General features: G+C 68.1%; 94 protein-coding genes, 2 tRNA genes and 20 pseudogenes (1 of these 116 running past the window's edge). 61 read left to right on the forward strand and 55 right to left on the reverse strand.

The genetic code is table 11. The features are described from left to right. A partial coding sequence (locus C7T91_RS27665; RefSeq protein ID WP_236638557.1) for an ABC transporter substrate-binding protein occupies positions 1–1,004 on the forward strand: 1,004 nt, incomplete at its 5' end. 4 nt (positions 1,005–1,008) lie between these two features. Here the strand turns inward: C7T91_RS27665 and C7T91_RS27670 are convergent. The 7 genes and pseudogenes from C7T91_RS27670 to C7T91_RS40525 form a co-directional block, all read right to left on the reverse strand. Next, positions 1,009–1,785 (reverse strand): enoyl-CoA hydratase-related protein, encoded by a 777-nt coding sequence (locus C7T91_RS27670; RefSeq protein ID WP_108263134.1) that lies wholly within the window; start codon positions 1,783–1,785, stop codon positions 1,009–1,011. Between the two features lie 75 nt (positions 1,786–1,860). Next, positions 1,861–2,316: a cytochrome c-type biogenesis protein gene (locus tag C7T91_RS27675; RefSeq protein ID WP_108263135.1), complete on the reverse strand. Its 456-nt coding sequence runs from the start codon at positions 2,314–2,316 to the stop codon at positions 1,861–1,863. A 5-nt stretch (positions 2,317–2,321) separates the two neighbouring features. Continuing rightward, positions 2,322–2,876: pseudogene (locus tag C7T91_RS37260) on the reverse strand (cytochrome c-type biogenesis CcmF C-terminal domain-containing protein); the annotation flags it as partial. Positions 2,877–3,368: 492 nt separating this feature from the next. After that, positions 3,369–3,500 (reverse strand): hypothetical protein, encoded by a 132-nt coding sequence (locus C7T91_RS38175; RefSeq protein WP_269102638.1) that lies wholly within the window; start codon positions 3,498–3,500, stop codon positions 3,369–3,371. 66 nt (positions 3,501–3,566) lie between these two features. Next, positions 3,567–5,606: a dihydrolipoyl dehydrogenase gene (gene lpdA, locus C7T91_RS27685; protein WP_108263136.1), complete on the reverse strand. Its 2,040-nt coding sequence runs from the start codon at positions 5,604–5,606 to the stop codon at positions 3,567–3,569. A gap of 12 nt (positions 5,607–5,618) precedes the next feature. Beyond that, positions 5,619–6,293, reverse strand: a complete 675-nt coding sequence (locus C7T91_RS27690) for a 2-oxo acid dehydrogenase subunit E2 (RefSeq protein WP_236638558.1) — start codon at positions 6,291–6,293, stop codon at positions 5,619–5,621. Next, positions 6,217–7,341 carry an ABC transporter ATP-binding protein gene (locus tag C7T91_RS40525; protein ID WP_236638559.1) on the reverse strand — a complete coding sequence of 375 codons (1,125 nt, stop codon included), beginning with the start codon at positions 7,339–7,341 and terminating at the stop codon, positions 6,217–6,219. Before C7T91_RS40525 ends, C7T91_RS27690 begins: the two co-directional genes overlap by 77 nt. Positions 7,342–7,494: 153 nt before the next feature. Here C7T91_RS40525 and C7T91_RS27700 point away from each other — a divergent pair, with 153 nt between their 5' ends. Beyond that, the gene (locus C7T91_RS27700) at positions 7,495–8,508 is read left to right on the forward strand and encodes a LacI family DNA-binding transcriptional regulator (RefSeq protein WP_108263137.1); all 1,014 of its coding nucleotides are present in this window, start codon (positions 7,495–7,497) and stop codon (positions 8,506–8,508) included. Positions 8,509–8,730: 222 nt separating this feature from the next. On the opposite strand, the gene C7T91_RS27705 is transcribed toward C7T91_RS27700, so the two are convergent. The 7 genes from C7T91_RS27705 to C7T91_RS27735 all read right to left on the reverse strand — a co-directional run bounded on the left by C7T91_RS27705 (position 8,731) and on the right by C7T91_RS27735 (position 14,067). Continuing rightward, positions 8,731–9,345, reverse strand: a complete 615-nt coding sequence (locus C7T91_RS27705) for a flavin reductase family protein (RefSeq protein WP_108263138.1) — start codon at positions 9,343–9,345, stop codon at positions 8,731–8,733. A gap of 46 nt (positions 9,346–9,391) precedes the next feature. Then, positions 9,392–10,012 (reverse strand): isochorismatase family protein, encoded by a 621-nt coding sequence (locus C7T91_RS27710; protein WP_108263139.1) that lies wholly within the window; start codon positions 10,010–10,012, stop codon positions 9,392–9,394. 62 nt (positions 10,013–10,074) lie between these two features. Next, positions 10,075–11,106 carry a M29 family metallopeptidase gene (locus tag C7T91_RS27715; protein WP_108263140.1) on the reverse strand — a complete coding sequence of 344 codons (1,032 nt, stop codon included), beginning with the start codon at positions 11,104–11,106 and terminating at the stop codon, positions 10,075–10,077. A gap of 18 nt (positions 11,107–11,124) precedes the next feature. Continuing rightward, positions 11,125–11,907: an alpha/beta fold hydrolase gene (locus C7T91_RS27720; RefSeq protein WP_108263141.1), complete on the reverse strand. Its 783-nt coding sequence runs from the start codon at positions 11,905–11,907 to the stop codon at positions 11,125–11,127. Positions 11,908–11,967: 60 nt separating this feature from the next. Continuing rightward, positions 11,968–12,717, reverse strand: a complete 750-nt coding sequence (locus C7T91_RS27725) for a maleate cis-trans isomerase family protein (protein ID WP_456237874.1) — start codon at positions 12,715–12,717, stop codon at positions 11,968–11,970. A 122-nt stretch (positions 12,718–12,839) separates the two neighbouring features. Further along, a complete protein-coding gene (locus tag C7T91_RS27730; protein WP_108263142.1) occupies positions 12,840–13,514 on the reverse strand; it encodes a TetR/AcrR family transcriptional regulator in 675 nt (224 codons plus the stop codon). Between the two features lie 118 nt (positions 13,515–13,632). Then, complete coding sequence (locus tag C7T91_RS27735; RefSeq protein WP_108263143.1) at positions 13,633–14,067, reverse strand: MarR family winged helix-turn-helix transcriptional regulator; 435 nt, start codon at positions 14,065–14,067, stop codon at positions 13,633–13,635. 267 nt (positions 14,068–14,334) lie between these two features. Here C7T91_RS27735 and C7T91_RS27740 point away from each other — a divergent pair, with 267 nt between their 5' ends. After that, complete coding sequence (locus C7T91_RS27740; RefSeq protein WP_236638560.1) at positions 14,335–14,829, forward strand: (2Fe-2S)-binding protein; 495 nt, start codon at positions 14,335–14,337, stop codon at positions 14,827–14,829. Further along, a pseudogene (locus C7T91_RS27745) lies at positions 14,822–16,774 on the forward strand (molybdopterin cofactor-binding domain-containing protein); the annotation flags it as partial. The gene C7T91_RS27740 and the pseudogene C7T91_RS27745, both read left to right, overlap by 8 nt. Positions 16,775–16,996: 222 nt before the next feature. On the opposite strand, the pseudogene C7T91_RS27750 reads toward C7T91_RS27745, so the two are convergent. The 3 genes and pseudogenes from C7T91_RS27750 to C7T91_RS27760 form a co-directional block, all read right to left on the reverse strand. Next, positions 16,997–17,269 (reverse strand): annotated as a pseudogene (locus C7T91_RS27750) (DUF58 domain-containing protein); the annotation flags it as partial. Continuing rightward, positions 17,266–18,177: a GIY-YIG nuclease family protein gene (locus tag C7T91_RS27755; protein ID WP_108263145.1), complete on the reverse strand. Its 912-nt coding sequence runs from the start codon at positions 18,175–18,177 to the stop codon at positions 17,266–17,268. The gene C7T91_RS27755 and the pseudogene C7T91_RS27750, both read right to left, overlap by 4 nt. Continuing rightward, positions 18,174–19,181 carry an AAA family ATPase gene (locus tag C7T91_RS27760; protein WP_108263146.1) on the reverse strand — a complete coding sequence of 336 codons (1,008 nt, stop codon included), beginning with the start codon at positions 19,179–19,181 and terminating at the stop codon, positions 18,174–18,176. The genes C7T91_RS27755 and C7T91_RS27760 overlap by 4 nt, the downstream gene beginning before the upstream one ends. A 102-nt stretch (positions 19,182–19,283) precedes the next feature. Between C7T91_RS27760 and C7T91_RS27765 the strand changes: the two genes are divergently transcribed. The 4 genes from C7T91_RS27765 to rpoD all read left to right on the forward strand — a co-directional run bounded on the left by C7T91_RS27765 (position 19,284) and on the right by rpoD (position 26,324). Then, entirely contained in the window at positions 19,284–19,841 is a 558-nt protein-coding gene (locus tag C7T91_RS27765; RefSeq protein WP_108263147.1) for a DUF1285 domain-containing protein, read from the forward strand. Between the two features lie 743 nt (positions 19,842–20,584). Next, positions 20,585–23,380, forward strand: coding sequence for a DNA polymerase I (polA, locus tag C7T91_RS27775; protein ID WP_108263149.1), 2,796 nt, complete (start codon positions 20,585–20,587; stop codon positions 23,378–23,380). Continuing rightward, positions 23,377–24,207 (forward strand): hypothetical protein, encoded by an 831-nt coding sequence (locus C7T91_RS27780; protein WP_108263150.1) that lies wholly within the window; start codon positions 23,377–23,379, stop codon positions 24,205–24,207. Before polA ends, C7T91_RS27780 begins: the two co-directional genes overlap by 4 nt. A 107-nt stretch (positions 24,208–24,314) precedes the next feature. Continuing rightward, the gene (rpoD, locus tag C7T91_RS27785; protein ID WP_108263151.1) at positions 24,315–26,324 is read left to right on the forward strand and encodes an RNA polymerase sigma factor RpoD; all 2,010 of its coding nucleotides are present in this window, start codon (positions 24,315–24,317) and stop codon (positions 26,322–26,324) included. 530 nt (positions 26,325–26,854) lie between these two features. Here rpoD and C7T91_RS27790 read toward each other — a convergent pair. Next, positions 26,855–27,856 (reverse strand): DUF6976 family protein, encoded by a 1,002-nt coding sequence (locus C7T91_RS27790; RefSeq protein ID WP_108263152.1) that lies wholly within the window; start codon positions 27,854–27,856, stop codon positions 26,855–26,857. Positions 27,857–27,874: 18 nt separating this feature from the next. Further along, positions 27,875–28,078 carry a hypothetical protein gene (locus C7T91_RS27795; RefSeq protein WP_108263153.1) on the reverse strand — a complete coding sequence of 68 codons (204 nt, stop codon included), beginning with the start codon at positions 28,076–28,078 and terminating at the stop codon, positions 27,875–27,877. A 264-nt stretch (positions 28,079–28,342) separates the two neighbouring features. Here C7T91_RS27795 and C7T91_RS27800 point away from each other — a divergent pair, with 264 nt between their 5' ends. The 7 genes and pseudogenes from C7T91_RS27800 to gshB all read left to right on the forward strand — a co-directional run bounded on the left by C7T91_RS27800 (position 28,343) and on the right by gshB (position 32,517). After that, entirely contained in the window at positions 28,343–28,759 is a 417-nt protein-coding gene (locus C7T91_RS27800; RefSeq protein WP_108263154.1) for a secondary thiamine-phosphate synthase enzyme YjbQ, read from the forward strand. Positions 28,760–28,855: 96 nt separating this feature from the next. Next, positions 28,856–29,284, forward strand: a complete 429-nt coding sequence (locus C7T91_RS27805) for a hypothetical protein (RefSeq protein ID WP_108263155.1) — start codon at positions 28,856–28,858, stop codon at positions 29,282–29,284. Positions 29,285–29,408: 124 nt separating this feature from the next. Next, the gene (gene nrdR / locus C7T91_RS27810; protein ID WP_108263156.1) at positions 29,409–29,879 is read left to right on the forward strand and encodes a transcriptional regulator NrdR; all 471 of its coding nucleotides are present in this window, start codon (positions 29,409–29,411) and stop codon (positions 29,877–29,879) included. Positions 29,880–29,882: 3 nt separating this feature from the next. Then, positions 29,883–30,080 (forward strand): annotated as a pseudogene (locus tag C7T91_RS27815) (bifunctional diaminohydroxyphosphoribosylaminopyrimidine deaminase/5-amino-6-(5-phosphoribosylamino)uracil reductase RibD); the annotation flags it as partial. A 202-nt stretch (positions 30,081–30,282) separates the two neighbouring features. Continuing rightward, positions 30,283–31,143 (forward strand): 16S rRNA (cytidine(1402)-2'-O)-methyltransferase, encoded by an 861-nt coding sequence (rsmI, locus tag C7T91_RS27820; RefSeq protein WP_108263157.1) that lies wholly within the window; start codon positions 30,283–30,285, stop codon positions 31,141–31,143. A 1-nt stretch (position 31,144) separates the two neighbouring features. Further along, positions 31,145–31,495, forward strand: coding sequence for a YraN family protein (locus C7T91_RS27825; protein WP_108263158.1), 351 nt, complete (start codon positions 31,145–31,147; stop codon positions 31,493–31,495). Positions 31,496–31,585: 90 nt separating this feature from the next. Beyond that, positions 31,586–32,517, forward strand: a pseudogene (gene gshB / locus C7T91_RS27830) (glutathione synthase). Positions 32,518–32,519: 2 nt separating this feature from the next. Here gshB and C7T91_RS27835 read toward each other — a convergent pair. Further along, positions 32,520–32,885: an ArsR/SmtB family transcription factor gene (locus tag C7T91_RS27835; protein WP_108263159.1), complete on the reverse strand. Its 366-nt coding sequence runs from the start codon at positions 32,883–32,885 to the stop codon at positions 32,520–32,522. A gap of 152 nt (positions 32,886–33,037) precedes the next feature. Here C7T91_RS27835 and C7T91_RS27840 point away from each other — a divergent pair, with 152 nt between their 5' ends. The 6 genes from C7T91_RS27840 to C7T91_RS27865 all read left to right on the forward strand — a co-directional run bounded on the left by C7T91_RS27840 (position 33,038) and on the right by C7T91_RS27865 (position 37,987). Continuing rightward, complete coding sequence (locus tag C7T91_RS27840; protein WP_108263160.1) at positions 33,038–33,670, forward strand: ATP-dependent Clp protease proteolytic subunit; 633 nt, start codon at positions 33,038–33,040, stop codon at positions 33,668–33,670. 133 nt (positions 33,671–33,803) lie between these two features. Further along, positions 33,804–35,069, forward strand: coding sequence for an ATP-dependent Clp protease ATP-binding subunit ClpX (clpX, locus tag C7T91_RS27845; RefSeq protein WP_108263161.1), 1,266 nt, complete (start codon positions 33,804–33,806; stop codon positions 35,067–35,069). Positions 35,070–35,220: 151 nt separating this feature from the next. Then, complete coding sequence (locus C7T91_RS27850) at positions 35,221–35,589, forward strand: RidA family protein (RefSeq protein WP_108263162.1); 369 nt, start codon at positions 35,221–35,223, stop codon at positions 35,587–35,589. A gap of 79 nt (positions 35,590–35,668) precedes the next feature. Next, positions 35,669–36,427, forward strand: coding sequence for a hypothetical protein (locus tag C7T91_RS27855; protein WP_108263163.1), 759 nt, complete (start codon positions 35,669–35,671; stop codon positions 36,425–36,427). A gap of 88 nt (positions 36,428–36,515) precedes the next feature. After that, entirely contained in the window at positions 36,516–36,911 is a 396-nt protein-coding gene (locus C7T91_RS37265; RefSeq protein ID WP_145963051.1) for an RsmD family RNA methyltransferase, read from the forward strand. 110 nt (positions 36,912–37,021) lie between these two features. Continuing rightward, entirely contained in the window at positions 37,022–37,987 is a 966-nt protein-coding gene (locus C7T91_RS27865; RefSeq protein WP_108263165.1) for a trypsin-like serine protease, read from the forward strand. Here C7T91_RS27865 and map read toward each other — a convergent pair. Continuing rightward, on the reverse strand, positions 37,978–38,790 hold the full coding sequence (gene map / locus C7T91_RS27870) for a type I methionyl aminopeptidase (RefSeq protein ID WP_108263166.1): 813 nt from the start codon (positions 38,788–38,790) through the stop codon (positions 37,978–37,980). The genes C7T91_RS27865 and map overlap by 10 nt on opposite strands. A gap of 180 nt (positions 38,791–38,970) precedes the next feature. Then, positions 38,971–39,046, reverse strand: a tRNA-Lys gene (locus C7T91_RS27875). Between the two features lie 132 nt (positions 39,047–39,178). On the opposite strand from C7T91_RS27875, the gene dapF reads away from it, so the two are divergent. Genes dapF through C7T91_RS37270 form a run of 3 tightly spaced genes read left to right on the forward strand, consistent with a single transcriptional unit; the run spans position 39,179 to position 41,384 of the window. Further along, positions 39,179–40,009: a diaminopimelate epimerase gene (dapF, locus tag C7T91_RS27880; protein WP_108263167.1), complete on the forward strand. Its 831-nt coding sequence runs from the start codon at positions 39,179–39,181 to the stop codon at positions 40,007–40,009. Continuing rightward, the gene (gene mtaB, locus C7T91_RS27885; protein ID WP_108263168.1) at positions 40,009–41,253 is read left to right on the forward strand and encodes a tRNA (N(6)-L-threonylcarbamoyladenosine(37)-C(2))-methylthiotransferase MtaB; all 1,245 of its coding nucleotides are present in this window, start codon (positions 40,009–40,011) and stop codon (positions 41,251–41,253) included. The genes dapF and mtaB overlap by 1 nt, the downstream gene beginning before the upstream one ends. After that, positions 41,217–41,384, forward strand: a complete 168-nt coding sequence (locus C7T91_RS37270; protein ID WP_236638563.1) for a hypothetical protein — start codon at positions 41,217–41,219, stop codon at positions 41,382–41,384. Before mtaB ends, C7T91_RS37270 begins: the two co-directional genes overlap by 37 nt. Positions 41,385–41,393: 9 nt before the next feature. Here the strand turns inward: C7T91_RS37270 and C7T91_RS27890 are convergent, their stop codons facing one another. After that, entirely contained in the window at positions 41,394–42,050 is a 657-nt protein-coding gene (locus C7T91_RS27890) for a hypothetical protein (protein WP_108263169.1), read from the reverse strand. A 254-nt stretch (positions 42,051–42,304) separates the two neighbouring features. Continuing rightward, positions 42,305–43,439: pseudogene (gene mnmA / locus C7T91_RS27895) on the reverse strand (tRNA 2-thiouridine(34) synthase MnmA). A gap of 139 nt (positions 43,440–43,578) precedes the next feature. On the opposite strand from mnmA, the pseudogene sciP reads away from it, so the two are divergent. The 3 pseudogenes from sciP to ligA all read left to right on the forward strand — a co-directional run. Continuing rightward, positions 43,579–43,858: pseudogene (gene sciP / locus C7T91_RS27900) on the forward strand (CtrA inhibitor SciP). A 97-nt stretch (positions 43,859–43,955) separates the two neighbouring features. Beyond that, positions 43,956–44,630: pseudogene (gene ctrA / locus C7T91_RS27905) on the forward strand (response regulator transcription factor CtrA); the annotation flags it as partial. 148 nt (positions 44,631–44,778) lie between these two features. Continuing rightward, positions 44,779–46,192, forward strand: a pseudogene (gene ligA / locus C7T91_RS40135) (NAD-dependent DNA ligase LigA); the annotation flags it as partial. Positions 46,193–47,311: 1,119 nt separating this feature from the next. Here ligA and C7T91_RS27920 read toward each other — a convergent pair. The 4 genes and pseudogenes from C7T91_RS27920 to C7T91_RS27935 form a co-directional block, all read right to left on the reverse strand. Next, positions 47,312–48,346 carry a TAXI family TRAP transporter solute-binding subunit gene (locus C7T91_RS27920; RefSeq protein ID WP_161556146.1) on the reverse strand — a complete coding sequence of 345 codons (1,035 nt, stop codon included), beginning with the start codon at positions 48,344–48,346 and terminating at the stop codon, positions 47,312–47,314. A 34-nt stretch (positions 48,347–48,380) separates the two neighbouring features. Further along, a pseudogene (locus C7T91_RS27925) lies at positions 48,381–48,803 on the reverse strand ((2Fe-2S)-binding protein); the annotation flags it as partial. Further along, positions 48,800–49,318 carry an FAD binding domain-containing protein gene (locus tag C7T91_RS33030; protein WP_161556147.1) on the reverse strand — a complete coding sequence of 173 codons (519 nt, stop codon included), beginning with the start codon at positions 49,316–49,318 and terminating at the stop codon, positions 48,800–48,802. The gene C7T91_RS33030 and the pseudogene C7T91_RS27925, both read right to left, overlap by 4 nt. Before the next feature lie 654 nt (positions 49,319–49,972). After that, the gene (locus tag C7T91_RS27935) at positions 49,973–50,953 is read right to left on the reverse strand and encodes a hypothetical protein (protein ID WP_145963054.1); all 981 of its coding nucleotides are present in this window, start codon (positions 50,951–50,953) and stop codon (positions 49,973–49,975) included. Between the two features lie 359 nt (positions 50,954–51,312). Between C7T91_RS27935 and C7T91_RS27940 the strand changes: the two are divergent. Next, positions 51,313–51,873, forward strand: a pseudogene (locus tag C7T91_RS27940) (tyrosine-type recombinase/integrase); the annotation flags it as partial. A gap of 6 nt (positions 51,874–51,879) precedes the next feature. Here C7T91_RS27940 and C7T91_RS27945 read toward each other — a convergent pair. After that, positions 51,880–51,953, reverse strand: a tRNA-Cys gene (locus C7T91_RS27945). Between the two features lie 342 nt (positions 51,954–52,295). Here C7T91_RS27945 and C7T91_RS27950 point away from each other — a divergent pair. From C7T91_RS27950 to C7T91_RS27990, 9 genes are all read left to right on the forward strand, one after another. Next, complete coding sequence (locus tag C7T91_RS27950) at positions 52,296–53,186, forward strand: class I SAM-dependent methyltransferase (protein WP_108263175.1); 891 nt, start codon at positions 52,296–52,298, stop codon at positions 53,184–53,186. Between the two features lie 32 nt (positions 53,187–53,218). Beyond that, positions 53,219–53,539 (forward strand): hypothetical protein, encoded by a 321-nt coding sequence (locus C7T91_RS27955; RefSeq protein ID WP_108263176.1) that lies wholly within the window; start codon positions 53,219–53,221, stop codon positions 53,537–53,539. A gap of 714 nt (positions 53,540–54,253) precedes the next feature. Continuing rightward, positions 54,254–54,460, forward strand: coding sequence for a DNA polymerase III subunit chi (locus C7T91_RS27960; protein WP_108263177.1), 207 nt, complete (start codon positions 54,254–54,256; stop codon positions 54,458–54,460). 815 nt (positions 54,461–55,275) lie between these two features. Next, entirely contained in the window at positions 55,276–55,749 is a 474-nt protein-coding gene (locus C7T91_RS27965; protein WP_236638597.1) for a capsular polysaccharide export protein, LipB/KpsS family, read from the forward strand. A 480-nt stretch (positions 55,750–56,229) separates the two neighbouring features. Then, positions 56,230–56,415 carry a hypothetical protein gene (locus C7T91_RS27970; protein WP_108263179.1) on the forward strand — a complete coding sequence of 62 codons (186 nt, stop codon included), beginning with the start codon at positions 56,230–56,232 and terminating at the stop codon, positions 56,413–56,415. Between the two features lie 68 nt (positions 56,416–56,483). Next, complete coding sequence (locus tag C7T91_RS27975; RefSeq protein ID WP_108263180.1) at positions 56,484–57,635, forward strand: agmatinase; 1,152 nt, start codon at positions 56,484–56,486, stop codon at positions 57,633–57,635. A 12-nt stretch (positions 57,636–57,647) separates the two neighbouring features. Further along, positions 57,648–58,337, forward strand: coding sequence for a type VI secretion system protein TssA (locus C7T91_RS27980; RefSeq protein ID WP_108263181.1), 690 nt, complete (start codon positions 57,648–57,650; stop codon positions 58,335–58,337). After that, the gene (locus tag C7T91_RS27985) at positions 58,331–58,534 is read left to right on the forward strand and encodes a molybdopterin-guanine dinucleotide biosynthesis protein B (protein ID WP_407943352.1); all 204 of its coding nucleotides are present in this window, start codon (positions 58,331–58,333) and stop codon (positions 58,532–58,534) included. The genes C7T91_RS27980 and C7T91_RS27985 overlap by 7 nt, the downstream gene beginning before the upstream one ends. Beyond that, on the forward strand, positions 58,531–60,024 hold the full coding sequence (locus C7T91_RS27990) for a cyclic nucleotide-binding domain-containing protein (protein WP_108263183.1): 1,494 nt from the start codon (positions 58,531–58,533) through the stop codon (positions 60,022–60,024). Before C7T91_RS27985 ends, C7T91_RS27990 begins: the two co-directional genes overlap by 4 nt. 820 nt (positions 60,025–60,844) lie before the next feature. Here the strand turns inward: C7T91_RS27990 and C7T91_RS27995 are convergent. Both C7T91_RS27995 and C7T91_RS28000 read right to left on the reverse strand, forming a co-directional pair. After that, positions 60,845–61,174, reverse strand: coding sequence for a DUF2322 family protein (locus tag C7T91_RS27995; RefSeq protein ID WP_108263184.1), 330 nt, complete (start codon positions 61,172–61,174; stop codon positions 60,845–60,847). 1,201 nt (positions 61,175–62,375) lie between these two features. Further along, a complete protein-coding gene (locus C7T91_RS28000; protein ID WP_108263185.1) occupies positions 62,376–62,684 on the reverse strand; it encodes a hypothetical protein in 309 nt (102 codons plus the stop codon). A 122-nt stretch (positions 62,685–62,806) separates the two neighbouring features. Here C7T91_RS28000 and C7T91_RS28005 point away from each other — a divergent pair, with 122 nt between their 5' ends. Together C7T91_RS28005 and C7T91_RS28010 are read left to right on the forward strand one after the other, a co-directional pair. Then, positions 62,807–63,613, forward strand: coding sequence for an SIMPL domain-containing protein (locus tag C7T91_RS28005; protein WP_236638564.1), 807 nt, complete (start codon positions 62,807–62,809; stop codon positions 63,611–63,613). A gap of 69 nt (positions 63,614–63,682) precedes the next feature. Further along, on the forward strand, positions 63,683–64,249 hold the full coding sequence (locus tag C7T91_RS28010) for a hypothetical protein (protein ID WP_108263187.1): 567 nt from the start codon (positions 63,683–63,685) through the stop codon (positions 64,247–64,249). Between the two features lie 392 nt (positions 64,250–64,641). Here C7T91_RS28010 and C7T91_RS38775 read toward each other — a convergent pair whose 3' ends face one another. Continuing rightward, positions 64,642–65,502 (reverse strand): calcium-binding protein, encoded by an 861-nt coding sequence (locus C7T91_RS38775; protein WP_108263188.1) that lies wholly within the window; start codon positions 65,500–65,502, stop codon positions 64,642–64,644. 50 nt (positions 65,503–65,552) lie between these two features. Between C7T91_RS38775 and C7T91_RS28020 the strand changes: the two genes are divergently transcribed. The 4 genes and pseudogenes from C7T91_RS28020 to C7T91_RS28035 all read left to right on the forward strand — a co-directional run bounded on the left by C7T91_RS28020 (position 65,553) and on the right by C7T91_RS28035 (position 70,100). Further along, positions 65,553–65,894 carry a DeoR/GlpR family DNA-binding transcription regulator gene (locus C7T91_RS28020; protein ID WP_236638565.1) on the forward strand — a complete coding sequence of 114 codons (342 nt, stop codon included), beginning with the start codon at positions 65,553–65,555 and terminating at the stop codon, positions 65,892–65,894. A 183-nt stretch (positions 65,895–66,077) separates the two neighbouring features. After that, positions 66,078–66,587: pseudogene (locus C7T91_RS28025) on the forward strand (sn-glycerol-3-phosphate ABC transporter substrate-binding protein UgpB); the annotation flags it as partial. Positions 66,588–67,827: 1,240 nt separating this feature from the next. After that, complete coding sequence (locus tag C7T91_RS28030; protein ID WP_108263190.1) at positions 67,828–68,751, forward strand: LysR substrate-binding domain-containing protein; 924 nt, start codon at positions 67,828–67,830, stop codon at positions 68,749–68,751. Beyond that, on the forward strand, positions 68,748–70,100 hold the full coding sequence (locus C7T91_RS28035; protein ID WP_236638566.1) for a methyl-accepting chemotaxis protein: 1,353 nt from the start codon (positions 68,748–68,750) through the stop codon (positions 70,098–70,100). Before C7T91_RS28030 ends, C7T91_RS28035 begins: the two co-directional genes overlap by 4 nt. Here the strand turns inward: C7T91_RS28035 and C7T91_RS28040 are convergent. After that, complete coding sequence (locus C7T91_RS28040; protein WP_108263191.1) at positions 70,042–70,785, reverse strand: cytochrome c biogenesis CcdA family protein; 744 nt, start codon at positions 70,783–70,785, stop codon at positions 70,042–70,044. The two genes, C7T91_RS28035 and C7T91_RS28040, sit on opposite strands and share 59 nt — an antisense overlap. A 388-nt stretch (positions 70,786–71,173) precedes the next feature. On the opposite strand from C7T91_RS28040, the pseudogene C7T91_RS40140 reads away from it, so the two are divergent. Then, positions 71,174–71,662: pseudogene (locus C7T91_RS40140) on the forward strand (DUF1326 domain-containing protein); the annotation flags it as partial. Continuing rightward, positions 71,611–72,345 carry a copper chaperone gene (locus tag C7T91_RS40145; protein WP_407943353.1) on the forward strand — a complete coding sequence of 245 codons (735 nt, stop codon included), beginning with the start codon at positions 71,611–71,613 and terminating at the stop codon, positions 72,343–72,345. The pseudogene C7T91_RS40140 and the gene C7T91_RS40145, both read left to right, overlap by 52 nt. A gap of 781 nt (positions 72,346–73,126) precedes the next feature. Here C7T91_RS40145 and C7T91_RS28055 read toward each other — a convergent pair. Next, the gene (locus C7T91_RS28055) at positions 73,127–73,861 is read right to left on the reverse strand and encodes an ATP-dependent DNA helicase RecG (protein ID WP_236638567.1); all 735 of its coding nucleotides are present in this window, start codon (positions 73,859–73,861) and stop codon (positions 73,127–73,129) included. A 32-nt stretch (positions 73,862–73,893) separates the two neighbouring features. On the opposite strand from C7T91_RS28055, the pseudogene C7T91_RS28060 reads away from it, so the two are divergent. Both C7T91_RS28060 and C7T91_RS28070 read left to right on the forward strand, forming a co-directional pair. Continuing rightward, positions 73,894–74,070 (forward strand): annotated as a pseudogene (locus C7T91_RS28060) (BRCT domain-containing protein); the annotation flags it as partial. A gap of 264 nt (positions 74,071–74,334) precedes the next feature. After that, a complete protein-coding gene (locus tag C7T91_RS28070; RefSeq protein ID WP_108263194.1) occupies positions 74,335–75,255 on the forward strand; it encodes a LysR family transcriptional regulator in 921 nt (306 codons plus the stop codon). 825 nt (positions 75,256–76,080) lie between these two features. Here C7T91_RS28070 and C7T91_RS40150 read toward each other — a convergent pair. Both C7T91_RS40150 and C7T91_RS40155 read right to left on the reverse strand, forming a co-directional pair. Then, complete coding sequence (locus tag C7T91_RS40150; RefSeq protein WP_108263195.1) at positions 76,081–76,812, reverse strand: TRAP transporter large permease subunit; 732 nt, start codon at positions 76,810–76,812, stop codon at positions 76,081–76,083. Then, the gene (locus tag C7T91_RS40155; RefSeq protein ID WP_108263196.1) at positions 76,764–77,216 is read right to left on the reverse strand and encodes a TRAP transporter large permease subunit; all 453 of its coding nucleotides are present in this window, start codon (positions 77,214–77,216) and stop codon (positions 76,764–76,766) included. The genes C7T91_RS40150 and C7T91_RS40155 overlap by 49 nt, the downstream gene beginning before the upstream one ends. Before the next feature lie 305 nt (positions 77,217–77,521). On the opposite strand from C7T91_RS40155, the gene C7T91_RS28085 reads away from it, so the two are divergent. The 3 genes and pseudogenes from C7T91_RS28085 to C7T91_RS28095 all read left to right on the forward strand — a co-directional run. Continuing rightward, complete coding sequence (locus tag C7T91_RS28085; RefSeq protein ID WP_108263197.1) at positions 77,522–81,874, forward strand: Ig-like domain-containing protein; 4,353 nt, start codon at positions 77,522–77,524, stop codon at positions 81,872–81,874. Between the two features lie 71 nt (positions 81,875–81,945). Then, positions 81,946–82,077 (forward strand): annotated as a pseudogene (locus C7T91_RS28090) (FAD-dependent oxidoreductase); the annotation flags it as partial. A gap of 1 nt (position 82,078) precedes the next feature. Further along, positions 82,079–83,211: pseudogene (locus C7T91_RS28095) on the forward strand (ATP-dependent DNA helicase RecG); the annotation flags it as partial. A 431-nt stretch (positions 83,212–83,642) separates the two neighbouring features. Here C7T91_RS28095 and C7T91_RS28100 read toward each other — a convergent pair. Together C7T91_RS28100 and C7T91_RS28105 are read right to left on the reverse strand one after the other, a co-directional pair. After that, positions 83,643–85,193, reverse strand: coding sequence for a methyl-accepting chemotaxis protein (locus tag C7T91_RS28100; protein WP_456237875.1), 1,551 nt, complete (start codon positions 85,191–85,193; stop codon positions 83,643–83,645). Beyond that, the gene (locus C7T91_RS28105; RefSeq protein WP_108263198.1) at positions 85,120–85,614 is read right to left on the reverse strand and encodes an iron-sulfur cluster assembly scaffold protein; all 495 of its coding nucleotides are present in this window, start codon (positions 85,612–85,614) and stop codon (positions 85,120–85,122) included. The genes C7T91_RS28100 and C7T91_RS28105 overlap by 74 nt, the downstream gene beginning before the upstream one ends. A 24-nt stretch (positions 85,615–85,638) precedes the next feature. Here C7T91_RS28105 and hisI point away from each other — a divergent pair. Then, a pseudogene (gene hisI / locus C7T91_RS28110) lies at positions 85,639–85,992 on the forward strand (phosphoribosyl-AMP cyclohydrolase); the annotation flags it as partial. Here hisI and gluQRS read toward each other — a convergent pair. The 10 genes and pseudogenes from gluQRS to C7T91_RS28165 form a co-directional block, all read right to left on the reverse strand. Then, positions 85,979–86,858: pseudogene (gene gluQRS, locus C7T91_RS28115) on the reverse strand (tRNA glutamyl-Q(34) synthetase GluQRS). The pseudogenes hisI and gluQRS overlap by 14 nt on opposite strands. Beyond that, positions 86,848–87,057, reverse strand: a complete 210-nt coding sequence (locus tag C7T91_RS28120) for a hypothetical protein (RefSeq protein ID WP_108263199.1) — start codon at positions 87,055–87,057, stop codon at positions 86,848–86,850. The pseudogene gluQRS and the gene C7T91_RS28120 overlap by 11 nt, the downstream one beginning before the upstream one ends. Before the next feature lie 31 nt (positions 87,058–87,088). Next, on the reverse strand, positions 87,089–87,211 hold the full coding sequence (locus tag C7T91_RS38210; RefSeq protein ID WP_269102659.1) for a hypothetical protein: 123 nt from the start codon (positions 87,209–87,211) through the stop codon (positions 87,089–87,091). Positions 87,212–87,599: 388 nt separating this feature from the next. After that, positions 87,600–88,795, reverse strand: a pseudogene (gene trmFO / locus C7T91_RS28130) (methylenetetrahydrofolate--tRNA-(uracil(54)-C(5))-methyltransferase (FADH(2)-oxidizing) TrmFO); the annotation flags it as partial. Positions 88,796–88,911: 116 nt separating this feature from the next. Then, positions 88,912–90,585 (reverse strand): bifunctional protein tyrosine phosphatase family protein/NAD(P)/FAD-dependent oxidoreductase, encoded by a 1,674-nt coding sequence (locus C7T91_RS28135; protein WP_108263201.1) that lies wholly within the window; start codon positions 90,583–90,585, stop codon positions 88,912–88,914. 66 nt (positions 90,586–90,651) lie between these two features. Beyond that, positions 90,652–91,536: an MBL fold metallo-hydrolase gene (locus C7T91_RS28140; protein WP_108263202.1), complete on the reverse strand. Its 885-nt coding sequence runs from the start codon at positions 91,534–91,536 to the stop codon at positions 90,652–90,654. 32 nt (positions 91,537–91,568) lie between these two features. Further along, positions 91,569–91,766 carry a YgaP family membrane protein gene (locus tag C7T91_RS28145; protein ID WP_108263203.1) on the reverse strand — a complete coding sequence of 66 codons (198 nt, stop codon included), beginning with the start codon at positions 91,764–91,766 and terminating at the stop codon, positions 91,569–91,571. A gap of 110 nt (positions 91,767–91,876) precedes the next feature. Continuing rightward, on the reverse strand, positions 91,877–92,530 hold the full coding sequence (locus C7T91_RS28150) for a Crp/Fnr family transcriptional regulator (RefSeq protein WP_108263204.1): 654 nt from the start codon (positions 92,528–92,530) through the stop codon (positions 91,877–91,879). A gap of 405 nt (positions 92,531–92,935) precedes the next feature. Continuing rightward, a complete protein-coding gene (gene ahcY, locus C7T91_RS28160) occupies positions 92,936–94,324 on the reverse strand; it encodes an adenosylhomocysteinase (RefSeq protein ID WP_108263205.1) in 1,389 nt (462 codons plus the stop codon). Between the two features lie 970 nt (positions 94,325–95,294). Further along, the gene (locus C7T91_RS28165) at positions 95,295–95,588 is read right to left on the reverse strand and encodes an S-adenosyl-L-homocysteine hydrolase (protein ID WP_108263206.1); all 294 of its coding nucleotides are present in this window, start codon (positions 95,586–95,588) and stop codon (positions 95,295–95,297) included. Between the two features lie 68 nt (positions 95,589–95,656). On the opposite strand from C7T91_RS28165, the gene C7T91_RS28170 reads away from it, so the two are divergent. Together C7T91_RS28170 and C7T91_RS28175 are read left to right on the forward strand one after the other, a co-directional pair. Continuing rightward, positions 95,657–96,250 carry an HD domain-containing protein gene (locus C7T91_RS28170; protein WP_108263207.1) on the forward strand — a complete coding sequence of 198 codons (594 nt, stop codon included), beginning with the start codon at positions 95,657–95,659 and terminating at the stop codon, positions 96,248–96,250. Positions 96,251–96,331: 81 nt separating this feature from the next. Continuing rightward, positions 96,332–97,288: an alpha/beta fold hydrolase gene (locus tag C7T91_RS28175; RefSeq protein ID WP_108263208.1), complete on the forward strand. Its 957-nt coding sequence runs from the start codon at positions 96,332–96,334 to the stop codon at positions 97,286–97,288. Between the two features lie 245 nt (positions 97,289–97,533). Here C7T91_RS28175 and C7T91_RS28180 read toward each other — a convergent pair whose 3' ends face one another. Then, positions 97,534–98,598: a TRAP transporter substrate-binding protein gene (locus C7T91_RS28180; protein ID WP_108263209.1), complete on the reverse strand. Its 1,065-nt coding sequence runs from the start codon at positions 98,596–98,598 to the stop codon at positions 97,534–97,536. Positions 98,599–98,636: 38 nt separating this feature from the next. Continuing rightward, the gene (locus C7T91_RS28185; RefSeq protein ID WP_236638570.1) at positions 98,637–99,188 is read right to left on the reverse strand and encodes a TRAP transporter large permease subunit; all 552 of its coding nucleotides are present in this window, start codon (positions 99,186–99,188) and stop codon (positions 98,637–98,639) included. Positions 99,189–99,689: 501 nt separating this feature from the next. Here C7T91_RS28185 and C7T91_RS28190 point away from each other — a divergent pair. Further along, positions 99,690–101,129 carry an NCS1 family nucleobase:cation symporter-1 gene (locus tag C7T91_RS28190; protein WP_108263211.1) on the forward strand — a complete coding sequence of 480 codons (1,440 nt, stop codon included), beginning with the start codon at positions 99,690–99,692 and terminating at the stop codon, positions 101,127–101,129. A 56-nt stretch (positions 101,130–101,185) separates the two neighbouring features. Here C7T91_RS28190 and C7T91_RS28195 read toward each other — a convergent pair whose 3' ends face one another. Then, positions 101,186–101,533: a cupin domain-containing protein gene (locus C7T91_RS28195; RefSeq protein WP_108263212.1), complete on the reverse strand. Its 348-nt coding sequence runs from the start codon at positions 101,531–101,533 to the stop codon at positions 101,186–101,188. Positions 101,534–101,621: 88 nt separating this feature from the next. Between C7T91_RS28195 and C7T91_RS28200 the strand changes: the two genes are divergently transcribed. Beyond that, positions 101,622–101,999, forward strand: a complete 378-nt coding sequence (locus C7T91_RS28200; RefSeq protein ID WP_108263213.1) for a hypothetical protein — start codon at positions 101,622–101,624, stop codon at positions 101,997–101,999. Between the two features lie 558 nt (positions 102,000–102,557). Here the strand turns inward: C7T91_RS28200 and C7T91_RS37305 are convergent. After that, positions 102,558–102,872: pseudogene (locus tag C7T91_RS37305) on the reverse strand (SAM-dependent methyltransferase); the annotation flags it as partial. Further along, positions 102,869–103,762 carry a prolipoprotein diacylglyceryl transferase gene (gene lgt / locus C7T91_RS28210; RefSeq protein ID WP_108263451.1) on the reverse strand — a complete coding sequence of 298 codons (894 nt, stop codon included), beginning with the start codon at positions 103,760–103,762 and terminating at the stop codon, positions 102,869–102,871. The gene lgt and the pseudogene C7T91_RS37305, both read right to left, overlap by 4 nt. A gap of 139 nt (positions 103,763–103,901) precedes the next feature. Here lgt and C7T91_RS28215 point away from each other — a divergent pair, with 139 nt between their 5' ends. Further along, positions 103,902–104,147 (forward strand): accessory factor UbiK family protein, encoded by a 246-nt coding sequence (locus C7T91_RS28215; protein WP_108263215.1) that lies wholly within the window; start codon positions 103,902–103,904, stop codon positions 104,145–104,147. Positions 104,148–104,747: 600 nt separating this feature from the next. Here the strand turns inward: C7T91_RS28215 and C7T91_RS28220 are convergent. Beyond that, positions 104,748–105,137, reverse strand: a complete 390-nt coding sequence (locus C7T91_RS28220; protein ID WP_330848904.1) for a Sua5 family C-terminal domain-containing protein — start codon at positions 105,135–105,137, stop codon at positions 104,748–104,750. Between the two features lie 467 nt (positions 105,138–105,604). Between C7T91_RS28220 and C7T91_RS28225 the strand changes: the two genes are divergently transcribed. From C7T91_RS28225 to C7T91_RS28245, 5 genes are all read left to right on the forward strand, one after another. Then, positions 105,605–106,366, forward strand: coding sequence for a hypothetical protein (locus C7T91_RS28225; protein WP_108263217.1), 762 nt, complete (start codon positions 105,605–105,607; stop codon positions 106,364–106,366). 105 nt (positions 106,367–106,471) lie between these two features. Beyond that, positions 106,472–107,326, forward strand: coding sequence for a bestrophin family protein (locus tag C7T91_RS28230; RefSeq protein ID WP_108263218.1), 855 nt, complete (start codon positions 106,472–106,474; stop codon positions 107,324–107,326). 228 nt (positions 107,327–107,554) lie between these two features. Then, positions 107,555–109,303 carry a PHA/PHB synthase family protein gene (locus C7T91_RS28235; RefSeq protein WP_108263219.1) on the forward strand — a complete coding sequence of 583 codons (1,749 nt, stop codon included), beginning with the start codon at positions 107,555–107,557 and terminating at the stop codon, positions 109,301–109,303. A gap of 17 nt (positions 109,304–109,320) precedes the next feature. Then, positions 109,321–109,452, forward strand: a complete 132-nt coding sequence (locus tag C7T91_RS38215; protein ID WP_269102724.1) for a hypothetical protein — start codon at positions 109,321–109,323, stop codon at positions 109,450–109,452. A 37-nt stretch (positions 109,453–109,489) separates the two neighbouring features. Further along, entirely contained in the window at positions 109,490–110,416 is a 927-nt protein-coding gene (locus C7T91_RS28245; RefSeq protein WP_108263220.1) for a DUF808 domain-containing protein, read from the forward strand. A 281-nt stretch (positions 110,417–110,697) separates the two neighbouring features. Here C7T91_RS28245 and C7T91_RS28250 read toward each other — a convergent pair whose 3' ends face one another. Next, positions 110,698–111,866, reverse strand: the 3' portion of a protein-coding gene (locus C7T91_RS28250) for a dicarboxylate/amino acid:cation symporter (RefSeq protein ID WP_108263221.1). Its footprint extends 205 nt past the window's final position; the window shows 1,169 of its 1,374 coding nt (coding positions 206–1,374); the start codon falls outside the window, past its right edge — the gene reads right to left on this strand; its stop codon occupies positions 110,698–110,700.

A 111,866-nucleotide genomic window follows, 5' to 3' on the forward strand; every position in this document is an offset into this window, starting at 1 on the left:
CGGCCATCGGCGAAAGCCCGCTCGACCGGCAGATCGGCACCGGCGCCTACCGGATCGCCGAATACGAGGCCGGCAGCCGCGTGGTGCTGGAGCGCGATCCCGGCCGCAGCCCCTGGCGCCCCGGCCATGTCGACCGCATCGAATTCATCGATCTCGGCCCCGATCCGGCCGCCGTGGCGGATGCCGCCGAGGCCGGGCTGATCGACGTGAATTACGACACCGGCGGCGCCTACGGACCGGTGATGGATGGGATCGGCTGGGTCCGCTCCGAACTTGACACCGCCTCGACCATCGTGCTGCGCGCCAGCCAGGCGCATGAGCTGGGCGGCTTCAAGCCCTATGGCGATCTCCGCGTGCGCCGCGCGCTGCAGCTTGCCGTCGACAACGAGGTGCTGCTGGAGCTCGGCCATGACGGGCGCGGGCTGGTGGCCGAGAACCACCATGTCGCGCCGATGCATCCCGCCTATGCCAGGATCGCGCCGCCGAAGCAGGACGTGGCCGAAGCCCGCCGCCTGATGGAAGAGGCCGGGATGCTGGAATTCGAGCACGAGCTGGTCTCGATCGACGATGACTGGCGGCGCTTCACCACCGACGTGATGGCCGCGCAGCTCCGCGACGCGGGCTTCAAGGTGAAGCGCATCATCCTGCCCGCAGGCGAGTACAATGCCAACTGGAAGGGCTTCGCCTTCTCCTCGACCAACTGGAACGCGCGCGAGCTGGGGGTGCAGGTGCTGGATCTGGCCTACCGCTCGGGTGGCGCCTGGAACGAGACCGGCTTCGCCGATCCGGAATTCGACGCGCTGCTCGACCGCGCCAAGGGCCTGCCCGCTGCGGAAGAACGCCGCGATGTCATGCGCCAGCTCGAGGAGCGGCTGCGCGACCAGGCGGTGATCGTTCAGCCCTATTGGCGGCGGCTGATGCGCCACCACCGGCCCGGCATCGCAGGCGCCGAGCGCAACCACAAGGACATGATCGACGTCCACGCGCTGGCGCTGGAGGGCTGAGGCCTCAGCGCCCCTCGAACCGCGCCGGGCGTTTCTCCAGGAAGGCCATGACGCCCTCGGTGAAATCCCGCGTCCGGCCGCATTCGCCCTGCAGATGCGCTTCGAGCCGGAGCTGCGCGTCGAGCCCGTTCTCGAAGCTCGCCCGGAGCGCCTGCTTCATCCGGGCATAGGCTTCGGTCGGCCCCTGGGCGAGCTGCGCGGCGCGCCCGCGCCAGACCGTTTCGAATTCGGCATCGGGCACCGCCTGCCAAATCATGCCCCAGGCCTCGGCCTGCCGCGCGGTGACGGGGTCGGCGAAGAGCATCGCCCCCATCGCCTTTGCAAAGCCCATCTGCCGCGGCAGCCAGTAGGTGCCGCCCGCATCCGGAATGAGGCCGATCCGCGAAAACGCCTGCAGGAAGACCGCGCGTTCTGCGGCGATCACCACATCCGCCGAAAGCGCCAGGTTCGCCCCCGCCCCGGCGGCCGCGCCGTTCACCGCCGCGATCACCGGCAGGCGGCAGTCATGGATGGCGCGCAGCAGCGGCTCGTATTCGTCGCGCAGCGTCCGCTCGATGTCGAGACTGGCGGCATTGCCCTTGTCGGCCAGGTCCTGGCCCGCGCAGAAGGCGTCGCCCGACCCGGTGATCACTATGGCCCGCGCGGCCGGCTCCGCCGCCTTCAGCGCATGCAGCAGCTCAGCCCGCATCCGCGTGTTCAGCGCGTTCTTTCGGTCCGGCCGGCCGAGGCGGATCACCGCCACGCCCTCTGCCGTCTCAAGCGCGATCGTCTCGTAGTCCATGCCGTCCTCCGCCCGGTTCCCGCGCCAGACTAGCCGAGCCCGCCGCGAAGGGAAGCGCAACGCAGGGTCACGGCATCAGTCTTCGAGGATCGCCTTCAGCCGGGCGGTTTCCTCGGCGCTCAGCGCCTCGGGCGCGGTGTCCCGCGACAGCCGGTTGCGGCGCTGGAAGGCGAAGCCGATGCCCAGGCCGGCAACCAGCAGCACCGGCCCGGCGATCCAGAGGATCACGTTGGCCCCGGTCAGGGTCGGACGCAGAAGCACGTATTCGCCGTAGCGGTCGACGACGAAGTCGATCACCTCGGCATCGCTGTCGCCCTCGGTCAGGCGCTCGCGGACGAGGATGCGCAGGTCGCGCGCCAGATCGGCATTCGACTCGTCGATGCTCTCGTTGCGGCAGACAAGGCAGCGCAGCTCCTTCGACAGCTCGCGGGCACGGGATTCCAGCGCCGGATCGTCGAGCACCTCGTCGGGCTGCACGGCAAGGGCCGGGACCGCGGCGGCGATCATCAGGGCGGCAATCAGGGAACGCATCGGGGTCACTCCGCCGGCACCGGGCGCGCCCAGGATTTCGCTTCGCCCGCCGCCACGCGGAAGCGGCGGTCGGTCAGGCTGAGGCATCCGCCGAGCGACATGATGATCGCGCCCGCCCAGATCCAGTTGGCGAAGGGCTTGACGTAGGTGCGCACGGCATAGCCGCCCGCCGCCTGCGGATCGCCGATCACCAGGTAGAAGTCGCGCCAGATGCCGTTGTCGATCGCGGCCTCGGTCGTCGGCATCTGCGCCACCGGATAGACGCGCTTCTCGGGATGCAGGGTCGCCAGGCGGCGCTCGCCGTCCCAGACCGACATGGTGGCCATGGTGGAGTAGTAGTTCGGCCCCTGCACCTCCTCGACGCCGTCGAGCTGGATGCCGTAGCCCGCCACCTCGAACCGGTCGCCGACCTGCGCGACGCGGATGTCCTCGGTCTGCCAGGCGGTCATCGCGGCGATGCCGATGAAGGTCACGCCCAGACCGGCATGGGCCACCGCCTTGCCCCAGTCGGCGCGCGGCAGGTTGGCGAGCCGCCGCAGCCGCGCATCGCCGCGGCCGGTGCAGCGCGCCGATCGGAAAAGACATGCGGTCTTGCAGCGGGTCCGTGTAGGAGATTTATGTTGAGTGTTGAGCGCTCCCCGGAATGCAGCGCCCCTGTGCTCTTCCCGGAACAGAGGAACTGGCATGACCAAAAAGAAGGCCTCTTCTCCCGGCGGGATCACCGCGCCGAAACCGGAAGGCCGCGGATAGCCGAACTCACGCTCCCCCGGCCGCTTCCGATGATCGACGGATCCGGTCATGTCGATCGCGGGCACCTGCCCGAAATTCCGGGCCCGCAACCCTGCCGAAACAAGCATTTGCGCCACATCTGGAGGCACCGCCTCCTCCAGACGGGCTTCCGGCAGCGGAGCCGTCAGCCAAGGGCGCATCTGGTTCCGCCCGATCTCCTGCGTCGCCGCCAATGTCTCTTCGGTGGTCCGCAGCATCCTGGCCACGCAGAGCACCGCCACGAGGCCGGTCAGGACAGCCGCCACCCCGGCCAGCGCAGTTATCTACTCCGCCAACGGCATCTGCTCCGTCACCGGCAGGACGCCGAGATGGACCAGCGCCAGTGTAGCGATCGCGATCCCCGCCGTCAGGCCGAGACAGACCCCGTTCCGCAAATCCTTCCGCTCCGTCCTCATGCCCTGCTCCCGAAACGAAAACGCGCGCCCGGGGGCGCGCGCTCAGGATCGTCGGACCGCCGAAGCTCAGTGCTTCTTCTTCTTCGGCGGCATCAGGTCGGTGATCGTGCCCTCGAACATCTCGGCGGCGAAGTTCACCGTCTCCGACAGCGTCGGGTGGGCATGGATCGTGTGGCCCAGATCGACCGCATCCGCGCCCATCTCGATGGCAAGGGCAGCCTCCGCGATCAGGTCGCCCGCATTGGTGCCGACGATGCAGGCGCCGATGACACGCTGGTCTTCCGGGTCGAACAGCAGCTTGGTCATGCCCTCGCTGCGCCCGTTCGACAGCGCCTTGCCCGAGGCCACCCAGGGGAACACGCCCTTCTCGACCTTGATGCCCTTGGCCTTGGCTTCGGTCTCGGTGACGCCGCACCATGCCACTTCGGGGTCGGTATAGGCGACCGACGGGATCAGCCGCGCGTCGAACCAGCGGTTCTCGCCGGCGCAGACCTCGGCCGCGACCTTGCCCTCATGCACCGCCTTGTGGGCGAGCATCGGCTGGCCCACCACGTCGCCGATGGCGAAGATATGGGGCACGCCGGTGCGCTGCTGCTTGTCGACCGGGATGAAGCCGCGCTCGTCGACCAGCACGCCCGCCTTCTCGGCATCGATCGCCTTGCCGTTCGGACGGCGGCCGACCGCAACCAGCATCATGTCGAACGTGTCCTCGAAGGTCTTGCCGTCGGCCCCCTCGAAGGTGACTTTCAGCCCCTTCTTCAGCGCCTCGACATTGGTGACCTTGGTCTTGAGGAAGACGTTCTCGTAGCGCCCGCCGATCCGCGTGGCCAGCGGCTTGACGATGTCCTTGTCGGCGCCGGGGATGATCTGGTCCATGAATTCCACGACCGTGATCTTCGCGCCGAGCGCGTCATAGACGCAGGCCATCTCCAGCCCGATGATGCCGCCGCCGAGGACCAGCATCCGCTTCGGGATCTGGCGCAGCTCCAGCGCGCCGGTGCTGTCCACCACCCGCGGATCCTCCTGCGGAATGAAGGGCAGGTTCACCGGCTCCGAGCCGGCTGCGATGATGCACTGGTCGAAGGACACGGTCTTCGTCCCGTCCTCGCCCGCGACCTCGATCATGTTCGGCCCGGCGAACTTGCCCATGCCGCGCACGACCTCGACCTTGCGCGCCTTCGACAGGCCGGAAAGCCCGCCGGTCAGCTGGCCGACCACGCCGTCCTTGAATGCCCGGACTTCGTCCAGGTTGATTTTCGGCTTGGCGAAGCTGACGCCATGGGCGCCCATCTCCTCGGCCTCGGTGATCACCTTGGCGACATGCAGCAGCGCCTTCGAGGGAATGCAGCCGACATTCAGGCAGACCCCGCCCAGCGTCGGGTTCTTCTCGATCAGGATGACCTTCTTGCCGAGGTCAGCCGCCCGGAAGGCCGCCGTGTAGCCGCCGGGGCCCGAGCCCAGCACAACCACCTCTGCGTGAAGATCACCCTTGCCGGATGCGGTGCCGGTGGCGGCGACGGCGGCGGGAGCCGCCGGTGCAGCCGCGGCCTTCGGGGCCTCGACGGCCCCGGAGGACGCGCCCCCCTCGCCTTCGAGCACCATGATCAGCGAGCCCTGGGAAACCTTGTCGCCCTCGGCGACCTTGATCTCCTTCACGACGCCGGCCGCAGGCGACGGCACTTCCATCGTCGCCTTGTCCGACTCCAGCTCGATCAGCGCGTCCTCGGCGGCAACCGTGTCGCCCACCGAGACCAGCACCGAAACCACCGGAACATCGGTGAAATCGCCGATATCCGGCACGGTCACGTCGATCGCGCCGCCGCCCGTGGATTTCGCTTCCGGGGCTGCCGAAGGGGCCGCGGGGGCCTCCGCCGCGCCTTCGGCCTCGAGCACCAGGATCAGCGAGCCTTCGGAGACCTTGTCGCCCTCGCCCACCTTGATCTCAACGACCTTGCCGGCCGCCGGGGACGGGACTTCGAGCGTCGCCTTGTCGGATTCGAGTTCGATCAGCGGATCCTCGGCGGCGACGACGTCGCCGACCGAGACCAGGACCGACACCACGGGCACATCGGTGAAATCACCGATATCGGGTACTTTGACATCCATCGGGAACTCTCCTTACCACATCAGCTTGCGCATGTCGCCGAGCAGCGTCTTCAGCGTCACGCAGAAGCGGGCTGCCAGCGCGCCGTCGACGGCCCGGTGGTCATAGGACAGCGACAGCGGCTGCATCAGGCGCGGCACGAATTCCGAGCCGTTCCAGACCGGCGCCATCTTCGAGCGGGTGAGCCCGAGGATCGCGACTTCCGGCGCGTTGACGATCGGCGTGAAGGACGTGCCGCCGATGCCGCCGAGCGACGAGATCGTGAAGGTCGCGCCCGACATGTCGCCGCCCTTCAGCTCGCCCTTGCGGGCCTTGCCGGAGAGCTCCATCAGGTCCTTGGAAATCTCCACGAGGCCCTTGCGGTCCGCATCCTTGATCACCGGCACCACCAGCCCGTTCGGCGTGTCCGCCGCGAAGCCGATATTGTAGAAGTTCTTCTTGATCAGCTTGTCGCCGTCGGGATGCACCGAAGAGTTCAGCTCCCAGTGTTCCTTCAGCGCCGAGACCGAGGCCTTGATCACGAAGCTGAGCAGCGTGACGCGATAGCCGTTCTCCTTGGCCATCGTGTCCATTTCCTTGCGGTACTGGTCCAGCTCGGTGATGTCCGCTTCGTCATTGTGGGTGACGGCGGGAACGTTCAGCCAGGACCGGTGCAGCGCCGGGCCCGAGATCTTCTTGATCCGCGACATCTCCACGTTCTCGATCGGGCCGAACTTGGAGAAGTCGACCGCCGGGACCGGCGGGATGCCCATGCCGCCCGAGACCGCGCCGCCTGCCGAGGGCGCCGCCGCCGGGGTGGCCGCCTTCAGCGCCTTGGCGATGTCCTCGCGCAGGATACGGCCCTTGCGGCCGGTGCCGTTCACCTTCGTCGGCCGCGCCGCCCAGCACGATCCGCTCAGGGCGCACCGACAGGGTCGCGCGGCTGCCAGGAACGGCGGGCTGCGGGAGTGCGATCACCCCGGCCTCGGCCTGCATCGCCCGGCCGTCCGGCATGACGTCGCCCGCGAAGAGGTTCGAGGTGCCGAGGAAGGTCGCCACGAAATCCGTCTCGGGCCGGTCGTAGATCTCGTCGGGGGCGCCGAGCTGCAGGATGCGGCCGCCATGCATCACGGCGATGCTGTCGGACATCGACATGGCCTCTTCCTGGTCATGGGTGACGAGGAGCGTGGTGATGCCGAGCCGCTGCTGCATCTCGCGGATCTCGAACTGCATCGACTCGCGCAGGGCCTTGTCGAGCGCGCCCAGGGGCTCGTCGAGCAGCAGGACGCGCGGGTTCACGACCAGTGCGCGGGCCAGCGCGACGCGCTGCTGCTGCCCGCCGGAAAGCTGCGCGGGATACATGTCGCCGCGTCCCGCCAGGTGAACCATGTCGAGCATGCGGCGGGTTTCGTCCTCCTGCCGCGCCTTCGGGGCTCCGGCCATGCGCAGCCCGAAGGCGACGTTCTCGGCGACGGTGCGATGCGGGAACAGGCTGTAGTTCTGGAAGACCATGCCGAGGCCGCGCTTGTTCGGCGGCAGCCGGGTCATGTCCTGGCCGCCGATCTCGATCCGCCCAGCATCCGGGGCCTCGAAGCCCGCCACCATGCGCAGCGTCGTCGTCTTGCCGCAGCCCGAAGGCCCGAGCAGCGACACCAGCGATCCCGGTGCCACGGCAAGGTCGAGGTCGCGCACGGCCTGCACTCCGGCGAAGTCCTTGCGGATGCCGGTGAGGGTCAGGGCGGAAGAGGCGTCGGTCATCATGGCTCCGATCGAGTCAGACTGGGGGCGCGAGGGCTGGCCTTCCTAGAATTGTAGCGCTACAATAAAATGTAAAGGGCAAAGTTCCGCGGCGGTGCTTTGTCTTGCGATTTTTGCTGCGCTGCCGCATTTTCCGACGGTCCAGGAGGAGCCATGTCCGACGCCACCGATTCCCGTCAGCCGCGCAAGCTGACCATGCAGGATGTCGCGCGCGCGGCGGGCGTCTCGCCCATGACGGTGTCCAACTGCTTCCGCTATCCCGAGCGCGTGCAGGAAAAGACCAAGTCGCAGGTCATGAAGGTCGCGGCCGAGCTCGGCTATGTGCCGAACCTCTCGGCCGGGCTCCTGGCGGCCGGGTCCAGCCGGGTGATCGGCGCGGTGCTGCCCTCGATGCGCAACTCCTCCTTCTACCGCTACACGGTCGGCCTGCGCGAGGCGGCGGCGGAGCGGGGCTATGCCGTGATCACGATGATCGCCGAGACCCCGGCGGAAGAGCTGGCTGCGGCGCAGACCCTGCTCGGGCTGCGGGTCGCCGGGCTGGCGCTGATCGCGGGACCGCATGCGCGCGAGCTGAAGCGGCTGGTGGAGCTCTCGGGCACTCCGGTGGTCGAGGCCTGGGCGGGGGAGGATGCGATCGGGCGGGGCGTGTCCTACGATGTCGGCGGGGCCAGCTCCGCGCTGACCCGCCACCTGATCGCCCAAGGCCGCCGCCGGATCGGCTTCGTCGATGTGGCCGGCGGCGGCGGCATGCGCTACTCGATGCGGCTTCCCGCTTTCCGGCGCGAGATGTTCGCGGCGGGGCTTGCCGATGATCTGGTGATGACGGTGCGCGCGGCAGACGGGTTCGGCGCCGGGGCGCAGATCATCGACGATTTCCTCGCGCGCGACCGGCGGATCGACGCGGTGCTCTGTCCGACCGACGTGGTTGCGGCCGGGGCCATATTCGAATGCAACCGCCGCGGCCTGTCGGTGCCCGGCGGGATCGCCGTGGCGGGCTGGGGCGATTACGACATCGGGCGGCAGATCACGCCGACCCTGACCACGGTGGCACCCTTCTCGGATGCGATCGGCCGCGGCGCGGTGTCGATCCTGCTCGGCGACGAGGCGCAGCGCCGGGGCGCGCCGCTGCTGACCGCCTTCAACATCCTGCCGCGCGAAAGCACCTGAGCCGGCGGAGCCGCAGGGCTGCCCGGGAGCCGGGCCAAAAAAAAGGCGACCTGCGCGAGGCAGGCCGCCATGGTTTCCGCGGCTCAGGGAGGAGGAGGAGCCGGTCGAAACCTGAGATACTCGTGATAGTCGATGGCGCTAACATCGCAGCTGTGCCGCGCCGCCGCAACCGACAATCATGCAACCCGGATCTGCCTTTTCGTCATGGCGGGAGGCCGGGCGTCACCCGGGCAGTTTCGGGCGCGGCATGCGGAACACGCTCTCGATCGCGCCGAAATCGGAATAGCCCAGCCGCGTCAGGGGCTTGAAGCGCGTGACATCGAACCGGCCCTCTTCGGTCAGGCAGTCGTCGCGCAGATGGATCGCCTCGATCCGGGCGATCATCAGCCGGTTGGCCCGGCCTTCCAGATCGACCACTTGGGTCAGCCGGCATTCCAGCGAGGCCGCCGCATGGGCGAGCCGCGGGCAGTCGATGGTCTCGCACTCGGCAAGCTCCAGCCCCAGATGCGCCGCCTCGTTCACCTCGGCGGGGAAGGGCGCGGAAGACGCGTTCAGCGCCTCGCGGTCGTCATAGCCCGCGATGTTGATGCACAGCACGCCGCTGGCCCTGGCCTGGGCGAAGCTGTCCTTGCCGGCCTCGCGGTCGGGCTTGTCGCCGATCGAGGCGACGATCACCTGCGGCGGCGTGTAGGCCACGGCGTTGAAGAAGGAATAGGGCGACAGGTTGACCTGCCCGTCGCTGCCGCGGGTGGTGATCCAGGCGATCGGGCGCGGCGAGACGATTGCGGTCAGCGGGTCGCGCGGCAGCGGCCGCTCGCCGTCGGTGCGGTAGAACATGGCAGTCTCCCTATCGGTGGGGCGGGCGCGGCGGCCCGCCCTGGGGTCAGAGGCTTTCGAGCCAGGCGGCGATGTCATCCGCATCGGTGACATCGGCATATTTCTGGCCCATATCGTAAAGGTTTGCGTCATGCGGCGCCTGCGCCCGATCGGCGCAGCAATCGGCCGGGACCAGCACGTTGAAGCCCGACTGGACCGCATCCACGACGGTCGCGCGCACGCAGCCCGAGGTGGTTGCGCCGCAGACCACGACCGTGTCGGCGCCCGCGCCGGCCAGCAGCGCGGACAGCGTCGAGCCGAAGAAGGACGAGGCGCCCTTCTTGGTGACGACGGCGTCTTCCGGCTGGATGCCGGTGGCTGCGTCGATCTCGACCAGCCGCGTGCCTTCGATCAGCGCGCGCATGCCGGTGGCCTTCTTCAGCCAGGGCAGCTTGTCGAGTTCGCCCGGATGGTAGGCGATGGTGGTGAAGACGACGGGGAAGCCCTTGGCACGGGCGATGTCGCAGAGCCGTTTGGTCGCCGCCATCTGGGCGGAGGCCTCCGAGGCGGTCGGGTATTGCAGGTCGGTGAAGCCGTAGGAGAAATCGACGACGACGATGGCGGGGCGGGTGCCGCGCGGCACGGAGGCGCCGAAGCCCGCGGCCTTGTAGGTCTGTTCCTGGGACATGGGATCCTCGAGAGAAAGGGTCCCGCGCCGGGCGGACGTCCGGCGCGGGGGCGGGCGGCCTGTCAGGCGCGCTCCATCGCGATTTCCTTGACGACGATGTCGCCGTCGATGACGATCGGCTTGTCGTCGAGGAAGAGCGAGCAGCCGCGCATCGGGATGTCCAGATGGCAGGCGGTGTCGTTCGGGCCGCCGAGCTCGTTGTTCGGCCCGGTGGAGAACATCACGTTGCCGTAGAAGGCGCGCGGCTCCATGCCCATGCCGCCCGGGAAGGCGCCCGGCACCATGTTGTGCCACTTGGCATTGGGGTTCATGCCCCAGCCGACATGGCTCATGCCCATGCCGCGCGGGTCGTTGAACGCCGCCATGTAGGATTTCACCAGCTCGGCATCGAGCCCGCCACGGATGTCGGTGATCCAGCCCTTTTCGATCGTGTAGGTGATCGGGTCGCGGACATACATGTTCTGCGGCAGGAGGATGTCGCCCGGCGCCACCACGATGGTGCCGTCGACGCCGTCATCGTCGCCGCCGGTGAAGACGAAGCCCGAGGGCCAGTGGTCCCAGCGGCCCGGCTCGTCGGTGCAGGCATATTCGGTGACCGCCGGATAGGTGTTCAGCTTGTAGGTCACGTCGGTGCCGTGCGGCGAGGTGATGCGCATCACCTTGGCGGCGTCGACCATGGCGCCGGCGATGGTGACCTTCTCGCGGATCTCCTGGGTCGGCAGCATCCGCGCCAGCAGTTCCGGCGGCTCGACCGCGGTCAGGATGCGGGTGCCGGCGGCCTGGATGGCGAATTGCTCGGGGCTGAACAGCAGGAAGATGCAGTCGATCAGCATGTCGCAGTTCTTCAGCGCCTCGACCGCCTCGGGCATCGCGGCCAGGCCGGTCTGGCCCACGGCCCAGGCGCCGACGACCGGCGGGGCCGGCAGGCGCATGTGGTACATGTTGGCGCCCAGCCGCATGCCCGCCGCCATGAAGGCATCGGCATAGTCCAGCCGCTCGTTGCCCTGGGTCAGGACGATGAGGCGCTCGTCCTTCTGCACGCCCGACATCTTCAGCTGATGCAGGCAGATCTCGGTGAAGCTCGCGTGATCCATGTCAGTGTTCCCTGTTGGTTATGCGTCGAAATCCATGACCGCCTCGAGGAAGCCCTCGAGATCGTCCCAGGGGATCATGTGCCCCGCCTCCTCGACGATGCATTGCTGCATCTTCGGGGCCAGCGCGGCGATCTCCTCCTGGTCGGCCTGGTCGACCACCGTGGCGCCGCCCGCGATCACCAGCCGCGCGGGCTTCTCGATCTTCGGCAGGTCCTGGTGGATGTCGTCGGTGTGGAAGCCGTCGAAGGCGATTCGGATCGCGCCCCAGTGGCAGGTATGCAGCCATTCGGCCCTGAGCGCGACCTGCTCGTCAGTCCAGGTCGGGCAGAAGCTCTTCATCTCCTCGAAGGTGATGGCGCGTTTCGACATCATGATGCTGTCGCCGTACCACGGCCATTTCGACGGATAGGCGCGGCGGTTCGGGCCCGAGGTCGGCGGATCGACCAGGATATAGCCCGCGAAAGGCGCGGCATTGCGGGCATTGGCGCGGATCGCGATGCGGGCGCCCATCGAGTGGCCCATCAGGATCGGGCTGTCCATCTGCTCGGCGATCGCGATGGCGTCATCGGCCATTGCGTCGAGCGAATAGTCGAGATCGCCGGTCGCCGACAGGCCGCGGCCGCGCACGTCGAGCACGTGGACCTCGAATTTCTCGGCCAGCCGCTCGGCGACGAAGCCCCAGGTGATTGCGGGCGAGGTGATGCCCGGCACCAGCAGGAGCTGCTTCGCGCCCGCGGGCCCATCCCAGCGGATCAGGTGCTGGCGGATGCCGTTCGCGTTGATGTTGTAGCCAAAGCCCATCTCGGTGTCCTCTTGTCCTTGCGGCCGGGCAGCGCTGCCCGGCCCTGTGTCGTTCCGGTCTCAGTAGGCGCCCGACAGCAGCGCGCCGCCGCCCGGCACGCGGGTCGGCAGGTCCAGCGCCTTCAGCATCGACCAGGTGGTGGCGACGGCGGCGGTCAGCACCGGCTTTCCACTCTGCGCCTCGACCGTGGTGACGGCGGGCAGCGACGGCATCTGCACGCAGGCCGAGAGCACGATGACATCGGCCTCGGCCGTGTCCATGCCCGCGACGATGCTGGGCAGGTTCATCGGGTCATGCGCGGCGACGTCCAGGTTGTTCTGGATTTCCAGCGCGCGGTAGTCGACGACCTCGAAGCCCTCGTTGCGGATGTAGTCGACGACCATTTCGGTCAGCGGCTTCATGTAGGGGGCGACGACGGCGATCTTCTTCGCGCCCATCGCCTTGAGTCCTTCGACCAGCGCGCCGGCCGAGGTGATGACTTCGGCGGGCATCTCGTTGCCGCGGGTCACTTCGGTCAGCCGTTCGGCGGACGTGCGGTGATAGCCGTGGCCCATCGACATGATCGCGACGAGGCAGGCATAGCCCATCACGTCGACGCCGGCATCCGACAGCTCCAGCGCGCAGCGGTCGCTGTCGGCATCCATCTTCGCCAGCTCTTCCTTGGTGACGTGCTTCATCCGCATCCGCGAGGAGTGGAAGGTGAAGCGCTCGGGTGCCACCATCTCGCGGGCGCGCAGCAGCGCCGGGATTTCGGTTTCCATGGTGATGTTGGACGACGGCACGATCTGGCCGATGCGATAGGTCTTCATGTTGGTCACCTTCCTCCGGGATACCTAACTTTATTATTCGAACGATGAATAAGGAAAAGATTGGGTGTGTACAAACAATATTGGCGAAAAGATGAATTTTGGAGGCTTCTTGGAGCGGTTGCCTAATTAATGGGCGCCCGCAGGCCGGCCGAGAGGAAGCAGATCAGCTGTTCCAGCATGTCCTCTGCGGGAATTTCGCGGATCTGGCCTTCGCTGAGATCGGCGAGTCGGCCCAGATCGTTCAGCATGAAGAGATAGGCGCCGACCAGGAAGGCCATGCGCGTGGCGAGGATGTCCCGCGGGATCGCCGGCAGCAGATCCGCCAGCGCGTCTATGTAGCGTTTCAGGGAGGGGTCGTAGACCTCTCGGCGCAGCTCCAGCGCATGGGCCTCGGGTTCGGCATGCACGCGGGCCTGAAGCGCGATGAAGGCCGCACCGCCCGGTCCGGAGCGCTTCATTTCCCATTGCGGCTGCAGATAGGCGCGCACCAGCGCGTCCACGCTCGGGGCGGGGTCGGCCAAGGCACGGTCGAGCAGGACGTGGCGCCGGCCCGACAGCATGCCGCCGCGGCGGCGGAACACCGCGTCGAACAGGTCCTGCTTCGATCCGAAATAGTAGCGCAGCAGCGCTTGGTTCACGCCTGCGCGGGTGGCGATGTCGCGCAGCGAGGCACCGGCGAAGCCGGCGGCGGCAAAGCAGAACTCGGCCTGATCGAGAATGGCGTCGCGCACGTCCGGCCGGTCGGTTCCGGCTTTCGGGCGGCCGGGGCGGCGGCGCGGTTCCTGCGTCTGGCTCATGGCGGTCCTTTCCGGCGGGGGCCGTCCCATGAACCATGCCGGGCGGGACCGGGGCAAGGTGCCGTCCAGATTATTTCATCGACTGATGAATAAAAATCCGCGGGCTGGTCCGTCCGGATCAGCTGATCCGGCGCAGGAGCGACAGCAGGGTCGCGGCCTCCTCGGCGCTCAGCGGCGCCAGCGTGTCGGCGGTGATCTGCTTCATCGTGGGCAGCGTCTCGGCCAGCAGCTCGCGCCCCTCGGGCGTGGTGCGCAGCATGTAGCGCCGCTTGTCGACCTGGTCGCGCTCGGTCTCGACGAGGCCGCGCGCCTGGAGGCGCGAGATCACGCCCTTGGTGGTCGCGGCATCCATGGCGACGAGCCGCCCCAGCGCGTTCTGCGAGATCGGCCCGGGTTCGGTCGCCAGCCGGTAGAGCGTCGAGAACTGCATCGAGGTCAGCCCGCCGGGATTGTGCTCGGAAAAGATCGTCATGTGCCGCTGATAGGCCTTGCGCAGGGCGAAGCCCACCTGCTCGTCGAGCTTGTAGTCGGAGTCTTCTTCGAGCGGCGCCATCGGCAGTCTTCCTCGTTCTCGGAACCGGCCGTTCCAGTTTTGCCCGGGATTCGGAACTTCGGGATGGCATTCTTTCGCTGCAGCAGACAACAGGAAATCGCTGCCCCGGAGGAAATGCCCAATCGCGTTGCAAAATGCACATTTCATCAGCACAATTTCAGCCGCAACGGTCGGGAAGGCGGATTTGTTCCCGGTCAGGCGGAAAGAATGTTTGTGTACATCCAAATTTCTCGCCTACGGATCCGGACAGACCTGAAAGGAGCGCATGTGTCCCCTCTATCCCTCTCCTTCACGCTGAACGGCCAAGCGGTGATGGCCGGTGCCGACCGCCACCGCGTGTTCCTCGACCTGCTGCGCGACGAACTGGGGCTGAACGGACCCAAATACGGCTGCGGCATGGCGCAATGCGGCGCCTGTTCGGTGCTCGTCGACGGCAAGCCCGCGCGCGCCTGCGTGCTGCGCGCCGCGCGCGTCGAGGGCCGCGAGGTTGTGACGCTCGAGGGTCTGGCCGAGGGCGGCAAGCTGCATCCGGTGCAGCAGGCCTTCGTCGAGAAGCAGGCCGCGCAATGCGGCTACTGCCTGAACGGCATGGTGATCTCGGCGGTGGCGCTCCTGCGCGCCAATCCGCGGCCCGGCCGCGACGAGATCCGCGAGGGGATGCGCGACAACCTGTGCCGCTGCGGCACGCATCAGGAAATCATCGAGGCGGTGGAACGTGCCGCGGAACTTCTGGCAGAGGCCGGGGAGGGCGCCCATGTCTGACATCGGTCTGGTTTCCGTTTTCGAGGATCGTCCCGACGGCCGCGTCACCCATGTGCAGATCGACGGCGCCGGGCAGGTGACCGGGTTCAACGGCCATGTCGATCTGGGCACCGGCATCGAGACCGCGCTGTCGCAGATCGTTGCCGAGGAGCTCGACCTGCCGCTGGGCGATGTGGCGATGGTGCTGGGCGATACCGCGTGCACGCCCGACCAGGGGCCGACCATCGCTTCCGAGACGATCCAGGTGGCGGCGGTCCCGCTGCGCAAGGCGGCGGCGCAGCTGCGCAACTACCTTGCGGGCGAGGGGGCGCGGCGGCTGAACGCCCCGGCCGACGGCGTCGAGCTGCGCGGCGGCACGGTGGTGTGGAAGGACACGCAGGTCACCTATGCCGCCCTGGTCGCGGGCAAGGACGTGGCGATGCGGCTCGATCCCGAGATGCCGGTCAAGGACCCGAAGGACTACCGCATCGTCGGCCAGGCGGCGGGCCGGGTCGACCTGCCGTCGAAGGCGACCGGCGATTTCGCCTATATCCAGGACCTGAAGGTCGCCGGCATGGTCCATGGCCATGTGGTCCGCCCGCCCTATGCCGGGCGCGACAGCGGCGATTTCATCGGACGGTCGCTGGTCTCCTTCGACGAGGCGGCGGTGGCGCAGATGCCGGGCTTCCTCGCCGTGGTCCGCGAGGGCGATTTCCTCGCCGTCGTCGCCGAGACGGCGCATCAGGCACAGCGCATCGCCGAGGCCCTGCCGGTCAGCTGGCGGATGCCGCCGCCTGCGCCGGATCTGTCCGACCTGAAGCACGCGCTGAAGGCGGCGCCGTCGACGCCGCGCGCGCTGGACCGGACCGGCGATTTCGACGCCGCGATCGGCGAATGCGGCATCCGGCTCGAGCGGAGCTATGTCTGGCCCTACCACCTGCACGGCTCGATCGGCCCGTCCTGCGCCGTCGCCGATTGGCAGGATGGCCGCCCGGTGGTCTGGAGCGGCACGCAGAACCCGCACATGCTGCGCGGCGATCTGGCCACCCTGACCGGGCTCGACCCCGAGGCGATCGAGATCCGCCGCCTGCAGGCCGCGGGCTGCTACGGCCGCAACTGCGCCGACGATGTCTGCGGCGACGCGCTGATCCTCGCCCGCGCGATGGGCTGTCCGGTGCGGGTGCAGCTGACCCGCGCGCAGGAAACCCTGTGGGAGCCGAAGGGCGCCGCGCAGCTGATGGAGGTCTCGGGCGGCATCGCCGGGACAGGCGACCTGCATGCCTATGCGCTCGATACCTGGTACCCGTCGAACCGCGGCCCGAACCTCTCGCTGCTGCTCACCGGGCGCATCTCGCCCGAGCCGCGCCCCTCGGACATGGGCGACCGCACCACGGTGCCGCCCTACCGCGTGCCGAACAAGAAGATCACCGTGCATGACATGGCGCCGATGGTGCGCGCCGCCTGGATGCGCGGCGTCTCGGCGCTGCCGAACACCTTCGCGCATGAAAGCTTCATGGACGAGCTGGCGCATGAGGCCGGCGAGGACCCGGTCGCCTTCCGGCTGCGCCATCTCGACGATCCCCGCGCCGCCGACCTGGTGCGCCGCACCGCAGCCGAGGCAGGCTGGGAGGAGCGCACCGGCCCGCGCTTCCGCCGCGAGGGGCGGATGGCCTATGGCCAGGGCTTCGCCTACGCGACCTATGTGCACGGCACCTTCCCCGGCACGGCCGCCGCCGCCGCCGCCTGGGTCTGCGACGTGACGGTCGACACGCTGACCGGCGAGGTGACGCTGACCCGCGTCTTCGTCGGCCAGGACCAGGGGCTGGTGATCAACCCCGACGGCGTGCGCGCGCAGATCCACGGCAACGTGATGCAGACCGCCAGCCGGACCCTGCATGAGGAGGTCGCCTTCGAGGAGATCACCCCGGCGCCGCAGAGCTGGGCGACCTACCCGATCCAGACTTTCGACCGGCTGCCCGAGATCCGCACCATGCTGATCGAGCGCCCGGACGAGCCCGCGCTCGGCGTCGGCGAGAGCGCGGCTGTGCCGGCGGCGGCGGCGATCGCCAACGCGATCTTCGACGCGACCGGGGTGCGGCTGCGCGAAGCGCCCTTCCAGCGCCCGCGCCCGGCGCGATTTCGGCGGCATCGACCGCGAGGCGAACTCCATCGACTGGGCGCCGTCGACCCAGACGAGCACGGTCTGGCTGGCCTGCCATTCGCGTTCGCGGATGAACTGCTGGTCCGAGCGCGCCGAGCGCCGCCAGTCGATCAGCCGCGCCTCGTCGAAGGGCTGGGCCGGGCGGTACTGCCAGAATTCCTCGCCGGTGCCGGGACGGCGGCGGCCATGCGCGCCGAGGAGCATGTTGGAGGCCAGATGCTCGGCATCCGCCAGGAGCGGCGGCAGCGCCTCGGAGATGTCATGCGCGTCCCGGCGCAGGTCGGCTGCGCTCTCCGTCATGCCGCCACCTCTGTCGCTGCTTCGAGCCGCGCGGCTTCCCACTCCTTGTAGGTCTGGCCGGTGGTTTCCAACTTCCAGTCCAAGACACGGCCGGAGGTCCGGCCAACAATGAGATCAGCCGCGCGGCTCGGGCTGCTGAATGTGTAATCCTGCTGGAACACGAGAAGCGGCGTACCCAAGTCAGGAAGGAGAATGCCAGCATTGCAGAGGTCCGCGTGGTCCCTGGCAAGCGAAGGGTTCGAAGGGCCTTCCCACGAGGTTGCCGCGTGCGACCCCTTCAATACGACGAACGCATTGTCAGAGACCCGCGCCCGCGCCACCAAGCCAGCCTTCGGACGCTCCAGACGAAAAACGGGACCTGAAGAGGCTTTGTCCGCAGGTTGCGGCTTGGAGACGTTGACGCGACGATCCCTGAAAGCATCTACCCCAAGCGCCGGCAGAACAACCCGTATTTCATCCAGAAACCCTTCCATGTTGGCACCCTGCGCCTCCGACAGACCCGCCCCGCCCGGCGTATTGCCGTTTTCCAGATCGCGCCCGAGGCTGCGGGCGATCTCGCAGAGCCGCGCCTCCAGATAGCGCGCATGGGCCTTGTTCAGCGCATCCGCCCGCGCCGTCACCAGAACTGCGCGGTCCCACCAGTCCTTCTCGGCCGCGTGCTGCTTCAGCCGCCCCGAAAGGCGCTCGGTCTCGCCGATATAGAGCCGCGCCCGGCCCTCGTCCTCGCCCATCAGCAGGTAGACGCCGGTATAGCCCGCCTCGGGACGGCGCAGCGCCGCCTCCAGCCGGACCCGCGGCACCATCAGCACATGGCCCGTCCAGTTGAACATCTCGGCCGTCACCAGCCCGTCGGGGGTGCCGTCGACGAAGTAGAGCTCCAGGGACCGGCCCCGGCCCGGATCGCTCATGCCGCGGCCTCGACCTTCGTCATCTGGGCGGCGACGCTGCGGATCAGGCTCTCGAGGCTCTGGCCGCGGGCGCGGGCCGCGAAGGTCAGCTGCATCCGGTGGGTGAGAACGGGGACCGCCATGCGCGCCACGTCCTCGGCGGTCGGCACCAGACGGCCCTCGAGCAGCGCCTGGGCGCGCACCGTCAGCATCAGCGACTGCGCCGCGCGCGGCCCGGGGCCGAAGGCGACCATGTCCTTCACCGCCTGCGGCGCGGTCGGATCGTCGGGCCGACAGGCGCGCACCAGATCGAGGATGGTCTCGACCACCGCATCGCCGACCGGCATCCGGCGCAGCAGCGTCTGCGCGGCGATCAGCTTCTCGGCGGTGAAGACCTGGGTCGACTCGGCATCGACCACGCCGGTGGTTGCCAGCAGGATGTCGCGCTCGGTGTCGCGGTCCGGGTTCGGCACGTCGATCTGCACGAGGAAGCGGTCGAGCTGCGCCTCGGGCAGCGGATAAGTGCCCTCCTGCTCGATCGGGTTCTGCGTCGCGAGCACGTGGAAGGGCTGGCCCAGCGCGTGCTCGGCCCCCGCGATCGTGACATGCTTCTCCTGCATCGCCTGCAGGAGCGCCGATTGGGTCCGGGGCGAGGCGCGGTTGATCTCGTCGGCCATCAGGAGCTGGCAGAAGACCGGGCCGCGGATGAAGCGGAAGCTGCGCGAGCCGTCCTCGGCGGTTTCCAGAACCTCGGAGCCGAGGATGTCGGCGGGCATCAGGTCGGGGGTGAACTGGATGCGGTTGTCCTGCAGCCCCATCACCTTGCCCAGAGTGCCGACGAGCCGGGTCTTGCCAAGCCCCGGAAGGCCGATCAGAAGCGCATGGCCGCCGCACAGGAGCGCCGAAAGCGTGAGATCGACGACCCTCTCCTGCCCGATGAACCGCTTGGTGATGCTCTGCTTGGCTGCGGCCAGGTCATGGCCCAGATCCTCGATTTCCTGCACCAGGTCGGCTCCGTCGGTCATGACTTTCTCCTCTTGCGCGGTATGTTACCAACATAGAGCCACGTCCCCGGACAGTTTCAAATGACAAATGACGGAAAAGCGCAAAACATCGTGAGCCCGGAAATGAGCACCGACGCAGACAGCCTGATGAAATCCGCCGCCCGCGCCGCGAAGAAGGGGCCGCCGCCGGTGCATCTCTGGAACCCGCCCTTCTGCGGCGACATCGACATGCGCATCGCCCGCGACGGCGCCTGGTTCTACATGGGCACGCCGATCGGCCGGCCGGCCATGGTCAAGCTGTTCTCCTCCATCCTGAAGAAGGAGGGAGATGCCTATTTCCTGGTCACCCCGGTCGAGAAGGTGGGCATCATCGTCGATGACGCGCCCTTCGTGGCAGTGGACTTCACGGTGTCCGGCGAGGGCGAGGCGCAGGAGATCACCTTCGCCACCCATGTCGGCGACAGCGTGACGGCGGGACCGGACCATGCGATCCGGGTCGAGACCGGAGCGGATGGCGAGCCCGCGCCCTACATCCATGTCCGCGCCGGGCTGGAGGCGCTGATCGACCGCAAGAGCTTCTACCGGCTGGTCGAGCTCGGCGAGGAACAGGACGGCTGGTTCGGCGTCCGCTCGGGCGGTGCCTTCTTCCCGATGATCGACGCAGGGCAAATGCAGGGCTAGCCACGTGGCCGGTGCGGGCTTTGCGGAATAGGCTGCGGACGGCTTTGCGGGGCTGGATGCAGGGCGATGGCGGGACCTTGCCCGGCGCGCCCGGATAGCCAGTGCCGGCCTGCCTTCAGCTCCTGCCGCGCATGACGCCGCAGCCGCGGAAGCCGGGGGCTCCGCCATGCCGGCCGCCGAGGTCTGCGCACTGGCGGAGAGCTTCGGTTTCCTCTTCGCACCGGCGGTGCCGATCCGGGCTGCAGAGGCTGCGGAAACCGAGGCGCCCTCCGCCTGCCGAAATGCCGCGCCCGTGTGTCCGTCGGCGGGCCTCCTGAGAACCCGGATGCCGCCTGCGCCCTGTCTCCTGCCGTCCGGACCCGAGGCGCCCGCCCGAAGCGCCGGGCCGGACGTACCGGACCCGGACGGGCTGCCCGCAGATGTCCTCTTGCAGGAGGAACAAGAGCCGCCCGGAGCGCTGTCCCCCGATGCCCCCGAGAGGACCGTCCCGGAGAGGCGCGCCGCCGATGCGCCCGAACGGGACGTGCTCCGCCTCCCCTTCGGCAACGGCATCGCCAGCGGCCTCATCGCCGGACCGGCGCATCACGCAGACCGGACAGCCTTCGGTCCGGCGGAGGCACCGGCCCCGCCGCGGACACGGCCGGCTGGACGGAGCTTCTCTGGTCGCCGCGGCGCGTTTCCCGCTTGGCCCTCAGCACGTTCCGGCATAGGCAGGGCCGGACCAGACGAGGGGAACGCGCGCCATGGCTTTCGGCAAGGGACATCATCTGCATCTGATCGACGGATCGGCCTTCATCTTCCGGGCCTATCACGCGCTGCCGCCCTTGACGCGGAAGTCGGACGGCGCGCCGGTGGGCGCGGTCGCGGGCTTCTGCAACATGCTCTACAAATATGTCGAGGACAATGCGGGCCCCGATGCGCCGACCCATGCGGCGGTGATCTTCGACCATTCGGGCAAGAGCTTCCGCAACGATCTCTACGACAAGTACAAGGCCAACCGCCCCCCGGCCCCCGAGGATCTGGTGCCCCAGTTCCCGCTGACCCGCGAGGCGACCCGCGCGTTCAACATCGCCTGCCACGAGATCGAGGGCTTCGAGGCCGATGACATCATCGCCACATTGGCCTGCCAGGCACGCGAGGCGGGCGGCCGCGTGACGATCATCTCGTCCGACAAGGACCTGATGCAGCTCGTGGGCGGCGGCGTCGAGATGCTCGACGCGATGAAGAACGCGCGGATCGGCGTCGAGGGCGTCGAGGCCAAGTTCGGCGTCACCCCCGACAAGGTGGTCGACGTGCAGGCGCTGGCCGGAGACTCGGTCGACAACGTGCCAGGCGCGCCGGGCATCGGCATCAAGACCGCCGCGCAGCTGATCAACGAATATGGCGATCTGGAGACGCTGCTGGCGCGGGCCTCCGAGATCAAGCAGCCGAAGCGCCGCCAGACGCTGATCGACAATGCCGAGCAGATCCGCATCTCGAAGCAGCTGGTGCAGCTCGATTGCGGCATGGATCTCGATTTCACGCTGGACAGCCTCGAGGTGAAGGAGCCCGAGGCGGAGACGCTGATCGGATTCCTCAACGGCATGGAGTTCCGCACGCTGACGAAGCGCGTCGCCGACAAGCTCGGCGCCGAGGCTCCGGCCGAGCCGCAGGCCCCCGAGGCGGCCGCCGCCGCCCCGGCCGAGGACCAGCCCTTCGATCCGGCGAAATACGAGACCGTCGGCGATGCGGCGGCGCTGCAGGCTTGGATCGACCTCGCCTATGCCCGCGGCTGGGTGGCGGTCGATACCGAAACCACCGGCCTGAACGAGATGGTGGCCGATCTGGTCGGCGTCTCGCTGGCCGTGGAAGAGGGGCGCGCCTGCTACATCCCGCTGGCCCACAAGGCCGAGGCCGAGGATGGCGGGCTCTTCGGCAGCGACGCGCTGGCCGAGGGGCAGATGCCGCTGAACGAGGCGATCGACATGCTCAAGCCGATGCTGGAGGACCCGCAGATCCTCAAGATCGGCCAGAACATGAAATACGACATGAAGATCCTCGCCCGCTACGGGATCGCGGTCGGGCCGATCGACGACACGATGCTGATGAGCTACGCCCAGCATGCCGGGCTGCACGGCCACGGCATGGACGCGCTCAGCGAGAAATATCTCGGCCACACGCCGATCCCGATCAAGCCGCTCCTCGGCTCGGGCAAGTCGGCGATCACCTTCGACCGGGTGCCGCTGGAAAAGGCGGTGCCCTATGCCGCCGAGGATGCCGATGTCACGCTGCGCCTCTGGCACGTCCTGAAGCCGGGGCTGCACAAGGCGAAGGTCACCACCGTCTACGAGACGCTGGAACGTCCGCTGGTCCCGGTGCTGGCGCAGATGGAGCGCACCGGCATCAAGGTCGACCGCGACGTGCTTTCGCGGATGTCGAATGCCTTCGCCCAGAAGATGGCCGGGCTGGAGGCGGAAATCCACGAGCTGGCGGGCGAGAGCTTCAACGTGGGCTCGCCGAAGCAGCTCGGCGAGATCCTCTTCGACAAGCTGAGCCTGCCGGGCGGCAAGAAGGGCAAGACCGGCGCCTGGTCCACCCCCGCCGACGTGCTGGAGGACCTGGCGACCGAGCATGACCTGCCTGCCCGCGTGCTCGACTGGCGGCAGCTTTCCAAGCTGAAATCGACCTATACCGACGCGCTGCAGGACCACATCAACGCCGGGACCGGCCGGGTCCATACCTCCTATTCCATCGCGGGCGCCAACACGGGCCGCCTCGCCTCGACCGATCCGAACCTGCAGAACATCCCGGTGCGCTCCGAGGAAGGCCGCCGCATCCGCGAGGCCTTCGTGCCGGAGAAGGGCAATGTGCTGGTCTCGCTCGACTACAGCCAGATCGAGCTGCGCATCCTCGCCCATATTGCCGGGATCGAGGCGCTGAAGGACGCGTTCCGCGACGGCCAGGACATCCATGCCGCCACCGCGTCCGAGATGTTCAACGTGCCGCTCGACGAGATGACGCCCGAGATCCGGCGCCAGGCCAAGGCGATCAACTTCGGCGTGATCTACGGCATTTCGGGCTTCGGGCTGGCGCGCAACCTGCGCATCCCGCGGGCCGAGGCGCAGGGCTTCATCGACCGCTATTTCGAGCGCTTCCCGGGGATCCGCGACTACATGGACGCAACCAAGGCCTTCGCCAAGGAGCACGGCTATGTCCAGACGCTCTTCGGCCGCAAGATCCACACGCCCGAGATCAATGCCAAGGGGCCGCAGGCCGGGTTCGCCTCGCGCGCCGCGATCAACGCGCCGATCCAGGGCACGGCCGCCGACGTGATCCGCCGCGCGATGATCCGCATGCCCGCCGCCATCGAGGGGCTGCCCGCCAAGATGCTCCTGCAGGTGCATGACGAACTGATCTTCGAGGTGGAAGAAGCCGCCGTCGACGACACCATCGCCCGGGTCCGCGAGGTCATGGAAGGCGCGTCGATGCCTGCCGTGGAGCTGGCCGTGCCGCTGACCGTCGATGCCGGAAAGGGGCAGAGCTGGGCCGAAGCGCATTGATCCTGTTCGCCCGGCTTGCGCTGGCGGCCTGGACGGCGGGGATGGCCTTCATCCTCCTCGTCGTCACCACCTGGTTCGCCACGGAATGGATCGCGCCCGCGGCGGGGCCCGTCGAATTCGGCGCGGACCAGGCCCAGGCGCTGCTGCGCGGCCTTGCCACCGCGGCCGCGGTGCTGGTGCCGGGCGGGCGCCGGGTCCTGCCGGTGCAGCCGCGGCCCGAGACCTGCGCCACGCCGCTGGCGCGCGATCCCGACAACCGCGCGGGCGAACGCATCCGCGAAATGTCGATTCTCGCCGCCTGCCTGCTCGACCCGCGGGTGATCGGCACGTTCGAATCGGATCTCGACGGGCTGCAGATGCTGGAGGCCGAGCATGGCCGCCTGCTGCAGGCGATTCTCGCCCGCGCTGAAGAAGCGGGCGGGCCGGAATTTCTCGAGGCGATCCGGGAGGAAGCCGGTCACAAGACCGTTGACAGTGTCCTTGTCAGCCCCCATGTGCGCGTCACTCCCGTGTTCAAGCACCGCGGAAATCTGGAAGTTGCCGTATCGACGCTGGCCGAATCCCTTGCAAAGCTCCAGTCGGAGCGGGGGTTGCGCCTGGAGATCGAGGAAGCCGCCGAAGAGATCGGACAGGGACAGAACGAATACGTGACCTATCGGCTCGCCCAGGCCGCCGAGGCCCGCAACCGCGCCGAGCGCGCGCACATGGAAAAGGACAGCGCCTTTGACATCGCAGAAAACGGCGCGCGGCTGGACCGGGACGAGAGGGATGCATTCAGGCGGCTGCTGGATCAGCTGCCTTTGGGAGAATCAGGCAAGAATCAGTGATTCGATTCGCATTCGGTAGAGAATCACTCATAATCGCTTGCTAGACAGTGACAGAATCAGCGACGGGCACTAGGTGAGTCGCCCGGGACCCCGCGAAGGAGCTGCAAATGGCCGCCAAGGACACCGACGATCACAAGCAGAATGACAACGACAACGAGCCGATGCTCGACATGAGCCAGGCCGCCGTCAAGAAGATGATCGCGGATGCCCGGGAGAAGGGCTTCATCACCTATGACCAGCTCAACCAGGTCCTGCCGCCGGACCAGGTCTCGTCGGAGCAGATCGAGGACGTGATGTCGATGCTCTCGGAAATGGGCATCAACATCATCGAGGACGAGGAAGCCGAGGAGGGCGACGGCGCCCCCGCTGCCTCGACCGCGGTGATCACCAAGAACGAGACCCGCGACGTTGCCATCGGCGGCAGCGAGACCGAGAAGCTCGACCGCACCGACGACCCGGTGCGCATGTACCTGCGCGAGATGGGCTCGGTCGAGCTTCTGTCGCGCGAGGGCGAGATCGCCATCGCCAAGCGGATCGAGGCCGGGCGCAACACGATGATCGCCGGGCTCTGCGAAAGCCCGCTGACCTTCCAGGCGATCACCATCTGGCGCGACGAACTCCTGTCCGAGGACATTCTCCTGCGCGACGTGATCGACCTCGAGGCCACCTTCGGCCGCGGCGTCGGCGAAGAGGGCGAGGAAGAGAGCACTCCGGTCGTCGAGGGACTGACCGTGGTCGCCGACAATGGCGACAAAAAGGAAGAGCGCGGCGAGAGCCAGCCGGAATACGACGCGGACGGCAACCCGATCTCGCGCGAGGATGACGAGGACGACGAGGACCAGGCCAACATGTCGCTCGCGGCGATGGAGGCTGCGCTCAAGCCGCGCGTGCTGGAGACCCTGGACCGGATCGCCCGCGACTACGCCACGCTGTCGGACATGCAGGACCTGCGGATCTCGGCCACGCTGAACGAGGACGAGAGCTTCTCGAAGGAAGACGAGGACGAGTACCAGCTGCTGCGCAGCGAGATCGTCCTTCTGGTCAACGAGCTGCACCTGCATTCCGGCCGGATCGAGGCGCTGATCGACCAGCTTTACGGCATCAACCGCCGCGTCATGTCGATCGACAGCGCGATGGTGAAGCTCGCAGACCAGGCGCGGATCAACCGCCGCGACTTCATCGAGGCCTATCGCGGCTACGAGCTGGACCCGACCTGGATCGACCGCATGGGCGAGAAGGCCGGCCGCGGCTGGCAGGCGCTGTTCGAGCGCTCGCTCGACAAGGTCGAGGAGCTGCGGGGCGACATGGCCCAGGTCGGCCAGTATGTCGGCCTCGACATCAGCGAATTCCGCCGCATCGTCCAGCAGGTGCAGAAGGGCGAGAAGGAAGCCCGCCAGGCCAAGAAGGAAATGGTCGAGGCCAACCTGCGCCTGGTGATCTCGATCGCCAAGAAGTACACCAACCGCGGCCTGCAGTTCCTCGACCTGATCCAGGAAGGCAACATCGGCCTGATGAAGGCGGTCGACAAGTTCGAATACCGCCGCGGCTACAAGTTCTCGACCTATGCGACCTGGTGGATCCGCCAGGCGATCACCCGCTCGATCGCCGACCAGGCGCGGACCATCCGCATCCCGGTCCACATGATCGAGACGATCAACAAGCTGGTGCGCACCGGCCGCCAGATGCTGCACGAGATCGGCCGCGAGCCGACCCCGGAGGAACTGGCCGAAAAGCTGCAGATGCCGCTGGAGAAGGTCCGCAAGGTGATGAAGATCGCCAAGGAGCCGATCTCGCTCGAGACCCCGATCGGGGACGAGGAGGACAGCCAGCTGGGCGATTTCATCGAGGACAAGAACGCGGTCCTGCCGCTCGACTCCGCGATCCAGGAGAACCTGAAGGAGACGACGACGCGGGTTCTCGCCTCGCTGACCCCGCGCGAGGAACGGGTGCTGCGGATGCGCTTCGGCATCGGCATGAATACCGACCACACGCTGGAAGAGGTCGGCCAGCAGTTCAGCGTGACCCGCGAGCGGATCCGCCAGATCGAGGCGAAGGCGCTCAGGAAGCTGAAGCACCCGAGCCGGTCGCGCCGCCTGCGCAGCTTCCTCGACCAGTAATCCGGTCGTTCCGCAGCTGGCCAGCATCGAGGTCCAAGCCTGCCAGTCCACGGATTGGCAGGCTTTTTCGTGTCAGCATGGCGGGTTCCGGAACATCTCGGCGAAGTCCGGGGGCGAACTGTCCATGGGCGGCGACCGGGGAGCTTTCGGCGATGCGGCGGGCCTTCTGGGGCAAGTCGACGATCCTCCAGAAGGCACGCAGGGGAACGGCATAGCTCCGGTGCGCGGCAACGCGCGGCGGCGAAAGGTCCAAGGTTCCTTGCCATCGGGATGCTGTTGCGGATGTGCGGTGTCCGGCCGCCGCTGTCGCCGTCTGGCGGCAGGAGATCGGGTCAGCAGGCGGCCCCGCCTGCATCGCCCCGGCCGACATGCCGACGCCGGAGTTCCGGGCGGCCTGCGGATTGCGCCCGCGCTTGAGGAAAGGCCGATCTTCTGCGGAACATGGCCCGGGACCGGAACAGCGCGCGGAGAGCGCGAGAAGTCCCGCCGCGCGGCGCCCGGAGCAAGGCCCTTGCCCGGCCTGTACCGGCTCAGGCGACTTTGCTGGCCTCCGCCGCTTCGAATTTCATATGGACCAGCGTCTGGTTCAGCAGGATATAGGCGATCTCGCCGAAGGTGGCCGGGCCGGTGTAGTTGCCGGTCTTCTTGCCTTCCATCTCGCCGTAAAGATAGTTGAGGATGCAGTTGCAGGACAGCTGCTCGCCGCCATCGGCACCGATCTGCGAGGCCAGCGCGGTGGCGTAGTCGCCGGTCGATTTCGCCAGCTTGTACTCCATCCCCGCGATCACCGGCGCATAGAACTGGACGCGGTGCTTCCCGGCATCGACGGACTGGAAGGACACGTTGATCATCGCGCCCGCATAGTCGGCGACCAGCGGCAGCTTGGTGTCGATCCCCTTCGAGGCGACATAGGCCGCGAAATCGACGGTCTCGCCGTTCACCTGCGCGGTCTCGGCCGAGAAGCCGTCCGTGGCGAAGACGATCGTGTCGGCGTGCGGATCCTGTTCGAAGAGGTTGATGATGTCGAGCTCGGCCACGATCTGCGGCGGCAGCTCGGCATGGAGCAGTACCGCGCCCTCGTCATAGACCGCCCCCGAGGCGCCGTCGAAGACCTTGGGCGAGGTCTTGCCGACCTCGTCGAGATGGGTGCCGGTGATCCAGCCCATCAGCGGCTGGTCGAACACGCCCTCGTAGCCCGCGCCCTCGATGGCGAATTGCGCATGCGCCTTGGAGAAGGCCGGGATCAGGATGGCGGTGACGCCGTGATCGAACCGGGCCTGGGCAAGCTGGGGCAGTGCGTCGGTGCCGTAATGGCGGATGCGGGCCGCGGTTGCCGTCTCGAATTCGGTGACGAATACGTTGTCCTCGTCGCACACCCCGCCTTCCGCGGTCAGGAAATATACCGAGGTGCCGCCGATCCAGCGGCCCTTGGGAAGGTGGCGCAGCACGGTTTCCGATCCCGCGATCAGCAGCGTCTTGCCCGAGGAGATGGCGGCGGAGGCTTCGGCAATGGTCATCAGCTTGTTCTTCATGGCGTCTGCTCCCTGCCGTCAGAGGACGGCGATGTCCTTCGAGGCGAATTGGTGCTTTGAAAAATAGGCGGACAGCTCGGTTACCGCCTTGTCGAGCGCCGAGGGCTGCGAAGAGACTTCCCGGCGCAGCCGGGTTACAAGGATCTTGGTCGCCAGAGAGGCGTCGCCCAGCTCCTTGCTGCTCGTCAGTGTCCTGCGGAAAACGGCTGCGGTATCGGTCATTGCATGTCTCCGTTGCGGCTCCCTCCGGCGCTGCGCGGCGGCAGCGCATCGGGGGGCACTCTTGCGGGAACTCCTTGACGGAGTTTTGCCGCCGGGGCGGTTTTCCCCGGAAAGCATCAGGCAATTGCCATGCAATCGAGCAAAAATCGACTGTCATATACCTAAAATTTGGATGCAAATTGCGCTATCCCGGTGGGCGGCCGCGCGCGAGGCAGTGGTCCCCAGGCCGCCGCACTTGCGGGAAACACGAAGGAGACCAGCCACATGCAGACCAGCTTCCGGGTGGAAACACGCGGCCCCGGCCTATACGAGATCACCCGGGACGTCGCCCGCTGGGTGGCGGAGCAGGACCGCTCCGACGGGCTGCTGACGCTCCTGATCCGGCATACCTCGGCTTCGCTTCTGATTCAGGAAAATGCCGATCCCGAGGTGCAGTCAGACCTGCGCGCCTTCTTCGAGCGGCTGGTGCCGCCCTCGGACGATCCGTCGATGTCCTATCTCACCCATGTCTACGAGGGGCCGGACGACATGCCGGGGCACATCAAGGCGGCGCTGATGCCGGTGAGCCTGTCGATCCCGGTGCTCGGCGGGCGGATGCGGCTGGGCACCTGGCAGGGCATCTATGTTGCCGAGCACCGCCGCGCGCCGCATGTCCGGGAGGTCGCCGCGCATCTGGGATGACCCTGCGGCGAGGCAGCGCGCTGCAAGTTGAACGGCGCGGGCTTGCGGCACGGCATGCGGTCTGTCAGATCTGGTCCATACAGGAGGACCCGGTCCATGCGCATCATGACCCCTGCGGTACTTGCCGCCCTTGCCCTTTCCGCCTGCAGCCTGCCGCCTCCGACGCCGGGCTCGAGCTATGTCACCATGAATGGCCGCCGCGTGGTTCCGCTGCAGACGCCGGGAACCTTCGAGGTGATCGCGTCGCCCGGCGATGCCGGTCCGCAGTATTTCTGCGCCGCCGCCGATTACGCCGAGCGCATGCTCGGGGCGCGTCCCTCGGACCGCGTGGTGATCATCCGCACCGACGGCGACAGCCAGTCCTCGCCGGGCACCCGCGGCGTCAGCTTCACCGTGATGTCGCGCGAAGAGGCGCCGCCGCTCGACGGCATCTACCTCAATCCCCGCAAGCTGGGCGAGGCGACCACCGTCGCCAACGGCAAGCAGAGCTGCATGCGCCAGCAGCTGGAGATCGACTGGAACTGACGCAGGGCGACTGTGCCCCCGGCTGCACACTTTATGTTGGGGGCATGTTTCTGCACTACCCAAGCCGTCGTGGGTTTCCTATAGTCCCGGTGGACGATCAGCCGCACTGACCGACGGAGGCCCCATGCGCTGCCCATTCTGCGGAAACGTGGACACCCAGGTGAAGGATTCCCGCCCGGCCGAGGACCATGTCGCAATCCGCAGGCGCCGGTTCTGTCCGGAATGCGGCGGCCGCTTCACCACCTATGAGCGCGTGCAGCTGCGCGATCTGGTGGTGATCAAGACCAATGGACGGCGCGAGGATTTCGACCGCGACAAGCTGGAGCGCTCGATCCGCATCGCCTGCCAGAAACGCCCGATCGAGCCCGAGCGCATGGAGAAGATGATCTCCGGGATAGTGCGCCGGCTGGAATCCCTGGGCGAGCAGGACATCCCCTCGAAGACCATCGGCGAGATCGTGATGGAGACGCTCGCGCGGATCGACACGGTGGCCTATGTGCGCTTCGCCAGCGTCTACAAGAACTTCCAGGCGGCGGACGATTTCGACAAGTTCGTCTCCGAGCTCCGTCCCGGCGCGGTTCCGCCGGAGGCCTGATCCATGACATCTGACCGGCGCTACATGGCGCTGGCCCTCTCGCTCGGCGCGCGGGGGCTCGGCAAGGTCTGGCCGCGGCCCTCGGTGGGCTGCGTGCTGGTGAAGGACGGACGGATCGTCGGCCGCGGCTGGACCCAGGGCCAGTCCGGGCCGCATGGCGAGGCGATGGCGCTGGCCCAGGGGGCTGCCGCCGCCGCGGGTGACGGACCCGAAGGCGCCCGGGTCGCAGGCGCTCAGCGCGGCCGCGGCGGGAATCATGGTGAGGGCTCCGAGAAACTGGCGGCGTGCGATGGCGCGGGGCGGGGCCATGGTGGTCTCCTTGCGGTCCGGTTGCGGGCAGCCTATGCTGCCAGGCGTCACTCGATCGTGACGAGCTTACTCGGCTCCGGGAGCGGCATAAACCGTGAATTATCAGCAGACCAAGCTCCAGCCGGGGCTGTACCTCGTCGCAACCCCGATCGGGCATGCCCGCGACATTACCCTGAGGGCGCTCGACGTGCTGGCCTCGGCCGATGTGCTGGCCGCCGAGGATACCCGGACTTTGCAGAAACTCATGCAAATTCATGGGGTTCCGCGCGAGGGGCGGCCGCTGGTCGCGTATCACGACCATTCCTCCGACGCTGCGGTCGCACGGCTGGCGGGCGATATCCGGGAGGGGCGAAGTGTCGCCTATGCCTCGGAGGCCGGATCGCCGCTGATTTCCGATCCGGGCTACCGGCTGGTGGCCGAACTGGCGCGCGATGGGCTGCCGGTGACGGTGATCCCGGGGGCGAGCGCGGCGATCGCGGCGCTGTCTCTGGCCGGGCTGCCGACCGACCGCTTCCTGTTCCTCGGCTTTCCCCCGGCCAAGGCCGCCGCGCGCCAGTCCTGGCTGGGCGACCAGGCCCATGCCGAGGCGACGCAGGTGATCTACGAATCCCCGCGCCGGGTCGGGGAATTGCTGGAGGCGCTGTGCGAGAGCCACGGGCCGGACCGTCCGGCGGCGCTCTGCCGCGAGCTGACCAAATCCTACGAGACCGTGCTGCGCGGCAGCGTGGCGGAATTGCTCGAACTGGTGCGCGAAACCCCGCCCAAGGGCGAATGCGTGCTGGTCGTCGCCGGGGCCGAGCCGGAAAGCGCGGGCGAAGAGGATGTCGAGACCGCCCTGGTTAACGCCATGGAAAGGCTCAGCATGAAGGATGCGGTCAAGGAAGTGGCCGAAAGCCTCGGCATGCCGCGCAAGGCGGTCTACCAGATGGCGCTGGGGCTCAAGCAGGAGGGCTGAGATGGACGGCGCGACGGGCTACCATGCGGGACTGGCCGCCGAGGATTGCGTCGCGCGGGTCTACGAAGCCACAGGCCACCGGGTCCGGGCGCGCCGCTGGCGCGGGCAGGGCGGCGAGATCGACCTGATCCTCGAAGGCGCCGGCGGCCTCGTCTTCGTCGAGGTCAAGAAAAGCCGCAGCTTCGACCGCGCCGCCGAACGGTTCTCGGACCGCCAGATGTGCCGCATCTTCGCGGCGGCGTCGGAATTCGTCGCCGGGGAGCCCTTGCAGATGGATACGCCGATGCGCTTCGACCTGGCGCTGGTCGACGTCCATGGCCGGACGCGGCTGGTGGAAAACATCCTGCACTGACGCGCTCGTGTCCTGCGGCGCGGCCATGTGGCGATTGCACCGGCCCGGCAATTCGGTCAGATGATGTCCCAAAAGGACGGGATGTTCATGCTGACAATCGCTTTCCAGATGGATCCGATCGAAACGGTCAATCCTAATGCCGACAGCACCTACCGGCTGGCCGAAGAGGCCCAGGCGCGCGGCCACAAGATCTATGTCTACGGGCCGGAGCAGCTGACCTTCGACCGCGGCACGGTCCGCGCCATGGCGCGCCCAGCCGAGATCCGCCGCGGCGAGACGCCTTTCGTGGTGCTGGGCGAGCCCGAGGATCTGGACCTCGCGGAGGTCGATGTCGTCTGGCTGCGGCAAGATCCGCCCTTCGACATGGGCTACATCACCACCACCCACATGCTCGACCTGCTCGACGGCCGCACGCTGGTGGTGAACAAGCCCTTCTGGGTGCGCAACTTCCCCGAGAAGCTGCTGGTGCTGAAATTCCCCGAGCTGACGCCGCCGACGATGATCGCGCGGGATCTGGCGCGGCTCAAGGCCTTCAAGGCCGAGCATGGCGACATCATCCTGAAGCCGCTCTACGGCAATGGCGGCGCAGGCGTGTTCCGGCTCGACCCGAACGACCGCAACCTCAGCTCGCTGCATGAACTGTTCTGCGGCATCAACCGCGAGCCGCTGATCGCCCAGGCCTTCCTGCCGGCCGTCGCCAAGGGCGACAAGCGGGTGATCCTGGTCGACGGCGAGCCGGTGGGCGCGATCAACCGCGTGCCGTCCGAGGGCGAGACCCGTTCGAACATGCATGTGGGCGGCCGTCCCGAGAAGGTCGAGCTGACCGAGCGTGACCGCGAGATCTGCGCCAAGACGGCCCGACCCTGCGCGAAGCCGGGCAGATCTTCGTCGGCATCGACGTGATCGGCGACTGGCTGACCGAGATCAACGTGACCTCGCCGACCGGCATCCAGGAGCTGGAGCGCTTCGACGGGATCAACGTCGCCGGGAAGATCTGGCAGGCGATCGAAGCCAAGCTCTGAGCTCAGGCCGGTCCGGCGGTCAGGCGGTAGCTCAGCGCCTCGGCCATGTGCGGGGCGCGGATATCCGCGCTGCCGCCGAGGTCGGCGATGGTGCGGGCGACGCGCAGGATGCGGTGGAAGCCGCGGGCGCTCAGCCCGAACCGCTCCGCCGCGCGGTGCAGCAGGCGGTAGACCCGGCGCGCGCCCACCGGCACCACGTCGAGCAGCCCCGCGCCGCACAGCACGCGCAGGTGCTGCGACACCGCGGGGCGGCTGATGCAGAAGCCCTGGGCCAGCTGGCCCACCGATTTCGGCCCGTGGCGCAGCTTCTCGACGATGGCGCGCCGGGTCGGATCGGCGAGGGCTTGCAAAGCGGCTGCGTAAGTCATAGCTTACGGTAAGTGAGAACTTACGAAACTGTCAAGAAGTACCGCCGAAAGCCGCAACTCCCGTTTGTCGACTTGCCCTTGCAGCCCCCTTCCGACACCCCTAAGACTCACTGGACCGGCGCTCGTGCCACCAAGAGAAGCAGGCGATTGAGATGAAAGACCCTATCGACGTTTACATGAACACGCTCGTCCCCATGGTGGTGGAGCAGACCTCGCGCGGGGAACGGGCCTACGACATTTTCTCGCGCCTTCTGAAGGAACGGATCATCTTCCTGTCGGGGCCGGTGCATGACGGCATGAGCTCGCTCATCGTCGCACAGCTGCTGCATCTCGAGGCCGAGAACCCGAACAAGGAAATCTCGATGTACATCAACAGCCCGGGCGGCGTTGTGACGTCGGGCCTGTCGATCTACGACACGATGCAGTACATCAAGCCGAAGGTCTCCACGCTGGTGGTCGGCCAGGCGGCGTCGATGGGTTCGCTCCTGCTGACCGCGGGCGAGGCGGGCATGCGCTTCTCGCTGCCGAATTCGCGCATCATGGTGCACCAGCCCTCGGGCGGCTTCCAGGGCCAGGCGACGGACATCTCGATCCACGCCAAGGAAATCCTGGAGCTCAAGGAGCGCCTGAACAACATCTACGTCAAGCATACGGGCCAGGACTACGCCACCGTCGAGGCGGCGCTGGAACGCGACAACTTCATGACTGCCGAAGCCGCCAAGGCCTGGGGCCTGGTCGACGAAATCGTCACCAGCCGCGCCACGCCCGAAGCGCCGAAGGCGTAAACCATCAAATTGCGGGAATTCCCGACATGGCGATTTATCCGTTGTGCGTGAATTCCTGCTGTCCTAAGCTGACCGGAGGCCGGCCGAGGTCTCCGTTCCGAGGGCTCCGGCCCGCCCGATAGGAGGTGACGACATGGCGAACAATTCTGGCGGAGACAGCAAGAACACGCTGTACTGCAGCTTCTGCGGCAAGAGCCAGCACGAGGTTCGCAAGCTGATCGCCGGCCCGACTGTGTTCATTTGCGACGAGTGCGTCGAGCTCTGCATGGACATCATCCGCGAAGAAACCAAATCCGCCGGCCTGAAATCCTCCGACGGCGTCCCCACTCCGCGGGAAATCTGCGACGTGCTGGACGACTACGTGATCGGCCAGTTCCACGCCAAGCGCGTGCTGTCGGTGGCCGTGCACAACCACTACAAGCGCCTCAACCATGCGGCGAAATCCTCGGACATCGAACTGGCGAAGTCGAACATCCTGCTGATCGGCCCGACGGGCTGCGGCAAGACGCTGCTGGCGCAGACGCTGGCGCGCATCCTCGACGTGCCCTTCACCATGGCCGACGCGACGACGCTGACCGAGGCAGGCTATGTGGGCGAGGATGTCGAGAACATCATCCTCAAGCTGCTTCAGGCCTCGGAATACAATGTCGAGCGGGCGCAGCGCGGCATCGTCTATATCGACGAGGTCGACAAGATCACCCGCAAGTCCGACAACCCCTCGATCACCCGCGACGTGTCGGGCGAGGGCGTGCAGCAGGCCCTGCTGAAGATCATGGAAGGCACCGTCGCCTCCGTGCCGCCGCAGGGCGGGCGCAAGCATCCGCAGCAGGAGTTCCTGCAGGTCGACACGACGAACATCCTGTTCATCTGCGGCGGCGCCTTTGCCGGTCTCGACAAGATCATCGCGCAGCGCGGCAAGGGCTCGGCGATCGGTTTCGGCGCGGACGTCAAGTCGGACGAGAACAAGGGCGTGGGCGAGACCTTCAAGGAACTCGAGCCGGAGGATCTGCTGAAATTCGGTCTGATCCCGGAATTCGTCGGCCGCCTGCCCGTGATCGCGACCCTGACCGATCTGGACGAGGAAGCCCTGGTGACCATCCTGACCGAGCCGAAGAACGCTCTGGTCAAGCAGTACCAGCGCCTGTTCGAACTGGAAGACACCAAGCTGACCTTCACCGAGGACGCGCTGAAGGCGGTCGCCCGCCGCGCCATCGAGCGCAAGACCGGCGCCCGCGGCCTGCGCTCCATCATGGAGGACATCCTGCTCGACACCATGTTCGACCTGCCGGGCATGAACGATGTCGAGGAAGTGGTGGTCAACGAGGAATCCGTCGGCAACGAAGCGGCGCCGCTGCTGATCTATGCCGAGCGCAAGGACGAGCCCGCCAGCGCAAGCTGACCGGACCCGCTCCGCGACATCTTGGAAAACGGCGCCTCCGGGCGCCGTTTTTCGTTTGCCTCCTCCGAGGGAATGCGTATGGCCATGCGCGGCGCGGGCAGGGGCGCGGCAGGCCGCCGCGATCCGGCGACCCGCAGGGGAGTATTCCGCCATGAAACGCATCTTCTCCGGTTCGCCCTTCGAGCCGAAAATCGCCTATTGCCGCGCCGTCGTCGCCGGCGGCTTCGCCTTCGTCAGCGGCACCACCGGCATCGACCCGGAAGGCCCGGCCGAGCAATCCGCCGCCGAGCAGTGCCGCCTGACCCTGACCCGCATCGCCGCGGCGCTGGAAGAGGCCGGGACCGACATCTCCAAGGCGGTCCGCGTGACCTATTACATGGCCGATTTCGCCGAGTTCGAATCCTGCTGGCCGGTGCTGCAGGAGTATTTCGGCGAGACGCCCCCGGCCGCTTCGGTGATCGAGGCCAAGCTGATCGATCCGAAGATGAAGATCGAGATCGAAGTCACGGCGCTGGCCTGACCGCCCTCGGGACGTGGTTAACGTCCCGGCCATCTTTTCCGGGCAGGCTGCGGGCAGCCCTGTCCGGAAAGGAGCCGCCATGGTCCGCGTTCTTGCCCGTGCCATCCTGATCTGCCTCTGTGCCGCGTCGCCGCCCCTGGCCGGAGAGCCGCTGCCGGAGCATGTCGATCCGGATGCGGTGTATTTTCCGGTCGCAGAGATTGCCGCCGGGCTGGAGACGCGCTGCCTTGCGCTTGCGGAGGAGGGCGGCCACGGCCCGCGCCGCCTTGCAGGCTACGGCTTCGTCCAGCATGACCTCGAAGGGCGCATCTACCGTGCCATGCCCCCTGAAGCCGGTGACGGCGCCGAGGTGTTCTGCCATGCCGACTTGGGGATCGGCCGGGTTCTGGTATCGGCAAGCGCCGCGCTGCCGCTCGGCGAGATGGCGGGCCACGGCCGCCTGCCGCAATTCCGCGGGCGCACCGTTCTCGCGCATGACAGCCGCTGGGTGCCGGTCGCCGAACAGGCCTGCGCGGCCATTCTCCATGGCAGGTTCGGCCGTCCGCGCTTCCCGTACATCCAGAAGACCGAGGCCTTCACGCCTGGCATCCTGCATGTGATGGCCGCGGTTCCGGGAGACGGGCAGGTGCAGCCGATCGAATACTGTGCCTTCGACACGCGCAGCCGGACCGCCGTCTGGCTCGAGGCGCCCGACCCGGAGCTTCGCCGCAATGCCGAAGCCACCTACCGCTACCTGCGGCCGTCGCTGCGGGCGGCGGGCCAGCCGCTCCACGGCCTTCCGGCCGTGCAGGAAGAGGATTGGCGCAGAGCTTTCGAACGGGCCGAGTTCCGGTTCTGACGGCTGCCGGTTCCGGTATGTCGCTGCAGAGATGGGCTGCAGCAGGCAGGGAGGGCCGCGCGCGCCTGCTGTCATCGACAAGCACGGCATGGCGCCGGTGAAATCCGTGCCGATGACGCACACAGTCTTGCGGGCGCTCTTACCTCCGGAAACGGATCAGAAGGCATGGGGCAGAAGATGGATCGGCACCGCGAAACGGCGCATGCGACAGAGAGATCGCCACTGTCGAACCATGCTTGCGATGGCGGGAGCCGGTCTGGCCGCGAATGTCTTTCAGCTGCACCGAGCAGATGCCGAATGCAGGGCGGCGGCGCGCGATGGCGGCTGGATCGCGCCGGGGGCGCTGGTGGTCTGGGAGGAAAGCGCGCCGCAGCCCGCGCCGGAGGGATTCGCGCTGCTCGAGGAGCGGCGCTACGGCGACACGCATGTGACCTTTCTGGAGGCGGAGCCCGCGGCCGGCGCGCCGGAGCAGCCGCTTCCGTGAAAAAAGCCTTAACGCCGCCGGATAAATTGACTCTTTGTTAAGCATTGCATGAGGTGATCCCTGCATGGGCCGGGTCCGCAACCTGGCTGCCCTTGCTGAGGATCCTGGCGATGCGATTGCTTCCTGCCCTGGCTGCGCTGATGCTGTGCCTTGCCGCTCCGGCCGGAGCGGTGACGGTGAAGGACAGTTTCGGCGGCTCGGCCACGCCTCTGGCCCTGTCCGCCTCGCTGGGCGCCCATGCCGATTTCGACGCCGTCGCCCGGCTGCGGCTTTCGGGGGGCGGCATCTGCTCCGGCGCGCTGATCTCTCCCACGGCGGTGCTGACCGCGCGCCATTGCGCCGATGCGGGCGGGGCGTCGAGCTGGAGTGCCGAGTTCCGTTCCGGCGGCGCGACAACCGGCACCGGCGTCGCGTCGATCGCTGCGCTTGCCCCCGATCCCGCCGACCCGGGCGACTATTTCAACGGCACCGACCTCGCGGTCTTCCGCCTGTCCTCGCCGGTCACCGGGATCGACCCGCTTCTGGTGCTGGGCGACGACCCGCTGACCGAGAGCTTCGCCATGGTCGGCTGGGGACGCTACGGTACCGGCAGCAGCGGCGCGACGCTGGGGCCGGGCACCGGCCGCCGCGGCTTCGCGCTCAACATGCTCGAGGGCTATACCCGGGACTCGGCCGACGCGCTGGCGCTGCTGCTGGCCGATTTCGACAGGGAGGACGGGAGCGGGAACACGCTGCTCACTGCGCTCGATCCGCCTTTGGCGAGCGACGCTGCTCCGCTGGGCTACGAGGGCCTGATCGCGCCGGGCGACAGCGGCGGTCCGATGCTGGTGCTGCGGGAGGGGAAATGGGTGGTGGCCGGGGTCGTGACCGGCATTCTCGGCTATGACGGCAGCGCGGACAGCGATTACGGCGATGTCGGCGTCTGGACGGCGCTCGGCTCATCCGCCGCCCGCGGCCTGGTCGGCGATGCGGGCGGGAATTATTACGCGGCAACGGTGCCGCTGCCCTTTCCTGTGGCGATGCTCGGCGCAGCCTGTGCCGGGCTCGTTCTGCTCGGGCGGCGGTCTCAGCCGTAGGTCGGGTGGAACTTGCCGGCGGGAGACAGCGTGAAGATCTCGCAGCCATCCGCGGTGACGCCGATCGAATGCTCGAACTGCGCGGACAGCGACCGGTCGCGGGTCACGGCGGTCCAGTCGTCGGGCAGGATCTTGGTCTCGGGACGGCCGAGGTTCACCATCGGCTCGATGGTGAAGAACATGCCTTCCTCGAGCACCGGACCGGAGCCCGGACGGCCGTAATGCAGCACGTTCGGCGGCGCATGGAACACCCGGCCGAGGCCGTGGCCGCAGAAATCGCGCACGACGCTCATCCGGTGGCCTTCGACGAAGCTCTGGATCGCATGGCCGATATCGCCGAAGGTGGCGCCCGGGCGGACGACCTCGATGCCCTTCATCAGCGAGTCATGCGTGACCTGGATCAGCCGCTCGGTCTTGCGCGACAGCTTTCCGGCCACGTACATCCGGCTGGTATCGCCGTACCAGCCATCGACGATCACGGTGACGTCGATGTTCAGGATGTCGCCGTCCTTCAGCACTTTCGCCCCCGGGATCCCGTGGCAGACCACGTGATTGACCGAGATGCAGCTGGCGTGCTGATAGCCCTTGTAGCCGATCGTCGCCGACACGCCCTCGGAGCGCTCGATATGGTCGGTGATGGCCTGGTCGATCTCGGCGGTGGTGGCGCCGGGCACGATCAGCGGCGCAACCTCGTCAAGGATTTCTGCGGCCAGCTTGCCGGCCTTGTGCATTCCGGCGAAATCGGCGGGCTCGTGAATCCGAATCCCGTCGCGTGTCAGTCGCCCGCGGCTCTGTCCTTCCAAGAAACCAGCTCCTTCTGTGTCGGGAAGAAGTGATAGAGCAAAGCGCCGGAAGGTGCCAGTGCTCGAATCGCGCCCGTGTCGCGCTGCAGCATGGAAAGCGCCGGTCTCCGGGGCGTGCCGGTCCGGCTGTTTTCCGCCGGTGATGCGCTCTGCGCATGCATCCCTGTTTCGGGAGGTCAGTGGTGAGCCGTACAGGATTCGAACCTGTGACCCACTGATTAAAAGTCAGTTGCTCTACCAACTGAGCTAACGGCCCACTCTGTGAGGCCGCTCTCTACGGATTGCGTCCGGGGGGGTCAATGGCCGATTTCGAAATTTCCGAAGTTTTTTGCGGCGGCGCAGAAGCGGCCTGTGGATATTCGCCTCGGGCAGGCGTATATCGCGCCGCATGCGCGACACTTCCGAGAACAGTTTGCCCTTCCTGAAAATGCACGGGGCCGGGAACGACTTTGTCATCATCGACAGTCGGGGCCGGTCCGCGCGCGTGACCGAGGCCCTGGCCCGCGCGGTCGGCGACCGCCACCGCGGCGTCGGCTTCGATCAGCTGGCCGAGATCCGCGACGGCGAGGACAGCGACATCTGCCTCGATTTCTGGAACTCGGACGGCAGCCGGGCGGGGGCCTGCGGGAACGCGACCCGCTGCGTCGCCGATCTGGTGATGACCGGGCTCGGGCGCGATGCGGTGAGCATCCGCACGATGCGCGGGCTCCTTCATGCCGAGCGCCGCGGCGGCGCGGTCTGGGTCAACATGGGCGCGCCGCAGCTCGACTGGCAGGATGTGCCGCTGGCGCGGGAGATGGACGTGACCGCGCTGCCGCTGGCAGGCGATCCGGTGGCGGTCGGCATGGGCAATCCCCATGCGGTGCATTTCGTCGCCGATGCCGAAGCCGTCGATCTGGAAGGGCAGGGGCCGGGGGTCGAGCATGATCCGCTGTTCCCCGAGCGCACCAATGTCGAATACGCGAGCCTGATCGCGCCGGACCATCTGCGGATGCGGGTCTGGGAGCGCGGCACCGGCGTCACGCTGGCCTGCGGCTCGGGCGCCTGCGCCACCGCCGTGGCCGCCAACCTGCGCGGGCTGACCGGAAAGACGGTGGCGCTCGATCTCGATGGCGGCCGGCTGCTGGTGGATTGGCGCGCGGACGGCGTCTGGCTCTCGGGCCCGGTCGCCTATGTCTTCGCGGCGGAATTCGACACGTCCTTCCTGGAGGCCGTGTGATGGACGCGCCCGTGCCCAAATTCACCACGCTTGGCTGCCGCCTCAACGCCTACGAGACCGAGGCGATGAAGGAACTGGCGCAATCCGCCGGGCTGGGCGAGACCGTCGTGGTCAATACCTGCGCGGTGACCGCCGAGGCGGTGCGCAAGTCCCGCCAGGAGATCCGCCGCCTGCGCCGCGAGAACCCGAACGCGAAGGTCGTGGTGACGGGCTGCGCCGTGCAGACCGACCCCGACAGCTTCTCCGCCATGGAGGAGGTCGATTTCGTCGTCGGCAATACCGAGAAGATGCAGCCCGAGACCTGGCGCGGCATGGCGGCCGATTTCATCGGCGAGACCGAGCGCGTGCAGGTCGACGACATCATGTCGGTGACCGAGACCGCCGGACACCTGATCGACGGCTTCGGCACGCGGTCGCGCGCCTATGTCCAGGTGCAGAACGGCTGCGACCACCGCTGCACCTTCTGCATCATTCCCTTCGGCCGCGGCAATTCCCGGTCGGTTCCCGCAGGCGTCGTGGTCGACCAGATCCGGCGGCTGGTGGCCAAGGGGTACAACGAGGTGGTGCTGACCGGGGTCGACCTGACCTCCTGGGGTGCGGACCTGCCCGCGGCGCCGAAGCTCGGCGACCTGGTGATGCGCATCCTGAAGCTGGTGCCCGAGCTGCCGCGGCTGCGCATCTCCTCGATCGACTCGATCGAGGTGGACGAGAACCTGATGCGCGCCATCGCCGAGGAAGAGCGGCTGATGCCGCATCTGCACCTGTCGCTGCAGGCCGGGGACGACATGATCCTGAAGCGGATGAAGCGCCGCCACCTGCGCGATGACGCGATCCGCTTCTGCGAGGAGGCGCGCCGCCTGCGCCCCGACATGACCTTCGGCGCCGACATCATCGCCGGTTTCCCGACCGAAACCGAGGAGATGTTCCTCAACTCGCTCAGGCTGGTGGAGGAGTGCAACCTGACCTGGCTGCATGTCTTCCCCTACAGCCCGCGCGAAGGCACGCCCGCCGCGCGGATGCCCGCTGTCGACGGCCGCGCGATCAAGGACCGGGCCGCCCGGCTGCGGGCCGCCGGCCGGGCCCCGCAGCGCGGCCGCCGCCGCCTTCGCTGGCGGCCGCGGTCGTCACCTTCCTGTCGATGTCCGGCGACACGCTGGCGGTCTTCGTGCCGCTCTTCGCCGATACCCGCGAACCGCTCGAGCCCTTGGTGCTGTGCGGCGCGCTGCTGTCGATGGCGGGGATGATGGGGCTGAGCCGCCTGGCGCGGCATGGCGGCGAACGGCTCGCTCCGTGGACGGAGCGGGCCGAGAGGGCGATGCCCTTCGTGATGATCGGCCTCGGCTGCTACGTCATTTCGAACAGCCTGACCGATTGAGCTTTGCCGTCAGGCGGTGCGGCGGCGCAGTCCGGCAAGACCCGCCAGCCCGCCCAGCACGAGGCCGAAGGGCAGGGCTGCGGCGGGAAGCGGAACCGCGGCCAGCTGCAGGTCGCCGGGGCGGACCGTGTCGGTATCCGCGATGAAATTCCAGCTGGTGCCGGAGGCCAGTCCGCCGCCTGCCGTGCCGCTGAAATCGAGCGTCAGCTGGGTGAAGAGGTCGCCGGCCGCGGCGGCGCCGCCGACGGAAACGATGCCGGAATAGGTGGCCGCGACAGTTCCGTCGAGGATGGTGTCGCCGGTCTCCGTGACCGTGCGTCCCAGGCTGGAACCGGGTGTTCCCACGCGCCCGCCATTCGTGAGGTCGAAGACCGAATTGGCGTCGGCAAGGTCGATGGCAAGCGAGACCAGGGCGGTGCCGGCGGTGTTGGTGATGATGAACGGCCGCCGGTAGGTGGAACCCGCCATCGCGAGGCCGAAATCGAAGTCGGCGAGCGGCAGCGCGCTGCGCGTGGCGCGGGTCGCCGCCAGGGTGCCGGTCTGCGAAACGCCATCGGCGAAGGTTGCGGTGACCGTGGCGCCTGCCAGCGTAGCTCCGTTGACGCTGTCGGCGAAGATGCCCTGCACGCTGTCGTAGCGGGCCGCGCTATCGGTGGACGTGGTCACGGTGGCGGCGGCAAGAGGAGCGGCGAGCAGCGAAAGCGCCGCGAGGGCGGGCTAAAGCAGAGGAGTCATGAATAGCCTCGGTACAGAACACGTTACGATGATAATGGTTAACCGAGGCAGATTGCTTTCGCGATGGAAACATTTTCCGCGCCCGTGCCGGTCGGCGGCCCGTCGCTGATGGTTAGGCTGCGATGCAGCATTTTTGGGCGCGGGGCCGAAGATGCGGGCGGCCGTGGATGGCCGCCCGGGACGGGTCAGTGCCCGCGCCAGATCCAGCCGCCGCCGAGGACGCGGGAGCTGTCCGGCTGGTAGAGCACGCAGGCCTGGCCGGGGCTCACGCCTTCCTCGGGCGTCAGCAGCTCGACCTCTGCTTCGGTCTCGCTGATCGGACGCAGGATCGCGGGCCGCGGCGGGCGGGTGGAGCGCACCTTGGCCGCGACCTCCCATTCGGCGCGGTCGGTCACCTTGCCGTCGCCCAGCCAGTTCAGCTCGCGGATCGGCACCCGGCGGGTGGCCAAGGCTTCCTTCGGGCCGACCACGACCTGGCGCGCATCCGGGTCGAGCTTGACGACATAGAGCGGCGTGTCGAGCCCGCCGATGCCGAGGCCCCGGCGCTGGCCGATCGTGTAGTGGATCACGCCGCGATGGGTGCCGAGCACGTTGCCTTCCATGTCGACGATGTCGCCCGGATCGGCCGCGTTGGGGCGCAGCTTCTCGATCACGGCGGCATAGTTTCCGTCCGGCACGAAGCAGATGTCCTGGCTGTCGGGCTTGTCGGCCACCATCAGCCCGTATTTCTGCGCCAGCGCGCGGGTCTCGGCCTTGGAACTCAGATGCCCGAGCGGGAATCGCAGGTAGTCGAGCTGGTCCGGCGTCGTCGAGAACAGGAAATAGCTCTGGTCGCGCTGCGGGTCGGCCCCGGCATGCAGCTCCGCGCCGTTGCCGCCCATGATCCGCTGGATGTAGTGGCCGGTCGCCATGCAGTCGGCCTCGAGGTCCTTGGCGGTTTCCAGAAGGTCGCGGAACTTGACCCGCTCGTTGCAGCGGATGCAGGGCACCGGGGTCGCGCCGGCAAGGTAGCTGTCGGCGAATTCGTCGATCACCGCATCCTTGAAGATGTTTTCGTAATCAAGGACATAATGCGGGAATCCCAGGTCCTCGGCGACGCGGCGCGCGTCATGGATGTCGCGCCCGGCGCAGCAGGCGCCCTTTTTGGCGAGCGCGGCGCCATGGTCGTAGAGCTGCAGCGTCACGCCGATGACGTCATAGCCCTGCTCGTGCAGGANGCGCGGCGACGACGGAGCTGTCGACACCGCCCGACATGGCGACGAGGACGCGCGTGTCCGCGGGGGCCTTCGCGAATCCCAGGGAGTTGAGCGGTTGGGTCATGGGGTCTGTCGCATTCACCATTTAACAGGAAAGTCGGGCATTCTACTCAATTCGCCCGCATTCGCAAGGAGTTGTTTTACAGGTTTTTAGCCCCCTCGCGGACATACCGGCCTCNGGTGAGTAATGAGGGGACGANGCCATGTACATACGCAAAGTCGAGGGGCCGCGCATCGTCAATCTGCCGGACGGCGGCACGCTGAGCCGGGCCGACCTGCCGCCGAAGGACACGCGGCGATGGGTGGCCAGCCGCAAGGCAGTGGTCGTGAAGGCGGTGCAGCACGGGCTGATCGCCAAGGAAGAGGCGCTGGCCATGTACGGCCTGTCCGAGGAGGAGCTGGCCTCCTGNGCAGACCGCCGTCAAGGTCCATGGCGAGGCTGCCCTTAAGACAACCTCTTTACAAAAGTATCGACAACTTTAAGCTGNAACAGGGGGGAAACCTTNACCGTGGTAACGTGCGATTAACCTCTGTTNGTTCACGTTAACGTCGAGAAACGACTTCCANGCGGAGAGAAACCATGCGCGTTCTGCTCGTCGAGGATGACCCGACTACATCCAAAAGCATCGAACTGATGCTGACCCATGCCAATCTGAACGTGTACTGCACCGATCTCGGCGAGGAAGGCATCGATCTCGCGAAGCTCTACGATTACGACCTCATCCTGCTGGACCTGAACCTGCCCGACATGAACGGGCTCGAAGTCCTCCGCCAGCTGCGCTTGGCAAAGATCGACACCCCGATCCTCATTCTCACCGGGGCGGACGATACCGAAAACAAAATCAAGGGCTTCGGCTTCGGAGCCGACGACTACCTGACCAAACCCTTCCACCGCGAGGAGCTGGTTGCGCGCATCCATGCCATCATCCGCCGCTCGAAGGGCCATTCCCAGTCAGTCATCCGCACCGGCAAGATCTCGGTCAATCTCGACGCCAAGACCGTCGAGGCGGGCGGCCAGCCGGTGCATCTGACCGGCAAGGAATACCAGATGCTGGAGTTGCTCTCGCTGCGCAAGGGCACGACCCTGACCAAGGAAATGTTCCTCAACCATCTCTATGGCGGCATGGACGAGCCGGAACTGAAGATCATCGACGTCTTCATCTGCAAGCTGCGCAAGAAGCTCAGCCAGGCAACCGGCGGCGAGAACTACATCGAGACCGTCTGGGGGCGGGGCTATGTGCTGCGCGATCCCGAACCCAAGCTGGNCCGAGCCGCCGATCGCGCNTCGGCGCGTAAGCNGACCGAACCNGCTGGACGGCGGCGCCCAAGGCACCTATCACCCCCGGCAGTGAGGTGCGCAAAGCGAGGGTGCCGTGTCAGGTTCGAATGCTGATCCCGTAAACTTGACGGCCGATGCGGCCGCAGCGGAATACAAGGCGCTCTCGGCGCAGCTGGCCGATGCGGACCGCGCCTATCACAACCAGGACGCGCCGGTCCTGACCGATGCCGAATATGACGGGCTGAAGCTCCGCGCCCTGGCGCTCGAAGGGGCCTTTCCCGAGCTTGCCGCCGAAGACGCCGTTTCGGGCCGCGTCGGCGCNCCCGGTCGAGTCCGGCTTCGCCAAGGTCCGCCACGCGCAGCGGATGATGTCGCTGGCCAATGCCTTCTCCGAAGAGGACGTGGCCGAATTCGATCAGGGCATCCGCCGCTATCTCGGCCTCGCTGCCGATGACCCGCNTGGCCTATACCGCCGAGCCCAAGATCGACGGCTTGTCGCTGTCGCTGCGCTACGAGAATGGTCAGCTCGTCCAGGCCGCGACCCGCGGCGACGGCGCCGAAGGCGAGAACGTCACCGCCAATGCCCGCCGGATCGCCGACATCCCCGAAACGNCTGGAGGGCGCGCCGGAGGTTCTGGAAGTCCGCGGCGAAGTCTACATGGACAAGGGCGATTTCGCGGCGCTGAACGAGCGACAGGAGGCGCGCGGCGGCAAGGTCTTCGCCAATCCGCGCAACGCCGCCGCCGGCTCGCTGCGCCAGCTCGACCCGTCGATCACCGCCTCGCGCCCGCTTCGCTTCTTCGCCTATGCTTGGGGAGAGCTCTCCGCGCCGCTCGGCGAGACCCAGAAGGCGGCGATCGACCGGCTGGCGGAACTCGGGTTCCAGACCAACCCGCTGACCCGGCGCTGCNGGAACCGTCGACGAGGTCATCGCCCATTACCGCGAGATCGAGCAGGCGCGCGCCACGCTCGGCTATGACATCGACGGCGTGGTCTACAAGGTCGACGGGCTCGATCTGCAGCGCCGCCTCGGCCTGCGCTCCACCACGCCCCGCTGGGCCATCGCCCATAAATTCCCGGCCGAGCTGGCCTGGACGAGGCTCGAGGCGATCGACATCCAGGTCGGCCGCACCGGCGCGCTGTCGCCGGTCGCGCGGCTGCAGCCGGTCACCGTCGGCGGCGTGGTGGTGTCGAACGCGACGCTGCACAACGAGGATTACATCGCCGGGCGCGACGCTTCGGGCAACGAAATCCGCGGGGGGCGGGACATCCGCATCGGCGACTGGGTGCAGATCTATCGCGCGGGCGACGTGATCCCGAAGATCGCGGATGTCGACCTCGCCAAGCGCCCGGAAGGGACCGAGCCCTATGCCTTCCCCGGGACCTGCCCGGAATGCGGCTCCGAGGCGATCCGAGAGCCGGGCGACGCGGTGCGCCGCTGCACCGGCGGCCTGATCTGCCCGGCCCAGGCGGTCGAGAAGCTGAAGCATTTCGTATCCCGCGCCGCCTTCGACATCGAGGGGCTGGGCGCCAAGCAGTCGGCGGCGCGCACCGGGCTGCCGACGGAGGCGGCGAAATCGACGCCCTCGTTCGAGCCCTTCTGGTAGCCGCGCAGGATGCGGCCCTCGACCGGCTTGGCCAGCCGCGCGGTGTCCGAAGCCGCGGTTTGCGGCGCCTCGATCGCGGCGGTTGCCAGCGCCAGCAGCGCGCGGTGCGCGTCGCCTGGGCCGCCCTGACGACAGGCGGGCGGTACTGGAGCGATGCGCTGAGCAGGCTGCAGCCCGGCGTGAGGCGGACCGGGAAGGGTTCCGCGAACGGCACGGAGATGGACCGGCGTCCGGCGGGGAGCTTGGCCCCGGAGTGCCGATGCGCGGATGAGACGCCGGACGCATGGCGTCCCATCTTGGCCAGGGAAGGACGAATGATCCGGGCAAAGACCGGATGCATGGTAAGCGGTGCATCGCTTCCCCAGAATCGATCTTTTGCGAAGCGAGCTAGCTGCTAGATTCGTTCTGCTCGCGACTGCGGGGAATCGGATGCGCTCGATTTTGCGTGCCACGTTCTTTGATAATTTACAGTAAGTTATGGACGAGGGATGCGCCGCGGACGCGTCTGCGCCTTGTGCGGTGCTCGTGTCGCGGGCATCCCTCATGCGGCTTTTTCCGCATGCCTGTCGCCGCGGCTTCCGGAGCCACAGCCGCCCTGATCGAAAATACGGCCTTCCAAAGTCGGCTTCTGCCGACGCAACATCAGGAGTCGAAGCCAGCGGCCTCACGGTCGTATGCATACGAGATTTCTGGCCTGGGCCCGTGCCTGCTATCTGTGTCGAAGAAGAGCATGAGGCACGGTCATTCCTGAAGGCTCGTCGGCAGTTGCACGATCGAAATGCCGGAGCTGTCCGCTAGGTCAATCGCGGGAAATCGTTCGCCAAAGTTCAGGATGGGTACACCGTGCTTCGCGGAACGGATCATGACCGCATGGCATCCCGAGAACATGGTCCTCGGCCAGCACTTTTGGCGCGGCAGGATCATTTCCTGCCGCGCTGACTTCAGACTCTCCGCTGAGCTGAAAATCTGCAGTTTATGTTAGGTTAACTGCCTCTCCATGGCAGTGCGTCGGAGCATTCCAGGGGGCCTTGTTGCGCAAATCGAGGGGATTCATCTTGATGTCCAATGCCTTCCCGGCGCAGCCGGCCGGGCAAGGGTGCAGCTTTGCGGGCAGCCTGCCGGCCTGCGCCGGGCCCGGCCGCCTGCCGCTCGGTTTGCCGGAACGGGCAGCAGGCCCGTCTCCTCCAGATAGCCGCGGATGCCCGGATAGAGCGGCGCGGACATTCCCTCGCCGAGCATCTGCTCCGCTCCGAATTCGGAGAAGGCCGGATGCCGCGCGCGGAATTCCGGGAGATTGCCCGAGATCGCCCCGACGAGGTCGCGGACAACCCGCGGCGGCACGCGGGACGAGGTCACCAGCCCGGCGGCGAGCGCGAAGCCCGGAACCGGCGCGGCCTGTCCGGGATAGGTCCCCGCCGGGATCGAATACGGGAAATAGGCAGGATGCGCGTCGACCAGCGCGCGGAGGTCCTCCGCCTCGGCGGGCACCAGCACCGCGCCGCAGGCGGACATCATCTCCTCGACCAGAAGGTTGGGATGCGCGATGATGACGAGCGCGGCGTCGATCTCGCCCTCGCAGAGCTCCGTTGGCAGGTCGAGCCAGCCGAGATCGGACAGATGGGCGAAATCCCCGCCGCTCCAGCCCATGGCCTCCAGGACGACCTCGGCCGTTGCCCGGCTGCCCGAGCCGGCTGGGCCGATATTGACCCGCTTGCCCGCGAGATCGGACAGCCGGACGATGCCGCTCTGCGGGCGGGCCACGACGGTGAAGGGTTCCGGGAAGAGCGACAGCACCGAGCGCAGCTCCCGGTCGGGTCCGAAGCCCTCGAAGGGACCCGTTCCCGCGGCAGCGGCCTGCTGCCAGTCGGATTGCACGATGGCGAACTGCACCGCCCCGGTGCGCAGGGCGCGCAGGTTGTCGATCGAGCCGCCCGACGGCTCCGCCACGCAGCGCAGGCCGCTCTGCCAGCGGCGGGCATTGGCGAGGCCGCAGATCGTTCCGCCGGCATAGTAGTAGACCCCGCCGCGCGAGGCGGTGGCAACTGCCGATCTGCGGGCGGCGCTCCGGCGCGGCGGGGCGGACATGCGGCCCTTCGGCCAGCACCGCGCGGATCGCCGCGACGATGCCCATGTAGCCGGTGCAGCGGCAGAGATTGCCGGACAGTTCCTCGCGGATCCGCGCCTCGTCGGCATCGGGCAGGCGGGTGACGATGTCATAGCCCGTGGCCAGCATCCCCGGCGTGCAGAAGCCGCATTGCAGCCCGTGATGTTCCTTGAAGGCCGCGCGCAGCCGCGCCATCAACGGGTCGCCGCGGAAATCTTCCAGCGTCCGGATCTCGGCGCCGCCGCAGGATGCCGCATAGGTGATGCAGCTGCGCACGGGCTTGCCGTCCTTGACCAGCGTGCAGGCGCCGCAGACGCCGTGCTCGCAGCCCAGATGCGTGGCGGTCAGCCCCATGTCTTCGCGCAGGAAATCCGCCAGATGGGTGCGCGCCTCGCCCTCGAAGCGGACCTGCTGGCCGTTGACGGTGAAGGCGGTCATGCGGCGGCTCCGGACTTGAGGGCGTCGAGCGCGCGGATCGTGGCGGTGGCCTGCAGCGCGCGGCGTTCGGGGGAGAGGAAGGGCAGGGCGGCCTCGACGGCTCCGCGCGGATCGGCGGTGCCCTCGATCAATCCTTGCGGGTCGGGCAGCGCGACCGGCGCGCGTTCGATGGCAGCGGCGAGGACGCGGTAGTCGCCCTTTTCGGGATCGGCGAGCACGCAGGCCGAGGCCTTGGCGAATTCGCCCGTCTTGCGGCAGAACTTCCAGTAGGACCAGCGCGCCTGCGGGCTGCGGCGGGGCACGCGGAGGGCGGTGATGATTTCGCCCGGCTCCAGCGCAGTGGAGAGCGCGCCGGTGACGAACTCCGCCATCGGCAGCTCGCGGGGGCCTTGCGGACCGAGGATGCGGACGGAGGCGCCCAGTCCGGTCATCGTCGCCACCCAGTCGGCGGCCGGGTCGGCATGGGCGATCGAGCCGCCGATCGTCGCTTGCCGCTCATTCCTCAACCGCTTCACGGCACTCGGCATCCCGATGACCGTGGCCCTAGGATAAGTGTGTCCGGGGAAAGGAGAACTGCGGTCATCAGTTGATTTGCGCAACAGCGCCTCCTCGGAAAGGTTCACCGGTTGGCCAGGGCATCTCTTGCTGCGGTACGGACCGTGGCGGCGGCCAGGCATGGGCAATCCGGCCGGGCCTGCGGCTTGGCGTTGCGCCGTGTCCGGCAGGGCCCTCCGCGCCAAGCGCCTCCGGTCTGCGTTTTCCGGGCATTCCGCCCGCGCGATGGCCTGTGGAGGTTCCGAGGTCCGAGACCGCTGCGGGCCATTCCGTCGGAGTGCCGCCCCCGGATCGCAGGCGGCCGCCCGCCGCGACGGCCATCGGCACCCGGGGCGGGGGGCGGAGGACCGCTCCGTCCAATGCAACAAAAACATTATTCTAAATGGAAAGCGTCGATCGCTGAGCAAATCTCCATGCGAAGCTTTCTTTTCGGCCTGTGCGGGGGCCTGAGTTCCCGGACCTGCTCCGCTTTTGCCGTTCCGATCCGCCTCTGCCAAATGACTTGCGATCCCGGCGGCGCCTGCCGGCATGGCGTCACCATGGCGGCGGACAAGCACGACAGGACATTTGCCGCGGGAAACGAATGGGACTGGTCCGCCATCGGAAACCGCCCGTCATCCAGCTCGCCGATCTGTCCCGAAGGGGCCTCTTTCTGCACCTCCGTTCCTGGCGGAGGGACGGGGCAGGCAGGTCAGCTGGGGGCAAAAATGGGTCGGCGCTCCATGCCCCGGGCGGGGCGCCGCTGCTGCCGGGCTGGGCTCCGGAACGGGATGAACCGATCCCCCAGCGGCATGCCGGGCGATCTCGCGGCCGGCGGTGGCCTCGCGTGGTCCCCGCTCATTGCCCGAGGCGGTGCGACGCTCTTCCATCGCGGAACTGCGGCGGGCATCGCCGCTGACGGGACTTGCGTTGCCGCGGCCGCGCGACAGCAGCAGATGCGGACCGGTGCGCAGCGCAGCCTCTCCGGCGGCATTGGCGAAGGCAAGCCGGCCGTCCGGAGCAGTGATCGCGACCGGCAGGGAAAGCGCATCCAGGCCTTCCCGCAGGAGCGCGGCCCGGGCCTCGCCCTCGATCAGCTTGCGCCGCAGCGCCATGGCCCGGCACAGATGGCCTGCCAGCATGGACGCCGTCCCGAATTCGTCCCGCGAATGCGCGCCGAGCGAGGCCGGGCGCGCGATCCACACGGACGAGACCAAGCCTGCCTGGCGCGCGAGATTGACCCCGATCACGTGGTCCAGACCGGCTGGCTTCCAGACTTCGTTGTAGAGGCCCGACCGGCGGACCTCTCCGGCCTCCAGCAGCCCGTCCCCCGGTATCGGGGCGCCGATCCGGAGCTGCGCCGTCCTCGCCACGAGCGGATTGCGCTCTGCATGGTGCTGCATCGGCATGTCGAAAACCGGGTCGATCCCATGCGTGATCTCCACGCAGCCGCCGCCCAGCTCGCGATGGCAGAAGATCGCGCTGGCATTGCCGGTCGCCCGCACGAGGAGCGCCAGAAGCCGGGGAATGGCATCCGGTTCAAGGGCAATCCCGTAAATGTCGCCGATCAGCTCATGGGCCCGGGCATCTGCGCCAGGCATTCGGAAACTGGCCATTTGTCGCTGCCTTTCCGGAACGGGGCCGGGACGCCGGGCGCCCGGAGAGCGGGAAAGTTGGCGGCACCATACATGAACCCGGGTGCGAAACGAAGCCCGGGATGCCCCGGGGCTTCGGCTGCACGCCATGCCGGTCACCTGTTCGGGTGATGCGCAGGCGGCAAGAGGCGGCCAGGCTTGGCGCAGCAGCGGCCATCCCGGAGACCTGACATGCAGCCCGCGCCGTTCCGTCCCGCAATTGACCGGCCGCCGACCCGGCTCCGCCGGACACCGGCTTCCGCCGTCCCGGTCCCGCGCCGGGCAGTCAGCCGCACTGCAGGGGTAATGGCGAGGCGCTTACGACCTTCCGTGAGAAAGCGACGACCATTGAGCGGCTCATCTTCGAGATTGGTGTCGGTACGGTGCAGCGGCCCGGGGATTGGGTCGATTTCACCTGGTCGGACTTTGATGGGGAGACGCTGGCAGTTCAGCAGAACAAGACGGGCTATGCACTTCAGCTGCCTTGCACATCGGAGCTGCAGGCCGCGCTGCTCGACGCTCAGGCTCGGTTTGAGAGTGGTGCCGCGGAAGGGCCGATCCTGCGCACACAGACAGGCGGCAAGATGAGCTACCGATACATGGCCCAGATCATGCTCATGGCGCGGCGGCGCATGCAGCTGGAGCAGTTTGACCTGCACGCTCTGCGCTATCGCGGAATCAAGGAGTTGGCCTGGGCAGGTTGCTCTGACGACGAGATCAAATCTTTCAGCGGCCACGCGACGGACGCCATGGTCCGGAAATATGCCGGTGAGGCGCGCCAGATCATGCGGGCGCGGCAGGCGTCAGAGAAGCGAAATGACACCAGGAACGAACGGGGATCAGAAAAAGAACCTGATACCCATAGTGATACCCCTAAGAAGAGGAACCAGCTATGTCATTGAAGATATTGGAGGCGAGTACCGGAATCGAACCGGTGTACACGGATTTGCAATCCGCTGCGTCACCACTCCGCCAACTCGCCTAGGGCTCTGATTGCCCGTGGTGTTCGCGGCTTCTACACTGCGGAAACAGAGGGTGCAAGAGGCGATGTTCGATCGATAGATCTTTCAGTTCCTGGCCGCTGTCCCCTCGCCGAGAGGGAGGTATTGTTGTCATCGGGTTCCAATCTGCAAGTATGCATCGAGGCGGGCGGGGCTGGATGGCGAGTGCCCTGTTCGCCTGAACGCAAGGCAGGGTTTCTCGCGAAGATGCTGCCGCTGAACAATGATCCATTTCGAGCCATCGGGAGCTATGGCTGAAAATGGGTGATGGGGCCTGAGCCGACACGGCGGCGGCGGGCACCGACGAGACGGCGCAGCGCGCGGTGCACCAGGCCTGGACCGCGCTCGGGCAGCCGGTGAACCAGCTCCGGCTGGAGCTCAACAAATGGCCGATGGTCGAGAGCATGCTGCGCCCGCAGATAAAGCGCCGCCGCCAGCCGCTGATCGAGGAGCACGACCGGCTGCCGCCGACCGCCGCCTCGCGCGAGGCGGTCTCGGACGTGCTCTTCGCCCAGCTCCACGAGCTGCTGAACTCCGTCAACCAGGATGCGGGCGCCCATGAGCACGGCTGTTTTCCGGACATCCCGCTGGCCCAGAGCCTGTTCCTGCGCGAAGTCCATGCCGCCAAGCGCTGCCTTGCGGTGCTCAAGCCCGGCGAGCGGACGCGGTTTCTCGATGTCGGCTGCGGCGCCGGCCTGAAGGTGATCTCGGCCGCGCCCTATTTCGACCGCTGTGCCGGGCTGGAATACGATCCCGGCTATGCCGCTCTGGCTGCGCAGCTTTTCCGCGCGCTGCCGCATGACCGCTGCCGCGCGATCCAGGGCGACGCGCTGGCCTGGGAGCGCTACGGCGATCACGACGTGATCTACTTCTTCCGTCCGATGCGCGACGATGCGCTGCTGGCGCAGATGGAGCGCCGGATCGCGGCGCAGGTGCCGCCCGGCACCCTGCTGATCGCGCCCTACACCATCTTCGGCCGCCGCGCCGCGGAACTGGGCTGCGCCCATGTCGCAGGGCATGTCTGGCTGGCCGGGCGCAGCGAGGCCGAGGCCGCACGGCTCAGGCGCGAGGCCGAACTGATCGGCACCGACGTGCTCAGGACCGGCGAGGCGAACATCCCGCTGGTCTGGGATCCGCTGGTCCGGGCGTCGCGGCTGCGCGGCTACGAAGCCACGCTGCGGGCCCGCCCGCCGCTGAAGGACGAAAATTCCTGATCCCGGCTGCGCCACGCAATTGAGCTAATGGGATGAACTGCCTTCCCGCCAAACCGCGGAATCCGGCGCCGGGCGGCGGCTTCGCCACCGAGCGGCCGAACCTGACGGAGCGCGAGACCGCGCAGCTCGCCGCCCAGCTCGAAGCGGCACGGACGCAGCTCGCGGCGGAGGCAAAGCTGGTGCGGAGCATCTTCGGCATCGACGGACCGATCTACGGCACCGTCGATGGCCGCCTCGAATTGCGGCCGATCGACTATTACTGGGAAGGCCGGCCGCTCTTCGCGGCCCTGCCGGACGGCACGCGCCTGCTCTACCGGCAGAACGGGACTCCGATCCTGAACAAGGCCGTCTGACCGTCCCGGCCGCAGCTGCCGCCCCCCGGCGGATACCGCAGCCGCCGTGCAAGGAGAGGCTGCGCAAAGGCCCGCACGCCAGCCCCAGCACTGCAGGAGCCCCTCGGCGCCACCATCCGGCAGATGCCTTGCCAGGCGCCGCAGGCCGATGCCTTTCCGGCGCATCGGGGCCGGGCGCCACAGCCGCCATGCACGTCTCTGCTCGCAAGGCGTCTGGCGCAGCTCCGTCGGCCCTGTCCGCCACCTGCCTGAATGCGCCTGCTCGAAGACACCAGGCATGGCTCCGTCCGGACGAAGACCGCCTGCTCCGCCCCCTGCAAACACGCCATGCCACATCCGGCGCCGCGCGCGCCGGAACGGGACGGCCCTCACCCGCAACGTTCCGCTGTGCCGCCGCGCCCGCCATGCCATCGACATGGCCTGTCCGGAAAGCCCGCTGCAACGGCCCAGCTGCCCTTTCCCCAAGGATATCCCCCGCAGGAACAGGCTTGGGCCGACGGCAAACCGCCGCCTCGCTCCTGCGTCCCAGCCCAGGCATCACGACTGTCCGGCCGACCGTTCCTCCTTCAGCGCAACAGGATCGCGGAGCGGCGGCCACGCCATGTCCGGCGCCGTGCCAGCCGGAACCGGCCAGCCTTCGAACGCCACCCCCGGCACGGCCGCTGCGACCGGCATGGCCCCTGAACGGCGCCCCCGGGCGGCACCGCCTGCCTGATGGCGATCGATGCGGCCGAGGTCTCGGCCGAGGAGGCGGCGCGGATGGAGCGGGTCTGCATCCTGTTCGACGGCAATGACGAGATGCAGCTGACCGCGGCGCGCGGCCAGTGGCGGGCGCTGACCGGCGCGGGCACGGTGGCCGAATACTGGGCGCAGGATGACGGCCGCTGGGCGCGCCGGATGACCACCGCCCGCGAGGACTGAGCGCCCGCTTTCCGGCATTTAGGTTGACCAAAGGTAAATGTCTGTGCCGGAAGACACAGACTGTTAACCAGTTCCGCCCGATGCTGTCCGAGGTTGCGGATAGCGGAGGGCGCCCATGGCGATCAGGACATCACTCATTTCCCTTGCCTTGGCGGCGGGGCTGGCGGCTCCGGCGGGCGCGGCCAGCCTTTTCGACATGGCCGGCGACGACGACTGCTTCGGCGGCTACGAGCCGGGCGCCTGCGCGGCGGACGCCTTCTCGGTCGAGCCTGCGGATTTCGACCGCTCGGATGCGTCCGACCCTGCTCCCACCGACCGCATGGCGCGGCACGGGACGGTGTCGCTGAGCTTCAGCCTGGCGCTCGGCGGGCTCGACGTGACCTCGGCCGATCTGGAAATCCGGATCGCCGGGGTGAACAACTATATCGAGGCGGGCGGCGGCTGGACCGCCGCGCCGGGAGACGTGGCGCCGGGCATGGATATCGACCTGAACGGCAGCTTCGTCGGCTCGCATTACGAGGAAGTGGTCCAGGGATCGACGATCGCCGCACGCGCCATTTCGGTGCTGAATTTCAGCATCGATCCGTCGCTGGTGGCGGAGGGCGCCAACATCGTGACCTTCAAGCCGGAGGTCACGTTCAACCTGGGCAGCTTCGATTCATATGCGATCGACTACGCGAAGCTGTCGGTCGTGACGCAGGACCCCGCGCCGCAGGTGCCGCTTCCGGCGGCGGGGCTGCTGCTGCTCGGCGGGGCGGGGGCGCTGGCGGCGCTCGGACGTGCTGGCCGCCGCGCGGGAGGCCGAGCCCGGTGCCGTGCTCATTTACCGGCCGCATCCCGATGTGGTCGCCGGGCTGCGCCCGGGACGGCTGTCCGCAGCCGAGGAAGCGCTGGCCGACCTGGTTCTGCCCGATGCGGACCCGGCCTGGCTCCTGTCGCAGGCCGACGCGCTCTGGACGATCACCTCGCTGATGGGCTTCGAGGCGCTGATGCGGCAGGTGCCGGTGACCTGCCTCGGCGCGCCCTTCTATGCGGGCTGGGGATTGACGCGCGACCTTGCTCCGGTGCCGGAGCGCCGCCGGGCGCCGGGGATCACGCTTGACGGGCTGGTGCATGCCGCGCTGATCGGCGCGCCGCGCTACCGCGACCCGGTGACGGGCCGGATCTGCACCGCGGAAGTGGCGCTGGACCGGCTGGCCGCCATGCCGCTGGACGTGCGCGGCCCGGCCGCACGGCTCGCCGCCAAGGCACAAGGGCTCTGGGCCACGATCCATCCGCGGCGCTGCTAGGGCAATCGGGTTCGGGCACCGCCTGTTGCATGGGGCCGAAGCTTTCGGACCATGGAGGCTGATCCTCCTGCCGACGGACGCGCTTGGATCACCGGTGGTCCGCGGCCGCCGCTCCGCGCAGGCGCCCCAAAGGCGGAAAGAGAAAGGCACAACTCCGAGGCTCTGCGTCAATCACCCGGGCAATTCCGGAGAAAAGACGGGCGGCGAACCGGCAAGGCAACCGCACCGGGTGCCGGAAAACCATCTTGCGCAATCGGCCAGAGGCGCATTTTCCGGCTGCCGGAACAATCCTTTTCCGCGCCGTTCTGCCCGCCACTGGCGCTGCAGAGCAGGTCGCGCGGCAAAACACGGCAACGCCGGCGTGACGATCATCTGTCGGCCCCAGGACCGAAGGCGGCAGCCCCCCCAGCCGCCCCAGCCGGCTATGCGGCCGGATCACGCCCGCGGACGATGCCCTGCGCGGCTGGACCGCCGCAGCCCATGGCGGCTCCGGCGATCCACGATGCCTTCCCCGCCTGCTCCGGGCGCGGTCCGGCGATCCTGGCAGCGGAACAGGCCCCGGCCGAGCTTTGCGGCCTGTCCGCCGGGCGGCGCGCCGAGAGCCATGCCCGGCTTCTGGCCGCGCTGCTGCCCTTGCTGGAAACGGGACGCAACGGAGACGATTGACGGCGCCCGCGGCCTCGGGAAGATGCCGCGACCGGCACGGATGCCGGGACTGCAGGGAGAGGACGCAGATGACCGGGGACAAGGGCGACCAGGCCTTCCGCCGCAAGGACAAGCTCGGGCGCTGGCCCGAGATGACCTATGGCGGCGTGCTCAGCTTCCTGCGCCGCAGCTACAGCCGCGACCTGGAAGGCACCGACCTGGTGATCTCCGGCGTGCCCTATGACAGCGCGGTGACCAACCGCACCGGCACCCGGCTGGGGCCGCAGGCGATCCGCGCGGCCTCGGTGCAGCTTGCCGAGCTGAAGGCCTTCCCCTGGGGGTTCGATCCGTTCGAGACGCTGGCGGCGATCGACTGGGGCGATGTCTGGCTCGACCCGCACCATCCCGAAACCGTCGCCCCGGCCATCGAGGCCCATGCCGATGCCATCCTCGCCTCGGGCGCGCGGATGCTGACGCTGGGCGGCGACCATTCGATCTCGCTGCCGCTGCTGCGCGCCCATGCCCGCCGCTTCGGGCCGCTGGCGCTGGTGCAGGTCGATGCGCATTGCGACACCTGGGAAGACGACGGCACCCGGCTCGATCACGGCACGATGTTCTCGCGCGCCGTCGCCGAGGGGCTGATCGACGTCGAGCGCTCGGTGCAGGTCGGGCTGCGCACGCATAACGACGCCGATCCGCCCTTCCGCATCCTGACCGCGCCCTGGATCCACCGCTACGGCATCGACGCCGCGATCTGCGCGGTGCGCGAGCGCGCCGGGCGGGCGCCGGTCTATCTGAGCTTCGACATCGACGGGCTCGACCCGGCCTTCGCGCCGGGCACCGGCACGCCGGTGCCCGGGGGGCTGCTGGTCTGCAGCAGCAGGATGTTCAGGCGCGCTGCGTCGATCTTGCGGCGCGGAGCCAGGATCGCGCGGATCTCCGCGACGTTGCGGTCCAGCTCGCGGCGCAGCCGGTCCAGCAGGCCGCGCATCCGCGCCGCGCCTTCCGGCTGTGCGGCCGCAGGCGTCCGGATGTTGCGTTGGTCCATGAAAGCTCCTCCCTGTTCCCGCCCCAAGGGTGGACCGCGGGGAGCGGCTTGGCAATCTCCGCGCGATACGTCTTGCGGGAATGCAATCCATGCGTCAGAGTTTCCGTATCGGCACGGGCGTGTTTTTCCGTATCGCCGTCATGTTTTGCGTTCAGTGTCCAAAGTCACATTCAGGTCCGTTGGAATCGACTAAGAGAACGTCATCATGTCCATTCACGATCATCTGACAGCGTTCTCCGAGGCCGCGCCCAGCGGCGAAGACCCCGAATACGACGCCGATTTCCAGGCCCTCGAGCGGGCGGCGAAGCCGGGCGAGGAACGCCAGGCCGGCGCCGAGATCCTCGCGGCCGAAGAGCCCGACTACCGCGACGTCGCGGCGCGCGCCGAAGAGGTGCTGTCGCGCTGCCATGACCTGCGCGCCGCGCTCTACTACACCCATGCGGCGGCGGCGTTGCGGGGCTATCCGGGGCTGGCGGAGGGTCTGTCCTACATCCGGGCGCTGCTGCAGGATTTCTGGGACAGCTGCCATCCCGAGCTCGACCATGACGATCCCGACGACATGGCGCTGTTCCGGGTCAACACTCTGAGCGGGCTGACCGACGGCACGACGGTGCTGCGCGCGGTGCGGTCTGCGCCGCTGACCCTGTCGAACGCCTTCGGCCGGGTCACGCTGCGCGATCTCGAGATTGCCGACGGAGAACGCGAACCCTCCGAGGCCGTCCCGGCGATCACCGATCCGGCCGCGATCGCGGCCGCGTTCCAGGATACCGATCCGGCGGCGCTGGCGGAGATCGCCGCCGCGGCGCGGCAGGCGCTTGGCGATGCGCGGGCGATGCGCCCGAGCCGCCGCTGGCCGAGCTGCTGGCGCGGCTCTCGCCGGTCGACCTGGTGCTGATCGAGGGCTACAAGTCCCAGGCGCATCCCAAGATCGAGGCGCATCGCGCCGCCACCGGGCGGCCGCTCCTGTCGCCGGCCAACCCGTCGATCCGCGCGGTCGCCTCGGATTGCGCGCCGGAGACCGCCCTGCCCTGCTTCGATCTCGACGACACCGCCGCGATTGCGGATTTCATCCTCGGCGAGGTGGGGCTGTGAGCTTCGACACGATCGTCGTCGCGGACTGGTCGGGGGCCTCTTCGCCGACGCCCGCGAAACCGTCGAAGGATGCGATCTGGCTCGGCATTGCCCGGGGCGGCACGGTCGAAACCAGCTATCACCGCACGCGGGAGGATGCCGTTGCGGCGCTCTGCGCGCTCTTCGAGGCCGAAATCGCCGCCGGGCGGCGGGTCCTCGCGGGCTTCGATTTCCCCTTCGCCTATCCGCGGGGCTTCGCCGGTGCGGTCTGCGGCGGGCCTGACCCGCTGTCGCTCTGGGAGGCGCTGGCCGCCCGGATCGAGGACGGCCCGGACAATGCCAACAACCGCTGGCAGGCGGCGGCGGAGCTGAACGGGCTCTTCCCGGGGACCGGTCCGTTCTGGGGCTGTCCGGCGACGGTCGGGGACCCGCGCCTGCCTGCCAAGGGCAGCGTGCGGCAGGGCCATGGCCTGCCCGAACGGCGCGGCTGCGAAGAGCGGCTGAAGACGGCCCAGCCCTGCTGGAAGCTCTACACCACCGGCTCGGTCGGCTCGCAGGCGCTCTTGGGCATCGCCCGGCTCCAGGGCATGCGCGCGCGGTTCGGCGCCGAGATCGCCGTGCGCCCCTTCGAGAGCCGCGCGGCGCCGGTCACGCTGGTGGAGCTTTTCCCCTCGCTGATCGCCCCGGTCATCGCGGACCTGGCGGAACCGGAGGAGATCAAGGACCGCGCGCAAGTCCGCGTCCTGGCCGGAGCGCTGGCGCGGCTCGACCCGGCAGCGCTCGCGGGGCAGCGGCGGCGGGGCGGGTCCCGGCCATGCGGCAGGGGACCCGGCATGAGCCGGAGCGCACCGCCCTGGCAGGGCCTGCCGCTTTTCGAGGGGATTGCCGCAGAGCGCCTGGCGCCTCTCAACCTGCGCTGGAGCGCGCCCAGCTTCGCGCCGGGCCAGATGGTCTTCGACCGCGAGGATCCTGGGCGCGACGTCTATTTCCTGCTCTCCGGAGCGCTCCTGGCCGTCTACTGGACGGAGGATGGGCGCGAGGTCGTCTATACGCGGATCGGAACCGGCGCGATGCTCGGCGAATTGTCGGCCATCGACGGCGGCGCGCGGTCGCTGGCGATCTTTGCCCGTGCGCCGTCGCGGCTGCTGCAGCTGCCGGAGGCCTCCTTCCATCTGCTGCTCGACGAGGTGCCGGAGATCCGCAGGCGGGTGATGCGTGACCTGGTCGGCCGGATCCGCGATCTGACGCAGAAGGCGCACGAGCTTTCGACCTATTCCATCGAACAGCGGCTCTGCGCCTATCTGGTCCGGCTGTCGCTGCAGACCGGCAGCCTGCATCCCGGCGCGGTTATCGCCGATGCGCCGACCCATCTGGAAATCGCCGGGTCCATCGGCGCCAACCGGGAGATGGTGTCGCGCTCCATGAGCCGCCTGGCAAAACGCGGCGCGATCCGCACCGCGCGCAAGAAGATCGAGATTCTCGATCCGGACCTGCTGTCCGACGTGCTGTGAGCTGATCGCCCCGGCTGGTGCCGCCGGGGCAGAGAGCCGTCAGGACGCGAGCCGGTCCGCTTCGGCGCTGCGCGTCGGGCTGGACCCGCCGGTCAGAACGAAGGCCCCGATCGCAGTTGCCAGGGCGTGGGCTTTGCCCTGAAGCGAGGAGACCGCCGCATTGGTCTCTTCGAAAATGGCGGCATTCTGCTGGGTGCTGCGGTCGAGCTCGCCTGTGGCTGCTGAGCTTGCTCCCGGATCCCGGAGTGGGAGTTACAGTACTCGCCGAGAGAAGGCTCCCGGATGGGCAGGCAGCTTCCGGCGGATCCGCTCCCGGCGGGGCGGCCGGACCCTTGGCGGTAGCGCGGCGGGGACTCCGCCAGATCCGACACGTCCGGAACGACGGTCTCCGCACCGTCGGACGGGCGTTTCGTCCACCCGGGCCGCGGACGGGCGCGAAAGACGCGGTCCGGCAAGGCGGCCCCTTGCGCAGCCCGCCCCTGCCGGAACGCCATTATCCAGGAAGCCGGCAGCTTCGCCGGTCCCCGGGTCGGCGACGGCCCGATGTCGCGGCAGCTTTTGGTGTCGCAGACCAACAGGACCGGAAACAGCCGCAGTTCCGCTGCCGGGCGGACGGCCTTGCCCTACGGATCAAGGCTGGCGGCGCGCCGTGCCGCCCCAACTGCAACGCGGGAATCCACCGGCTTGCCGAGCGGCGGGGCAGCTCCGCACCGCCGCCGCAGAGGCATGCAAACATGCCCGCTTGCCAATGGCCGAAAGCAACCCGCCGCCGGGCGGAAACCGGCGCCCCGCGATCCGCAAGGAGCCCCGGCCTCCCGCGTCAGGCTGCCGGAAGACGGATGTCGAGCGGCGCCGCGCCCCCGGCGATCTCCAGCAGCCGGTCGATGTTGGGATGGGCGCCGGGACGGTTGCGTGCATCGGCTGTGTGCTCGGCGAAAACCGCGAGACCGTGCTCCGCGGCTTCGGCCGTCAGGGCGCCGAATGCTTGGTGGAGGTACTGGTAGACCGCGAGGGAGCCCTGCTTGCCCGGCTGGTTCTCGATGGTCGCGACGACCGCACCGGCCGGGTCGACGAGCTCGAGCGCCGCAAGGCCCTCGATCGACGGCAGAAGTTGCAGGTTGTCCTTGAACGAAGCAGTGGGCTGGATCATCGCCAAATCCTTTCTGGGAGGTCTCGCCCGGCGTCTAGCAGCTCCGCGCCGCCGCCGCCATGGCGCGGCTGCACGCTCCGGCAGCCTCCGTTCCCCACGGGCTGCCGATGCCGGGGCCCGCGCTGGCGTGTCCGTGGCAGGGGACGCCCCTGGGCGAGGCTGCGGGCGCAGGTCCCCGCCCGCCTCCGGCGCGTTTGGGCCGGCTCATGGCCGCTGTTTTGGAACTCATGGACACAAGCCCGGCACCTCGGAAAATCCCCAAATGTCGCCCAATCAAGTTGTTCAGGATCGACGGCGTTCACGGCGGCATGCGGGAAGGCCTTTGCCGGAGCCGCCGCACACGGAGAACTGACCGCGCACAGCGCGAGGATCCGTCCGACGGCAGCGCTGGCGCGGGACAGGTGCCATGCTCCGTCCCGATCCTCGCCCTGGCGCATACCGCCGGGTGCTGCAGGATCGTCCCGGCCGGAAGGCCCGCATCCGGATTGCCGATGGCAACATCTCTGCTTGGGCACCCGCCATGTCGGATATCGCCCCATGCGGACTGCATCGCCTCGCCCGCGGCGGCCGCCATGCGGACCAAACGGGTCGCATCCGCCAGCTGCAGCCGGGAAATGGCGAGGGCCGGAACGGAGAAAAGGAAGGATCGGGAGATCAACTTGTCCTCCCCGGGCGGCGCAACCACAGCTTGGCGGAGGATCGGCTCCGCGGGCCGGGCGATGGCAAAGTCGCGTCCTCTGCCGACCCTGGGCGACCCTCTCGCGGCGCAGACTGCATGGCAGAACAGCGCTTCGGCATGGTCACCGCCCCCAAGGCCCCTTGCGCCTTGGATGCCCGGCTGCGGGCCTGCGGCACCGGCATGGACCGGAGCGGCAATCAGTGCCGGAGCGGCCTCAGCAGGCGCCGCACGCGCCACAGCGGCTACAGGGAGCCGCAGGGCGCCACGAGTATGCCCCATGGCGACAGGAAGCCGCCGTCGAAAAGGGTCCGGTGCCGCGGAGGTTGCAGGCCCGCCCCCGCTCAGGGCCGGAGCACCAGCCGGCACGGCCCGCAGGACCATGGCTGACCGACAGCGAGGCTATGGAGCGGCAGGGCCGCAAAAAGCGGCGCTCAGGGCGGTGCCGGGAGACCGCCGACAGCTTGCTCCGTTCCCCCGGCTTGACCGGACAGGATCAGCCCGGTGGTGCGCCCGGGCGCGCTTTCAGTCCGCGGCGCAAGGCGTGGCGCTGCCGATCGCGCGGATCACATGCGCGCGCACCGCCGCCGGATCGCCGCCGACGCCGTCCGCGCCGAGCCGCTTCCACAGCACCTGGTCGGCGGGCACGCAGAGCAGCGTGTCGAGGCCGGGACTGTCGGAATAGCTCTGGGCGATGCGCTTGAGCACCGCCATCTGCAGGCCGAGATCGCGGCCTGCGATGGAGACGCGGCCGAGACGCTGCCAGCCCTCGTCGGTGCTGACATAGAGGACCACCTCTTCGGTGGACAGGGACAGAGCCAGGTTCGGTCGCATGTATCCGCTCTCAACCTGCTTTACGGCAGGTCTTGGTTTTCTTCACGTATAGCATGTTCAACTATGTCGACACTATATGCGGTAAACACTGCATTGACGGAATTTCCGGGGAGGCAAGGAAAATGCGGCAGGTTTTGGCTATGGCACTGGCCGGGGCGATGGTTCTTCCGGCAGCGGCATGGAGCCAGGGGCAGGCGGAGCTGACCGTCACGGGCACCGGCGAGATCCAGGTGCTGCCCGACATGGCGACGGTGACGCTGGGCGTCGAGGAGCAGGGCGGCACCGCCGAGGAGGCGGTCGCCTCGGCTTCGGCGAAGATCGCGGCGGTGCTCGACACGCTGGCGGCGGCGGGCGTCGCCGCCGAGGACGTCCAGACCGCGGGTCTGACGCTCAACCCGGTCTACGAAACGCCGCGCGACGACGTGAACCGTCCGCCGCGGATCCTCGGCTTCGAGGCCGGGAACACGCTCCGGGTGACGGTGCGCGAGCTCGATGCGCTGGGAATGATCCTCGACGGCGTGGTGAAGGGCGGCGCGAACACGTTCCGCGGGCTGGTCTTCGGCCTGCAGGACCCGTCGATGGCGCATGACGATGCCCGCAAGGAGGCGGTGACCGATGCGCTGGCGAAGGCGGCGGTGATCGCCGGGGCGGCCGGCGGCAGCCGCGGCGCGATCCTGTCGATCGAAGAGGCCGGGTCGGGCGGGTTCCGCCCCGAATACGGCGCGCGCATGGCGATGTCCGACGCCGCCACCGCCGGCGCGCCCGACATGCCGGAGGTGCTGGAGCTCTTCGCTTCGCATCCCGCGCTGGAGGAGCGGTCGCGCGCCGCGCGCGATGCCGCGGCGCGTGCCGCCGACCGTCCGGTGATCAGCCCCGCCGAATGGCAGGCGCTGCAATCGGTTTGCCGCCGCACATCGGCAATGCCCTGACACAGCCGTGGTTTGCCAAGCTTGCGAAGCCCTGCTAACCGGAACGTGATTGCCCTCGGGAGCCAGACGATGAACCGCCGTACCGCCCTTGCCCTGACCGCGAGCCTCGCCCTGATGGGCTGCACCACCGACATCGCGCCGGATATCGCCAACCGCCCGCTGGGCGATTTCAGCCTGCAGCACCTGGTGGTCGTGGTCGACGATCCGCAGCGCGGACCGATGTCGCGCGCCTCCGACGACGAGTCTCTGCAGACGGCCGTGACCGAGGCGGTGGAGACCCGGTTCCGCCGCTTCCAGGGCGGCGCGGACTATTCGATCGGCATCAAGGTCGTCGGCTACGCGCTGGCCGCGCCGGGCATTCCGGTGCTGCTGGCGCCGCGCTCCCTGCTGGCGATGAACGTCGCGGTGTTCGATGCCGACCAGCAGCGCATCAGCGGCGACTGGAAGCAGCTCGTCGTCTGGGAACGCGCCGGCGGCGACCAGATCGTCGGCACCGGCTACACCTCCACCGCCGAGGAGCAGCTGGCCGAGCTGGCCGACAATGCCGCCGTCGAGATCGAGAAATGGATGCGCGAGAACGAGGGCTGGTTCGCCCGCCCCGCCGCGGCGCCGGCGGCGGACGGTCCGTCCAGCTGACCGGCCGGATGGCGGGCCGCATCGCGGGGCAGGGCGGCGGAGTTCCGCCCGCCAAGCCCGTGCCGCAGCGCGGAAACGTGGCCTGCGGGCCGCAAACCCCGGTCCCCGGCCCCCGAAAGGCTTGACTCTCCTGCAGCGGTTCCGTACCCGGCTGCCGTTGATGACCAAGGGCGGGCGGACCGCCCCCAGAAAAGGCGCCCGAAGACATGGCAAAGGCAAAGTTTGAGCGTAACAAGCCGCATACGAAAAACCCTCATATGAAGAACCGACTTCTTAGAGACGTCTGGACGCTAGCAGACATTCACAATTGGCTAACTAAGGATGACGTCTGATCGGAAATGAAGAGAAGGCCTGAAATGGCCTTCTCAGATTTTTCCACTTTTGGACCTATATCAGATGAACTGAAAATGGTCTGAGGTAAGCAGATCAGAGTTCACGCCAAGCAGGATCAGGCTACTGTCTTCCCAAGAAACGATTGCTCCACCGTTAGACGCGGTAATTGCAATCTGATCGATGGTCGCGCTCCCTTCCACAGCCAGGAAGTCTTCATCAAGCGAAAAGTCTATAACGATGTCATGGCCACCGTCCGTTTGGAGAACGAAGACGTCAGCCCCTTGGCCACCCGTAAGCTGGTCATCACCACTGCCACCACGCAGCGTGTCGTTCCCTCGCGATCCTCTGAGAATATCTGCTCCTTGGCCACCGTTTAGGACGTCCGCTCCCATGCCGCCGACCAAAAGGTCATCACCTTGACCGCCAGACAAGGTATCCGCTTTCATTCCACCATAGAGACTGTCATCGCCAATTCCTCCGGCGAGGCTGTTCCTGCCGTCATTCCCGTACAACTTGTTCGCCAGGAAGTTACCAGAGCCATCGATGTGTGTATTTCCGGTCAGGATCAACTCTTCTACGTTGTTGCTTTTCTCGTTGAGGTGGAAAGACACCGATGAATAGACCCGGTCGTAGCCGCTATCTGGGCGCTCGATGATGCGATCCCCGGCATCGTCGACGTAATAGCGGTCATTTCCGTAGCCCCCCTCGAGCAAATCGGCCCCAGGGCCACCGTCAAGGCTATCTCGACCCAAGCCGCCTTTGAGCGTATCGTTGCCCTCGCCACCGTTCAGAACATCCGGACCAGCCAGTCCAATTAGAAGATCGTTGTCTGCGCTGCCTTCAAGAGTGTTGGCGCCGTCGTCGCCCGTGAGTTCGAGATCGGAGAACTCACGAAGTTCGATCTGAGTATTGATCCCCATGCCCCGTAATTCGGAGGCGCTATAAGTCCGGTCATTTCCCGCCAGCGACGGTGCGGCTCTGTCCGGGCGAGCTGCTGGCCCGCGAGGCGGCGGTGACCGGCGCGGAAACGGTGGACTTCCTGCGCCGCTTCCATGTCGGCCGCGCCTTCGTCGGGGCATCGGCCGTCAGCCGCAACGGCATCACCGAGGCGGTGCCCGGCTTCGCCGCGGTCAAGCGCGCGATGCTGGGACAATGCGGCGAGCTCGTGGTGATGGCCGATCAAAGCAAGATCGGCCGCACCGACATCGATTTGGTCGCCCGGTTCTGTCCCGGACTGACGCTGGTCACCGAGGCTCCGCTGCCGCAGGAGATCCGCGAGGCGATCGCCGATGGCGGGGCGCGGGTGCTGTGACCCGGACCCTGCCGCAGCCGCCCACCGCAGGCATCGATTGCGGACAATCTGCAAGAACCTGCTTGCCATATCTTTTTCCGAAGATGCGTCAGCCACGGGCGACGGAGGCGCCGATTATAGTCTCATTCCATTGATTCAAATGACAACAACAAGGCAACGCGCAGGGCGTCATAGGAAGGAACCATGAAACGATTTCCTCCCGGCATCCTTGCCGAGGGAACCGCGCTGTTGCGCCCCATCGCGGCAAGCGCCCAGACCGAAATCCAGTTCTGGCATAACTTCACCGGACGGCTCGGAGAGCTGGCCCAGGCGTTCAACACGCCTCCTACAACGACGCCGTCACGGCCGCCTGCAAGGGCAATTGCTCCGAGACGCCGAACGTCGGCATCGCCGCCTTCCGGGCGGGCGAACAGCCGCATGTCCTGATGGTCTTCGAGGTCCGCCACCATGATGGCCGCCGAGGGCGCCATGCGGCCGGTCTGTCAGGTGATCGAAGAGAGCGTCGCGGCCTTCGATCCGGACGCCTGTATCGGCGCCGTGAAGGGATGCCAGACCAGCACCGACGGCCGGATGCTGTCGCATCCGTGCAACTTGTCCACACCGGTGCTCTGGGCCACCCGCGACCGTCTGGAAGGCGCGGGCATCGACCCCGATGTCGGCCTGACCACCTGGAGCCAGGTCGGCCATGAGCTTGCCCCCGGATCCCGGACTGGGAGTTACACCGCGCCGCGACGCCGGCGGGGCGGGACCCTGCGATGGTGCACCGGCCCTGGCTGCGGCCGCGGGGGGCAGCGGATGTCCTGGGCCCATGTCCCGGCACGGGGCGGTATGCCCGTACCCGCCTGTGCTCTGCCGTCATGCCCGGCAGAGCCGGGAGACTGACGATGTCCCGGGCGGAGAAGGCGCGGCAGCATGGTCTGCGGCCTCCTGCGGGGCGCTGCATTGTCCCGTGCCCGGCTTTTCCACGACGGAGCGGAGAGACCCGGGACCGATGCCCCGGACGTGCTGCGGAAGCCTGCTGGGCGAACATGGTCCCGCTCCCGTGCCGCCCTGTTCCGGATCAGCCGGATTTGCCGGCGGATCATGCGCGGCAAGCGCTGGCGGCTCGGACGCCGTGGTAGGAATGGCGGCGCAGCACGGCTTTCCCCCCCGACAGTGCCGCAAGGCCGGTTCGCCGGGGGCGGCCACCTGCGATCGAGGAACCGCCGCTCGCATGGAACCTGATCCTCTTGCCCCGGGTGTCTTTGCCGGACCCGCAGTGGTCCGGAACGGCGATCTGGTCTCTGCGCTGCGTCTCCGGCGGTGGCTGTCCTGCAGGGAGTGACGTCCGGGACGCAGATGCGGAGAGAGAGGACGGTCCGATATCGGGTGCGCCGTTCCCGGTGGCCGGCTCGGCATCGCCAGCGCTGCGGGCGAGGGAGGTGCAGCCGGGGGCTGCGCTGCAGGGATGAACCGCGCTCCATGCCAGAGGTGCCTGCACGAGGCGGCTGGGCCCCGAGGGTTTTCAGGCCCTGTTCCTGCCGCGGGACTGTCGGGGCCGTCGGATCTGGTTCGGTCTGCGCGGGGGCTGTCGCCAGTGCTGCGGGAAGATCGCTGGCCGGAGGCCTTCGGCAGGCGTGGCGCCGAACAGCGGTTCTCGGGCGCGCCGCGACATGCCGGGACGGCGCGAGCGCGGCATCAGTGGCAGGGACCTGCGGCCTTCCCTTTGCCGTTGCTCTGGCCCGAGCCGCTTGGGGGCAAAGGGTGTCCCTGCCGGCCGGGAGCGGCAGTGTGCGGTCCGGGGGCGCGAGTGGGGAGCCGCTGCCGACGCGCCTGCCGCCGTCGCCCTTTGCGCAGATCGGGGCCACAGCCACCCTGCGCTGGAAAGAATGGCGCGCCCGCGCCGAGTGATCGCCGCTTGAGCCGCCCGCGCCCCTGCCGATAGGATGCCGCCATGACCCCGCGCCGCCGCTACCTGCCGTCGCTGCAAGCCTTCGCCACCTTCGAGGTCGCGGCGAAGCACCTGAGCTTCACCCTCGCCGCGACCGAGCTGAATGTCACCCAGGCGGCGGTCAGCCAGCAGATCCGCGGGCTGGAGAAGGCGCTCGGCTGCACGCTGTTCCGGCGGCTGCACAACGCGCTGGAGCTGACCGGCGAGGGCACGCGGCTGCTGGGCGCGGTAACCTCCGGGCTCGACGGCATCTGCGACGCGATCGCCGGGATCGACCCGGAGGAGGGCGAGGCCGCGATCACCATCTCCGGCACCCAGGCGGTCATCGCCTACTGGCTGGCGCCGCGCCTCGACGCCTTCCGCGCGCTCCACCCGGAGGCGCGCTTCGTGCTCCTCGCTTCCGACGAAAACGACCGGCTGAGGAACTTTGCCGAGGTCGACCTGTCGGTGATCTGCGGCAACGAGCGCTGCGATCCCGGCGAGCGGCTGGTCTATCTCTTCGACGAGACCGTGCGCCCGGTCTGCAGCCCGGATTTCCTCGCCCGCCACGGCCCGTTCGGCGACACGGCCCTGCTGGCGGAGGCCGCCCTGCTGGAACTGCATCCGATGCACTGGAGCTCGGAGGCCATCGGCTGGACGCCGCTGAGCTGGAAGGACTGGTTCCGGTCGCAGGGCGCGCCGATGCCGGAGCGCGCCTTCCGGCTGGTCAGCAACAGCTATCCGGTGCTGGTCGAGGCCGGGCTGCGCGGCGAGGGCGTGCTCCTCGGCTGGGACCATCTCGTCGGACGGCATCTGGAGCAGGAGCTGCTGGTCCCGGCGCAAGGCGGGATTCTGCGCCTCGACCGCGGCTACTACCTGAAGCTCAACGCCGCCTCCGCCGAACGGCCGCTGGTCCGCGAATTCGCGGATTTTCTGCTGCGGGCTTGAAGGAACGGCCATTCGAGCAGGCGGCGCGCGACCGCGAGGCGGCGGCCGAGCTGACGCGGCAGCAAGCCAGGACGCGGGAAGAAGCGGAGCGGGCGGAAGAGCTGCAGCGCGCCGATCGCGAGCGCCGCCAGATCCTGGAACGGCAGGAGCATGTGGCACAGGTCCTGGCCGAAGCGCTCCGGACGCTGGCCTCCGGCGACCTGAGCTTCCGCATCGAGGAGCAGTTCGAGGGCATCTACGAGGAGTTGCGCAACGATTTCAACGCGGCGGTCAGCACCCTGGAGGACGTGATCGCCAACATATCCGAATCCTCCGGTCATATCGTCGAGAAGGGCGAGGCGATCACGACCTCGGCGGAGGATGTGGCGAAGCGCACCGAGCAGGCCGCTGCAACGCTGGAGCAGACGGCGGCGGCGCTAGAGGAGCTGACATCCTCGGTGGCGCTGGCGGCCAAGGGGGCGAAGGATGCCGACAAGATCGTCGTCGACGCGCGCGGCACGGCCGAGCAGAGCGGAGAGGTGGTCCGCCAGGCGGTGGAGGCCATGGGCGCGATCGAGCAGTCCTCGGAAAAGATTTCCAAGATCATCCATGTGATCGACGACATCGCCTTCCAGACCAACCTGCTGGCGCTGAATGCCGGCGTGGAGGCTGCGCGGGCGGGCGAGGCCGGGCGCGGATTCGCGGTGGTGGCCTCCGAGGTCCGGGCGCTGGCGCAGCGGTCCTCCGATGCGGCGCGCGAGATCAATGCTCTGATCTCGGAAAGCGGCGGCCAGGTCAATCGCGGCGTGTCGCTGGTCGGGGAGGCGGGCGACACGCTGCGCCGGATCGCGGCCTCGGTCTCCGAAATCTCGGGCCATGTCTCGGACATCGCGCGCTCGGCCGGAGAACAGTCGGTCGGTCTGGGAGAGATCAACACCTCGGTCTCGCATCTCGACAACACCACCCAGGCGAATACCGCGCTGTTCCAGGAAACGCTTTCCGCGAGCCAGACCCTCACCCGCGAAGCCGTCAATCTCGGCAATGCGGTGGCGCAGTTCCGGCTCAGCCCGGGCCGCGCCGCTGCCGCCGCGCGGCTGAAGGCTGCGGCCGAACTGCCTGCGGACGTGCCCGCCGCGCCAACCGTGCCTGCCAGCGGTCCGGACCGGCGCCGGGCAGCATCTCGAGCGCATAGCCCGCGATGGCGGCCTGGGCGGGCGCCTCGCGGCGGAAGAGTTCGCGGTAGCGCCGTGCCGGGTTCGGATCGAAGCCCGGCAGGAAGAAGACGAGGCGCCGCGCGACCCCGGCCATGGCTCAGCCCAGCGTCGCGAGGCCCGGGAACTGCTCCAGCAGCCAGTAGGAGAAGGCGCTGAACTGCCCGGTCAGCATCATCAGCCCCACGGTCCACAGAAGCAGGCCCATGACCCGCTCGATCTGCGCCATGTGGCGCTTCATCCAGACGAGGACACGGCTCTGCGGCCCCATGAAGGCGGCGACCAGAAGGAAGGGAATGCCGAGCCCCAGCGCGTAGATGCCCAGAAGCACCGTGCCGCGGGCGATCGAGGCCTCGCTGGCGGCCAGCGACAGGATCGCGCCGAGCTGCGGACCGATGCAGGGGGTCCAGCCGAAGGCGAAGGCAAGGCCCAGCACATAGGCCCCGAGGGCCGAGCCGCCCTGGTCCCCGGCCTCGACCCTGAATTCGCGGTTGAGGAAGGGCATGCGCAGGATGCCGAGGAAATGCAGCCCGAAGACCATGACGATCACCCCGGCAATGGCCGAGAACATCTGCTGGTTCTGCAGGAAGAAGGCGCCGAAGGCCGAGGCGGTGAAGCCGAGGAACAGGAAAACCGTCGAGAGGCCCAGCACGAAGAACAGCGCCGCCAGGATCACCCGGCCGCGCGCCTGGCCGAACTCGCCGACGGAGACGCCGGACATGTAAGCCAGGTAGGGCGGCACGATCGGCAGCACGCAGGGCGACAGGAAGGACACCATACCGGCAATCGCCGAGGCGAACATGGCGGGCAGCAGGGCCGCGTCGATGATCTCGATTCCGAACATGGAACAAGCTCTACGGGCAAACCGCGCGGAGGTCACCAAGCCGGACGTCACTTTCATGTGGAATTCCGAAACACGGGCCGCGCCGCAAAAGCCGCCGGCGCGGCCGCAGCCCTGCGAAGGCACGGCCTGCGGGTGAGGACAGCACCCGCACGTCCGCGCAGCGCAGGAGACGCGCGGCACCTCAGCGCACCTGCCCGGACATCGCCGCCGTCGCTGCCGGGCCACAGGACGCCCTGCCCGAGGACGCATATCCCGCCGGCACAGCCAGCCTGATCGAGCTGCGGATCGTGCCCTGAAAGCTGGGCCGCTCTCGTTGTAGGAGGTGGCCTGGAAATTTCCGCCCAGATCCGCGCAACGGGCATCTTGATCCGATAACTCGTCCGCAATCGTGACAATATCGGCAGATCAGGGAATATCTGAAGGCGTCCGTGCCCCCCTGGGAGCATCACGGACAGGAACTCACGACTGCAATTGCGGCGCCGGCTGCCCCTTCATGTCGCCGCCGGGCTACGGAAACTGCGAATTCGCCGGCGCGTTCCGGCGGGACAGCGGCCATCGCGGGGATGTCGACCTGGCCAATACGGTGGCCGCGACCCTTCTGCAGTGTCCGGGCCCGATCCACGAGGGCAACGGAACCAGGCAGGTCGTCATCGGCGAAGGGGCCAGCCCGCCCCGGAGGGACACGCTGCAGCGGATCATGACGGGCCGGGACACCCAGGAAATGGCGACCATGTCCTGGGTCCTGTCAGCCATGTGCCCGGACAGGCCCGAGACTCTCTTCGGGCCGGTCCGGCTCGACATGGACATGGAAAGCCGCACCGGGCGCTGCAGCATCCCGGGCGGCGTCGGGATGGCGGCCTATCCGGTCCGGAACACGGCACCTGGGGCCTTGGCCGCTGCTGGATGCCGATGGCACCGCTCTTCGCCGGCAGCGTCATGCCCCTTTACGGGATTGCCGGTCTTGCCGCCTTCGCAACCCTGGAGAAGCGTCTTCCCTGCGGCCGGGACCGCTCGAAACTTGCGGGAACTGCGCCCGTCGCCTGGGGCGTCTCATCCATCGCCGGCGGACCGGCCGGGGGACTGCGGCAAACAGGCGGGCCTTGCAGGCCCGGCTGCTCCCCCAGCCATTCACGGAGCGGCGGAGCCTGCAGCAGGCCGGGACCGGGCTGCAGGCGGCGCGCCACGTGTCAGTCCTTCCCGCCGTCCTCGCGCAATCTCCGGAGGCGGGACAGGTCGGAGGGACGGGCCGGGAGCTTCCGGGGCTTGTCCTGCTCGCGCGGGATGTCCTGGGGACCTTCGAACTGGCCGAACAGCGCCCGCTTCGCCCCGCGCATTGGTCCCCGCCAGAGGCAGCGCGGCGATCAGCGCCCCGCTGGGGCCTTGCCTGATCCTCCCCGCCTTTCGTCAGCCGCCTGCAGCGCGGCAGCGCCGTCGAGCGCCATTCGGTGCCCAGGCCCGCAGTCTCCCTGCGATCGATCCCCCGGATCAATCGCTTGGCGGTCTCGTCCCCGATCCGGGCCGGCGGAACCCGGACCGTCCCGGTCCAGCATGCGCCGGTGAGCTGCCGGTCCCCGGGCCGGTGGCGGCATCCCGTCTGCACATCGTCGCCGCGGCCATGGCGGCAGCGTCCGAGGAAGGCCCCGTGTTCCTCTTCGGACATCGCCTCGATGGCGGCGCGGACGGCCGCCCTCAGACGATCCGCGATCGGGCCGGACCCCGGCTCGCCGGACGGTGGCGCAAAGCGCGCAGCGCCGTTGATCCCGGTCATGGCATTCGGGCCCGCCTCCGGACCGGTGGCAGGCGGGCCCTCCCTCTCCCTGGCGGTTGCAGCCGCCGGTTGGGGGGCTCAGCTCACCCGGAGATCAAGCCGCCATCCAGCTTCCGCAGCGTCCGGGACATGACCCTGCCGCGGCAGCGGTCCCGGTCGCCAGCACGGTCCGGACGGATGGCGATGCACATCGGCAGGCGGCGGTGGTCATCCTCTCCCGGCGTTTCGATCGCTCCGGCCAGCCAGAGATGCGGCGGGCGGCGGGATAGCGGAAGACGATGCCGAGCCGGAACGGCACGGATCTTTTCCTGGCTCCCGGACTAGGGCGATATTTGCCCTGCGGCCATCGCGGCGGTCATGTCGATCTTCGCTTGCTCCGGCATCCCATGCTCGCATGGCGGCGCGGCCGGTTGCGGAAGATCGCGTTGCACTCGAACAGAGCCGCCTTGGCTCCGGCGCGCGACAGGAATCGGGAGCGGAGGACCGGTCCGGCATTCGAGGAGCCGAAGACGCGCTCCATCGGTGCGTCCTGTGCCTTCGAGCGGTCGGTCCGTCGGCGCGGACCGTCTTGACCTAAAGGCATTTTTTTCTTGCCGCTCCTCGAGGCCGCGGCTGGATGGCCCTCCGGCAGGCGCATGTCGTCAGCCGTGCCCGCGCAGGCGCCTCGCGTCCGACCTCTGCCGTGCCCTCGGGATGATGCGCCTGGCGCAGCGCCTCGTGCCAGGACGGCCAGCCCTTGCGCGCCAGGAGATGCGGATCGATCCATTCGTCGAGCTCCGGCGCCAGCGCCAAAGCCGCCTCTGCCGCCTTGCGCATCGCCTTGGCCGTGACCCCGGCGGCCAGCGGATAGACCGGCTCGTGCTCCGGCAGCGCATGCGCCTCGGCGCGGGGCAGGATATGGTCGGGATGGGCCATCTGCGGATGGCCGTCGAACAGCTCCACCCGCCCCGAGACGATGCGGCGCTCGCCGACCGGCAGGTGCCGTTCCAGCCAGGGCGTGCGGGCGTGGAAGAAGACCAGCGAAAAGCGCGTGCCCGCATCCTCGACCATCACGCGGTAGGGCCGCCCCTTCCGCGTCGGGGCGTCATGCGACAGGATCCGCACTTCGACCGTGGCGACGGCAGGCGGCTCGACCTCGAGGACCGAGCGCTTCAACCGCCGGTCGATAACGCCGTGCGGCAGGGTGAAGAGCAGGTCGAGCGGCCGTTCCACCCCGAGCCCGGCCAGCGCCTGCGCCCCTTTCGGGCCGATCCCCGGCAACTTGGTCAGCTCGGAAAAGAGCGGGAAGAGAGCTTCGGGACGCGGCATCAGTCGGAGATCAGCGCGATCCAGGCATCCTCGTCGATGGTCTCGACGTGGTCTTCACCGGCTCGCTGGAGAAGATGACCCGGGCCGAGGCCAAGGCGCGGGCCGAGGCGATGGGGGCCAAGGTCTCGGGCTCGGTCTCGAAGAAGACCGACCTGGTCGTTGCCGGGCCGGGGGCGGGGTCGAAGGGCGCCAAGGCGGCGGAACTGGGCAGTCTCGTTCAGATAGGCGTCCTCGATCCGCGGCAGCAGGCGGTCGGCGGCAAAGGCGCGCGCGGCCTCGCTGATCATCCGCTCTTCCTCGCTCAGCTGCGCGCCCAGCAGGAACGGGTCCTCCCAATTGAACGGGATGCCTTTATGGGACGTGGTGGCCATGGGGTCTGCTCCGGAAATCATTCTTTCAATGGATGATTATCACTGGAATTCCCGGATAAATAACGGGATTACTTCATGGGTTCATGCAGTTTGGGAATGAGTATGCGGCCAAGACGGTTTCTTCCATCCATCCGCCTTCTGCTGGCGCTCGATGCGGTCGTGCGGCACGGCTCGGTCACGGCGGCGGCGGCCGAGCTGAACCTGACGCAAAGCACGGTAAGCCGGCTGATCCTGGCGCTCGAAGAGCAGCTCGGAAAGGATCTCTTCACCCGCGAACGCCGCCGCCTGATCCCGAACGCGGCCGCGGTCAGCTACCAGCGCGACATTGCCCGGGCGCTCGACATGGTGCAGCGCGCCAGCATGTCGGTGGTCGCCAATCCCAAGGGCGGCACGCTGTCCCTGGCGGTCCTCCCCACCTTCGCGACCCGCTGGCTCGGGCCCCGGCTGGGCCAGTTCTTCACCGAGCACCCGGGCATCGCGGTCAACATCTCGACCCGCATCGGCCATTTCGATTTCGCGTCGGAGGTGTTCGACGCCTCGATCTATTACGGCCAGGGCGACTGGGAGGGCACCTACCGGCTGAAGCTGCTGGACGAGCGGGTGACGGCCTGCGTGTCGCCGGAATTCGCCGCCGCACATCCGTTGCGGAGCCTCGGGGATATCGGCGACCTGCCGATGCTGCATCTCGAATCCCGTCCCACCGTCTGGGCGGACTGGTTCGCGGGCCAGGGCGGCGAGCCCTCGGGATCGGGAGGCATGCTGATGGACCAGTTCTCGATGATGATCCAGGCGGCGATTTCGGGATTGGGCGTGGCGCTCCTGCCGGATTATCTCGCCCAGATCGAAATTTCCGAGGGCCGCCTGGTGCCGGTCCTGCGCCCGGCCGTCCCGGTCCGCGGCGCCTACTGGCTGGTCTGGCCCAAGGAGAAAGATTCCGAAGCGCCCCTGCAGGCTTTCCGGAACTGGATCGAGAAGCAGGCCGGGAAGGACCGGGAGGGCGGCGCTGCGGTACCGAAACCGTGACGAGCGGGCGGGTGCCGCCGTCAGGCGGGCGTTCCGCAGAGCCGTCTCGAGCTTGTTCCCTGCGCCCGGACTGCTTCGCGAGTCCGTCCGGGACGGCCCGGCCGGCGCTCGAAGGGGACGGGATGAGACGTTGCGCGGCTGCCGGGCTGCCATGACGTCACATCTCGCCTGCTGCCGGGGGCCGTCCGATGGTCGGCACGTCAACGCAGTGACGCCAGAACCATCGAGGTTTGGATCCGGCCAGATGGCTGCGGCACCTGCCCGAAGTCCAGGCAATTCCCCTCCGGGCCATCAAGGCGGCGGCCTTCCGGGCATCGGAACGCCGCCTGCAATCACCGGCCGCATATCGGGTTCTCCCGCTGCCTTCATGCTTGCCAAGCGCGGAGTTGGGGCTGCCTGATTTGCCGGCAGCGATCCCGGATCAAGCCATGGACTTCGCGGGCGATGCAGCGTTTCGGGCAGCGGAGTCCCCGAGATTCGACACGCCGTCTGCGATGCGGCGAGCGGAGGAAAAATCATGTTGCGCGTCGCATGGAAGAGGGCTGATGGCGATGGTGGGCAGCGCGCCGTCAGCCGCCCGGACGCCGTAGCGGTGGAGGCTGTGCCGATCCAGGCTTTCCCGAATGTGCCGGGATCGGGCTGGCACCGCAAAGACCGGCGGAGCTTGCCTCCGGTTTCGGCTGCTTGGGATTGGCTTCCTTGCCGCGGGGCGGGCGGACGCTCGTCGGCGATGGACAGGATCATCCTGCCGGGCACGCCATGCAGGTGCAGGCAACGGCCTGCCGGCGAAGCGAGTGACGTCCGGCAGGCCATCTCCATGTCGCGTCAGCCGCCCATGCCGGGCAACCGGGGGCTGGTTCGGCTTCGTCCGGTGCCATCCGTCACGGCGATCATGTTCCCGGTTCTCTGCAGCGCGAACTGCCGGGACTGCATGGCTGTTGGGAGGGATGCCTGGATCACTTGAGGGCGGCAAGCTTCGAACCTCCGCAAAGCCCCGATTGCTCCGTCCCGGCCTTCGGCGCGACGGTGCGGTGTCCGGGGGGGCTGCATGCGCCGCCGCCGCGGAACCGAAATCATCCGGCTTTGCACGCCTGCGTCGGTCATGCCTGCCCCGTCCGGTCGTCCCGGGAACCTCGCGCCCCAGCCTTCTGCAGGTGCCGCGGAAGATCCGCGGCGCGGGACTGGCCTGAGGCGCGCGGCGTCCTGCTCGCCGACCCGCCGATGAAATGGCGGAGGGGCTGTTAGCCCTGTGAAGGCCTTCTCCAGGAGCAAGATAACTCCAGGCCGGGATCCGGGGGCAACGCCAGTGCCGACGAAGGCCGAGGACACCACCGCGATCACCGCGGCCCCGTACGGGGCAAAAATGGCCAGCAGCAGGCCGTCGATGCAGATCACCGGAAGAAACAGTGCCGGGATGGCCATGACGAAGGCGCGCAGCACCTCGGTCCCGGACCGGCGCTCCAACACCTGGAAATCGGCGTCGCGGGAGGCGGCATGCCAGACCGCGATCATGCTGGGCCCCATGAGCAAGACCGGCGCGATTGCCGCCGAGAACATGCCCTAGATCGAGGGCGGCGACCTTGGCGCGATCGCGCCGCCTGTGGCCGGCAGTCCTCCGGACTTGCGCAGGATGGTTCGCGGCCTTCATCATCTGGATCAGGATCTCGGTCGGCGCGGTCGCGTCGGCAATCGCCGGGCACCCCGTTGACATGGCCGATCAGCGCCATGGCGAAGCCGATGATGTTGCCCGCGCGGCCGCTCTTGTTCATCGGCCCGCCCGCCAGGAGGAAGAAGAGGATGGCCAGCAGGATCAAGTTGTCGGTCCCAAGGACCCGGTTCTGCGCAATGATCCTGCCGCTGGCCATGCCGCAGCTGATCAGCGCCCGGGCGATGGGCATCCCGAGGCAGACGGAGGCCGGGAGCGTCTCCAGCAGGAGAAGACTGTCCTTCCGCGACATCATCGCGGTCGCTCCGGTCGAGGCCGGGGAAGCTGCGCGCAGGCCGCCGTCCAAGCGCCACGCCGATGGTCTGCACCGCCAGGATGAGGATCATCGCAGCCTTGCACGGCACGGCCGCGACATGGATCGTCGCGGACGGGATCCTGGGATTGCATGGCGTGCCCATGCTGAATCCGGCCTGCGTCCATCAGCAGCCACAAACCGGCGGTCGACGCCATGGCGGCGCATCAGCAGCGCGAGCGTGGCGCCGGCGAGGACCATGACGGCCAGCATGATCCGCACCAGTCCGTCGGTAGCGGCAGGCCCGAATGGAACGCCTGGCGCAGCACGGCGTCCAGGAACACGACGACCGCCATCGCGCCCATCAGGCCGCTGCGCTCGCCCATAGGCCTTCTTCAAATGTCCTTCACCATGATCCTCCGGGTTGCGAAGGGGCGCCCGGCGCCGCCGCGGACCGGGTTCCCGGCCACCCCGCTGCAGGCCCGTCGCAGGGCGCGCTGGAGCTCGGCGAGGGCGTCGCGCCCGGGGATGTCCGGGTCCGCCAGAGCAGCGACGGCGCGGCGATGATCCTGCATCTCGGCTTCGGCGGCGACCGGGTGCGGATCGAGGACGCGATGGGCGGCGGGCAGATCGAGATCGTGCGTTTTGCCGACGGCACCGAATGGCGGATGGCCGATCTGCTGGCGCGGGTGGCCTCGGGGCTGGACGACTGGATCTTCGGCGACGGCGCGGCCAATCCGCTGGCGGGCGGTCCGGGCGATGACCGGATCTCGGGCGGCGAGGGCGACGACATCTACCGCTTCGCGGCCGGGGACGGGCGCGACATCCTGCGCGACGCGGCGCGCTCGGGGGCGGACGAGCTGCGCATCACCGGCTATCTCGCGGCGGATATCCGCTTCGCCCGGCTGGGCACGGGCAGCACCGATATCGCGATCCAGTTCGAGGGCAGCCGCGACCAGATCCTGGTGGTCGACGGGCTCGACCTCGCCGGGCGCGGCATCGAGCGGATCGTGCTCGAAGACGACGGCACGGTGTTCACCATCGCCGATATCGCCGCAGAGCTTGCCGATGCGCAGCTCAGCGCGGGCGATGACACGGTGATCGGCACCGGCGCAGACGAGACGCTCGGCGGCGGGACCGGCGACGACCTGGTGTCGGGCGGAGGCGGCGACGACCTCTACCGCTATGCCGCGGGGGATGGCGACGACCGGATCGAGGCGCTCGGCGGCGGCGACAGCGAGGTGCTGCTGGCGGATTACGGGCTGGCGGATCTGGTTTCGGCGGTCCGCGCCGGACCCGAAAGCCCGGATCTGGTGCTGAACTTCACAGGCGACGGCGACAGGCTGGTGCTGGCCGATGCGCTTGGACCGCGCAACGGCAGCCCGGGCAGCCTGGTCCTGCGCTTCGCCGGCGGACCCGTCTGGGGCCGGGACGAGATGCGGGCGCGGGCGCTGCAGGACATCGAGGGCGCGGGCGACGATTCCGTCTGGGGCTTCGGCGGCGCGGATGTGATCACATTGGGCGCGGGCGACGATTTCGCCTCCGGAAACGCGGGCGCCGACACCTATGTGATCACAAGCGGCGGCGGCGCCGACCGGATCGAGGACACCGGCGCCGACCCGGACGAGACCGACATCCTGGATCTGACGGGGTTCGATGCGGGCGGCGTCTCGGTCGAGCGGCTGTTCCGCGGCAGCAGCGCGGTCGAGCTGGGCCTCGGCGGCGGCCAGAGCGTTCTGGTGCTGGACGCGCTGGCGCCGGGCGGTCAGGGGATCGAGCGATACCGGTTCGCCGGGGGCGTGACCTGGGGCAAGGACACGCTGCTGCAGCTGCTGGACAACAGCGCGCCGGTTGCCAATGACGACGGCTTCTTCGCGGTCACCACCGGGGCCGAGCTGGTGCTGCCGCTCGCGGAGCTGCTGGCCAATGATTTCGACGCGGATGGCGACCCGCTGGCGGTGATCGAGGTCGATGGCAGCCCGGACGGCACCGCTACGCTCGACGGCGACGGCAATCTCGTCTTCGTCTCGAAGGACGGCTTCACCGGCGCGACCACCATCGCCTACCGCATCGCCGACGGCCGCAACGGCTTCGCCTCGGCCTCGGTCAATGTCAGCGTCCGCCCGGTAGCCGAGGCGCGGGATGACGGCGGGTTCTCCGTGGCCGAGGACGGGTTCCTGGCCATCCGCGCCGAACGGCTGCTGTCGAACGACATCGACGGCGACCGGATGATCGTCGGCCAGGTCTTCGGCGCCGAGGGCGGGACGGTCTCGCTGTCGAGCGACGGCACGATCGGCTTCACGCCGGATGCGGATCACAACGGCCCGGCGCAATTCGCCTATGCCGCCAACACCCCCGAGGGCGGCCGCGCCGAAGCGACGGTCTTCATAGAGGTCACCCCGGTCAACGATGCGCCCGAGGCGCGGCCCGACCGCGGCTTCGCCATGGACGAGGGCGGCACGCTGGTCATCAACGCCGCGGCACTGACCGGCAATGACATCGACATCGACGGCGACGTCCTGGCGCTGTCGGGGGTCGGCTCTTCGGCGGAGCTGATCGCCACGCTGACGGAGGCGGGCGAGGTGGAGCTGGCCGCCCGGGGGGATTTCTTCGGCGCGGCGTCCTTCGCCTACACGGTCGCCGATCCCTCGGGCGCGGAGGCCACCGGCACGGTCTCGGTGACGGTGCGCCCGGTGAATGACGCGCCGCTGGCGGCGGATGACCGCTTCGAACTGACCCAGGCGGGCGATCCGATCCTCGAGGACAATCCGGTCGTGCTGTCGCTGGCGCGGCTGACGGCGAACGACACCGATCCCGACGGCGATCCGCTGAGCCTGGCCGGCGTCCGCGCCGCCACCGGCGGGCGCGCGACCCTGCTCGAGAACCAGACCGTCCTGTTCGAGCCGACCGCCAATTTCAACGGCGAGGCGGGCTTCACCTACAGGGTGGATGACGGCCAGGGCGGCAGCGCCGAGGCGCGCGCCACGATCCTCTACCAGGCGGTGAATGACCGGCCCAATGCGCGCAACGACCGCTACAGCTCGGAGTCGCTCTGGATGCTGCGCGGGACGCAGGACGTGCCGCTGGAGATATCGCTTCTCGACCTGATTAAGAACGACAGCGACCCCGAGGGATCGCCGCTCGGTTTCGAAAACGCCACCGGCGCGGTGAACGGCGATCTGGCGGTCGCTGACGGCGTGATCATCTTCACCCCAGATCCGGGCTTCGCCGGCGAGGCGACCTTCGGCTATTCGGTCACCGATCCCGAGGGCGAGGTCGACGGGGCGCAGGTCACGCTGTTCTTCGCCGCCACCGGCGACACCCCGCCGGATCCGGAAAGCGACCAGGTGCTGATCCCCGAGGACATCCCGACCGTCATCCGGCTGGAGACGCTCCTCGGCAATGACATGGATCTGGACGGCGACGACCTGGAGATCCTCGGCTGGCGGCCGCTCAACGGGCTCGGCGACGTGTTCAAGTTCGGCGGCGCGGCGGCCGGGCCGATGAACGGCACGCTGGACTTCAACGCCGAAGGCGACCTGCTCTACACGCCCCATATCGACGCGACCTTCTCTTCGGGCTTCGTCTATCTGGTCTCGGACGGCGAGGACGGCACGGCGGAGGCTTTCGTCGACATCGTGATCGTGCCTTCGAATGACGAGCCCGAGGCGGTCGAGGATCCGGGCTTCGTCACGCCGTTCGACGTGCCGCTGGTGATCCGCGCCGCCGATCTGGTGTTCAACGACTACGACATCGAGCAGGCGGACCGCGACGGCGACGGCACGGTCGATGCCGATCTCGACGATCCCGACCGGCCGCGCCCGGTCTTCGTCGGCGTCGATGCGATCTACGATCCCGTGGAACTGGCGCAGGGACACCGCGTCGAGGTCGGGGCTTTCGAGATCGTGAATTTCCGCGGCGAGGCCTTCCTCGTCGCGCGCTTCGATCCGGGCTTTGCCGGGCCGGTGACGATCCAGTACCGCATTGCCGATGCGGAGGGGCTGGAAGACACCGGCTTCGCCCATGCCACCGTCGCGGACTATTACGGGCAGGAGCTGTCGGGCACGCCGCAGATCGACTATATCGAGGGCAACGCGCTCTCCGAGACGATCCGCGGCTATCGCCGCGACGACTGGATCCTCGGCCGCGCGGGCGACGACACGATCGAGAGCGGCGCCGGGGATGACCTGATCATGGCCGGCCAGGGCGATGACGTGATCGATCCGGGCGATGGCGGCGACGATGTGCGCGGCGGCACCGGCTTCGACCTGGTGCGCTTCGCCGGGTCCAATACCGGCGTGCGTGCGGACCTGCTGACGCTGGTCGGGCAGGGCGGCCATGCCCAGGGCGACCTCTATGTCGATATCGAGGGCTTCGAGGGCTCGGACTACGCCGACACTTTGGGCGGCGACGGCCGGGCGAACCTGCTCCGCGGCATGGACGGGCGCGACGGGCTCGAGGGCCGCGGCGGCGACGACACGCTGGAAGGCGGCGCGGGATCCCGGGCACCACCACCTCGCCGCCGGTCAGCGCCGCGCCCGGCAGCCTGGCCGCACGCAAATCCGCCGCACCGAGCGCGCGCAGCACGCCCCGGTCTGCCAGAGGTCCCTGGAAACATGCGTCGGCCATGGGGTCTCCTTCCGCGTCGCCCGTCCCGATAAGTGGCCTCCTGCCGGCGCGCGGTCCAGCCATCCGCCTTGCGGCATTCGGACCCGGCGCGTAGAGAGCGCGCATGACAGAACGGTTGAACATCATCGGCGGCGGCATGGCCGGATCCGAGGCGGCCTGGCAGGCGGTCTCGATGGGCGTGCCGGTGACCATTCACGAAATGCGCCCCCAGGTGGGGACATTCGCGCACCAGACGCGGGCAGGGCGCGATGATGGCGCCGACCGAGATCCTCGCGCGCCAGCACCTGGCCGGACTGGCACCGCTGGCCGAGGCGGCCGGGGTGACGATGGAGCTTCTGACCGGGCGCGACAGCGGCCAGGCACGCGCGGCAAAGCTGGCGCGGATCGCCTCGGGCGAGGCCGGNCATCATCGTCGGCACGCATGCGCTGTTCCAAGCGGATGTCGCCTTTGCCGACCTGCGGCTGGCGGTGATCGACGAACAGCACCGGTTCGGCGTCGCCCAGCGGCAGGAACTGGCCAGGAAGGGGATGGCGACCGACGTTCTGGTGATGACCGCCACGCCGATTCCGCGTTCTCTTGCGCTGGTGCAATATGGGGATCTCGACGTTTCGATTCTCGACGAGAAGCCGCCGGGACGCAAGCCGATCCGTACCGCCGTCATGCCGACTGATCGCCTGGACGAGGTCGTGTCGCATCTGGCGCGGGCGATCGGCGAGGGGCGGCAGGCCTATTGGGTCTGCCCGCTGGTCGAGGAAGCCGAGACGGTTGACCTGACTGCCGCCGAAGCGCGGGCGCGCCACCTGCAGGCGGCGCTCGGGGCGGACAAGGTCGGGCTGGTCCATGGCCAGATGCCGCATGCCGAGAAGGACGCGGTGATGGCNGCGCTTCGCCGCGGGCGAGCTGCCGGTGCTGGTGGCCACCACGGTGATCGAGGTCGGGGTCGATGTTCCCAATGCGTCGATCATGGTGATCGAACGGGCCGACAGTTTCGGGCTTGCCCAGCTTCACCAGCTGCGCGGCCGGGTCGGACGCGGCGCGGCGGCCTCGACCTGCCTTCTGCTCTACCAGGCGCCGCTGACACCGTCCGCGGAGCGGCGCCTGACGCTGATGCGCGAGACCGAGGACGGGTTCCGGCTGGCCGAGGAAGACATGGCGATGCGCGGGATCGGCGATGTGATCGGCCGCGCCCAATCCGGCCTGCCGCGGTTCCGCGTGGCGGACCTGGAACATCAGGCCGGCTTGATGGCCCTGGCGCAGCGCGAAGCGCGGGCGGCGCTCGACACCGAGTTCGGGCCGCTCACCGATCGGGGGCGGGCTCTGACGTCGCTCCTGTGGCTGATGCAGCGCGACGAGGCCCTGCGGCTGCTANGATGNTCGGCTGATATCCGCCAATTGTTGCGCCGCACGCGCCAATTGCGGGATTTTTACCCCACTGCCGCTTGTTCTCTCCGAGTGTTCCGTAAAGGTTCTTAAAAAGTTCTTTACTTGAGGATGGAATCNGGAACAAAAGTGAAACANTCAGCTCGAATGTGGAGGCGAGAATGCCGAACGTCCCCNGAAACGCTCAAGACCCGCATCACGACCACTTTCTGCAAGGATCTCGCGGGCATGGCCGCGTTGTCCGTCATTCTTCTCGGCTGCCTGCATCTGCCGGGCATGCTCTGACTTTCTGAACTGCCTGCGAAACGTCCCGCCCGGTTCCTGCCTGTTCCGGTTTTCCGCTGTCCCGTCCCCGGGCAGCCCCTGAGAGTTTCGCCATCCTGCCGCCGCTGCCCCCTGCCGGGCGCGGCGGCTTTTTTTCAGAAATTCACGCCCATCCGGAAACCGCCCCAGGCGGAGCCGTCGACGGTGACCGGGGCCGAAATGTCCTTCATCATGCGGAATTCGCCGCCGCCCATGTCGCGGCGGTAGACCTGCAGCAGGAAGGGTTCGCGGTTGCGACCGGCCTTCAGCCCGANCGCGGTCGTCGAAGATCCGCCGGTTCCGGCANATTGGCGGCGTTCCAGGCCGGGTCGCCGGGCCGCTGNGGGCTGCGAGAATTTCCGNGTTGTNGGGTCGGCAGGTAGCCGTCCCGGGTAACGGCCGCGCAGAACACGATNCTTCGGATCGAATTTCAGCGATTCCTCCAGGACCGGCGGCAGCAGGCTGTCGGCAAGGCTGAGGAAGGGGGCCGAAAATTGCTGCGGATCGGTGCCCGAAATCGGCACATAGGTGAAATCGAACAGGTCCTTGCGGGAAATCCGTCCGGTTTCGAGCGCCTCCTCGAGGAGGCGCGAGACATGGGCGGCGCGGTCCTTGGCGAAGGCGATCAGCTTGCCGTCCTCCGCGCCGCCGCCCATCGCCACGGTCTGCTGGACCATGGCTTCGCTCTTGTCGATCAGCCCGTGGACGCGCTGCCTGGCCTGGCCGATGCCCTCGACCGTGCCGGAGACGGCGGCATCGATCCGCGTGAAGCAGGCGCCGAATTCCTGGCCGGCGCGGGCGACCTCGCGGGCCTGTGCCTCCATGCCCCCGGCTTCGTCGCGCGTGGCGCGGACATTTCCGGCGATTGCGGCCAGCGCGCCATCGGTGCGCGCTCCGCTCTCGAGAACCTCGGCCGCGTCCCGCGCGACGTCTCCGGCCTCTGTGCGCAGCAATTCGATCCATCCGGTCAGGGTGGAGAGGCTGTCAAGGATGGCCGCGGCGGCCTCGGATGTCTTGCGGGACAGCTCGTTCACGGCCTCGGCAACCACGGCGAAGCCGCGCCCGGCATCCCCGGCTCGCGCCGCCTCGATCTTGGCGTTGATCGCGAGGATGTTCACCTGGCCGGCGATCTTGGTGATGGCGCCGTTGTTCCTGCGCACCTCCGACAGCGTGTCGCTCACCTGGGTCATCCGCGCATCCAGCGCCCGGACCCATTCCGCGACGCCCTGGGTGCGTGCGCCGGAGCTTTTCACGACGCCGACCGACTCTTCGACGGCTGACAGGCTCTGTTCGGTCGAGCTGCGGATCGCGGCCAGCGCCTCCGTGACGGCGCGGTTGGCCTCGAGGATGCGGTTTGCGCCGTCCCGAGCCTGGGCCAGTACCGGCGTCTGGCCGCGGGCCTTGGCGTCGATCGCGTCGATGAAGCCCGAGACTTCGACAATCTCGTAGCCCAAGGTCGCGGCAGCACGGGCCAGCCGGTCCAGCTGGGCGTCGGCAGGTCCCGGCGCGCCGGGGGCGGTGTCGTCGGCAAGGTCACGCATCCGGAGCCTCCTCCGGCGATGCGTAGCGCCAAGTCCTTGACGGGGGCTTAAATCAGCCGACCGACGTTGCGGCGTGGTCCGCCATCGCCGCCTGGATCGCGTCGAGGCAGAGCAGGATGGAGGCATGGCGGTTGCGGAACTCGGCCGCCGGGCGCAGGACTTCGAGATCTTCGAACGGGACGGAGGGAACGGGGCCGCCCTCGGCCAGCATCGCCTTCAGCTCGGTGCGGGCGCGGGCGATCTCTTCCTGACTGCGGCCGATGGCATGGGCGCCGACCACAGAAGCTGCGGCCTGTCCCAGCGCGCAGGCCTTGACGTCCTGGCCGAAACCGGCAATCCGTCCGTCTTCGCCGAGCTTCAGGTCCACCGTCACGGTCGAGCCGCAGAGCGGGGCGCGCACCGAGGCGGAGGCGTCCGGCGACTCGAGCCGTCCGGCATGGGGGATGTCCGCGGCCAGCCGCAGGATGCGCTGCGAATAGAGCTTGATCAGGTCGGACTNCGGACATGGCTTTCCCTTTGCGGTGCTCCCCGCTAGATAGCGGTCCAATCCGGCGATGCAAAGGAAAACNCCATGAATTTCGATCCCGCCAGCCTGACCTATGACGACCGCGGCCTGATCCCGGTGATCGCCCAGGAAGAGGCCACCGGCGAGGTGCTGATGATGGCCTGGATGAATGCCGAAGCGGTGCGGAAGACGCTTGAAGATCGTCGCGTAACCTATTGGTCCCGTTCGCGTCAGTCCTTCTGGATCAAGGGCGAAACCTCGGGGCATGTGCAGGAGCTGGTCGATCTGCGGGTCGATTGCGACCGCGACTGCCTGCTGGCGGTGGTGCGCCAGACCGGACCGGCCTGCCATACCAACCGCAAGAGCTGTTTCTATACCTCGGTCGCCGCGGGCGAAGAGGTCGAGCTCATGCAGCCGATGGNCGTGANAGCCGGTCATGTCCAGTATGGCGGNCGGGCGTGGCGCCTTCGGCGCGGTAGGTGGCGATCGCCCTTGCGTCGTCCCGCTTGGCCAGGCGCTTGCCCGCTGCGTCCCGGATCAGCCGGTGATGGTGATAGGCGGGTGAGGAAAACCCCATAAGCTTCTGAAGCAGGACATGAATGCCTGTGGCTTCGGCAAGGTCGGCGCCGCGGGTGACCAGAGTGATGCCTTGGTCATGGTCATCGACCGCCACCGAGAGATGGTAGGACGTCCCCATTTCCCTGCGGCTGAGAACAACGTCACCAACACCGCCGATCATGTCCGCGCGATGCCAGAGCGTCTGAATGTCGTCTTTTAACGGTCCGGTTTCATTGAACTCTATTCGTTCCGCTCCGATCCGGTCTAGCGCCTTTTCCATGTCGAGCCGCAGCGCCACGTCGCGGGGCATGGACCCGCTGCGGTCATGGAGGTGGCGGCAGGTGCCGGGATAGACCAGCCCGTCGGGGCCGAGCATCGGCGCACCTTCCTGCGGTGCCGACAAGGCTGCCTGGATGTCGCGCCGGTTGCAGGTGCAGGGGTAGAGCAGCCCCTGTTTCCAGAGGCTTGCGAGGTGATNCTTGATACATTTCCAGCCGGTCGGACTGGCGCATGGCCGGCTCTGGCCAGGACAGGCCGAGCCAATGCAGGTCGTCGAAGATTTGGGCTTCCCAATGCGGCCGGGCACGGCTGCGGTCGATGTCCTCGATGCGCAGCAGGAACTGGCCGCCATCTGCGCGCGCCAAGCCGTCCGCGACCAGCGCGGCATAGGCATGGCCGAGATGCAGCGGCCCGGTCGGCGAAGGCGCGAAGCGCGTCCTAGTCGTCACGCGTCAGCCGGTCCATGCGTTTCTCGGCGCCGGCCTGGTAGATCAGGATCCAGGCGAGCAGGATGAACATCGGATGCGTCAGGCCGCCGGTGAACAGGATGGCCGGGATCCAGATCAGGAAAACCACGATCGACAGGAAGATCCGGCCGATCAGCAAGATCGAGAGCGGCGGAAGGAAGAGGGCGAGAACGTAATTCATGGCCCATAATTGGGGGCGGCGTTGGTGTTTCTCAAGCGGAAACCGCGGCGGCATTGGCGGCGATCCGCCGGGTGACGGTGGGCATCGCGGCCAGACTGAAGCCGGGGTCCTGCAAACAGAGCTTGAGGAGGCCGTCCTTGTTCACGCCGGCCAAGCGGCTGGCGCAGGTCGGGGACGATGGATGTCAGTCCCGGGAAATCATCCTGTCCGGCATGGCGGCGCGTTCAGGGCGGCGGCGCAGCAGCAGGTTCTCGGCCAGCCGCCAGATGTCGGACGGCAGCGGCACGGGCTCCATGATGACGATCGGCCAGACTTGGGTGGTAAAACCGTAGCCGAGGAGCAGAATGCCCGAGGGGATCGCAGGACCGGCAGCGGAATTGTCTTGTTCAGCCGTAGCAGGCAATCTTGGCCAAGGAGGCAGCAGAGCCGCAGAATTCCATATGATCAATGCCGTAAAAGTCGAAATTCGTGTCGTCNTTGCGTTCTGGCGGTGNCCGGAAAACCGCCACCGCCGCAGTTCTGCGCGGGATCAGCCCTGNTGCGAGCCAGTCCGTCCAGGCCTCCTTTGCCCGGTCGGTATAGGCCTTGTAGCGGTCCTTGCGGCCACGCCGTCCGCCCTTGGNCGTCGATCGGCGGGAACAACCCGAAATTGACGTTCATCGGCTGGAAGGTCTTCGCGTCCGCGCCGCCGGTGATATGCGTGACGAGCGCGCCGGTCGCGGTCACGTCGGGCGGCGAGACCAGCGTGCGGCCCAGCATTTCCGACGCGGCGAGCCGTCCGGCCAGAAGCCCCATGCCCGCGCTTTCGACATAGCCTTCGACCCCGGTGATCTGCCCGGCGAAGCGGATGTTCGGCCGCGATTTCAGCCGCATCTGGTCGTCCAGAAGTGTCGGCGAGTTCAGGAAGGTGTTGCGGTGGATGCCGCCGAGACGGGCAAACCGCGCGTTCTCCAGACCCGGAATCTGTTTGAGAACTTCGGTTTGCGCGCCGTACTTCATCTTGGTCTGGAAACCGACGATGTTGTAGAGCGTGCCCAGCTTGTTGTCGCGGCGCAGCTGCACCACGGCATGGGCCTTGATCTCGGGCTGGTGCGGGTTGGTCAGGCCGACGGGCTTCATCGGGCCGTGGCGCAGGGTTTCCCGGCCGCGTTCCGCCATCACCTCGATCGGCAGGCAGCCGTCGAAATATTTCGCGGTCTCGCCCTCGTGGAACTCGGTCTTGTCGGCCGCCAGCAGCGCGTCGATGAAGGCGTCGTATTGCGCCTTGTCCATCGGGCAGTTGAGATAGGCGGTGCGCTCTTCCTCGGTCTCGCCCTTGTCGTAGCGGCTCTGGAACCAGGCCTTCGACAGGTCGATCGAGTCGAAATAGACGATCGGCGCGATGGCGTCGAAGAAGGCCAGCTGGTCGGCGCCGGTCTCGCTGCGGATCGCCTCGGCCAGGCTGCCGGAGGTCAGCGGGCCGGTGGCGATGATCCACTGGCCCTCGGCCGGAAGTCCGGTGATCTCGCCTTCGGCGATCTCGACCAGCGGATGGGCGCGCAGCTTTTCGGTGACNGCCCGCGGAGAAGGCGTCGCGGTCGACTGCCAGCGCGCCGCCCGCGGGCAGCCGGTGGCGGTCGGCCATCTCCATGATCAGGCCCTTGGCCGCGCGCATTTCCCAGTGCAGGAGGCCCACGGCATTCTGCTCGCTGTCATCCGAGCGGAAGGAGTTGGAGCAGACCATCTCGGCAAGGTCGCCGCGTTTGGGATCGAAGCGCATGGGGCGCGGGTCCTTCTCTTCGGACGCGGAGGCCCCGGGTCAGGCCCGGGGCGCGCAGGGGCGGGGCAGGCGGCGTCGCGCCCCTGCCGCATCTGTCATTCGGCGCTGACCGGTTCCGGCTTCGCCATCCATTCCTTGCCGCGCAGCATCGCCTTCCAGTAGATCGGCGGCAGCGCGCGTTCCTTCAGCCACCAGGCGGCGCGGGTCGGCTTGGTGCCATCAACCAGCCAGGACGGGAAGCTCGGCTTCAGCGTACCGCCATAGCCGAATTCGGCGAGCACGATCTTGCCGCGTTCGACGGTCAGCGGGCAGGAGCCGTAGCCGTCATAGCCGCCCGCGGGCGAGCGGCCCTCGATATCGGCGACGACATTGGCCGCCACCACCGGCGCCTGCTTCCGCGCCGCGGCCGCAGTCTTGGCATTCGGCGCGTTCATCACGTCGCCGAGCGACCAGATGTTGTCATGGCTCTTGTGGCGCAGCGTGGTCTGGTCGACATCGACCCATCCGGCCGCATCGGCGAGCGGCGAGACCCGGATGAAATCGGGCGCTGCCTGCGGCGGGCAGACATGGATCATGTCGAAACCGATGGTGACTTCGGAGGGCGCGGCATCCGGTTCCGACACTTGGAAGGTCGCGGTTTTCCCCCGCCCGTCGATGTGGATAAGATTGTGGAAGAAGTTCAGGCCGGCCCGGTACTTCCGCACGTACTCCATCAGCGCCGGAACGTAGTCTTTTACGCCGAAAAGCACGCCTCCGGCACTCATGAAACCGATCTCGATGTCCTCCAGAACGCCTGTGCGGAACCAGTGGTCGGCGGAGAGATACATCGCCTTCTGCGGGGCGCCGGCGCATTTGATCGGCATCGGCGGCTGGGTGAAGATCGCCCGCCCCCGGCGCAGTCCGCGGACCAGCTCCCAGGTATAGGGCGCGAGGTCGGACCGGTAGTTCGAGGTGACGCCGTTCTTGCCCAGCGTCTCGGCCAGCCCGTCGATCCGGCCCCAGTCGAGCTTCAGCCCCGGGCAGACGATCAGACGTTTGTACTTCACCACCCGGCAGCCATCGAGGATGACGGCATTGTCCTGCGGCTCGAAGGCGGCGACGAAGGACTTGATCCAATGGACGCCCTTCGGGATCAGGCTGCCCATGGTCCGCGCCGTGACGGCCGGATCGAAGACGCCGCCGCCGACCAGGGTCCAGCCCGGCTGGTAGTAATGGATGTCGGCCGGATCGATCACCGCGATGTCGAGCCCGGGCTTCCGCGCCTTCAGCGAGGCGGCAACCGAGATGCCGGCCGCGCCGCCGCCGACGATCACCACCTCGTAGGAGGCGTCGCCGGCATCGGTGGGCGTCCGGCCGCCATTGGCGATCCGCCGCACGACGCCGGCCATGTCATAGCCCGCCGCCTTGGTCCGCGACAGGATCTCCGGCAGGGTGCGGGTCCCGGCCTCGGAGAGCGACCACAGGATCGTGCTGCGCGTGCCGGTCCGGCAATAGCCGAGCGCGGGCTTCGGCGCGCGGGCGAGGAGCTTGCCGAAGGCGGCGGCATCCTCGTCGGAGACCTTTCCGGAGATGACGGGCCGGTGGATCGCCTCGATCCCGGCCGCCTTCGCGGCGGCCTCTATTTCGGCAAAGGCGGGCTCGCCCGCGCTTTCGCCGTCGGGGCGGTTGCAGATCACCGTGCGGTAGCCCAGCCGTGCGATCTCCCCGAGATCGGCGGGCTGGATCTGCGGCGACACGGAAAAGTCCGGGGTGATGGAGCGGATGTCCATTGGCGTCTCCTCGACAAGCAGGTCACGGGCGGGGGCCGTTGTGTCCCGGCCCTCCGCGACAGGCAGTCAGAGCTGGTTGATCGGCAGCTTCAGCATCGGGCGCCCGTCCTTGTCGGTCGGGATCTCGCCGGCCCGCATGTTGACCTGCAGCGACGGCAGGATCAGCCGCGGCACGTCCAGCGTGGCGTCGCGCTCGGTGCGGAACTTGATGAAGTCCTCGCGGGTCTTGCCCTGGCCGACATGGATGTTGTGCCGCTTCTCCTCGCCGACCGAGGTCAGGTACTCGATGTCCCGGCCGTTGGGGCCGTAGTCATGGCACATGAAGACGCGCATCTCGTCCGGCAGGGCGAGGACCTTCTGGATCGAGTCGTAGAGCGTGCCGGCATCGCCGCCCGGGAAATCCGCCCGCGCGGAACCGCCGTCGGGCATGAACAGCGTGTCGCCGACGAAGGCGGCATTGCCGATCACATGGGTCATGCAGGCCGGGGTATGGCCCGGCGTGTGCATGGCAAAGCCCTGCATCGTGCCGATCATGAAGGTGTCGCCGTCCTTGAACAGCGCGTCGAACTGGCTGCCGTCGCGCTGGAACTCGGTGCCTTCGTTGAAGATCTTGCCGAAGGTGTCCTGCACGACGGTGATCTTCTCGCCGATGCCGATCTTGCCGCCGAGCGCCTCCTGGATATAGGGCGCGGCCGAGAGGTGGTCGGCATGGACATGGGTTTCCAGAAGCCATTCCAGCTTCAGGCCCTTCTCCCTGATATAGGCGATCACCCGGTCGGCATTGTCATAGGTGATCCGGCCGGCCGCATAGTCGATGTCCATCACGGAATCGACCACGGCGCAGGCATCCGAATTCGGATCCTTCACCACATGGGTGAAGGTCCAGGTGGCCGGATCGAAGAAGGTCTCGACCTCGGGCGTGACGGTCATGTCCACGGGATAGGCGGTCATAAGGGTCTCCTCAGGAGGCAGGGCGGCGGGGCTCAGATCTTGCATGTGTTCACCCCCAGCACGCGGTAGAGCGGGCAGAAGCGCATGCCCGCGGTCGCCAGAAGGACGATCCCGGCGACGATGGCGGCGATCTGCAAAGCGCCGGTCAACCCGAGCGCGCCGAAAAGCACCAGGATTGCACCAAGTATCAGTCGAATGATGCGGTCGACATTTCCGATATTCGTGGTCATCACGGACTCCCGTTCCTGTTGGGACCCAGATACCGCGAACACTATTCTGCCGTCTGTGAGTTTGTCACCGAGCCAGATCAGAAAGGCCGAATATTTTCAGCCGCCGGGCGTCATTCCGCCGCGAGCGCCTCCAGCGCGGCCCGGTCGATCAGCGTGACGCTGCCGCGGTTCTGTTCGACCCATCCCCTGCGCTGGAATTCCCTGAGCTGGCGGCTGACCACCTCGCGCGCGGTGCCCAGCTCGGTGGCAAGCTTCTGGTGGGTGGTGTCCAGCGTATCCGCCGCGCCCGCGAGCTTCAGCAGCCGCTGCGCCAGCCGGATGTCCACCCGCTGGAAGGCCAGCGCCTCGATCACGCCGAAGAGGTCGGTGATGCGGCGGGCATAGGAGGAGAAGACGAATTGCCGGAAGGCGTCGGATTTCGCCGCGAGATCGTCGAAGACCTTGCGCGGGATCGCCACGGCGCGGCAGGCGGTCTCGGTGATGCCCTCGGCGGCGTAATCCTCGTGGGCGATCAGGCAGGCGGTGGTCATCACGCAGCTTTCGCCGGCCTCGACACGGTAGAGGACGATTTCCCGTCCGGATTCCGAGACCTGCTGCACCCGCACCGTGCCCGAGAGCAGCAGCAGCAGGTTGTCGGCATGCATGCCCGGCGCGAAGACGGTGGTGCCTTCGGGCACGTCCATCACCTGGCTGCGGGTCTCCAGCTCGTCGCGGATCTCCTTCGGCAGGCTGGCCAGCCCCTCGAATCTCTCGCTCCAGCCCATCGCCCGCTCTCCCGCCCTGCGCAACTGCCTGTCCCTGCTACGGCATCCCGGCCCGCGCGGAAAGCCTGCGGCGCCGCGTCAGCGTACGCCTCGATGCCGCGATCCCTGCGGCAGCTCATCGATCCGCCTATGCCGCAGCACCGGCCGGCAGAAAAACGCCTGCGCGCGGGTCTCCAGGTCTTCCCTGATCCGCCGCAGGCCGGTCCGCCGCACTGCCGCTCCGGACAGGGCCGGAAGAGAGCCGCGCTGCCATCGCGCCGGCGGGCTTTGCGACGGACCGGGAGACCGCGCCTTCCGGCCCTTGCTGGCTGCCGCGCGCGATGCCCGCGACCGGCACGCCCGCGCGTGCCAGCCCCGCAGCGACGGTGCCGCCCACGGCACCCAGTCCGTAGACGACGACCCGCATCAGTAGCGGTAGTGCTCGGGCTTGAACGGGCCTTCCGGCTTCACGCCGATATAGGCCGCCTGCTCCGCCGTCAGCTTGGTCAGCTTGGCGCCGACCTTGGCGAGATGCAGCGCCGCGACCTTCTCGTCGAGATGCTTCGGCAGCACGTAGACCTCGTTCTGGTAGGCGTCGCCGCGGGTGTAGAGCTCGATCTGCGCCAGCACCTGGTTGGTGAAGGAGGCCGACATCACGAAGGACGGGTGCCCGGTGGCGTTGCCGAGGTTCAGCAGGCGGCCTTCGGACAGAAGGATGATCCGCGCGCCCGAGGGCATCTCGATCATGTCCACCTGGTCCTTGATGTTGGTCCACTTGTGGTTCTTGAGGGCCGCGACCTGGATCTCGTTGTCGAAATGGCCGATGTTGCCGACGATCGCCATATCCTTCATCTCGCGCATGTGCTCGATGCGGATGATGTCCTTGTTGCCGGTCGTGGTGATGAAGATGTCCGCGCTGTCGACAACATCTTCCAGCAGGACCACCTCGAACCCGTCCATCGCCGCCTGCAGCGCGCAGATCGGATCGGCCTCGGTGACCTTCACGCGGGCGCCCGCGCCGCGCAGCGAGGCGGCCGAGCCCTTGCCCACGTCGCCATAGCCGCAGACCACGGCGACCTTGCCGGCCATCATCGTGTCGGTGGCGCGGCGGATGCCGTCGACCAGCGATTCCTTGCAGCCGTACTTGTTGTCGAATTTCGACTTGGTCACGCTGTCATTGACGTTGATCGCCGGGAAGGGCAGCCGTCCGTCGCGCTGCAGCTCGTAGAGCCGGTGCACGCCGGTGGTGGTCTCTTCCGAAACGCCCATGATCTGGTCGCGCATCTTGGTGAACCAGCCCGGGGAGGCCTCCATCCGCTTGGCGATCTGCGCCTTGATGACGGCCTCTTCCTCGGAGCCCGGCACCGGGATGATGTCCTCGCCCGCCTCGGCGCGCGCGCCGAGCAGGATGTAGAGCGTCGCATCGCCGCCGTCGTCGAGGATCAGGTTCGGGCCGTCGGCGAACATGAAGGAGCGGTCGAGATAGTCCCAGTGCTCTTCCAGCGTCTGGCCCTTGATCGCGAAGACCGGCACGCCCGCCGCGGCGATCGCGGCTGCGGCGTGGTCCTGGGTCGAGAAGATGTTGCAGGACGCCCAGCGGACATCGGCGCCGAGCGCCACCAGCGTCTCGATCAGCACGCCGGTCTGGATCGTCATGTGCAGCGAACCGACGATGCGCGCGCCCTTCAGCGGCTTCTCGGCGCCGTATTCCTCGCGCAGCGCCATCAGGCCCGGCATCTCGGTTTCTGCGATGTCGAGTTCCTTGCGGCCGAACTCGGCGAGGCTGATGTCCTTGACGATGTAATCCTGGGACATGGGAGGCGCTCCTGATGCTTTTCTGCTGGGCAGCTAGCATTCCCGGAGCCATCCGTAAATGGCCCAGTTCCCCCGGTTCGGCGCCGGAACAACAGGGCAGCGAGGGGTACCCCGCGGCCGCTCCGGTCACGTCGGGGCCGTGCCTCTCCGGAAGCGTCCCGGGATCGCCGCCCGTCCGGTGCGGCCCCGAGATGCACTGGCCCGCCATGCCATCCGCCTCGCTCCGCCGCAGGGAAAGCCCCATGCATGATTGGCTTGCGGAGACGTGCGGCACTCGCCGCCGACAGTACCGCGAGGCCCTTCCCGCGTTGGACACGGCGACGGATGCCAGCCCGGCCACGGGGTGCGCTCCAACCGCGCCCCGGTCCTGGCCGCACGTCTCGTCCAGATCCCTGGGGGAGGGACAGATCGGCACCGCATCCGGCGACAGGACATTCAGCGCCCGGCGCCGCCAGTCACCGCTCCTGCCCCGCCGCGCCCGGTAGCGTCAGCGGTGCCCGGACCGATGGCGCATCCGCTGGCAATTTCCCCCGATCCGATGGCCGACAATGCCTGCCCGGGAATGGCGTCCTCCCGGAAACTTTGCACCGCGGCCGAACGAGCCGAAAGCAGCCGTCGGCGAGCGCATCGCCTCGAAGGACCCCGATCGTCGGCCCGCCAAGTTCCGGAGCCGCCTCTTTCGCGGCCGCACCGGGAGCGGTGGCGCCGCGATGGATGACCGCATGCCGCCCAGCCTTGAACCGCCTGCCGGTCTTCGAAACCGCCGGGATCGAAGGCGAGGCCTGACATTTCGCAAAGGAAAGAAGCATCGCGTCTTGGCATCGGCTTCTGAAAAGCACCACCCCAAGCCGACACGCCGGAAGGCCCCATGCTGCGATGGCGACCGTATTCGGCGGGACGGCAATCCGGACCTCCGGGACCGTGATGAAACAAGCGGCTTCTGGGCAGGAGGCCGCCAAGGTCCTGCCTGTCAGTCCCCCGCGAGCGCCAGGAGTCCGCTGCCGCCGCCTTCGGTCCAGTTTTCGCCCTGCTCCAGAACGCAGGCCTTGCCGCTGCGGTCGTCGTAGTCCACCAGCGCCCAGACGCCGCTGCCCGAGGAGGCCCAGATCACCGAATTCTCGGTCGAGGTCCAGCTGACCGGCTGCAGCTGGTACCAGTCGATCAGCGCCGCCTCCATCTCGTCGCTGTCCATGCAGACGATGTCGGCGGTCGCCGCCGCGGCGGGGAAGAGAAGTGCAAGCGCGGTCAGAATTGCAGGTTTCATGTCGGCCTCCTTCGTGGGATCAACGTCGAAGTTGGACGGCGGTTCCCTGATGATCGGTGAGTTCGGGCATGGCGAAACAGGCAAGGGCATGGCAGCGGATGCTCTCGGGGCGCAGGCTGGACCTGCTGGACCCGACCCCGCTCGACATCGAGGTCGAAGATATCGCCCACGGGCTGGCCTTCGTGGCGCGCTGGAACGGCCAGACCCTGGGCGACTATCCCTATTCCGTGGCCGAACATTCGCTGCTGGTCGAGGCGATCTATGCCCGCATGGCCCCGGCGGCGCCTGCGAAATGGCGGCTGGCCGCATTGCTGCACGATGCCCCGGAATACGTGATCGGCGACATGATCTCGCCGGTGAAGGCGGCGGTCGGGCCGGGCTATGGCGAGCTGGACGCGCGGCTGACCGCGGCCATCCACCTGCGCTTCGGCCTGCCCGCGCAGTTGCCGAAGGCAGTGAAGGCGGCAATCAAGCGCGCCGACAATGTCTCTGCCTGGATGGAGGCGACGCAGATCGCGGGCTTCGCCGAAGCCGAGGCGTCGAAATTCTTCGGCCGCCCCCGCCCGGAGCTGATCGCGGGCTTCGAGGTGCGGCTTCGGCCGCCGGTGGAGGCGCGGGCCGGCTACACGGCGCGCCATGCCGCGCTCCTGTCCGCGATGTGATCCGCTGCGTCAGCAATGACCATGCTGCGACGCAGCATTCCGTGCTAGAAGGGGGTGTCTTCAGAAACCCCGAGTCGTCACATGAGCGATACCTTCACCCGGATGGCCCCCGGCGAGGCTGCGGCCGAAGAAGCCCTGCAGGGCTGGGCCATGACCCGCACCGATCCCGTCGCGGGCCCCGAGCGGCCCTTCGACCTGCTCTTCGTCCACGGCATGGCCTCGGGCGGCTGGATCTGGAGCCGCGACTGGCTCGACCGCTTCGCCGCCGCAGGCTACCGCAGCTGGACGATCACCCTGCCCGGCCGCAGCACCGGCGGATCGATCGCCACCAATCCGGCCGTGCTCGACACCGTTCTCAGCCTTGCCTTCGAGACGGGCGACAGCCGCGCCGCGCTGGAGCTGTTGGCCCAGTCCTTCCCGGGCATGCCCGCGCTTGACGGTCCGACGCTCGACGATTTCAGCGATGCGATCTCCACCTGCCTCGACCAGATCGGCCGCCCCGCCGCCGTGGTCGCCCATTCGCTCGGCGGCGCCGCCACCCAGAACCTGATGCGCCGCGGCCGCCGCCCGGAAGCGACGGTGCTCCTGGCCTCGGTGCCGCCCTACGGGCTGTGGCGCGCCTCGATGGAGATGGCCTGGTTCAATCCCGAACTCTACCTGGCGCTGATGGATTTCTCGATGGCCGGGCTCAATGCCGGGAATGTCGGCGTCATGCGCCACAACCTGTTCCCGAGCGGCATCTCCGACCGGGAATTCGACGCGCTGGTGCCGCAGATGACCGACGAGAGCCTGCGCGCGATGACCCAAGCGCTCGGCTTCCCGCCCTTTGCGCCCCTGCCCGGCCCGCAGGCCGACGTGCTGGTGATCGGCGGCGCGCTCGACCGGATGGTGCCGATGGCGGATGTCTACGGCACGGCGCTCTATTACGGCGGGCTGCCCCGGATCATCCCCGGCGCGGGCCATGTGCTGATGATGGGCGAGCCGGTTGCCCCCGCCACCTCCGAAATCATCGCTTTCCTGGAAACCCGCCAGGGCTGAGCCTGCGCCCGCAAAAGGAAAGCCCCGGAACCGGAATTTCCGGACCGGGGCAGTGCAATTCGCGAGTTTCAGAACGCTTTTTGCGCTCCTTATGCGGGCTTCGGGCCGGCCAGGCGGGTTTTCCGCAGGCCCTGAAGCCCATGGACGCTTTCTGCGCCCTGTCAGCTTCGACGCCGCTTCCGGCCCCCCGAGTCCTAAGCTTTTTAGGTAAACTCGAGGTTAACCAAACCTGACCGGAGCGCCCGTCAGCCGCGCTGCGTCATCGACGGTGCGTTGAACGCCTTGGAATACGGGATCGCGACCTCGAGGAAGGCGTAGTAGCTCTCCATGCATTTCGCGAAATCCGGATTCGCCGCGGCCTGCTCGTCCATGACTTCCTTCACCGCGCCGCGCAGCGCATCCAGCACCTCCGGCGGGAAGGTCTTGAACTCGACCCCGGCCTCCTGGAGCTGCTTGAAGGCGACGGCGTTGTAGTACTCGTACTGGCCGATATTCTGCGACAGCGCGCCATCGGCGGCCGAGCGCAGGATCGCCTGCAGGTCCGCGGGCAGGCTGTCCCAGGCATCCTTGTTGACGACGACTTCGAGGCCGGCGCCCGGCTCGTGGAAGGCCGGCGCGTAGCAGATGTTCGCCACCTTGTTCAAGCCGAAGGCCTGGTCGAGCATCGGGCCGACCCATTCCGCCGCGTCGATCGCGCCCGACTGGAAGGCCGGGAAGATCTCGGTCGGCGGCATCAGCACCGCGTTGACGCCGAGCTTGCGCATCGCTTCGCCGCCGAGGCCCGCGATCCGCATGTTCAGCCCCGACAGGTCGGCAGCCGAGTTGATTTCCTTCTTGAACCAGCCCGCCGCCTGAACGGTGGAGTTGCCGGCATAGAGCGGCATCAGGTTCCGCTGGGCGTAGATTTCCTCGAAGAGCTGCTGGCCGCCGCCGTAATACATCCAGCCCGACAGCTCGCCCGCGGTCATCCCGAAGGGAATGGTGGTGAAGAAATGCAGCGCCGAGTTCTTGCTGGCATTGTAGTAGGGCGTGGAATGGCCGATCTCGGCCGTGCCCTGCTGCACCGCATCCTCGACCGCGAAGGCCGGAACCAGCTCGCCTGCCGAGAACAGCTTCAGGTGCAGCCGTCCCTCGGCCATGGCGTTGACGCGCTCGACGAAGTTCACGGCGTTGTGGCCGACGCCCGGCGCCTGGGCCGGGAAGGAGGTCGGGCATTTCCACTCGATCACGCCCTGCGCGATCGCGGGGGCGGCAAGGGCTGCGGCGGGGGCGGCAACGGCCCCGGTCTTCAGGAAGTCACGGCGTTTCATCAATTCTCTCCCTCGAGGCGCGGGGCCCCGTCTTCATGTCAGCCAAAAAGCATGTCCGGCAGCCAGGTCGCAAGATCCGGCCAGAGGAAAACGATCGCCAGCGTGACGATCTGGATCGCCACGAAGGGAATGACCGAACGGTAGATCGTGCCGGTCGTGATGTCGGGCGGCGCCACCGAGCGGTAGTAGAACAGCGCGAAGCCGAAGGGCGGCGTCAGGAACGAGGTCTGCAGGTTCAGCGCGATCAGCACCGCGAACCAGACAGGATCGACGTCCTGCAGGATGATCGGGCCCACCAGCGGCACGACGATGAAGACGATCTCGACGAATTCCAGCACGAAGCCCATGACGAAGATGATCGCCAGCGTGATCAGGAGCATGGTGCGGTGGTCGCCCGGCAGCCCGGTCAGCATCTCGTGCACCCAGGCGTCGCCCTCGAAGCCGCGGAACACCAGCGACAGCATCGAGGCGGCGAGGATGATGCCGAAGATCATCGCCGAAACCTTCACAGTCTCGTAGAGCGCCGCCGCCATCACCCCGGCGCGCCACAGCGCGATCACCGCGACGGCCAGGCCGAGAACCAGGAGCACGGTCAGCCCCAGCGCCAGCGCGGCGCCGCCGCTCAGCGCAACATCGGCCGAGCTCAGGTCGACGCGGCCGCGGGCTTCGGCATCGGCCTGGCGCTGTCGCGCTGGGTCATGGAGGAACAGGGCGGCCGCATCGCCATCGAAAGCCCGGTCGCCGCGCCGCAGCGGCTGGGCGAGGGCCCGGGATGCGCGCTCTGCCTGGTCCTGCCGCGGCGTCCGGGCTGACCGGGACGCGAAACGGATTGCGACCTAAGAAGGAGAAAGATTCGGTACAAAATTGTTAACAATCTTATTGCCACATTTTTGTAAAATGCGCAGTGTCGCGGCATCGGACCAAGACAGACGGAAATTCCGCGCAAATAATCATCAAAGGCACGCGCCATGTGCGATTCCGCCGCTTGCGGCGTATCGGAGCCCCTGCCGCAACGTATAGCTGCGCGCCATGCGCGGCGGCCGGGGTAGAAAGCGGGTGCCGCAGGATCCATCGGAGGCAAGAGGGACAGGATGACAGCAACAGCAGAGGCAGGCGCCGCGGCCGCGCCGCAGGGCCATGGCGACACCCTTCACCCGATCCCGCCCGAGGAGAAGACCTGGGGCTGGTTCGCGATCTTCAACATCTGGGCGAACGACATCCAGTCGCTGTTCGGCTATTCGCTGGTCGCCTCGCTCTTCATCTCCTACGGGGTGTCGGGCTGGACCGCCTTCGCCGCGCTGATCGTGGCGGGGCTGATGGTGATGTTCCTCGTCAACCTCTCGGGCCGTGCGGGCGAGAAATACGGCATCCCCTATCCGGTGCTGGCGCGCGCCAGCCTCGGCACCGCAGGCGCCAAGCTGCCGGCGATATTGCGCGCCACCGTTGCCGTCTTCTGGTACGGGGTGCAGGTCTATTTCGCCTCCACCGCGGTGTCGCTGCTGATCTACACCGTCACCGGCGCGGAGCCGGGCGCGACCATGCTGGGGCTGACCGCCGTCGACTGGCTGGCCTTCCTGCTGGTCTGGGTGTTCCACATCCTGATCTTCTGGCGCGGCATGGGCTGGGTCGAGACCTTCCTCAACATCGCCGGCCCCTTCGTCTATGCGGTGATGATCGGCCTCGTCATCGTGCTGTGGCAGAAATCCGACGGCCAGCTTCTGGCGCAGGCGCAGACCATCTTCGCCAATCCCGAGGGCACCTTCTGGAGCGAGTTCTCCGGATTCATCGCCATCATCGGCACGATGGTCGCCTATTTCGCCGCCGTGATGCTGAACTTCAGCGACTTCTCGCGCTTCGCCAAGGACCGCAAGGCGATGGTGCTGGGCAATCTCGCGGGCCTGCCCTTCAACATGATCATCTTCTCGGCGCTGGCGCTGCTGACCACCGCGGGCGCGGCCGTCGTCTATGGCGAGGCGATCATCAACCCGACCGAGATCGTCGAGCGCACCGACAGCGTGATCCTCGGCATGATTGCGGCGATCACCTTCTTCGCGGCGACCGTCGGCATCAACCTGGTGGCCAACTTCATCCCGGCGGTGAACGGCATCGCCAACCTGGCGCCGACCAAGATCAGCTTCCGCGCCGCGGGCCTGATCACCTCGGTCTTCGCGCTGGTGATCGGCGGGTTCTGGAACAGCTTCATCAGCGAGTTCGGCATCGCGGGCTTCGTCAACACGCTGGGCGCGACCCTGGCGCCGATCTACGGCATCATGATCGTCGACTACTACCTGCTGCGCAACGAGGAACTCGACCGCGACCACCTCTACGAGACCGGCGGCGGCAAGTACCATTACGGCAACGGCTGGAACGATGCGGCGCTGATCGCCTTCGCCACGGCGGCGGTGTTCTCGGTGGCGACCGTCTGGCTGCCTTTCCTGGCCTTCCTGTCGGGCTATGCCTGGATCTGCGGCGCGGTGCTGGGCGGGGTGATCTACCACCGGCTGGCGAAGAAGCGCGGCCTCGCCGCCTGATCCGCTCCGGAGCCGCAACGGGGGCCGCGCGATGGCGCGGCCCCTTTCCGTTGCGCTCAGCCTCCGGCCAGCTCGGTGCGGTCGCCGCGGGCCGCGGGCGCCGAGATCACCAGGAAGAGCACGTCGTCCGGCCCGTCATTGCGGGCCCGGTGTGCCAGGCCGGGCGGGATTTCCAGCGATTGCTGCGGGCCGATGCGGAAGGTCTCCGGACCGCGCTCCATCGTCAGCACGCCCTCCAGCACGAAGAACACCTGCCGCGCCTTGCCATGCACATGCCGCGTCTCGGCGGTTCCGGACGGCATGCGCTCGTGGATGACCGACAGCTCCGGCGATCCGCCGAGGATCCATCCGTCGCAGCCCGCGCCCCAGTTGTAATGTTCGGCATTGCTCCGGTCGATGATCATGCGCTGCTGCCTTTCCGTCCCGCGTAAGCTTCCCTTAACCATGATTTCCCAATGCTGGGGAAGGCGGTTCCTTTCTGCGGAGACATCCATGCCCGGCACTTTCAGGCTGCTTCTTCCGGCGCTGCTGCCGTCCTGGCGGTTCTTTTCGGGGGTCGGCCCGTCGCCCAGGATCGAGATCCGCGAAGAGGGCGGGCTCTGGCGCGAATTCGGCCCGCGCCCCGCCCATGTGCCGCCCCGGCGGATGCTGCGGCGTCTGTTCTGGAACCCGCGCTGGAACGACCGGCTCTACCTCGCCAGCCTGGCCGAGCGCATGGCCGAGGCGCCCACGGCGCACAGCCTGTCGGAATTGCGGACCCGCATCCTGCGCGATCTGCCGCCGGGGCGCTGGTCCTTCCGCCTGATCTTCGTCTTCGATCACGGCGCCGGGCTGGAGCGCGAGGTGCTCTGGTCTTCCGAAGATCCGTGACGCTCGAGGCCGCCCTCCGCCTGACCGAGATCCTGCTCGGGCTGGCGCTCTTGCAGGCAGCGGCGGAGCACATGGTGCGGCCGGGCGACCGGGCGGTCCATGCGGTCCGGGCGGTGCTCTGCCTGGCGCTGGTGGCGGGGCTGCGGACCGATGCGGTTCTGGCGGCGCTCTTCGCGACCTCGCTGCTGCTGCTGCACCGCTGGCAGGGGCCCTACAATGGCGGCTCCGACCGGATGGGGCTGCTGATCCTCGCCTGCCTCTGCGCCGCGCGGTTCCTGCCGTCGCAGGCGGAACTGGCCTTCGGCTATCTCGCGGCGCAGCTTGTGCTGAGCTATGCCGTCTCGGGCTGGGTCAAGATCGTCAATCCGGACTGGCGCAGCGGGCAGGCGCTGTCGGATGTGTTCCGCTTCTCCGCCTATCCGGTGGCGGAAGACCTGCGCGCGCTGGCCCGGCGCCGCCGCCTGCTTTTCGCGGGGTCCTGGGCGGTGATGGCGCTGGAGCTCCTCTTCCCGCTGGCGCTCGCGACGCCCTGGACGCTGGGCGCGGCCCTCGCGGCGGGAAGCCCGGCAGCGCGCGGGTCACCCGCCAGATATCGGCCATCAGCGTGCCGCGGCCGGGGCCGAGCTCGGCGAGGCAGAAGGGCGCGGGGCGGCCGCGGTCGATCCAGGCCTGGGCCAGCCACAGCCCCAGCATCTCGCCGAAGAGCTGGCTGATCTCGGGGGCGGTGGTGAAATCCCCCTCTGCGCCGAAGGGCGTCCGCGTCGTGTAGTAGCCGTGTTCGGGATGCAGCAGGCACTCGGCCATGTACTCCGAGACCGGCATCGGACCGCCGGCCGCGATCCGCCGCAGCAGGATCCCGCCGAGCGGCGTCATGCTTTCGGGCGGCGCAGCGTCACCGCGAGGATCGCGAGGCCGAGCAGCAGCATCGGCAGGGACAGGGCCTGGCCCTGGGTCAGGCCCCAGTCGCCGATCCGGATGACATGGCCCCAGGGATTGTCCGGGGTGACGAACTGGGCATCGGCCTGGCGGAAATATTCCACGAAGACCCGCGCCGCGCCATAGCCGGCGAAGAACACCCCCGCCACGCGCCCGGGCGAGCGCAGCCAGCGCAGCCTGACCGCAACGACCCAGATGGCGGCGCCGAGCAGCAGGCCTTCGAGCCCTGCCTCGTAGAGCTGCGAGGGATGGCGCGCGCAGAGCCCCTCGGCGATGCCGGGGCAGGCCTGGGCCTCGTAGCCGGGGAAGATCACGCCCCAGGGCATGTCGGTCGGCCGGCCCCAGAGTTCGGCATTGATGAAATTCGCGATCCGGCCGAGGAACAGGCCCGGCGTGACGGCCAGCGCCATGCAGTCAGCGACCGAGGCCACCGGCACGTTGTAGCGGCGGCAGAACAGCAGCCCGGCGACCGCGACGCCGATCAGCCCGCCATGGAAGGACATGCCGCCCTGCCAGACCTTCAGGATGTCGCCGGGATGGGCGAGGTACCAGGAGGGCTGGTAGAACAGCACGAAGCCCAGCCGGCCGCCGAGGATCACGCCGAGGATCACCCAGGTCAGCATCGCCTCGGCAAGGTCCGGCCCCATCGGCGGGCGGCCGAGCGGCCAGAGCGGCGGACGCGACACGGCGCGGCGGATCAGGAACAGGCCGGCCAGCAGGCCGACGATATAGGCAAGCGCATACCAGCGGAGCGCGAAGGCAAATCCGCCGATTTCGAAGGAGAAGATCTCGGGCGAGAGATCGGGGAAGGGAATCGCGAGCAGCATGGCCGCCTGATGGAAGCCCCGGCCCCCCAAGTCAACGCGCATCCGCGCGCAGGACCGCGCGACGCCTTTCCCCCGCCGGTCGCATCGCCTACATGTGAAGCTGAGTGTTCGTGAAAATCATCCGAGACCAGAGGTTCCCATGCAGACCCGCAACCGCATCTTCGACGACCTGTCCCAGCTCATGACCAATGCGATGGGCGTGGCCCAGGGCGCCAAGGACGAAGCCGAGACCGCCATGAAGAGCATGCTCGACCGCTGGCTGGCCGACCGTGATTTCGTCACCCGCGAAGAATTCGACGCGGTCCGCGCGATGGCGCAGAAGGCCCGCGAGGAGAACGAGGCGCTGAAGGCCCGTCTCGACGCGCTGGAAGCCGCGAAGGACTGAGCGTCCGCGTCGGCCCGGCGGGGGCTCCGCCGGGCAAACGAGGCACCGTCGGCAACAATGCCCCCGCCGGGGCGATCTTGGCTGCGGCCTCTGCCGTCCTGCCAACGCCCCGATACCGGTGCCTGAAATCTCTGCCGGGCATCCCGGCGGGACGCAGACGGCTCCGATTGGCAGCACCGGAACCGCAACTGGAGGTCCTTGGCCCTCAGGGGGGCGGGATGGCGGTCAGGGAAGCCCGGCATTTTTCCCGCTGGCGAAAATTTTGATGGCGCGGCGCGACCATTGCGGCATTGGCCGTCTCTAGGTCCGGCTTCCGGCAGGATCGTTGCCAGTACCAGTACCAGTGGGTCGTGGGCTGCGCGCACGCCTCCGGCAGGCGCGGCTGGCGGAGGTGCCATGGTCCCTGGTAAACGCGCGCCGGACATTCCGCCATCCGGCGATCGGCGGCGGGTCTTTCCTGCGCAGGGCTGAGGAACATGTCCTCCAAGCAGCGGCCGACACGCGGCGAAGCTCCGGCAGGAGGTTGCGGAACGGACGGTCGGGCGAGCTTCGGCCCGCCCCGCGGTGCCGGTTCCTGTCGGCGGCACGTCCCCTTGCGGGTCAGCCCCGCGGCGCGGCCGCCCGGGCCAGCCGGTCGTTGATCGCCAGCCCCAGCCCCTCCTCGGGGATCGGCGCGACGGCAATGGCCGAAATCCCGGCGGCATCCATCTGGTGCAGCCGGATGAAGAGATTGGCCGCCGCCTCGCCGAGATCGCCGTTCTCGGACAGCATCCAGTCCGCTTTCACCGGGCCGAAGCCCAGCAGCGTCTCTCCGGGCAGCGGCGCGGTCACGTTCAGCCGCACGCCCGCGCGCGGCGCGTAATGGCTCGACAGCATGCCGGGCGCGACCGGCGCATCGCTCACCTCGGTCTCGGCGCGGATCAGCCCGGTTCCCAGCACCTCCTCCAGCGCCTCGGCGGGCACCCCGCCGGCGCGCAGAAGACGGGGCACGCCGGTCAGGTCGAGGAGGCGAGCCCTATGGCTGGGCCTTCGACAGCGGCAGCCTGTCGGGCGACCGCGGCGCGGCGGCGGCGCTGGGGCTGTCGCAGGGATTCGAGACCGGCGTCGAGGCGCTGCCCGAACTGACCGCCACCGCCTTCGCTGATTACGGCGCGGTCTGGAACCATGGCGCGGATGCCGAACAGGACGGGGCGACGCTGGGCTCGGCCGGGCTGGGGCTGTCGGGGGTGATCGGTTCGCGGCTGGCCTTCGAGCTGATCGCGGCCACGCCCTGGGACCGCGACGACAGTTTCGACGATCCCGGCACGCGGGTCTTCTTCCGGATCTCCATGCCGCTCTGACACGGGCCGTCCAGCCGGCCGGGCCGCCTGCTGCGCGGCCGCCTCCTGTCCCTTCTGTCGACGGGGCGGGGGATCTGAAAAATCTAGTTTTTGTCCAATTGAATTGGGGTTTTACCGATGCTGCGGAGCCATTTGCTTCTGACCGCTGCGGTCGTTTCGACCGGAACCTGCTTCACCCTGCCGGCGCTTGCCGATTGCGTGGCCGCCGACGGCAACGCGACCTGCTCCGGCGATCTCTACAACGGCCGCGGCGTCGAGTACCAGCGCGCCGACGGCGCCGGGGTCCGGACGGCCATCGTCCAGGACCTGACCCGCGACATCGAAACGCCGCAGAACCCGCATGCCGCCCTTGTCGAATGGCACGGCGATGACGGCGGCGCCGGGCAGGCCGGCGGCAGCAGCGACCATGTCACCCTGGAATTCGTCGGCGGCGCGCATGGCGTCAACGGCATCGCCGGGCGGTTCCTCTCCGGCGCCACGACGCTCTCGACGGCCTGCGTGCAGCGCAGCCTGGAGCTGAATCCGATGCTCGCCGCCCAGGAACGGGCGCTGGCGCGCCATGCCGGGGAAGCGGCCGCCGCCGCGGTCCGCGCGATCTGCGGGCTGCCCGATGCCGAGGTGATCCGACGGCTTTTCGCCGCGGCAGGTTTCCGCGAGATCTCCGTGGACAGCGTTGCTCTGGAGCTGCACCATCCCGACGCCCGCGCCTTCGCACGGGGCGCGATGGGGGGCATGCATACCGGCGACAAGCTGTCGGGCCTCGGAGGCGCGGATGCAGAGGCGGCGGTGGAGACATTCCTCGACGGGCTCGGCCCCTGTTTCGACGGCACCGGCATGCGGTTTCCGCATGTCTCCCATGTCATCGAAGCGCGGGCCTGAGCGCGCCGCTTGCGGCGGCCAGGGCGCCGCGCTAACCGTTTGCGGCCCGGCTGCCGCGGCCCCTCCGGGCCGCCTACCGCGCCGGCCGCGCGAAAGGGCCGTTCCGTGATCATCCGCAAGCGTCCGGGAATGCTGGAGCTTTTCTTCGTCCTAAAGGGCTCGGTCATCCAGAAGATCTGGGTGCAGGTGCTGGCCGTGATGCTGATCTCGGTCGCCGTGGTCTTTGCCCACCGCAACCTTCCGGGGATCGTTCCCTCGCTCGACCCCTCTCCTTTCGCGCTGATCGGCATCGCGCTGTCGATCTTCCTGAGCTTCCGCAACAGCGCCTGCTACGACCGCTGGTGGGAGGCGCGCAAGCTCTGGGGGCTGATGGTGCAGACCTCCCGCGACATCCTGCGCCAGACCGTCATGCTGGAGGGCAGCCCGGAGCGCCGCAGCATCCTGATGGCGCTGGCCAGCTTCGCCCGCCGCTCGGGCGCGCAGCTGCGGGCCCGGCCGCAGGAGGAGGAGACCGCAGATGCCGCGCTGACCGGCGCCGGACGGACGGTCTCGGAGCTGGAACGCGCGGGACGGATCACCGCCACCGAGGCGCTGGTGCTGCATGAAAGCCTGAACCGTATGTCGGCGGCGCTTCTGGGCTGCGAGCGGCTGGCCAGCACGCCGGTGCCGTTCGCCTATACTCTCCTGCTGCACCGCACCGCCTATATCTACTGCACGATCCTGCCCTTCGGCTTCGCCGACACGCTGGGCTGGGTGGCGCCGCTGGCCACCGGGCTGGTCGCCTATGCCTTCTTCGGGCTCGACGCGCTTGCCGAGGAACTGGAGGAGCCGTTCTCCGACAAGCAGAACGCCATGCCGCTGACCGCCTATGCCGCGGCGATCGACATTTCCATGCGCCGCGGGCTGGGCGAGACCGACCTGCCGGAAATGCCGAAGCCCGAGGGCTATGTCCTGACCTGATCTGCATTCCCCAGCGGAAGATATGGGACGGGCGGAAATCGGCCCCTGCGCGCCCAAGACGCCTGCAACTTGCGCCATGTCATGTTACCGTTTTCCTGCATATGGCATCCGGCTGCCCGAAGGGACGGTGCGCCCCGGCTGCGGCGGCGCAAGCGGGACCGGATGCCCGCAGAGATTCCGGCCGGAGCGGCCCCGGGCCCTCCGGCCCAGAGAGGTGAGGACAGGTAGATGATGCACGACAAGATCCCCGGCGCGGACGCCAATGCCGTCCGTCCGGCCCGCAATGACCGCGACCGGGAATTCCATGCCGCGATCGGCCGCTATACCGGCGGGCTGTCGCCGGCCGCGCTCGGCACCGCGACGCTGGACTGGTGGATGCACCTGCTGGGATCGCCGAACAAGCAGACCGAGCTCTACAACCTCGCCTGGGACCAGGCGATGGAGACGCTGAAGCTGCCCGCCGCCTGCCTCGCAGGCAAGGAAGACTGCCCCGAGATGGCGGCCATGCAGAAGGACCGCCGCTTTGCCGCCCCGGGCTGGCGCAAGTTCCCGTTCAACGTGATGGCGCGCGGCTTCCTCAAGCAGGAAGCCTGGTGGAACGAGGCGACCTCCAAAGTCCACGGCACCGATCCGCGCCATGAACGGATCGTCAATTTCGCGATCCGCCAGATCGTCGATACCTGTTCGCCGTCGAATTATTTCTGGACCAACCCGGCGGTTCTGGAGAAGACCCGCGAGGAGCGGGGCCAGAACATCATGCGCGGCTTCCAGAACTATTTCGAGGACCTCAAGGACCAGACCACCGGCGAGAAGGAACTCGACCCCGACTACAAGGTCGGCGAGGTGCTGGGGATCACGCCGGGCGAGGTGGTGCTGCGCAACGACCTGATCGAGCTGATCCGCTACACCCCATCCACCGCCGAGGTCCGCCCCGAGCCGGTGCTGATCGTGCCCGCCTGGATCATGAAATACTACATCCTCGATCTCGAACAGCGGAACTCGATGGTGAAATACCTCGTGGACCAGGGCTTCGAGGTCTACATGATCTCCTGGAAGAACCCCGGCAAGGAAGACGCCGAGAAGGGCATGGACGACTATGTCCGCAACGGCAGCCTCGCCGCGCTCGACTTCGTCTCGCAGGGCACGCGCAAGGTCCATGCCGCGGGCTACTGCCTCGGCGGCACGCTCCTGTCGGCGACGGCGGCGCATGTCGCGCATCGCGCGTTCCAGCCGGTCGCCTCGATGACTCTGATGGCGGCGCAGGTCGATTTCACAGAAGCCGGCGAGCTGTCGCTCTTCATCTCCGAGTCCCAGGTGTCCTTCCTCGAGGACATCATGAAGACCCAGGGCTATCTCGATGCCGAGCAGATGGCCGGGGCCTTCACCATGCTGCGCTCGAACGACCTGTTCTGGAGCCGGATCATCACCCAGTACATGATGGGCCAGAAATCCGGGAAGAACGCGCTGATGGCCTGGAATGCAGACAGCACGCGGATGCCTGCGCGGATGCATACCGAATACCTGCGCGGCCTGTTCCTGGAAAACCAGCTGGCGCGCGGCCAGTGGCGGGTGCTGGGCCACACGGTGAACCTGACCGATCTCGACATGCCGATCTTCGCGGTGGGCACCGAGACCGATCACGTCGCGCCCTGGCGCTCGGTCTACAAGATCAACCTGCTGACCGACACGGACGTGACCTTCGCGCTGACCTCGGGCGGCCACAATGCCGGCATCGTCTCGGAGCCCGGCCATCCGCGGCGGCACTACCGGCTGCTCGACAAGCCGCAGGGCGCGCCGCATCTGTCGGCCGACAGCTGGCTGAACAATGCCGAGATGCGCGACGGCTCGTGGTGGGAGGCCTGGTCGGCCTGGCTCGGCGCCCGCTCGGGCGCGCCGGTCCCGGCCCCCTCCGCGCCGGGACGTCGACCACGCAGAGCCTCGCCCGCGGCGCGGCGCAGCTGGAAACCGCGTATCTGAACGGCGAGATCGTCACCATGGCGCGGGCGGCCGGCCTCGATGCGCCGGTGAATGCCGCGCTTGTCCGCCTCGGCGCGCATCTTGCCGGGAACAAGGCGGCGCCCGGCGCGATGACCGTGGGTGAACTGGAAGACTGGATCCGGACCTGACCCTTTGCGGGCGGGACCGCTGGCAGGGGAATGACGGATGAGCTCGGGACTTCTGGCGCTCTTGGATGACGTGGCGTTGATCGCGAAGACGGCGGCGGCCTCGGTGGATGACGTGGCGGGGATGACCGCCAAGGCCGGCTCGAAGGCCGCGGGCGTGGTGATCGACGATGCCGCGGTGACGCCGCGCTATGTGATGGGCTTTTCGCCGACGCGGGAGATCCCGATCGTCTGGAAGATCGCCAAGGGCTCGATCTTCAACAAGCTCGTCATCCTGCTGCCCGGCGCGCTGATCCTCAGCCAGTTCGCCCCCTGGGCGATCACCCCGATCCTGATGGCCGGCGGCCTGTTCCTCTGCTTCGAGGGCGCCGAGAAGGTGATGGAGCTCTTCGGGCCGAAGGAAAAGGCGGAGGAGGAGCTGCCCGAGCCCGGCACCGACCTGGAGAAGACCCGGGTTGCCTCGGCGATCAAGACCGACCTGATCCTCTCGGCCGAGATCATGGCGATCGCGCTCAGCTCGCTGCCCGACTCGCCGCTCTGGGAGCAGGCCGTGGTGCTGGCCGCGGTCGGCGTGGCGATCACCGCGGGCGTCTACGGCGCGGTGGCGCTGATCGTGAAGGCCGACGATATCGGGCTGCACCTGTCGGAGAACAGCCGCTCGGGCGCGGTCAAGGCCTTCGGCCGCGGGCTGGTGCGGGCGATGCCCTGGGTGCTGTTCGCGCTGGCCAAGATCGGCATGGTCGCGATGCTCTGGGTCGGCGGCGGCATCCTGCTGCACGGCACCGAGGAGCTCGGCTGGCACGGACCCGCCGGGATCGTCCACCACCTGCAGGAGGGCATCGGCCATGCGGTGCCGTTCTTCGGATGGCTCGCGGGGGCGGTGGCCTCCTCGGCGATCGGGCTGGCGGTGGGCTTCTGCCTGGTGCCGCTCGGCCATGCCGTGGCGCGGCTGCGCGGCGGCCACTGACCGGCGGGCGAACCTTGCCAGCCCCCTAAGACGGGTGCCTGATTTTTAGACATTCGGTGCTTTGGAAAAGCGGGTGATTCCGGTATTGTCATGGGACATCGGCAACCGGCGCGCCGCCACCTGATGCGGACCGGGATGCCAGCGGAATCGCGGACAGGGGTGTGTCCGGGGTGGAAGAGAGGGTTCCGGACCGCCGGAACCCTCTTCGCGTTCCAGGCCCGGCGCCTCGTCCCTGCCGGGCAGCCCCCGCCGCATCCTGGGACGCGGCGGGGGGAACCGTCCTATTCGGCCGGGGAATGGCCCTGCGGATGAACGGCGTCGGCGAGGCGCTTCTCGGCCTCGGGGTCGATGTCCAGCTCGTGGCCGCTTTCCAGCGCCGCATCGGGATCGTTGAACTTCGCGATGTCGAGCTTGCCCTCGGTCTTGGCCACGACCACCGTCACCATCGCATCGCCGGTGACGTTCACCGCGGTGCGCAGCATGTCCATCAGGCGGTCGACGCCGAGGATGATCGCGATCCCGTCAAGCGGCAGCCCGACCTGTCCCAGCACCATGGTCAGCATCACCATGCCGACGCCGGGAACGCCCGCGGTGCCGATCGAGGCCAGCACCGCCATGCCGATCACCGTCAGGTAGCCCGAGACGCCCAGATCGACGCCGTAGACATTGGCGATGAACACCGTCGCCACGCCCTGCATGATCGCGGTGCCGTCCATGTTGATTGTGGCGCCGAACGGGATGGTGAAGGAGGCGACCGACTGGTCCGCGCCCATCCGCTCGGTCACGTTGCGGTAGTTGACCGGGATCGTCGCCGAGGAGGAGGCGGTCGAGAAGGCGAAGACCTGGGTCGGCCACATCTTCTTCAGGAAGGTGACGGGGCTCAGCCCCGAGGTCGCCTTGAAGATGATCATCAGCACGACGAAACAGTGCAGCACGAGCGCCAGCACCAGCGACGAGACATAGCCCAGCACCGGCAGGAAGACGACCAGGCCTTCCTGGGCGAAGACCTTGGCGATCAGGCAGAACACGCCGTAGGGCGCGAAATGCATGACGATCTCGACGATCTTCATCATCAGCTCGTTCATGTATTCGCAGCCCTGCAGGAACGGCTTCGAGATGTCGCCCAGCATCAGCGCCGCGACCGCGAGCACGATGACATAGAAGATGATCTGCAGCATCTGGCCGTTCGCCGCCGCCGCGATCGGGTTCGAGGGCACGATGTCGGCGATCACGCTCCAGGCCGAGGGGGCCTCCTTGCCGGCCACCGAGCCGACCTCTACGCCGGACATCTCGAAGCCGCTGCCCGGTCCGATGATCAGCGAGACGCCGATCGCCATCATGATGGCGAGCGCCGTGGTCGCGATGTAGAGCACCAGAGACTTGCCGCCGACCCGGCCGAGCGCGCCGATATCGCCAATCCCGGCGACGCCGCAGATCAGCGAGAAGATCA

The organism is Mangrovicoccus ximenensis (assembly GCF_003056725.1).
GTDB classification, from domain to species: Bacteria; Pseudomonadota; Alphaproteobacteria; order Rhodobacterales; family Rhodobacteraceae; genus Mangrovicoccus; species Mangrovicoccus ximenensis.

What these genes read in the sequence shown, in the direction of transcription:
- C7T91_RS37265 (WP_145963051.1), top strand. Translation starts at nt 36,516, where the DNA reads ATGGCGCCGGTGAAATCCGTGCCGATGACGCACACAGTCTTGCGGGCG.
- C7T91_RS28245 (WP_108263220.1), top strand. Translation starts at nt 109,490, where the DNA reads ATGAGCTCGGGACTTCTGGCGCTCTTGGATGACGTGGCGTTGATCGCG.
- C7T91_RS27675 (WP_108263135.1), bottom strand. Translation starts at nt 2,316, where the DNA reads ATGCGTTCCCTGATTGCCGCCCTGATGATCGCCGCCGCGGTCCCGGCC.
- C7T91_RS28190 (WP_108263211.1), top strand. Translation starts at nt 99,690, where the DNA reads ATGACAGCAACAGCAGAGGCAGGCGCCGCGGCCGCGCCGCAGGGCCAT.
- C7T91_RS28000 (WP_108263185.1), bottom strand. Translation starts at nt 62,684, where the DNA reads ATGCGACCGAACCTGGCTCTGTCCCTGTCCACCGAAGAGGTGGTCCTC.
- C7T91_RS38775 (WP_108263188.1), bottom strand. Translation starts at nt 65,502, where the DNA reads ATGGGGATCAATACTCAGATCGAACTTCGTGAGTTCTCCGATCTCGAA.
- clpX (WP_108263161.1), top strand. Translation starts at nt 33,804, where the DNA reads ATGGCGAACAATTCTGGCGGAGACAGCAAGAACACGCTGTACTGCAGC.
- C7T91_RS27865 (WP_108263165.1), top strand. Translation starts at nt 37,022, where the DNA reads ATGCGATTGCTTCCTGCCCTGGCTGCGCTGATGCTGTGCCTTGCCGCT.
- C7T91_RS27755 (WP_108263145.1), bottom strand. Translation starts at nt 18,177, where the DNA reads ATGAGCGATCCGGGCCGGGGCCGGTCCCTGGAGCTCTACTTCGTCGAC.
- C7T91_RS28215 (WP_108263215.1), top strand. Translation starts at nt 103,902, where the DNA reads ATGCAGACCCGCAACCGCATCTTCGACGACCTGTCCCAGCTCATGACC.
- C7T91_RS28150 (WP_108263204.1), bottom strand. Translation starts at nt 92,530, where the DNA reads ATGGGCTGGAGCGAGAGATTCGAGGGGCTGGCCAGCCTGCCGAAGGAG.
- C7T91_RS27710 (WP_108263139.1), bottom strand. Translation starts at nt 10,012, where the DNA reads ATGTCCCAGGAACAGACCTACAAGGCCGCGGGCTTCGGCGCCTCCGTG.
- C7T91_RS27970 (WP_108263179.1), top strand. Translation starts at nt 56,230, where the DNA reads ATGGCGGCTCCGGCGATCCACGATGCCTTCCCCGCCTGCTCCGGGCGC.
- C7T91_RS27995 (WP_108263184.1), bottom strand. Translation starts at nt 61,174, where the DNA reads ATGATCCAGCCCACTGCTTCGTTCAAGGACAACCTGCAACTTCTGCCG.
- C7T91_RS27920 (WP_161556146.1), bottom strand. Translation starts at nt 48,346, where the DNA reads ATGTCCGCCCCGCCGCGCCGGAGCGCCGCCCGCAGATCGGCAGTTGCC.
- C7T91_RS27690 (WP_236638558.1), bottom strand. Translation starts at nt 6,293, where the DNA reads ATGTCGCGGATCAAGAAGATCTCGGGCCCGGCGCTGCACCGGTCCTGG.
- C7T91_RS27670 (WP_108263134.1), bottom strand. Translation starts at nt 1,785, where the DNA reads ATGGACTACGAGACGATCGCGCTTGAGACGGCAGAGGGCGTGGCGGTG.
- C7T91_RS27790 (WP_108263152.1), bottom strand. Translation starts at nt 27,856, where the DNA reads ATGAAGAACAAGCTGATGACCATTGCCGAAGCCTCCGCCGCCATCTCC.
- C7T91_RS28170 (WP_108263207.1), top strand. Translation starts at nt 95,657, where the DNA reads ATGGCGAAACAGGCAAGGGCATGGCAGCGGATGCTCTCGGGGCGCAGG.
- C7T91_RS28140 (WP_108263202.1), bottom strand. Translation starts at nt 91,536, where the DNA reads ATGACCGCCTATCCCGTGGACATGACCGTCACGCCCGAGGTCGAGACC.
- C7T91_RS28030 (WP_108263190.1), top strand. Translation starts at nt 67,828, where the DNA reads ATGACCCCGCGCCGCCGCTACCTGCCGTCGCTGCAAGCCTTCGCCACC.
- C7T91_RS27725 (WP_456237874.1), bottom strand. Translation starts at nt 12,717, where the DNA reads ATGAAGACCTATCGCATCGGCCAGATCGTGCCGTCGTCCAACATCACC.
- C7T91_RS40155 (WP_108263196.1), bottom strand. Translation starts at nt 77,216, where the DNA reads ATGATGTCGCGGAAGGACAGTCTTCTCCTGCTGGAGACGCTCCCGGCC.
- ahcY (WP_108263205.1), bottom strand. Translation starts at nt 94,324, where the DNA reads ATGTCCCAGGATTACATCGTCAAGGACATCAGCCTCGCCGAGTTCGGC.
- C7T91_RS27795 (WP_108263153.1), bottom strand. Translation starts at nt 28,078, where the DNA reads ATGACCGATACCGCAGCCGTTTTCCGCAGGACACTGACGAGCAGCAAG.
- C7T91_RS27800 (WP_108263154.1), top strand. Translation starts at nt 28,343, where the DNA reads ATGCAGACCAGCTTCCGGGTGGAAACACGCGGCCCCGGCCTATACGAG.
- C7T91_RS27850 (WP_108263162.1), top strand. Translation starts at nt 35,221, where the DNA reads ATGAAACGCATCTTCTCCGGTTCGCCCTTCGAGCCGAAAATCGCCTAT.
- C7T91_RS28055 (WP_236638567.1), bottom strand. Translation starts at nt 73,861, where the DNA reads ATGCCGCGTCCCGAAGCTCTCTTCCCGCTCTTTTCCGAGCTGACCAAG.
- C7T91_RS28120 (WP_108263199.1), bottom strand. Translation starts at nt 87,057, where the DNA reads ATGAATTACGTTCTCGCCCTCTTCCTTCCGCCGCTCTCGATCTTGCTG.
- C7T91_RS28165 (WP_108263206.1), bottom strand. Translation starts at nt 95,588, where the DNA reads ATGAAACCTGCAATTCTGACCGCGCTTGCACTTCTCTTCCCCGCCGCG.
- C7T91_RS27700 (WP_108263137.1), top strand. Translation starts at nt 7,495, where the DNA reads ATGTCCGACGCCACCGATTCCCGTCAGCCGCGCAAGCTGACCATGCAG.
- C7T91_RS28070 (WP_108263194.1), top strand. Translation starts at nt 74,335, where the DNA reads ATGCGGCCAAGACGGTTTCTTCCATCCATCCGCCTTCTGCTGGCGCTC.
- C7T91_RS27735 (WP_108263143.1), bottom strand. Translation starts at nt 14,067, where the DNA reads ATGGCGCCGCTCGAAGAAGACTCCGACTACAAGCTCGACGAGCAGGTG.
- C7T91_RS40525 (WP_236638559.1), bottom strand. Translation starts at nt 7,341, where the DNA reads ATGACCGACGCCTCTTCCGCCCTGACCCTCACCGGCATCCGCAAGGAC.
- C7T91_RS27760 (WP_108263146.1), bottom strand. Translation starts at nt 19,181, where the DNA reads ATGACCGACGGAGCCGACCTGGTGCAGGAAATCGAGGATCTGGGCCAT.
- C7T91_RS38215 (WP_269102724.1), top strand. Translation starts at nt 109,321, where the DNA reads ATGGCGCGGGCGGCCGGCCTCGATGCGCCGGTGAATGCCGCGCTTGTC.
- C7T91_RS27805 (WP_108263155.1), top strand. Translation starts at nt 28,856, where the DNA reads ATGCGCATCATGACCCCTGCGGTACTTGCCGCCCTTGCCCTTTCCGCC.
- C7T91_RS27720 (WP_108263141.1), bottom strand. Translation starts at nt 11,907, where the DNA reads ATGGGCTTTGGCTACAACATCAACGCGAACGGCATCCGCCAGCACCTG.
- C7T91_RS28175 (WP_108263208.1), top strand. Translation starts at nt 96,332, where the DNA reads ATGAGCGATACCTTCACCCGGATGGCCCCCGGCGAGGCTGCGGCCGAA.
- C7T91_RS27980 (WP_108263181.1), top strand. Translation starts at nt 57,648, where the DNA reads ATGTCCATTCACGATCATCTGACAGCGTTCTCCGAGGCCGCGCCCAGC.
- rpoD (WP_108263151.1), top strand. Translation starts at nt 24,315, where the DNA reads ATGGCCGCCAAGGACACCGACGATCACAAGCAGAATGACAACGACAAC.
- C7T91_RS27855 (WP_108263163.1), top strand. Translation starts at nt 35,669, where the DNA reads ATGGTCCGCGTTCTTGCCCGTGCCATCCTGATCTGCCTCTGTGCCGCG.
- mtaB (WP_108263168.1), top strand. Translation starts at nt 40,009, where the DNA reads ATGGACGCGCCCGTGCCCAAATTCACCACGCTTGGCTGCCGCCTCAAC.
- C7T91_RS27975 (WP_108263180.1), top strand. Translation starts at nt 56,484, where the DNA reads ATGACCGGGGACAAGGGCGACCAGGCCTTCCGCCGCAAGGACAAGCTC.
- C7T91_RS27935 (WP_145963054.1), bottom strand. Translation starts at nt 50,953, where the DNA reads ATGGCCAGTTTCCGAATGCCTGGCGCAGATGCCCGGGCCCATGAGCTG.
- polA (WP_108263149.1), top strand. Translation starts at nt 20,585, where the DNA reads ATGGCTTTCGGCAAGGGACATCATCTGCATCTGATCGACGGATCGGCC.
- C7T91_RS28005 (WP_236638564.1), top strand. Translation starts at nt 62,807, where the DNA reads ATGCGGCAGGTTTTGGCTATGGCACTGGCCGGGGCGATGGTTCTTCCG.
- C7T91_RS27715 (WP_108263140.1), bottom strand. Translation starts at nt 11,106, where the DNA reads ATGGATCACGCGAGCTTCACCGAGATCTGCCTGCATCAGCTGAAGATG.
- C7T91_RS27955 (WP_108263176.1), top strand. Translation starts at nt 53,219, where the DNA reads ATGAACTGCCTTCCCGCCAAACCGCGGAATCCGGCGCCGGGCGGCGGC.
- C7T91_RS28145 (WP_108263203.1), bottom strand. Translation starts at nt 91,766, where the DNA reads ATGACCACGAATATCGGAAATGTCGACCGCATCATTCGACTGATACTT.
- C7T91_RS27960 (WP_108263177.1), top strand. Translation starts at nt 54,254, where the DNA reads ATGGCGATCGATGCGGCCGAGGTCTCGGCCGAGGAGGCGGCGCGGATG.
- C7T91_RS28135 (WP_108263201.1), bottom strand. Translation starts at nt 90,585, where the DNA reads ATGGACATCCGCTCCATCACCCCGGACTTTTCCGTGTCGCCGCAGATC.
- C7T91_RS28085 (WP_108263197.1), top strand. Translation starts at nt 77,522, where the DNA reads ATGGAACGCCTGGCGCAGCACGGCGTCCAGGAACACGACGACCGCCAT.
- C7T91_RS28200 (WP_108263213.1), top strand. Translation starts at nt 101,622, where the DNA reads ATGCCCGGCACTTTCAGGCTGCTTCTTCCGGCGCTGCTGCCGTCCTGG.
- C7T91_RS27825 (WP_108263158.1), top strand. Translation starts at nt 31,145, where the DNA reads ATGGACGGCGCGACGGGCTACCATGCGGGACTGGCCGCCGAGGATTGC.
- C7T91_RS28010 (WP_108263187.1), top strand. Translation starts at nt 63,683, where the DNA reads ATGAACCGCCGTACCGCCCTTGCCCTGACCGCGAGCCTCGCCCTGATG.
- C7T91_RS28195 (WP_108263212.1), bottom strand. Translation starts at nt 101,533, where the DNA reads ATGATCATCGACCGGAGCAATGCCGAACATTACAACTGGGGCGCGGGC.
- C7T91_RS28040 (WP_108263191.1), bottom strand. Translation starts at nt 70,785, where the DNA reads ATGTTCGGAATCGAGATCATCGACGCGGCCCTGCTGCCCGCCATGTTC.
- lpdA (WP_108263136.1), bottom strand. Translation starts at nt 5,606, where the DNA reads ATGGATGTCAAAGTACCCGATATCGGTGATTTCACCGATGTGCCCGTG.
- C7T91_RS27765 (WP_108263147.1), top strand. Translation starts at nt 19,284, where the DNA reads ATGAGCACCGACGCAGACAGCCTGATGAAATCCGCCGCCCGCGCCGCG.
- C7T91_RS38175 (WP_269102638.1), bottom strand. Translation starts at nt 3,500, where the DNA reads ATGAGGACGGAGCGGAAGGATTTGCGGAACGGGGTCTGTCTCGGCCTG.
- C7T91_RS27705 (WP_108263138.1), bottom strand. Translation starts at nt 9,345, where the DNA reads ATGTTCTACCGCACCGACGGCGAGCGGCCGCTGCCGCGCGACCCGCTG.
- C7T91_RS27840 (WP_108263160.1), top strand. Translation starts at nt 33,038, where the DNA reads ATGAAAGACCCTATCGACGTTTACATGAACACGCTCGTCCCCATGGTG.
- dapF (WP_108263167.1), top strand. Translation starts at nt 39,179, where the DNA reads ATGCGCGACACTTCCGAGAACAGTTTGCCCTTCCTGAAAATGCACGGG.
- C7T91_RS28235 (WP_108263219.1), top strand. Translation starts at nt 107,555, where the DNA reads ATGATGCACGACAAGATCCCCGGCGCGGACGCCAATGCCGTCCGTCCG.
- C7T91_RS27730 (WP_108263142.1), bottom strand. Translation starts at nt 13,514, where the DNA reads ATGAGCCAGACGCAGGAACCGCGCCGCCGCCCCGGCCGCCCGAAAGCC.
- C7T91_RS28225 (WP_108263217.1), top strand. Translation starts at nt 105,605, where the DNA reads ATGCTGCGGAGCCATTTGCTTCTGACCGCTGCGGTCGTTTCGACCGGA.
- C7T91_RS27835 (WP_108263159.1), bottom strand. Translation starts at nt 32,885, where the DNA reads ATGACTTACGCAGCCGCTTTGCAAGCCCTCGCCGATCCGACCCGGCGC.
- C7T91_RS28180 (WP_108263209.1), bottom strand. Translation starts at nt 98,598, where the DNA reads ATGAAACGCCGTGACTTCCTGAAGACCGGGGCCGTTGCCGCCCCCGCC.
- lgt (WP_108263451.1), bottom strand. Translation starts at nt 103,762, where the DNA reads ATGCTGCTCGCGATTCCCTTCCCCGATCTCTCGCCCGAGATCTTCTCC.
- nrdR (WP_108263156.1), top strand. Translation starts at nt 29,409, where the DNA reads ATGCGCTGCCCATTCTGCGGAAACGTGGACACCCAGGTGAAGGATTCC.
- C7T91_RS40150 (WP_108263195.1), bottom strand. Translation starts at nt 76,812, where the DNA reads ATGTTCTCGGCGGCAATCGCGCCGGTCTTGCTCATGGGGCCCAGCATG.